Origin of the sequence: Paenibacillus tyrphae (assembly GCF_027925525.1) — a bacterium.
GTDB lineage: Bacteria > Bacillota > Bacilli > Paenibacillales > NBRC-103111 > Paenibacillus_G > Paenibacillus_G tyrfis_B.
In genome coordinates, this window is record NZ_BSDJ01000030.1 from 1 (window position 1) to 97,256 (window position 97,256).

A 97,256-nucleotide genomic window follows, 5' to 3' on the forward strand; every position below is an offset into this window, starting at 1 on the left:
CCCCTACGGGTCATAGATAGTAGGGGTGAGAACCCGCCGGGCTTCCCCCTACGGTAACCTGCGGTTGTGGTGGAATGGCAGACACGCTATCTTGAGGGGGTAGTGGGCGTACGCTCGTGGAGGTTCGAGTCCTCTCAACCGCATCACAAAGAGAAAGAGCTTGCATCCAAGCGGATGCGGGCTCTTTCTCTTTTTTAGCATAAACCATCAGCGGTGCAAACTTTTCATGCAGTTCATCATGCGGAAAGTTAAAGCCGATCGCGCCAGCCGCTTTCCCAGCGGACGTATTCCTCCTGCGCGGCTTCTTTGGTATGCCCGTATTTCTCCTGAAGCTTCCCGAGGAGCTTTTCCTTTTCCCCGTTAATAACATCGAGGTCGTCGTCGGTCAATTTGCCCCATTGCTTTTGAGCTTCGCCCTTCAACTGCCTCCATTTTCCTTTCAAAACGTTGGTATCCATTCGAATCAGCTCCTTTTGGAAGAAATGTACTATGCATTTAACCCGGTTGTCCGCTTATTGAAACAAGTTTCTTAGGGAAGCGAAGCATTGTTTGGCCCTATCGCCGTTCGGGTAATCAAGGAAGGAAGTCAGACTTCCATAACCGAAAGGAGATGTTCCCATGTTGAAAACGGAGCAACTGGAAGAGCGGATCATGAAGGTGCTGGAGGCGAATGACGTCTGCGCGTTCGGTACGGTCGATGGCGATCGGCCGAAGATTAGGTACATGGTGTTGTTTCACGAAGGACTCACGGTATATTTGGCGACCAACAGCCGAACGGATAAAGTGGACGAGCTGCAGGAAAATGCAAACGTATTTGTCCTGACAGGGTATGACGGAACCCCTACGTCCGAAATTGTACAGATGGAAGCGACAGCGAAGTTGTGTACGGATAACCGCCTGTGGGAGAAGTTGTGGAACGACGAGCTCAGCCGCTGGTTTGAAGGGCCACACGACCCGGACTATATTGTTCTTGAACTGAATCCGACGAGAATCGAATACGTCAAAGGGGAATCCGAGCCGCAGGTGTGGCAAAAGTAACTTAGCCCATAGGGACAGGCAGGGAGGAGGGGTAGTGGATGTTCAAACGTATTCATAAGCTTGTGATCGAGCTTCCGAAACCGAAACACGCCGACCCGAATGCGGCGGCAGCCGTTCAGGAGTTGCTGGGCGGAAGGTTCGGGGAAATGTCGACGCTGAATAATTACATGTTTCAGTCGTTTAATTTTCGCGGCAAAACAAAGCTGAAGCCCTTCTACGATCTGGTGTGCAGTATTACAGCGGAGGAATTTGGTCACGTCGAGCTGGTTACGAATGCTATCAACCTGTGCTTGACCGGGTCTACGCAGCCGACCGATCCGAATGCGGCACCGATGATGGACGCGCTCGATAAGCGGAACTCGCACCATTTTATCGCTTCAGCTCAAACGGCTCTGCCGTTAGACTCTATGGGCAAAGGTTGGTCCGGGGATTACGTATTCAACAGCGGCAATCTGGTGCTGGACCTGTTGCACAATTTCTTCTTGGAATGCGGGGCTAGGACGCATAAAATGCGCGTGTATGAAATGACGGACCATCCCGTGGCGCGCGAAATGGTCGGTTATCTGCTCGTCCGTGGGGGTGTGCATGTCGTCGCTTATGCCAAAGCGCTGGAAATTGCGACAGGTGTGGACATGACGAAGTTGGTTCCGGTCCCCAACCTGAGCAACCGGGCGTTCGAAACAACCCGAAAATACGAGGAACAGGGTCTTCATCGCAAGCTGTACCGTTTCAGCGACGACGCTTATGAGGAGATACGGCAAATCTGGAAAGGTTCTCACCCGGAGGACGGCCAACCGTTGGAAGTGGTTGACGGTACGCCGGAAGGCGGACCCGTTCCGGAGCTGGACGAGGTGCAGGAAGAATTCGCTCCGGGCATCGGCCCCGATGAGTTTATGGAAATTGCGAGAAGGCTTCAGCGGTCTGCAGGAATGTAAAGGCGGGATCGTCTAAACTTGTGGGCAGCTCCCGTTTCCTCGGAACAGATTCGCTTCTTGTGTGTGTTACCGGCGTTTCCGGGGGAAATACTCTGCTAAAGGATGCCACTTTACTTTTTCCTACGAAACCTATACAATGAATAGTACATCCGCGGTTGTGGTGGAATGGCAGACACGCTATCTTGAGGGGGTAGTGGGCGTACGCCCGTGGAGGTTCGAGTCCTCTCAACCGCATATCCAAATAGCCTACTGATCGTGCAAAGCCCTGAATCTTCAGGGCTTTTTGCTTTTTCCGGACAAATAAAAAATATTTTTTGCGTTTAGCGTCAAACCGTTTTCGCTTTGGCAGCGTTTCCTCTATTGATTGGCCTAATAGCCTTTAAAATTCGAGGAGGAATCTGATGATGAACAAACGCTGGAAATATGCAGTCCTACTGCTGGGAAGTGCCCTGACGATCTCAACGTCTGCAAACGCTGCAACTGCTGCGGACAATTCCAAGGTCACGGCGGTCGCTGTCAAAACGGATGCGCAAATCGCTGCGGAGCTGGGAGTATTGCAGGGCGATGGTAGTGGTGTAACGGCAAGCTACTTGTCCCAATCGACGACCCGTTTGCAGGCAGCGATTTTGTTCCTGCGGCTGCAGGGCTTGGAGAACGAGGCTCTGGGCTTCAAAGGGGGCGCGAATTTCGATGATGCCGGCGCGGTCAATGAAAGCAACCAGGCGGTATTAGGCTACTTGAAAGCGAATCCGCAGCTTGGGTGGACGGGGACCGGCTCGGGACGGTTCGAACCGATGGGTTCAATTACGGCGCAGCAGTATTACAAAGTGATTTTGGAATCGCTTGGCTATAAGCAGGATACCGATTTTGCTTTTGCAGACACGATCCGCTTTGCGGAAGGCAAGGGGTTGAAACAAATCGCGGAAGCGGGCAATCTGAATAACGGGCATATCGCTACGGCAACGGTGGAGGCGCTCGGGGCGAAGCTAAAGGCCGGGGACAAGACGCTGCTGGATGCTCTCGTCGGCCAAAAGGTCGTTACCGCCGAAGCTGCGGCGGCTGCAGCCGCGTCGTCGGTTCGTCTCGCGACGAACGATAAGGTCGGCACTTATTTGACGGACGGTTCCGGCAAAACGCTTTACACGTTTACGAAGGACACGCCGTTCCAGAGCGCTTGCAAGGATCAATGCGCCGTCAACTGGCCGGTATTCAAAGCGGAATCGCTGCAGCTCCCGGCGTCCCTGAAAATAGAAGATTTTGGCGTTATTACGCGGGAGGACGGCACGAAGCAAACGACATATAAGGGAAGCCCGCTTTACTATTTCCTGAAAGACACGAAGGCTGGGGAAGTAAACGGACATGGCGTCAACAACGTTTGGTTCGCAGCAAAACCGGAAGGCGCTGCTATGAAGCAGGAAGACAAGCAGCCGGCTGCTTCCAAGGAATATCAGGTGCAGATGGCCGGATTCGCTTTCTCCGTCAAAGAATTGACGGTCGAAGCGGGCTCGAAAGTAACGTTTACGAATAAAGATAAAGTCAAGCATAATGCCGTATCGGACACGCTCGGCGACGACGGCAAGCCGGTATTCGAAACGAAGCTGCTGGGAGAAGGCGAATCCGAAACGATCACGCTGACCAAGCCGGGCACGTATACGTATTACTGCGCTCCGCATAAAGCAGAGATGAAAGCGACGATTATCGTCAAGTAAGATGTGACTGAACGTTAACCCGGGGTACCCGCCGCAAGGAGGGCCTCGGGTTGTTTGATGTGGAGCGGCTAAAAATTGCATGTTGCCAAACGAAAAGAAATGTCGGAATATGGAGTCAATTCGCTTCCTGTTACTCGTTTACAACTGGAACAAGGAGCGCGCGTCAGAGACGGGGGTGTTCCGATACGTGCAGCAATATTCGGACGAGCAATTGATGGAACTAATCAAAGCCAAACAAAGCGAAGCGCTTCATGCGCTGTACGACCGGTATGCCAAGCTGGTCTATTCGTTCGCGATGAAAGCAAGGAAGGACCCCGAATTTGCCCGGGACGTTGTGCAGTTAGTATATACCCGCATTTGGACGACGGAGAGCGGATACGATCCGGCGAGGGGGCTATTCGTCAATTGGCTGCTAACCGTTACCCGTAATTTGACGATTGACCAGCTGCGGAAATTAAGAAAGCAATCCGCCTTGGTGCCGCTAGAGCATAGGATCGAAGCGGAATTAGGCGCAGCGGAAGTCCATCCTTTTGCAGATCCTGTCTCCCGGAAGCTGTTCAAGCAGCAGCTGGAGGAGGCATACCGATATATGTCAGAACAACAGATCAAGCTAATCCGGCTATTTTATTGGGAGGGCTACACCTTAAGCGAAATTGCCGAGATGTCGGAAGAGCCGCTCGGAACAGTAAAAAGCCGACTCCACCAAAGCTTGAAATTATTGCGCAAGCACATGACGTCTTGGAGAGAGGAGTGAACGACATGGTTCGAGAAAAATCGGGATGCGAGCTATGCTTTTCTTATTTTCTAGATGAGCTTTCGGAGGAACGGAAGCGGGCATTCGAGCGTCACTTGTCCGAATGCCGGATTTGTACCCAAGAGCTCGCGGAGCTTCGGCAGACGTGGCAAGCACTGCCCGCTGAAGCTGAGCTGGTGGAATTGCCTGAAGACTTAAAAGAGCAGGTGCTAGGAAAGGTGCTTGGAGGGCCTGCGTCTGCGGGCGGGGAGACGCTCCTTGAAGAGCGTCCGACGGATAAGCGGACGACCGTGGAGTGGCGTCTTAACGATGTGGCAGCACGGCGGCGCAAACGGTGGACGAAAGGGCTCGGATATACGGCGGCTGCGCTGTTCTTCTTCGTTTGCGGAGCGGGAACTGCCATCGTCGGGGACTTTAGCCTTCCGTTCAAATCCTCTGTCGAGCGGCCGGAAACCCGGCTGGCCATTCCTGTGGAAGTGATCGGACAATACAAGTTGCAAGCTTTTGACCAAGCGCTTCCGTCGGCAGCCGGGCAGGGATGGTTGACGCGTCAAGGCGATAAAGCGCAGCTGGTGCTGCAATTTCACGGTTTGCGGCCAACGGACGGAGTTCAGGCGTACCAAGTGTGGCTGCTGCGCGACGGGAAGCGTTCCAACTGCGGAACGTTCCAGGTCGATTCTCAAGGAGCAGGAATGCTGACTTGGGACATGGGACTTGAGGATACTTCCTTCGACGGTATCGGAATTACGCTGGAGCCCGATTCCCGTGGGTCCGAGCCGCGCGGGAAAAAAGTGCTGGGCACCTGAGTCGCCATAACGAATGGACAATCATAAACGCATGAAGTCTTGACGCTCCGCTTTCGGCCGGCAGGCCCGGCAGACGCCGACGACTTTGCCGGCTGTGGCGTAAAAGGTCAACTCCTTCGAAGGAACCTTTCGTCGGCACAAGGAGCAGCTTTGTCTTGATTGATTTTTACCGCCGGGGCGGCCGAATCGGTTTCGTCTGAAAAACTTCGGAAGAACGACAGCTAGACAGGACACAAGCAGGATACCGGCGATTACGATGACGTAAGGCTGGATAGCCAGGGGGAACCACCTCGCGTTACTACAGGATTGTGTTGATACGAATAGGGTTCGGCAGAAAACGACAATTTCCTTTATTTGTATTGATGGGCTTATCTATTTGGATTATACTGGCCTTAGCGAACGGGCTTCCGGCGTTTGCTCCATCTTTCGAAGAAATGAGGCGAGCTTGTGCAAATTAACGCAACATTGAACGCCGTTAGCGGCGGAAACGCATTGAAGCAGGCGGTCGGTATTGCTCTGCTAAGTCAGATGAAGGATTCTCAGACTGCCCAAGCGGCTACGCTGCTTCAAGATTTTGCGGCGGCACAGCATCCCAACCTGGGCAAAAACTTGGATATTCGCATCTGATCTCCCCCTAGCCTTATCTATTCAAAAAAATGAAGTATGCATGAACCTGCCCGCGCTTTAGGTAAATCCGAAGCCTGGGCAGGTTTTTTTGCGTTTCGGCTTAGGATAGGTTTTGCGGATCGAAGAATACTAAAAGCACAGCATAAGGAAATCGTATGCAAGCGGGAGAAACTATGGATAAAAGTGAGTGGATCGATCGATGAACGGTTTTCAAATGGCGTGGCACGATATCCGGCAAATGTGGAGCTCCAACATGGCGCGCCGCTCGGTGCTCGGCTTGATGGTCCTGCCGCTTATGTATAGTTTCATTTATTTATGGGCGTTTTGGAATCCGACCGATTTTTTGCCCCATTTGCCGCTGGCGGTCGTTAACCTGGATCGCGGCTTGTCGCAGAGCGGCAACCCGGTGAATCTGGGCCGGGAGCTTACGGACAAGCTGCTTGCCGACAAGCAGACGTCCTGGACGGAAGTCAGTCCGGAGCAAGGGGCGGAAGGGATCGAGAAGCTGCGTTATTTTATGGTGCTGACGATCCCGCCGGACTTCACCGAAACGGCCTATAGCCCGGGCACGCCGCAGCCCAGAGCGAGTCAGCTTTCGTACGCCGTCAACGAAGGGGCCAACATGCTCGGCGTCAAAGTGGTGCGCAGCGTGATGGATAAGGTTGCACACGAGTTGGAGCAGCAAATGACGGAGAAATATGTGCGCATCATCTTCGACCAAATTCTAAATGGCGGCGAAGGGCTGAAGAAGGCAGCCGATGGGGCGGCCAAGCTGGCGGAAGGAACGAAGAAGGCGCAGGATGGCGCGACTTCCTTGCAGGATGGTTTGAAGCAAGCCCAGGACGGCATGAAGCCGCTGTCGGACGGGCTGACGAAGCTGCTGGACGGCGCGAACCAGCTGGAGAACGGCATCATTCGGCTGGATACGGCCGTCGGATTAGGCGCAGGAGGCATCGACAAGCTGAATGCGCAGCTATCGAAAATACTGGAGCCGATCAATCAGTTGACGGCTGAGGCGGAGCGGCTCGGCAAGGTGATCGACGCTTCCGGTCAGTCGCTGAAGTTCGGGCTTAACGCACTGGATGTGATCGGTGCATCGCTGCAGGATACGAATCGGCGAATCGACGAGCTGCAGCGCGTTTGGGACTCAGGTATAGGCGGCCGATTGCAGAAGCAAAAGGATCAACTTGACGGCGCTATCGCGGATCTGCTGGCGCTTGGCGAGCAGTTCGGCGAAATTACCGGCAGCGAGCGGTTCAAGGGGGCGGTCGACAAACTGAAGACGGCAAATGCGCAGCGGCTTGAATTAGAGCAGGCCTTACGCGATATGAAGGCATCGCTTGATCAGATGCGCAGCTCTGCCTCCAAGTCGATCGAGCAGATCAATGTTGCCCGTGACCAGCTCTCGGCGCATATGAACGAGCTGCGGACCGGGCTGCAGGCGATGCAGACCACCGTGCGCAACACCTTGGATCAACTGAACAGAAATAAGCAGCTGGTAGACGATTTGTCCGGGCGGCTCGGCCAACTCGCCAATGGCGTCCATCAGCTGCAGCAGGGCAGCACGGCGCTGGTCGAAGGCCTCAATGCCTTCGGCAGCGGCTTCCATCAGCTGCAGGACGGCGTGACGAGGCTGTACGACGGCAGTACGCAGCTCTCCGCCGGCCTGAAGGACATTAACGCCGGCCAGCAGGAGCTTGCCGCGAAGCTTGGCGAGGCGGCAGGCATGGCGGCGATGGACGGGCAGGCGGAGCAGCGGATCAATACGATCGTCTCCCCGGTGAAGGTGACGGAGAACAACCTGCATCCGGTGCCGAATAACGGCACGGGATTTGCGCCTTATTTTATCGCGCTGTCCTTGTGGGTAGGATCGCTGGTGCTTTTTTTCGTTATCGATCTGAACAAGGTCGTCTCGATGCCGAAGCGGCCGATCTCGTATCTCATCAACAAATATCTTGCGCTGGCTTCTGTCAGCGTGTTTCAGTCGGTGCTTTCGGTCTTCATTCTCCATACGGGACTTGGGATTCCGACGGTGCTTCCGGCCATTAACTTATACGGGTTCGCGCTGCTGCTCGGACTGACGTTCGCGGCGATTCTGTTCATGCTGATCTCGATTCTTGGCAGCGATGTGGGACGTTTCGTCGCCATCGTCATTCTCATGCTCCAACTGACGTCCAGCAGCGGCTCGTATCCCGTTGAGCTGGAAGCGAGGTTTTTCAATTTCATCCATCCGGCGCTGCCGATGACTTATGCGGTAGAAGGCTTCAGGCACCTGATCTCAATTGGCGATGCCGTAACGATCGCGAACGATGCGCTGATATTGGCCGCATACGGCATTGGCGCGCTTGTTGTGCTCTACCTCGTCAAGCGGAAAACGATCATGCATCAGCTTCAGGAGGAGTCCGTGCAATCGTAGGACGCGGCTCATTGTATCGAATTTTACATTTTCTTTACATCGGATTTACCTAGCAGGGCTTGCCTCTCCGTTCCTTCCGTCGGATAATAGACCCAAGCGGTTGAACTAGGGGAGGAAACGGATATGACCAAACAACAACCTATTGTCATCGGCCACCGCGGCGCTGCAGGAGAGGCGCCGGAAAATACCCTGGCCTCGTTCGAGCTTGCCCTACGGCAAGGTGCGGACGCAATCGAGCTGGACGTGCACCTGTCGGCCGACGGGGAAGTGATCGTCTGCCATGACCACACGGTCGGACGTACGACGGACGGCACCGGCGCCATCGCGGAGATGACGGTGACGGAGCTGAAGGGGCTGGACGCCGGACGCTGGTTCGACGAACGGTTCGCCGGAGAGCGGCTGCCCCTGCTGGAAGAAGTGTTCCAGCTCGTTCCATTGGAAATCATGATCAACGTCGAGGTCAAATGCTCCTATACTCCGCGGCTGGCGGAACGACTGGCAGAGCTGCTTGCACAGTACAATCGGCTGGACAGTGTTGTTGTCTCGTCTTTTAACCATAAGGTGTTGAAGCAACTGCAAGAGGCGATCCCCAATCTGCGGGCGGGGCTGCTTTATGTGGCCAATTTCGTATCGCATCGTCAGATGGCTGCGGCAGCCGAGGGACTGAACGTCTATTCGATTCATCCGCAGCATCATACGATCGATGCCGGGGACGCGGCCGAAGCGACAGGCTATGGCTTGCGGGTCTACCCTTGGACCGTTAACGAACCGCAAGACCTTCGCCGGATTATCGATGCCGGCGTTTCGGGGATCATTACGGATTTTCCGGGTCGTCTCAGAAACCTGTTAAACGAAGAAAAGGCATAAAAAAGATTTGAATAAGGAGCGCATAGGCACGACGGACGATAAGGGTTCGGAAGCAGCTTGTGCGCTTTTTTTCGTGGGCAATTTTCCCAAAAGGTAACATTCTGCGTCCGTTCGTCCGATAATAAGGAGAGAGATAGGAGGTTTCGCAATGAACAAGATGTATTCTTCATGGTACCGCAAGCTTGCAGTTCTGCTGTCGTTGTCCGTGCTATTGTCGTTGTGGCCCAGACCTGCATCGGCGGAAGTCAATGTGTTTCCGGATGTCGATGCGAAGCAGTATGCTTGGGCTGTCGAGTCGATCCGACTTATGGCGAATAAGCAGGTGCTGACGGGGTATCCCGACGGCAACTTCCGTCCTAACAAGACGATCAGCAAGGCGGAATGGACGGCTATGGTGTATCGGTTATTTGACAAGTATCGTCCGAACGCTCTGGCTACCGGGATGCAAAAAATTACTTATTTTACCGATGTTCCCGAACTGCATTGGGCGCATAAGCCCATATCGGAGATTTACGACGGCTCGTTCAAAATTGGAGGGTACGGGCTGAGCCGGGACGGAAATTTGGCTTTTCGCCCCGATATGCAGCTGACCCGCCTGCAGCTTGCCCAACTGCTGTACGCGTATTTCGACAATCGTTTGATGGAAAAGCGTTTTAGCGACAATGACGTATGCTCGGTCGTTTCGGAATTGAAAGACGTTCCGGTCAAAATGTTCAAAACGGAAGCGGAATACCAAGTCGCCCAAGCGGACGGACGATATGTCGAGGACGGCTTGATGGACGTGGAAAGCAACGATGTGTTCGTCACGCTCATTCTCGGCAAAAACACCGGGGACTGCAGGCTGGGCGGGGACGAGCTGTCCAATGTACAGGCCAAAGCGCTGGCCAGCCTCAAAGCAAGCGGCATTATGACGCCGAACGATCAGGGCTATTTCCGTCCGAAAGACTACGTGACCCGCGCCGAAGCGGTGACGATTCTGGACCGTGTGTACACGTATCTGAAAAAGAACGGCTGGCTCTGGGATTACACGACGGTTGATTTAGCGCTTCCTTTCAATCCGGCCGGGACAGGGACGGATTCGGGCAGCATCGGCGGTTCGAACGGATCTTCCGGCAGCAGCAGCTTCAATAACAACCCGAACAGCAATACGATCACGCCACCGAACGGCGGCTACTCGCAGGACGGTTCGATCAATTGGTCGGATAAATCGATCGTTAGAGTCACCGACTATTTTGACGACAAGGGCGTTATCGTGAAAAATCTGCAGCAGAAGGGCGAAATCGAGGCCGCCGTGCAGCCAAAAGGGGCCAGATATTTGACCATTACGTTGAAGTCTGACGAGAAGGTCGATATGTACGTGATCGTTGACGGCCGCGTCGGCTTCGTCAAGCAGGAGGAGTTTCCGCTAACGCTACAAGTCAGCGGTGTGACGACGGTCGGCCTCCGCTCGCAGCTGCGCAATCCGGACAAGAACAAGCGAACCGACGATCTGACGACGCTGTCGGTGCAATTGTCGGACGTAGAGCCGAGCAAGAAGAAGGAGAAGACCAAATCGACTACGACGAAGCCTTAAGTTAGGCCGGATGCTTAGCTGGGATAAAGGATTGCCGTAAGGATCATACTAAACGGTGTCTTCCCGACAAAACGGACAACCGGAGGTTTTCCATGGCATCCAGCAGAGGACATCAAGGCGCGCACGGCATAGGACAAGCGGAGGAGCAGCTCGCCAATCAGGCGGACGCAGCGGCCGCCATCCAAGGGCAGAGCGAGACGGATCTAGACGTGCTCGAAGCTGCGCGCCAATATCAGAACGAAGAGGAGAAGGTTCTCGACGAACCCTGATCCTGATGTACGAAAACGAAGCCCGGACGAATAGGTCCGGGCTTCGTTATGTTTGTTCGAAAAAGCAATTTATTGAAGCAGATGTTTGAACGGGCTGTAGTCGATCTGCTTTTTGTCCAAATACGAGGTCAGACTGCGGTAATCGCGCTTGGGCGTTGCCAAGATATACCCCTCGATGCAATGCTCCCGCGTGACCGCGTCGGCCTTCGCCTCCAGCGCCACTTGTCCGATCCGGGCAGCGATGGAATGCTTAGCGATGTCGCGGAACGGAGTAGGCACGGGCTCGACCAGCATGTCGAGAAACGCTTTGGAGTCTTCCGTCCACAGGTGGCGGGACGATTCGACGTAATGATTTTGCCAATCCAGCTTCGATTTGCCGTCCTCCCGGGGGAGCACCTTGAAAAACTTGCGGAACATAAAGTAGCCGCCCACCGACATCATGAACAGCAGCACGAATACCCAAAAAATGATAAACCACATAAACCCCTCGGCCGGGGCATCGTTCATCATATACCACATGAAACGTTCACCTCCCTTCCATTATACCTCACTTTCCGCTGGAGGAAAACGGAACCTACAAGAGAATATTTCCTATTCTAGATTTCTTGTCCCGATCCTAGTAAAATAGATGAAAGTAAGATGAACAAAGGAGTGATTCCCGGTCATGGTCAGAATCGGATCGCACGTTTCGTTTTCGGATAAGGGGCTGCTGAATGCGGCTAACGAAGCCGTCTCTTACGGCTCCGGAACGTTTATGATTTATACGGGGGCGCCGCAGAATACGCGCCGCAAACCGATCGAAAATCAATATATCGAAGAAGGTAAAGCCGTGATGGAGCAGCATGGCATCGGAGAGATTATCGTCCATGCTCCGTATATTATCAATCTGGGCTCCTACAAGGATGACACGTACGAGCTGGCGGTCCGCTTCCTGCAGGAAGAAATCCGCCGTACGGATTATCTCGGCGTGAAGCAGATCGTGCTTCATCCCGGGGCTTATACGGACAAGGATGCCGAGTACGGGCTCGCACGCATCGCGCAGGGATTGAATGAAGTGCTGAGCGGCGTGAAGGATACGAATGTCAACATCGCGCTGGAAACGATGGCAGGCAAGGGCACGGAGATGGGCCGCAGCTTCGAGGAGCTGGCTACCATCATCGAGAAGGTGGAAGACAACGGCAAGCTGACCGTCTGCTTCGATACGTGCCACGTCAGCGATGCGGGCTACGATATCGTTAACGATCTGGACGGTGTGCTGGAGCAGTTCGACCGCACGGTCGGGTTGGACCGCATTGCCGTCGTGCATCTGAACGACAGCAAAAACCCGAAAGGCGCGTCCAAAGACCGCCACGCCCCCGTTGGTGCCGGTTGGATCGGCTTCCAAGCGATGCATAACGTCGTTCACCATGAGAAGCTGAAGCATCTGCCGTTCATTCTGGAGACGCCGTGGATCGGCAAGGAAGACAGCTCGCAGCGGCCGATGTACGAAGCGGAAATCGCGCTGCTCGGCGGCACGGTCAAAACGCGTTTCGGCGACGGCTTCCTGTCGGATGTCGAGCGACTGGCTCATTTCTTCACGAAGCAGGATATCGATCCGAGAGCGTACGTGCTGCAAACTTGGGAAGTGCTCAAGACGGATGCCAAGGCGAAAAAGGCAGACGGCCGCGAACCGATGGAGCGCTTGTACGACCTGATCGTCGCAGACAGCCTGTTCCCTGAGCTGAACGAGGAACAAATTAACCACCGGCTGACCGCGTGGTTTGCGGGCGAGCATTTGTTCGCCACGGTATAAGAAAAGACATTCTATGTTTTGACAACGAAGGAGATCAACAACGCATGGTTTCGAATGTTACTTCCAAATCGAAAAGCACGAATTTGACGAATCGCGCGCGGATGCTCGTGTCCTGCCCGGACCGGCCCGGTATCGTGGCTGCGGTATCGCGCTTCCTGTACGAGCACGGCGCCAACATCGTACAATCCGATCAATATACGATGGACCCGGAGGGTGGGTTATTCTTCATTCGAATCGAGTTCGATTTGGACAACCTGGATGCGCGCCGCGAGCAGTTGAAGGCCGATTTTGCCGTGGTTGCCGCGGAATTCAACATGAAGTGGAGCATTACCCGGGCAAGCCGCAAGAAGAGACTCGCGATCTTCGTCTCGAAGGAGGACCATTGCCTGCTGGAGCTGCTGTGGCACTGGCAGTCGGGCGACCTGGATGCCGATATCGCGATGGTCATCAGCAACCACGACGATATGCGCGGGCTGGTGGAGCCGCTCGGCATTCCGTACCATCATATTCCGGTCACGCCCGATACGAAGGCGGAGGCGGAGAAGCGGCAGCTTGAACTGGTTAGCGGTCAAGTGGACGTCGTCATTTTGGCCCGCTATATGCAGATTATTTCGCCGAAATTTATCGAGCACTTCCCGAACAAAATCATCAATATCCATCACTCGTTCCTTCCTGCCTTTGTGGGCGGCAAGCCGTATGCGCAGGCGTACAACCGCGGCGTGAAAATTATCGGCGCTACTGCGCATTATGTCACGGAGGAGCTGGACGGCGGACCGATTATCGAGCAGGACGTCCAGCGGGTAAGCCACCGCGACAACGTGGACGATTTGAAGCGGATCGGCCGCCATATCGAGCGTACGGTACTGGCGCGTGCCGTCAACTGGCACGTCGAGGACCGGGTTATCGTGCATCAGAACAAAACGGTTGTGTTTAGTTAATTTTATATCCGTATGCGAAGCGAAGAGCCGCACTTTCCGAGAATAGGGAGGGCGGAGGTCTTCGCTTTTTTATATGACCCGATGGCGGGAATATGCGAAAAGTCGATTTCCATGCCGAAAAGGAGTAGGATGAGAACGGGAGCATAATACGGTGCAGAGGAGCGATGAGGATGAACGTCGAACGGTTGGATCACTTGGTATTGACGGTAGCGGACGTGGAAGCGACATGCGCTTTTTATTCCCGCGTGCTGGGGATGGAGGTCGTAACTTTCGGCGAAGGCCGGAAGGCGCTGCGATTCGGCCGTCAGAAGATCAATCTACATCCCCACGGCCGGGAGTGGGAGCCGAAGGCGGACAAGCCGATGCCGGGCTCTGCGGATCTTTGTTTTCTGACGAAGGTGCCGGTGGCCGAGGTGCTGAGCCATCTGGAATCGTGCGGTGTTGCGGTCATGGAGGGACCGGTCGCTCGGACCGGCGCCGAAGGACCGATCCTGTCGGTCTATTTTCGGGACCCCGACGGCAATTTGATCGAAGTTTCCAATGAAACGGGTCATACTGCGCATTGAGAAGGCAAGACGTTCGACGGTATTTGCGGAAGCAAAGAAAAACCGGAATGCCGATAGCGCATTTCCGGTTTTTTGTGCGTGGGTCTGCTCGCGATGGGCATAACCGTATTTATTTGAACCGGCGTACGTAAAACAGCTGAACGACCGGATACAGCACCAGGCAAAAGCATAGAGCGAGGAACAGCGAAAGGTTCCCGAAATCGTCCTTGCGGACAAAGACGATCCGGTCGGCGATCCAAAACACGAACAAAGCCACTGTTAAAATGTGATAGCTAATTTTGGCGCTTTTCGCTGCGATAATTTTCCCCATCTCGTCCTGCTGCGCTTTGCGGTCCGTACCCCAGGTCAAAAATTGAAGGCAGACGGCCAGAGCTATGACAACCGACGTTACGCTCGACGTGCCGATCGTTCCGTTCTTATAATCCTTAACGGCCATCGCTGCAAGTAATACAAGCAGCGCCGCTAAAAAGATAGACATTCCTAAACGTACTTTCATCGTAATATTCCTCCAATTATGCTAATCTTGTTGTTCTTCTGAGTTGTCCCGGTATATAAACAGCTCATCCACTCGGCAATGAAGCTGCTCCGCTAGTCGGAAAGCCAAGAGCAAGCTCGGATCGTACTTGTTGTTTTCAATCGCGTTGATCGTCTGTCTGGAGACGTCGCAGCCGGAGGCCAAATCTTCCTGAGACAGTCCTCTGGCTTTCCTCATTTCTCGGATACGGTTTTCCATGGCCACACCCTTTAGCACCAAAATGTAAAACATGTTTTACAAAAACAATGTACCAATCCTCAATGGATATGTCAAATGCTTTTTACATTTTTGTTGGGGGAAATAAAAAAGACGGCGCCGATTATGGTTAAACCGGTTCCGTCTATTATAGCCATCACACGACCACCGGGTCGGCAACCGCTGACTGCACGACCGTTTTGTTTTTGCCCGTCCGTTTGGCGGCATAGAGGGAAGCGTCCGCGCCTTTGAACAGCCCTTCCTTGCCGTGGCCTTTCGTATAGGTCTGCAGACCGATGCTGATGGTCGCCGCTTGCGACTCCAATTCGGGGTGCAGGGTGACCGACAGCTTGTGGCGGATCTGCTCGGCCAAAGCGTAGGCTTCCTCCGCTGTTTTGTCGGTAAAGATGACGGCAAATTCTTCGCCGCCGTAGCGGGCTACAAAATCGTTGGGAGATACTGTTTCTTTAATCGTATTTGCCACGCGCATCAAAATAATATCGCCGACCCAGTGGCCGAACGTATCGTTGATTCTTTTGAAATTGTCGATATCGACGATCGCCAGATGCAGCGGCAGCTCGTTGCGCTCATGCTGGTCGATCAGCTTTTCGAGATATTCGTGGAACGTCTTATGGTTATACAGGCTCGTAAGCGCATCCAGCTTGGACAGTTTGTCCATAATAATATTTTTGACCAGCAGCTCTTGCTTAGCTTCGGTTGCATGCTTAAGGTTGTTGAGCAGTTCGATTCCGCTGCTGGTGATGGATAGCGCGATAACGGTCGTCCCGGTGTACAGGAACAGGATGCCGATCGTATGCACGGGCTGCATGGTGAGCCGAAGCTCGGGGCTGATGAGGTACAGGGCGGCGAAGGACAGCAGCACGAGGGCGAAGGCGGCGACAATGCGGTTTTTGTTAAAGGACAGAACGGACGTTAGGATCGGAAAAATGTAAATGGCGGGTACGATGCCGATTGACGGGTTCATCAGAATAATGGAGGTTGCGTAGAAAATGCCGGTTAAGATGAGCAGCCAATCGCTCTGTAATTTACGGTAGCGGTAGAGGGTTTCTACGGCTCCGGTAACGGCGGTTAAACAGATCACTTGAAACAGCAGGGCTTGAAAGAAGGCGGAGGGCGAAGTATCCGCTTCCAAAAGAAATATGGCATATTCGAGAATGGCTGTCAGCACGATGGTGATCCAGTACAGATTGAGCATTTTTCTGTACGTTTGTCGGGTATTGACCAGTTCCAGCAAAAGATGGTTCATACATCTGCTCCCGTGTCACATAATACATCCACGTATACCTTAGTTCATCCAACAAGAGTGAAACGCTCCAAAAAATGTGTGATACCATACTGTTTCGACGTAACTTTTGTAAATCCTTCGGCAGAACTAATTTTTTTGAGCGAAATGAGATTTCAAAGCATGTTCACCGGTTGGATATGGCAAACTGAAACGGAGAGTGGTACAATAAGGCAAGCACTCCAAGCGAACAGGTAGTAATGCACACGTGAACAATCCTTTTGTTTGCTGGGTTCACGTGAAGCCCGGCGCTTTCGCGCGAAGGCGGACCAGTGCTTTACCATACTGCTGATCAAAAGAAGATCGACAATAGGAGGATCACAATGACGGTATCTAACAAAACGATCGAACAACTTTCCGTGGACACGATCCGTACGCTTTCCATCGACGCGATTGAAAAAGCCAAGTCCGGACACCCCGGGATGCCGATGGGAGCTGCGCCAATGGGCTATGAGCTCTTCGCGAAGCTGATGAAGCACAACCCGGATCAGCCGACGTGGATCAACCGCGACCGTTTCGTGCTGTCTGCGGGACACGGTTCGATGCTGCTGTACAGCCTGCTCCACCTCTCCGGCTACGACCTGCCGATGGAAGAGCTGAAGCAGTTCCGCCAATGGGGAAGCCTGACGCCGGGACATCCGGAAGTGGGCCACACGCCGGGCGTCGATGCGACGACGGGGCCGCTCGGTCAAGGTCTTGGCATGGCGGTGGGGATGGCGTTGGCGGAAGCGCATCTCGCGGCCGTTTACAATCGTGAACAATACCATGTCATCGATCACTATACATATGCCATTTGCGGCGACGGCGATTTGATGGAAGGCATCTCGTCGGAGTCCGCTTCGCTGGCGGGCCATTTGAAGCTCGGCAAGCTGATCGTGCTGTACGATTCGAACGATATTTCGCTGGACGGCGAGCTGAATCTGTCGTTCTCCGAGAATGTCGCCCAGCGCTTTGAAGGCTACGGCTGGCAGGTGCTGCGCGTCGAGGACGGCAACGATCTGGAAGCGATCCACAAAGCGGTGCTGGAAGCGCAGGCGGATTACCGTCCGACGCTGATCGAAGTGAAGACGGTCATCGGCTACGGCAGCCCGAACAAAGCGGGCAAAGGCGGCCATGCAGGTCCGCACGGTTCTCCGCTCGGCGTGGACGAAGTCGCGCTCACCAAGAAAGTGTACGGCTGGGACGAAGCGCAGCACTTCCACGTGCCGGACGAAGTGCGCCAGCATTTCGCCGACGTGAAAAGCAAGGGAATTCAATCGTACGAGGCTTGGAAGCAGTTGGTTGCCGACTACGCCAAGGCGCATCCGGAGCTGGCGAAGCAGTTCGAGGCGGCCTCAAGCGACGATCTGCCGGAAGGCTGGGACAAGGACATTCCGTCCGACGTTTCGGCGGACAAGGGTACCCGTACGGCTTCCGGTACGGTGCTTAACGCGATTGCCAAAAACGTGCCGTGGCTCGTTGGCGGCTCCGCCGACCTGGAGTCTTCGACCATGACGCACATGAAGGATCTCGGCGTGCTGACGTCTAAAGACTACAGCGGCCGCAACATCTACTTCGGCGTGCGCGAGTTCGGCATGGGCGCGGCTACGAACGGCATGCTGCTGCACGGCGGCGTAAGAGTGTTCTGCGGAACGTTCTTTGTCTTCTCCGACTACTTGCGTCCGGCGATCCGTCTGGCGTCGATCATGAACGTGCCGGCGATCTACGTGTTCACGCACGACAGCATCGGCGTCGGCGAAGACGGCCCGACCCACGAGCCGATCGAGCAGCTTGCCGCGCTGCGCGTCATTCCGGGCGTGACGGTTCTTCGTCCGGCGGACGGTCCGGAAACGGCAGCCGCTTGGCGCTATGCCGTTGAGAACAAAAAAGGCCCTGTCGCCTTGATCTTCTCCCGTCAAGCGGCTCCGACGCTGGAAGGCACGGCGAACGGCGCGGTTGACCGCGGCGCGTACGTCTTGTCCGATGCAGCGAGTGGCAAGCCGCAGGCGCAAATTATCGCAACGGGGACGGAAGTGCAGCTTGCGATGGGTGCGCAAAAACAGCTTGCCGAAGAAGGCATCGCGGTTCGCGTGATCAGCATGCCGAGCTGGGAGCTGTTCGACAAGCAGCCGCAGGAGTACAAGGATTCCGTCATTTTGCCGGAGGTAAAAGCGCGTCTGGCGGTCGAAATGGGCCATCCGTTCGGCTGGGAGCGCTACGTCGGCGTGCAGGGCGACGTGCTCGGCATCGACAAATTCGGCGCATCCGCTCCGGGTCCGATTGTGATCCGCGAGTACGGCTTCACGGTGGACAATGTGGTAGCCCGCGTGAAAGCTTTATTGAAATAAGAATTGGGCGTTGAACAATAGACGACGAACGGCAGCGGGCGGTGGCGGATGAATGCACCGCTCGCGGTTGGTTCGGATGAGAAAGAGGGAAATCGGTCCATGTCGCAATTTGAGAACGTAACCGCAGTGAAGAAAGCGAACATCTATTTCGACGGCAAAGTGACCAGCCGCACCGTGATTTTTGCGGACGGAACGAAAAAAACGCTGGGCATCATGCTGCCCGGCGAGTATGAGTTCGGTACGGACACGAAGGAAATTATGGAGATTCAAGCGGGGGAGCTGAAGGTGCTGCTGCCCGGCGCCAGCGAATGGCTGGAAATTAACGGAACAGGCGAATTTACGGTGCCGGCAGGCGCCAAGTTCAAGCTGGATGTCCGCACGGTGACGGACTACTGCTGCTCCTACATTAGCGAATAACGAAAAGCAAACCCCGCACACCCGATCTGGTATAACGAACCAGATAGGCCGATGCGGGGTTTTTGCAAAATGAATCAGGCTTGGGAAGCTTTCTCTTGCTCTTCCGATTGGACTCGGATGTATTCCTCCAGTTTGAGCCGCACGTATGGCGGCAGTCCCGACAGCATGCAGCCGTAGCGGAATAGCCCGTTGTCCGGATCGATGCGGATGATGCGCGCCGTGATCGGCGGCAGGTCCGCTTCCTTCGGAAAGTGAAGCACGATGAACATATCGCGGGCGAGCGGGAACGAAGAAACGATGCGGATGCCGCTCTCCGACAGGTCGACCAGCGAGCCTTCGATCAGCTGCCCGGAGAAGGAGCCTTCCTGCTCCCATTGGTAGACGGATAAGTGCAGCTTGATGTCAAGCTGAATGCGCGCGTTACGGCGGCGTTCGGTCATGACTTCGGCAGACTTGTCCCGGCTGCTGACCTGCATGTGCATCCAATCCTCATAGCATTGGATGACCGAGCACAGATCATTTTCTCCGAGGCCTTTGGCAAGGCCCATCTGGAATAGCCCTGTAGCGGTGCGTAGCATCGGCGAAGGCATCTGGAACCCGTCAGCTACGTCTCCTGCGAGCAGCAAGTCTTTCAGCATCAGCTTGGTCGAGAACTGGTTGCTGAAGTCGCGGCTTACGATCTTGGAGCCTTTCAGCTCGGCTTGTCTGCTGTTCGCGCCGCCGGCAAGGACGATGCTCAGGAAGCTTTCCGGGTCGAGACCGGCTTTGGTCACCATGGACAAGCCTTCCATCAGCCCGAGCGCATTGATGCCGACCATCGTATTATGCGCAAGCTTCGCATAGGAGCCGGAGCCGCTTGGCCCCATATAGACGATTTTGCTGCCCATAGCTTCGAAGACGTCGCGCTGCGCGTCCAGCGTCTCTTCCTGCCCGCCGACCATGAAGACGAGCGTGCCGTTCTCGGCCGCAGGCTTGCTGCCGGTAATCGGCGCGTCCAGGAAATCGACCAGATGCAATGCCAGCTCGTCATAAATTTTGCGGCTCGTCGCAGGGGAGACCGTGCTACAATCGATCACGGTTTGTCCGGGACGCAGGCTGTGAGCCAGTCCGTTCTCGCCGAACAAGCTGTCCAGAACGACCTGGTCGTTGCTCAGCATTGTGACGATGACATCCGCTTCTTTAGCGGCTTCAGCGGGGCTAGCTGCCTGTGCGGCGCCGAGGGCGACAAGCTCCTGGGCTTTGTCCGCCGTCCGGTTGTAAACGTTCACGCGAAAACCTTTTTGGATCAAATTGGCAGCCATAGGTTTGCCCATGGTGCCGAGTCCGATAAACCCGACAGTTTTCATGATCATCCATCACCTCTTGCCTGTATTTTAACATTTTGCCAGTGAGCTGTGAATTGTTCTCTTGCGTTTCGGCTAGAAAGTAAAGTATTCTATACACTATAGGGATTTAATGTGTTACCGTACGACCAAAGCTTCGATTCGAAGCAAGGACAAGTCTTACCCGCATGTCACAGAGAAAAACGATTCGGACGGGAGGATGTATTTGGAATGGGAGCTAAACTTCGTTTTGATTACAGCAAGGCTCTTGGTTTCATTCAACAGCACGAGGTGGATTACTTGGCGGGTGCCGTAGCCGCCGCGCATAATCAATTGCACGACAAAACAGGCGCCGGGAACGATTATCTCGGTTGGATCGATCTCCCGGTCAATTACGATAAAGAAGAATTCGCCCGCATCCAGCAGGCGGCCAAGCGCATTCAATCGAATTCCGACGCGCTTGTCGTCATCGGCATCGGGGGCTCCTACCTGGGGGCCAGAGCGGCGATTGAGATGCTGTCCCACAGCTTCTACAATCTGCTGCCGAAGGATAAGCGCAAGACGCCGGAAATTCACTTCGTCGGCCAGAACATCAGCTCCACCTACGTGACGCATCTGCTGCAACTGCTCGAAGGCAAGGACATTTCCGTCAACGTCATCTCCAAATCCGGCACGACGACGGAGCCTGCCATCGCTTTCCGGATTTTCCGCGAGCTGCTTGAGCGGAAATACGGTAAAGATGGGGCGCGCGAGCGCATCTATGCGACGACGGACCAAGCGAAGGGCGCGCTGAAAAAGCTGGCGACCGAGGAACGCTACGAAACGTTCGTCATCCCGGACGATGTGGGCGGCCGCTATTCCGTGCTGACAGCCGTCGGCCTTCTGCCGATCGCTACCGCGGGCGTGGACATCGAAGCGATGATGCAGGGCGCGGCGGACGCGCGCGAGGTTTATTCGAACCCGAACCTGAAGGAGAACGAAGCGTACCAATACGCTGCGGTTCGCAATGCGCTGTACCGCAAGGGCAAAACGACGGAAATTCTCGTGAACTACGAGCCGTCGCTGCATTACGTCTCTGAATGGTGGAAGCAGCTGTACGGCGAGAGCGAAGGCAAGGACAACAAAGGCATTTACCCGTCTTCGGTCGATTTTTCCACGGATTTACATTCCATGGGTCAATTCATTCAGGAAGGCTCGCGCAACTTGTTTGAGACCGTCATTCAAGTCGAGCAGGTGTCGGAGCAAATCACGATCGGCACCGATCCGCAAGATCTGGACGGCTTGAACTTCCTGAGCGGACAAACGATGGATTTCGTCAATAAAAAGGCGTTCGAGGGTACGATGCTTGCTCATACGGACGGCGGAGTGCCGAACCTGATCGTCACGCTGCCCGATCTGTCGTCATATACATTCGGTTACATGGTTTATTTCTTTGAAAAAGCCTGCGGCATCAGCGGTTACCTGCTGGGCGTCAACCCGTTCGACCAACCGGGCGTGGAGGCATATAAGAAAAACATGTTCGCACTGCTCGGCAAACCGGGCTACGAGAAAGAAAAGGCTGCGCTCGAGGCCAGATTGTCGAAGTAACTCGCAGCGCGCGGAAAAAGCGGTTCATCCCCCGGGATGGCTGCTTTTTTTGCAGGCATCCCGGACGCCGGATGTTCCAGAGGCTACGGCCTGATAAGGAGGCGCCAGGAAACGTCTATGTTAACGCGGTACAGAACGGTTAAGCGATTCGGCTCGGCGGAGATCGTCATTAAGAAATCCCGGTTTATCGGGTTTGCGAAGCCGGTCGAGACCGAGGAAGAAGCCGTTGCATTCATTGAGAGCATCAAGAAGGAGCATTGGTCCGCCACGCACAACTGCTCGGCTTACATGATCGGAGAACGCGATGAGATTCAGAAAGCGTCCGACGACGGGGAGCCGAGCGGGACGGCGGGAAAGCCGATCCTCGAAGTGATCAAAAATCAAGGCCTGAAAAACGTCGTCGTCGTCGTGACCCGTTATTTCGGGGGCATTATGCTGGGAGCGGGCGGTTTGATTCGCGCCTATACCGACGGGGCGGTCGCCGGACTTGCCGCGGCGGAGCAGGTGTATAAGGTGCTCCACCGGGTAGTGCTGGTGGAGGTCGATTATACGTGGCTCGGCAAGCTAGAGAACGAGCTGCGGAATCGCGGCATGATGATGGGCGAGACCGTTTTCACTGATAAGGTGACGTTGAGCTGCTTGCCTTTAGTTGAGGAAGCGGATACATTTGCCGCATGGATGACGGATTTGACCCAGGGTCAAGGGACGATCATCCATGGAGAAGAACGTTACGTAGAGCATGCTGAGCTTCCGTGAAGCGGAAGCCGGCGGCTTTTAGTATAAATCACGCATAGAAATGAGGGAGGCACTTGGCAAGAAAAGCAGTTGCACAAGAACTAAGCCGGATGCGCATTTTGGAAGAGGCGCGGCAGCTTTTTATCGAACACGGTTATCACGCTTTAACCATGCGAAGCATCGCAAAGTCGATGGGTTACAGCCACGGAGCATTGTATTACCACTTCAGCGAAAAAGCGGAGCTGTTCTATGCGCTGGTCAACGAAGATTTCAAAATGCTGCTGGAGCGCCAAAAAGACATGCTAAACCGGTCCCGTCTCGGGGATATCGGACAACTGGAGAAGCTGATGCATGAGTTCATCCGCTTCGGGCTGGACAATCCGCATCATTACGAAATTATGTTCATGATCAAAGATCCGGAACTGCTGCGGTACTCCCGGGAAGAGCAATCGCAATGCCTCGATCTGTTCGCCGCGGTCGTCCGGTCCGTCGTCTCCCGTCAGCCGGGGAACGAGAAGAAAATGTACAGCTTGCCCTGGAGTTTGTTTATGTCCATGCACGGCTTCATCTCGTATAACATTCATTACAATCAAGCGTATCAGGATGTTCGAAAGCTGGCAGAGCAGCACGTCAAATATTTGTGCGAAGGACTACAGGGGTAACACGTTACCGAATAGGTAAATTTTTTTCACCCGTATGCTTCATTACACTAATGCGTTGTCGCTTCCTCGCTTTATTCTTTACCCCCGAATGAATTTTACAAGGCAAGAGCGCTCGCGGGGCCCGTCAAATTCGCAGAAATAAATGCCCTGCCAGCGGCCCAGTACCAACCGCGAGCCGGCCACAAGCACGGTTTGGGAGGACCCCGTCGTTATCGCCTTCAGATGCGAGGCGGTGTTCCCCTCGGCATGACGGTACTTCGGATGCGTCCAAGGGTATACTTCATCGAGCCGCATCAGCACGTCGTGGCGGACATCGGGATCCGCATTTTCTTGAATGGTGATGCCTGCCGTCGTATGGGGACAATAAATGACGGCAAGTCCCTCTTCCAGTTGTTCCTGCTTCAGCAGATCGTGAATCAGACGGGTAATTTCGATCATTTCGTCGCGCTGCTTCGTATGTAGGTGGAGCGTGTGAAGCATGACAAAACCTCCTTCGGTTTTTGTTCGGGGATGCAGGTCCGTCATCATTATATTACACCGGGCATGCCCCTACAAAACATGGTACAATGGAAGGGAAAACGAAAGGCGCACGAAAGGGTGACCCCGGTGAATTTAACGACGAACACGTTTGAAAACACGGAATTTATGATTGAAGAAATTAAGAAGAAGCTGCGGATGGCTTCCGGCGCCGCGCTGAAGGCTTCCCAGCTCAATGACGAGCAGTATGAAGAGCTGCGCGACATTTATGAGATGGTCGCCGGGAAGAATCAATTCAGCATCAGCGAAATCGAAGCGATTACAACGGAGCTTGGCCGTTTGCGTCGAGGCTGAACGGAGCGATGGCACCTGCAAATGCAGGACAGGACGATGGCACATCTTGCTTGGCCGGCGGGGCATTTATACAAGCAGCCCCGGTGTCCATCCCGTACTATATAGCGTTATCCTCATCTATTAGGGCCACGGCCCGACGCTACTATTCGGAGGTGTGCGCATATGCCAAAAGCAGTCCGCAAGCAGGATGTCGCCAAGCTGGTAGGCAAGCAGATTTATGCGGTCAAGAAAGACGGAACGGTCGTAGAAGGCAAGTTGGTGCGTATTAACGGCAACCAATTGATGATTTCCACTCGCAATGGCAAGCAGGTGAAAACGTCCGCGATTCTCCCGCTCGTTCTGTTTGATCTTCTCGCCATCGGAACGTCTCCATTCGCCTTCGGCGGATTTGGCGGCTTCGGCCCATTTGGGTTTGGCGGCTTCGGTCCGTTTGGATTTGGCGGAGGTTTCTGGTAAGACGTCCACAGAAATGCGCGGTCCATGTGAAAAATCCCGTTCTGTGCGGTTATCCGCTGCAGGACGGGATTTTTGGATTGGTCCAGGGGCTATTTAAACCCTTTGTCTTGCGCTTTGCCGCTCCAGATGAACATGAACGCAAGCGAGGCCGCCACAATAAGAAGCGGGAGGTACATGATCATGTAATGTTCCATGGATCTTCATCCTTTCTTCTGGCCTTGAACGTAGCCGGCATCGAACAGGAACAGCCGCAGCAGCAGCCACATGGACGGGATCAGTACGAGTAAGCCGGCGATAAAAGCGATGACGAGCGTAAGAGCCATCGTTTCGTTCGTGAAGCCGCCGTAGATATTAATGTACGGGTATAACACATAAGGCAGATGTGCCGCTCCGTACCCATAGAAAGCAAAAGCAAATTGCAGCATAACCAGAACGAACGCCCATCCGTAATTTCGGCGCTTCCAGATGAAATAGACGGCAATCAGGAAGCACAGGAAGGAAGCGGCAAACATCCAGTACAGGTCGAGCATGTTCTCAAAATGCCGCGGATTCTGGGTTCGGATGCCCAGAAACACCAGAAAGCTCGAGAGGATGGTCGGGCCGCTCCAGAGCAGGGCGTAACCGCGGACGACCTCCAGTGCATTCCCGTCCCTGGCTTTGGCTGCGTAGTACGTCAGGAACATCGCGGAGATGTACAGCACGCTGACGATGGCCAGCAGCACGACGCTCCACGAATAGGGACTTGCAAGCAGCTTGGGCCATAGAAACAGCACTTCGCCGCCGCGCTCTTCGATAAAGCCGCCTTCCGAGATGGTCAGCACCGTCGAGAGCGAAGCGGGGATCAACAGTCCTGTCGCTCCGTACAGCAGCATGTATCCGCGGTTTTCTTTGCTGCCGTAGGTGCTGAACGCATAATACGATCCGCGCAGGGCGAGCAGAATGACCGCTACGCTGCCCGGAATCAGCAGCGCCGTGCCGTAGTAATACGCTGTGTGCGGGAAGAAGCCGACAATTCCGACGACGAAGAAGATCAGGAAAACGTTCGTGACCTCCCACACCGGGGACAGATAACGTTGGATAATCTTATGAATTTTATTTTGTTGCCCGGTGATGACGCTGTAGTAGCTGAAAAATCCTGCGCCGAAATCGATGGAGGCGACGATGAGATAGCCGTACAGAAACGTCCACAGGACGGTAATGCCGAGCAGCTCGTAGCTCATGTACGGCGGCCTCCTTTCTCGATGCCGAGCGAGATCATTTCCTCGAAGACGTCATGCTTGCGGAACAGCTTGCCGAGCACGCGTACGACCGTGAAGCCGAGCAAGAGATACAGGAAGCAGAACAAGACGAGCATCATATCGACATGGTCCGACGTGGTGGCCGCATCGGATACTTTCATGAAGCCGCGCAGGATCCAAGGTTGCCGGCCAAGCTCTGCGAAAAACCAGCCGACCTCGATGGTCAGCATCGCAAGCGGGCCTGCGACGACAATCATGCGCAGCAGCCAGCGCGGCGCTTCCAAGGTTCGGCTGAGTCGGCGCCGGAACAAGTACAGAAGGCCGACGAGCACCAGAAACATGCCGCTGGCGATTTTGAAATTGAACAGGTAGTGAATCACGAGCGGCGGCCATTCGTCCTTAGGAAAATCATTAAGGCCGATCACTTTGCCCGCAGGATCGTTATGTGCGAGTACGCTGAGCATATACGGAATGGAGATGCCATATATGACTTCGTTGTTTTCGTCCAAGGCTCCGCCAAGAATGAGCGGTGCGTGCGTCTCGGTCTCAAAATGCCACTCGGCCGCCGCAAGCTTCTCCGGCTGATACTTGGCCAGAAACTTGCCGGACAAGTCGCCGATCGCTGCGGTACTGATCGCAAACACGAACGCGGCGGTCATCGTCAGCTTCAGCGCTTTTTTGTGATAGAGGTGATCCTTGCCGCGCAGCAGCTGCCAGGCGGCGATAGCGGCCAGAATCAAGGCGCACGTCGTGTAAGACGAAGCGAGCACGTGAGATACTTTCGTCGGCGTCGCCGGGTTGAACATCGCAACCAGCGGCTGCAGGTTCTTGATGACACCATTCTCCAAGGTAAATCCGCGCGGCGTATTCATAAATGCGTTCAGCGTCGTGATGAAGAAGGCGGAAGCGGACGACCCGATCACGATCGGGATCATCAGCAGCAGGTGGGTCGTCTTCTTCTTGAACCGGTCCCACGTATACAGGTAAATGCCGAGGAAAATCGCCTCGATAAAAAAGGCGAACGTCTCCAGAAACAGCGGCAGCGCAATCGCCTGCCCGGCGATCTTCATAAAGCTCGGCCACAGCAGACTGAGCTGGAGGCCGATGGCGGTCCCCGTGACGACGCCTACGGCGACCGTGATGACGAAGCCGCGCGTCCAGCGGCGGGCCAGCAGCAAGTAGTGCGGGTCGTTCGTCCGGATGCCGCGCCATTCGGCAAGCGCGATCATAACCGGAACGCCGACGCCGATCGTAGCGAAGATGATGTGGAACGACAGCGTCAGTTCGGTTAGCATTCGGCTGAAAAATACCGGATCGTATTGCATAAGACGTTCATCTCCTTCAGGCGTAGCAGGATGTATTTAAGTGAACAATCTCCTGAGAAAAGCAAGCAGCATGACGAACCCGACGATGAACATAAGGATCATCAGACGCTTTTCATGCTTTTTGTAAGGCTCCAACGGATCATCACCTCTCCCAAGAAACAATTAAACAAAATGGTTCTTGGTTCAATCTTACCCCAATACATGTGATATTTTTCACACAATTATGGTGAACTGTTGAAGAAAGTATGGCGACTTGATGAAGGGAGGGGAGGAATGGTGGTGAGGCAAAGGGTAGGGAAGAGGGGAAGCTCCCACCTAGGTTGACGGCTTTGATTCTTTTTTTATGCAGGCCGGCCTGCGAAAAGGATTATGACGAATAATGTCGAATTATGGGGAAAGCTACTTGGGAATTGAGGAGGCGAATGCCATTTCCGAGCTGTGCGGGATTGACGTTACGAAAAAGAAGAAGATCAGTCTTGCTACGCTTTTAACAGGGCTGGTTTCCCTTTCCGTCGCGCTTACTTTGACGATTCTGCTTCTGGCGTCCTATCATTCCAATAAGCAGTCGTTATTCGAAACGAGATTCGCCTTGAACCACTCGGCTGCGGCCAAAATGAGCCAGTCCATCGATTCCTTATTCAAATCGATGCGGGCCGGATTGAAATACACCGGCGCCTATATTTCGGTAAATCATCTATCTAATGAGCAGGAGTTGCAAAAGCAGCTTGAAATGCTGCGGCTCAGCGGCAATTTTTTCAACTCCATCGCCGTCGTAGATGAAACGGGTCTCGTCCGCAGCGTAGCTCCGTCTTCTGTCGGCACGGTGGGACAGCATATCACCACGGAAGCTGCCAAAGAAGCGCTGGCATCAAGAAAGCCGTATATGTCCAAGCCCTACACCTCGTCTACCGGGCGTCGCATCGTTTTTATGAGCGAACCGCTGTACGACAAAGACGGAGTATATCGCGGCTTTATCGGAGGCAGCCTTTATTTGCAGGAAAACAATATATTGAATACGATGTTTGGCAAGCATAACATCGATGGCGACGGATCGTACTTTTACATCGTGAGCTCCAGTGGTCATTTATTGTACCATCCGGACAAATCCCGGATCGGGGCCGATAACAGTGCAAATCCCGTCGTACAAAAGGTACTTCGGGGCGAAAGCGGGTATGACCAGGCGCCCAACTCCCGAGGAATCATCTTTTTGGCCGGTTATTCTCCCGTTCCGGAAAACGGCTGGGGCGTCATCGTGCAATCTCCCATCAGCGTCGTATACGAGGAATTGGACAGTTATATCCGAACGATCCTCGTCTATACTCTGGCACCGTTTATCGTATTGATGATCACCGCCATATGGCTTGCCCGGCGCTTGGCCCGTCCGTTCGTATCCCTGGCTAACCTGGCCGGTAAATTGGGGAGAGGCGAAAAAATCGTTCTTCCGGACATCAAACATCACTGGAACCGGGAAGCTGACTTATTGACCCAGACGATTACGCTTGCGTTAAGCGATTTGCGGAAACAGACCGATCAATTGACACATGCTGCCATGACCGATTCTTTAACGGGGCTAACGAACCGAAGAACGTTCGAATCCATCATGTCGCAATGGACGGAAAAGCAGCAGCCTTTCGCCCTTATCATGATGGATATCGACCGGTTCAAGTCGATCAACGATACCTACGGTCATCAGGCGGGCGACGAAGTATTGAAGCACTTGGCTCGCATCCTCACTTCGTCCGTGCGCTCCAATGACGTATGCTGCCGCTACGGCGGAGAAGAATTCGTTGTGCTTCTTCCGTTCACCACCGCGCCGGATGCCTGGATCACGGCGGAACGGGTTCGTATAGCCTTTGAAACACGGGAGAACCCCCTTGGAATCCCGCTGACGATCTCATTGGGTATCGCTGACTATCCATCCCACGCCGAATCCCCCGAACTATTGTTTCAACGGGCCGACCATGCTTTGTATCAAGCCAAGGAAGCGGGGAAGAACAGGACGATCATAGCCGATTAGAAAACGGAGCGCTCCCATGGTTCGAATCGTGGAGGCGCTCCGTTTTTTTAATGAATCATCAGCTGCCGTTCGGGCTCTGTGCGTCCCATTCGTCCGCAAGCAGGCTGTATACAGCCAAATCGATGTAACGGTCATATAGCTTCTGAGCGCCGCGGGCGACGCCTTCTTGCGTAAAACCGAGCCGCTCGGGAATGGCGCGGCTTTTGGTATTCCCGGTGCCCGCCATAATCTCGATCCGGTGCAGCTTCAGCTCCCCGAACGCGTAATCGATCATCGCGCGGCAGGCAAGGGTCATGATCCCCCGGCCCTGAGCGGAGGCGGCCAGCCAATACCCGATGGCCGTCTTGCGGTTCATCCAGTTGAGCGAATGATGGTCAATCACTCCACACAGCTTTCCCTCTACAAGAATGCCTGCGGTTATTCCTTCGCCCTTGGCCCACTTGTGCCGGGCGGATTCGATGAATCCGCGGCTGTCCTCCTCCGTCTGCGTCATGTCGATCCAAGGCATCCATTCCCGCAGATAGGCGCGGTTGTCGTCCGTCAGCCGGAATAGCTCTCCGGCATCCCCCGGTTCGAGCAGCTTCAGTTCCAATTGCGAATCAATGCGGTATTTAAACACGGTTGCGGCTCCTCTCCGCGGCTTTCGGCGGGGCTATTTTTCCTGCTCGAACAAAGACAGGAACGCTCCGTAGCCTTCTTTCTCCAGATCGGCCTTCGGAATAAAGCGGAGCGCCGCGGAGTTGATGCAGTAGCGCAATCCGCCTTGATCTTTGGGGCCGTCTGGAAAAACATGGCCTAGATGCGAGTCGGCTTTGCGGCTGCGGACCTCCGTCCGGATCATGCCGTGGCTGTAGTCGGGCTTTTCCTGCACAAGGGGCGGTACCACGGGCTTCGTGAAGCTCGGCCAGCCGCAGCCGGAGTCGAATTTGTCCAGTGAGCTGAACAGCGGCTCGCCCGAGACGATATCGACGTAAAGCCCTTCTTCCTTATGATCCCAGAATTCGTTGCGGAACGGAGGCTCGGTGCCGTTCATTTGCGTTATTTCCCACTGCATCGGCGTCAGCTTGTCTTTCAGCTTCGCTTTGTCGGCTGGCGTATTCCAATGGCGCTTGATGAAATCGTCGCGTCCCGACGCCTTGCGGTACGAATTGTAACGCAGCGGATTGGTTTTATAGAAATCCTGATGGTAGTCCTCCGCAGGGTAGAAGACGGAGGCGGGAAGGATCGGCGTTACAATCGGACGGTCGAAGCGGCCGCTGGCATCGAGCTCACGCTTGGACGCTTCCGCTTTCTGCTTCTGCTCCTCCGTATGGTAGAAGATGGCCGTTTGGTAAGACTCCCCCCGGTCGTGGAACTGTCCGCCTGCGTCTGTCGGGTCGATCTGCTGCCAGAACAGTTGAAGCAAATCTTCGTAAGGGAAGACGGCGGGCTCGAACGTAATTTGCACGGCTTCCAGATGTCCGGTCGTTTCGGAGCATACTTCCTGATACGTCGGGTTTTCCTTATGACCGCCCGTATACCCGGATACGATCTTAACGATGCCGGGCAGCTCGTCAAACGGCTTGACCATGCACCAGAAGCAGCCGCCGGCAAACGTGGCCAGCTCGGTCGGTTGTTGACTCATCGGATTCACCTCTTCGATAAAGTTGGGGGAGTGATGTTCATGTTTATTCGTATATACCATTATACTGCACGCGGGCAAGGGGGCCAAATCGAAGGGAGAGGCAGACGGCTGCGGAACGGACTGAGGCTCGGGGAAATAATGGGAGAGGCAATTTCGTGGTCGGTTCCTGCGGACATAAAAAGGAGGTCCGTTTGGACCGCCCAGATCAACAAGCTCGCTTGAGTCACCGAGCTTTTTATGAGTTTGCATTGGTGAGCATGGATCATATTTCTGGTTGCATGATTTCCGGGGCCTATTTTTGCAAATAGAGGAAGCACGATGCGTTAAGTGGAGTATTCGAAGCGGCTACGGGGTATAGCGGAACTGCAATCACTTAACCGTGTCGAAAAATGTTCATACTCCCCGCAATGAGGGCGTTAACGCATCACAGGTTCTCTATTTCGGGCAGATGGGCTAATCCGCATCCAATAGCGCACCCGCAGTTCCTCTAATGCAGTGACCGGCAAGCTGAAGCCGATTTTGTCCAGCCTCGGTCCGGTTGGACTGCCCATCATTGGATTATTTCGCCACGGCCGACGACGCAGCCAGCGCGCTAACGACCCGGTCGCCAACCTCCGAGGTGGTGGCGGTGCCGCCCATATCCGGCGTTAGCGCCACACGCTCGACCATCACCTGCTCCACGGCTTGCAGCACGGCTTTGCCCCAGCGCTCCTGGCCGAGAAAATCGAGCAGCTGGCTGGCCGACCAGACGGCCGCAAGCGGATTCGCGATCCCGCGTCCGGCGATGTCGGGCGCCGACCCGTGGATCGGCTCGAACATCGACGGATACGTGCGATCGGGGTTCACATTCGCGCCTGCGGCGAGGCCGAGCCCGCCGGCGATGGCCGCTCCGAGGTCGGTCAGAATATCGCCGAACAGGTTCGACGTGACGACGACCTCGAACCGCTGCGGTTGCTTGATCATGAACATCGCCGCGGCGTCGACCAGATACGAGTACGTTTTGACGTCGGGGTATTCCCGGCCGACCTCTTCGAATACTTGGTCCCAGAACACCATCGAATAGTTCAAGGCATTGCCTTTGCTGACGCTGGTCAGCGATTTGTTCAACCGGCGGGCGGTTTCGTAGGCGTACCGGATAATGCGCTCCGTCCCTTTGCGCGAGAACACACCGGTTTGCAGCACGACTTCCTCCGGCTTGCCTTTGAACAGCCAGTCTCCGGCGCCCGCATATTCGCCCTCGCTGTTCTCGCGGATGACAAGCATATCGATGTCCGCTTTGGAGGCGTCTTTGAGCGGGCAAGGGGCTCCGTCCAGCAGCTGAATCGGACGGATGTTGACGTATTGGTCGAATTCCTTGCGGATGCGCAGCAGCAGGCCCCATAGCGAGATATGATCCGGAACGCCGGGATAGCCGACCGCACCCAAATAAATGGCGTCAAACGAACGAAGCTTCTCCATGCCGTCGTCGTCCATCATTTTGCCGTGCTTCGCGTAATATTCGCAGCCCCAAGGAAAGGTGACGAATTCAAAGCGAAAGGAGGCGTCGAGCTCCGCTGCCCGGTTCAGCACCTTGACGCCTTCGGCGATGACTTCGGGACCGATGCCGTCGCCGGGTATGACCGCAATGCGATACGTTTTCATGTGATTATCCCATCCTTTCCTTGTCCGCACGCGGCTATTCGTCCAGATTGACGACGACGGTTACGGTTTCGAGCATTTCCTCGATAGCGTAGGCAGGACCTTCCCGTCCGATGCCGCTTTCCTTGACGCCGCCGTACGGCATTTGGTCCGCGCGGAAGCAGCAGGTATCGTTGATAATGACGCCGCCCACTTCGAGCAGATGCGGAATTTGATAAGACAAGGAGAGGTTGCTTGTGTAAATGCCTGCTTGCAGCCCGTACTTGGAGTCGTTGACCAGACGGGTCGCTTCCTCGATCGTATCGAATGTCGTCACCGTGACGACGGGAGCGAACACTTCTTCGTCGACGACCTTCATGCCTTTGGAGGCGTTCGTGATGACCGTCGGCTGGAACAAACTGCCTTGGCGCGTTCCCCCGGTTAAGACGTTGGCGCCTTCCCGCACCGCTTCGTTGACCCACGCCTCGATGCGCTGCGCTTCCTTCTCGCTGATCATCGGCCCGACGTCCGTAGCGGGATCAAGTGGGTCGCCGACCTTGAGCTTCTCCACATGGCCGAGAAACGCCTTCATGAACGGCTGGGCCACGTCCTTATGGACAAAAATGCGCTGCACGGAGATGCAGATTTGCCCGGCATGAGCGAATGCCATCTTGGCCAGCCGCTCGGCGGCCTTCGCTACATTGCCGTCCTCGTGGACGATGGTCGCCGAGTTGGAGCCGAGCTCCAGCGTCGCTTTTCGCAGGCCGATCGTCTGCTTGATATGCTTGCCGACGCCGGGGGAGCCGGTGAACGTGTAGTACGTAATCCGCTGATCGTGCAGCAGCTGCTCGCCGACCGTGGAGCCGTCGCCGACGACGCATTGGACGTACCCGGCTGGCACACCCGCCTGCTCCAGCAGCTCGCACAGCTTGAGCGCAACCGCTGCGGTATCCGAAGCGGGCTTGATCACGATCGGGTTGCCCGCAGCCAGCGCAGGGGCGACCTTGTGCGACACCAGATTGAGCGGGAAGTTGAACGGCGTAATCGCGCAGATAACGCCGACCGGCTTCTTGATCGTATAGATAAAGCGGTTGCCGACACCGGGTGTAGCCTGCGTCGGGACGATGTCACCCTTCAGATGCTTCGCTTCTTCAGCAGCGAGCAGGAACGTGTTGGCCGAGCGGATGACCTCCACCTTGGCGTCGGTAATCGGCTTGCCGCCTTCCTGTGCGATGATCCGGGCAATCTCGTCCGCTTGCTCCCGCAGCAGAGCGGATACTTTGGAGAGCACGGTATAGCGGTATTCCGGCGTAAACGGCACCTCGCGAAAGGCGCGCTCCGCCGACTCAACGGCCAAGGATACCTCTCGCTCGCCGGCTTTGCAGACCTGCGAGAACAGCTCGCCCGTATATTTATTGTAGATGGGGTGAACGTGTTCCGTTTCCACCCATTGTCCTCCGATGAACAGCTTTTGTTTTGCGGTTGCCGTTTGCATAGCGAAACCCCCGTTCGTTAGTGTGATTTGGCTTTGTGCAGGTTACAGCCTGTTTTTTTCTCAATCCACCGCAGCAGGAAATCGATACTGACGGCCAGCAGCGCCGCGGGGATGGAGCCGGCCAGAACTTTGACGTCGTCGGTCGTCGCGATGCCGCGGTAGATCATCTCGCCGAGACCGCCCGCGCCAACGAAGGTGGCGATCGTCGCCACCCCGATAGAGATCACGGTGGCGACCCGGAATCCGGCCATCATGACCGGCATCGCCAGCGGGAACTTCACTTTGACGAGCAGTTGCAGGTCGGTCATGCCCATTCCTTTGCCGGCCTCGATCAGGTGCGGGTCCACGTTGCGCAGCCCTTCGTACGTATTCTGAATAATCGGCAGAAACGAATAACAGATCAGCGCGATGATGGCAGTCGTATAGCCCAGACCGAAAAAGATCATGACGATAAGCAGCAGTGCGATCGAAGGGATGGTCTGCACCATGTTGACGAATACTTGAATCGTTTGGGCGATTGTGCGGTTGCGCGTCATGAAGACGGCAAGCGGGACGCCGATGGCAGCAGCCAGCAGTACGCCGCTCAGGCTCATATACAGATGCTCCAGCGTCAGTTTCAGGAGCTTATCCCAGTCTCTTGCCATCATCTCGAACACGCCGGCGAACGTTTGCATGAGGCTTCACGCTCCTTACGATTTCAGTAATCCTTTTTGCTTCAGGAAATCCTTGGCGACTTGCTCCGGCTCCACCTTTTTCACGTCGGCCTGATAGTTGAGCTCGGTCATCGTTTTCGTATCGATCTGCCCCGCGAGCTTGTCCATGATTTCCTTGATTTCGGGATGCTTCTTCAACGTATCGTTGCGGACGACGGGGGAGGCTTGGTACGGCGGGAAAAACTTTTTGTCGTCCTCCAGCGTTTTCAGATTGTATTCCTTGAGCCGCGCATCGGTCGAGTACGCGAGCACGATATCCACGTCTTTGTTGCTGACGGCCTTGTAGACAAGTCCGATCTCCATCGGGGATGTTTTGCCGAATTCGAGGCCGTACGCTTTCTTGAAGGCCGGGTAGCCGTCAAGCGTCCGCTCCAGCCAGGCGTTGTCGGTGCCCAGACGCATTTCTTTGGCATGGGAAGCGACGTCGGATACTTTGTTCAGCTTCCATTGGTCGGCCAAATCCTGCCTCACGGTGAACACGTACGTGTTCTCAAAGCCGTAGGAGGGGAACCACGTTTGATCGAATTTCTCCTGAATGCCCTTCTGCACCATGGCGAGGGCGGCAGCGCTGTCCGCAGGCAATTCCTTCACGCCGAGCGTACCTGTGAGGTCCGTGCCGACGTAGCGGACGGCCGAAATCTGGATTTCGTTGCTTTTCATCGCATTGACGATCACCGGCGTGGAGCCTAGCCCCGTCACGATATCCGCCTGCAGCTTCCGGTCCTCCATCATCAGCTTGATCATATTCGCAATGATCATCTGCTCGGAGGTCGATTGCGAGCCGATTTTGATCGTTTCTTTGGAAGAACAGCCTGCAAACAGCCCGGCCGTTAACGTCAGCGCCAGCAAAAGCCCCATCGTCTTTTTCATGATGAATCCCCCCATATGAGTTTTAAGGCTTGCGCAACCCTTTGGGCGTACACAGGTGTTGGAAACGTTTGGTGATAAAATCCGCAAGCACGGCGAGAATAGCGGCCGACATAGCGCCGGCAACGAGCATGTCCTGATTGGAGTTCGTAAGCCCGGTGAACACCAGATACCCGATCCCGCCTCCGCCGATCAGCGAAGCAAGCGTCGCCCAGCTGATCGTGTAAATCGCAGCTGTCCGAAATCCTCCCATAATGACAGAGATGGCGAGCGGAAGCTCGACTTGGAACAAAATTTGCAGGTCGGTCATGCCCATGCCTCTTGCGGCTTCTTTGGTAGCCGGATTGACTTCCCGGATACCCGTATACGTGTTCTGGAGCATCGGCAGGATCGAATACAGGAACAGCGCCATAATGGCGGGAAACGTGCCGATGCCGATGAGCGGAATCATGAAACCGAGCAGCGCAAGGCTCGGAATGGTCTGAATGACGTTCACGACGCCGATGACGTAATGGCTTGCTTTCTCCTTGCGGGTCAGCAGGATACCGAGCGGTACGGTCACGAGAAAGCCGGCGCCTACCGCTATTGCGGAGATATACAGGTGCTGCCAGATGACCGCCAAAATATCGGCGTATCGCTCGGAAACAAAGGCGAGAAACTCGTTCATGCTTGCCGTCCCCCTTTTTTTGTCAGGACATTCCTGGCTGAAACTGGATGACGTCGTGGCTGGGCTGCGGTGGAAGATTGGTGCTTTGAATCGGCGTTTTTAACCGCTTCGGGCCGATGAAATCGGTTACAAAATCACTGGCAGGACGGTGCAAAATGTCCGCAGGCTCTCCGAGCTGCACGACGCCGCCGCCCTGCATCAGACAGATGCGGTCCGCGATCTTGAGCGCCTCGTCCATATCGTGGGTAACGAAGACGATCGTCTTGTGGATCGCTTTCTGCAGCCGGACGAATTCGTCCTGCAGCTGCTCGCGGCTGATCGGATCGAGCGCGCTGAATGGCTCGTCCATCAGGATGATCGGCGGATCGGCCGCCAAGGCCCGGATGACGCCGACCCGCTGCTGCTGCCCGCCGCTGAGCTGAGCGGGGTAACGGTTCTTGTACACCTTCGGGTCGAGCCCGACCATGTCGAGCAGCTCGTCGACCTTTTTCTCGTAGGCGGCGGGGTCCATCTTTTTCAGCTTCGGGACGAGCGCCACGTTTTGTCCGATCGTCATATGCGGGAACAGGCCGATCTGTTGGATGACGTAGCCGATGCCGCGCCGGAGCTCGACCGGGTCCTGCTTGGAGATGTCCTGGCCGTTAATCTCGATCGTGCCGGAGGTTGGCTCGATGAGCCGGTTAATCATCTTCATGGTCGTCGTTTTACCGCAGCCGCTTGGACCGATCATGACGAACAATTCGCCGCCGTGTATTTTAAGGTCCAACTGCTTGATGATCTGGTGGCCGTTGTACGTTTTGGACACGTTTTTGAAAGCAATCATTCGATGTCTCTCCCTCCTCAAAGTTTTGCGAAGCAAAACTACTTCGTAAGCATAGGCTAAGTTTTGCGGAGCAAAACTACTTCGTAAGCATAAGCTTCGTTTTCGGCGAACGCTCCTTTACAGGTCCAAGGCTTCCCGCACCAGCTGCGCAAAATGATGCACGCCATGCTCCGTCGGGGAGCAGATGCCTTGACTGAACGCGCGGGACTTGAAGCCGATCTGCTCCAGTTCGACAATCTCCACGTCTTCCTTGCGCACTTGATCGGTGAAGGCGAGCAGCTCCTTTTGCTTCTCCGTCGGCTCGTCGCCTTCAAGAAATACGGTGTAGACGCCGAGCGTCGTCTCGTGGTCGACCGGGAACATCTGGATCGCAGACAGGTTGCCCGGCCCCGGATAGACCGTATACATCACGTTCGGCCATATCCAGTAGAAGCGGCCTTCCTTCACTTCGGCGTCGTCGTAATCACTGCGGCTTTGCTTGACCGACGAGCCTTGAATGTTGCAGTACGGACCGTTGATGATGTTGTATTTGCTCATGTCCAGCGTCGCCACGAAGCCGGGATGGGCAATCGGACAGTGGTCGCACTCTAAGAAATTATCGATGAACGCCTTCCAGTTGCATTTGATGATCCGCTGTTTCACCTCGTGCTTCTTCAGCTTGCCGAGAAATCCGAACTGTCCGATGTCTTCGAAAAAGTCGGCATAGGTTTCGGCCAGCGGCGCTGCGTTCTCGTCCAGATTGACGAAGATGAGCGAAGCTTGCGTCTCCACCCGCACGGACTTCAAGCAGTGGGCCCCGCTGCAGAAATCGTCCGATTCTTTGAAATTCGGGGCCTTATGAAGCTGACCGTTCAATTGGAACGTCCAGCCGTGGTAGGAGCACTGCAAAATCTTTTTATGTCCGGCCGCTTCCTTCTCCAGCTTCGTGGCCCGGTGCGGACAGACGTTATAGAAGGCGCGCAGCGTACCGTCCTGGTCGCGGACGACGATAATCGGTTCGCCCGCAGCCTCACAGGTGAAGTAATCGCCGGGCTTCGCCACCTGGCTCGTATGTCCGACGTAATTCCATGCCTTCGAAAATATTTTTTCTTTCTCCAGCTCCAAAATGCGGGGGTCCGTGTATAAGTAATAAGGCAGCGTAGGCAAAGCGCCCGTGTGGGAAACCGTCGATTTCTGCAGTGTCATGTCAGATAGCCCCTTTCGAATGTCCGTGATTTTGTGCCGTGGCATCCGGCCTTGGCGGAACTTGCATGCGCTTACAAGATAGCGCTTTCAAAACGGCGGTGATATAATATACCCGTACCGCCTCCAGCGATCGCCGGGCTTCCGTTCAAGTCGCTGCCGGCATTTCGCTTTCGTTTATAGTTATAGCAAGTTCCGTGCCAACCGCAAAAAGCCCGGGAATAGGGGAAATCCTGCCGTCCCTCGTGAGAACTGCCGTAATTTTGAGTCGTTTTTGACTCAAATGAGTTATTTTTGACTCATTAAAATCGAATCGAATGGAGGAGAACGCCGAATGTCAAACCCGACGCAGCCCATCGAACCGATTCAGATCAGCCATGACACGCTGCAAAAAATATTGGACAACTCTTCGGATGAAATCTTCGTCGTCGACGGCAGCCAGCGCATCGTCTATGTCAATCATGCCTGTGAGCGGCATTACGGACTCAAGCCGGCCGAGGTGATCGGCCGCAATACGATGGAGCTGTTCGAGGAAGGGTATTGGACGCCTTCCATTATTCCTCCCGTATTCGAGCGGAAGAAGACGGTCACGATGAAGCAAACGACGTACCTCGGCGGTGAACTGATCACGACGGCGGTGCCGATTCTGAACCAGGCGGGCGACATCGAGCTGGTCGTCATCAACTCCAAGGAGCTGCAAAATTACAAGAGCCTGGAGATCAAGGACGCTCAGACGGGACAACCCGCCGATCCGGATGCGCCGGAAGCAAACTTAATAACGAACAGTGAGAAGATGGAGAGCGTCATCAAATTTTGCAAAAAGATCGCAAGCGTCGATTCGACCGTGCTGATTCAAGGCGAATCCGGTACGGGCAAGAGCGTCCTTGCAAAATATATTCATAAAATGAGCCGCCGCAAAAAAGGTCCGCTGCTTACGATCAACTGCGCGGCGATTCCGGAGGAGCTGCTCGAATCGGAGCTGTTCGGCTATGCGCAGGGCGCGTTCACCGGCGCGAGCAAAACAGGCAAGGTCGGCCTGATCGAATCGGCAAATAACGGCACGCTGTTTCTCGACGAGGTCGGGGAAATCTCGCCGAAAATCCAGGCGAAGCTGCTGCAGGTGATCCAGGACCATGAGTTCATTCCGGTCGGCGGCCGGGAGACGAAAAAGGTGGACATCCGCATCATTGCGGCCACCAACCGGAACTTGTACGACATGGTGCAAAACCGGCAGTTCCGGGAAGATCTGTACTATCGGCTCAACGTGATCGATATCAAAATTCCGCCGCTGCGCGAACGTACGAAGGACATTATTCCGCTGACGTATTATTTTCTGCACAAATTCAACAAGCAGTACGGCGTCAACCAACTGATTTCGCAGGCGACGCTGGACATTTTCTCCGCTTACTCCTGGCCGGGCAATCTAAGGCAGCTGGAAAATCTGATCGAGAAGCTGGTCGTCACGACCGATTCCGTCATTGAAGCGTCGGACTTGCCGGAGCACATGCTCCAGCATACGAAGGCCAGAACGCCGTCCGCTTCGCTGCCTGCGGCGCTGGACGATGCGCTGGCGGAGGTCGAAAAGCAGCTTGTCACGGCCGCGTACCAGAAGCTGGGGAGTACGCGCAGAGTGGCCGAGCATTTGCAGATCAGCCAAACGAAGGCTGCACGCCTGATCCGCAAGTACGGCGGCTCCTCAGGCGAGCCGCCGCACTAATGCGATGCCATATACCCCGGGCCGTTCAGGCCTGCGTCCGCAGCCGGGAGGACAAGAGGTGCATCTCCTCCCGGTATTTCATCACCGTCCGCCGCGAAATCCGAATCCCTTCCCGCACGAGCAGATCGGTAATCTTCTGGTCGGACAACGGGGTGCGTTTATCCTCTTGCTCGATCAGCAGCTTGATCTTCGCCTTGACGCTCGCGGCCGATGCCGCGTCGCCTTCCTCCGTCTGCAGCCCCGCCGAGAAAAAATAGCTCAGCTCGAAAAATCCCTGCGGCGTCTGAACGACCTTGTGCTGTACGGCGCGGCTCACCGTCGACTCGTGAAGCTCCAGCCTTTCCGCTACCGCCTTCAGGTTCATCGGCTTCAGCCGGTCGATACCTTCCGTGAAGAACGCCGCCTGCTCCGAGACGATGCATTCAATGACGCGGTAGAGCGTCCGTTTCCGCTGCTCCACGCTGCGGATCAGCCACTGCGCGGCCTGCTCGTGCTGGCGCAAGTAGCTTTTCGTATCTTTACAGATGCTGTCGGCCAGCATCTGCCGATAGGACGTGTTCAGCGAGAGACGCGGCAAATGAGCCTCGCTCATCCGTATCACGAGCTGCCCCCGCACGCATTCGATGTAAGCGTCCGGTTCGACATAGGCGGCGTGCGTGCTGCCGTACAGCAGGCCCGGACGGGGATGCAGGCTGCGGATATAAGCGAGCGCTTGCATGACATCGTCCAGCGGAATGCCGAGCTTATCCGCAATGGTCTTGTGCCGTCCGGCGCCGAGATCGGCCAGATGACGGCTGACGAGCGGCTCCGCCCAAGGGTGCGCGCCGGGGTCTCTGCGAATTTGCAGCAGCAGACACTCCTGCAAATTTCGCGCGCCGATGCCTGCCGGGGCGGCCTCTTGCAGTCTGTAAAGCGCTTCCAAAACCTCGTCGGCGGAGACGCCGAATACTTCGCCCGCTTCTTCCGGCGAGATCGTGACATAACCGTTTTCATTCAAATTGCCTGCCAAATAACATGCGATCCGGTGTGTCGGCTCGGGCAGACCGATCAGGCGAAGCTCGCCGAGCAGCATTTGCTCCAGCGTCGGAGCCTGCCCGCCGATGTTGTTCAGCGCATGGTCCTGCCGCGTTGTATCGGACCCGGCGGTCCGGCTTCGCGACGGGGGGAGCCACTCGATGTCGAGGACCGGATTTTCCACCGCTTGCTCCTGTAAATATTCCGATAATTCCGTGGCAGACAGCTGCAACAGTTGAATGGATTGTCTAAGCTGCGGTGTCAAATGAACCTTCAACGTCTGCACTTGGGTTAGAGAGGGACGCAATGACATTCGGATCACCCGCTTCGTAAATAATTCGTATGTGTGATCTATTATACAGCACCTGCGGGTGAAAGTTTTAGCGTAATTTTTTCCCTATCCGCTTTATTCGAGTTTTTTGGCCCAATACCCGCCTGAAAATTGCATCGGCTCATAGGAAAACAGGAACGCCTTCGGATCAAGCTCAAGGATCGTCCGCCGCAGCGCACTGTATTCTTTACGCTTGGCGACGATCAGATACAGGCTGCGCATGCCCTGCGCCCCTTCGCCCGCCCAGACGGTGACGCCGTAGCCCTTGGCCCGCAGCGGCGGCGCCAAATCGCGGCCATATTCCGACACGACCTGCAGCGCGATGTAGCCGAGCGCGATTTTTTGCTCGATATACATCCCGAGCAGAATGCCCGCGCCGAAGCTGACGCTGTATACGATCAACCCGAGCGAAGACTCCGTGTAATTCAGCACCAGTGACAACCCGGAAATATAGATGAAAATTTCGAGCGTGCTGATAGCGGAAGCCAAATATTTTTTTCCCTTGATCATCAGGACGACACGGAAGGAGTTGAGTGCGACATAAGCAATCTGAACGACGGCCATCAGCACATAAATCATGAGAATCCCTTCTTTCGCATAGTTGTTCAACTGGGTTCAAGCAAAAATAGTGCCAATGAACACGGAGCGGGGTGTCAGATCGATCTGGAAGATAGAGGAGGCCGTTTATTAGTTTATCCACGATCGACGAGTGGATGCTTCGGTATGGCGAAAAATAAAAAGATGGGCTCGCCCCAATGCGGCGGGGGGACCCATCTTTCTCGCGTTCAGATCTAGGAGGACACGGTTGGCTGCTGTATGCGCGGCTTCGGCTTCCCGGCGAAGGAGAAGTACGTCCACATGCGCAGCAGCCGCTCCATCGGTCCGAACGAAAACCGTTTCACGTACCAAGCGCTCGCGAAGAGCTGCATCAAATAAACGGCGACCGCCAGTCCGCAGCCGACCGCGACGCCGAGCTTGCCGAACAGGCCGAGACCGTATCCGTAAAAAATCGACGTGCAGATCACCGACTGCATCAAATAGTTCGTCATCGAGAGCTTGCCGACCGCTTCGAACCGCCGCAGCCAAGGCGACTTTTTCGCAGCCGAGCAGAGCAGGGCAAAGCCGAAAATGTATCCGAGCGCCAGGATGCTGCCGCCAAGCATCTCGCCAATTCCCGCCCAGCCGAGCTCCGGAAACAGGGGCTTCAGCGATTTCAGCAGCAGTCCCGTCGGCAGGAAAATCAGCATCCCCCTCAAATAAGCGCTCCGCTCGCCACCCGGGTCCACGAACCACTGCTTCTTGGCGGCGTACATCCCGAACAGAAACATCGGCCCGGTAAACAACGGGGCGAGCAGCAGCATGAAAAAGATCATGTAGCCATTCATCCCGAACGGGTCCGCCGTCTGCCGGTGATGCTTGATTTGCTCATACGTGCCGGTTCCGTAGATATGGTTCGTGTCCTTCACGTACTGCTCCATGCGCGCCTTGTCCTGCTTCGCGGCCGGGTCGTCGGGAGCCTCGGGCGCAAGCCCAAGAAGACCGAACAGGCACAGCAGAATCGTTCCCCAGATCAGCAGCGTCTTCGCTTTCCGGTTCATAAATATCAGCAGAAAAAAGCCCATGATTCCGTAAAAAGCTAAAATGTCGCCTTCCCACAAAAAGGTGGAATGCAGGATGCCGAAGCCGAGCAGCATCAGAAACCGGCGAACGAGATGCCTCCCGGCTTTCAGGCCCTTCGCTTCCATGCTCTCCTTCATCTTGATCATGCCGAACCCGAACAGAAACGTAAAGATCGGCATAAAGCTCCCCTCGACGAAAATTTTGACGAGCTTATGTACGACGGTATCCGCCGGGGACAACGCGAAAAACTGCAGCTCGTCCTTCCCCCAGATTCCGTATTGGAAGATAAGCATATTGGCCATTAAAATACCAAGCAAGCTGAATCCCCGCAGCCCGTCAATGACGTGCAATCTGTTTTTCCCTTCTAGCAACGATATCACCTCGAATCGAGTATAGCACCGCCGGCTAAAGTCCGGTGAAAGCTATCCTTAACGTTTGCTTAACGCCCGCGCGGAAATTTAGCCGGAATTAAGATGCCTCTGGTACAATAAGGATGGAGGGATACGATGCTAAATCCAAAAATTTTAATTATAGACGACGAATCATCCATCATTCATTTGATCCAGATGGTGCTGCAAAAAGAAGGCTTCCGCCATATTTACACGGCGGGAACGGCGCAGGAAGGGCTGCGGCTGCTGGAGCGGCACGGAGCGGACATTATTGTGCTGGACGTTATGCTGCCCGATCAGACCGGGTTCGAATTATGTCCGAAAATCAGGCAGATATCCGATGCGCATATTATTTTTTTGACCGCCCGGACGTCGGATCTGGACGTGCTGACCGGCTTCGCGACCGGCGGCGACGATTATGTGACCAAGCCGTTCAATCCGCTCGAAATTGCGGCCCGGATTAAAGCCAGGCTGCGCCGGAACAAGCCGGGATCTTCACCGCGGGAGACGGAGGACTCCCGGAGCCGCTACGACTTCGGGCGGTTCGTGCTCGACGAGCAGGCAGGGGAGCTGACGGTGAACGGAGAGACGGTTTCCTGTCCTGCGCAGGCTTATCAGCTCCTGCTGTATCTGTGCAAGCATCCAAATATCGTGTTCTCCAAAGCGCAGCTGTACGAAGCCGTATGGGGCATCGACGGCATGGGCGACGACAATACGGTGATGGTCCATATTCGTAAAATTCGCGAGCGCATCGAGTCCGATCCGGGCGATCCCAAGCATCTGGTTACCGTTCGCGGGCTCGGTTACAAGCTGCTCAAGGAGCAGGACCGATGAGCAAGGTGAGGCGAAGGCTTGCCGCGCACTTTACCGTGCAGTTTTTTTTCTTGTGGATGTTCGTGCTGGTCACCCTGATTGTCGTTCTGCTGCTGGTCATCCGATTCTTAACTAACCAGGATTTGAAAAAGACGTTTCCCGTCGGGGCTCTGGACACCATCATTACGGAAACGGTCGAGAACGAGGAAAGCGTGACGATTCCTTCACACTGGACCGATCAGCTTACGGAGCGGGGCTACTGGCTGCAGGTCGTAGACGCAGAAGGAAAGGTCATCGGCTCCATCAATGCCCCGAAGCGGCTCCCGGCGTCGTACGAGACCGCCGAGCTGCTGCAAATCGAGGAGAACGGGCGCTTCGATTCGTTCCGTGTCGGAACGAAGTTTAGCGGCGCGGGAAGCAAGCCGCTTCTATATATGCTCGGGACGGAGGACCTAGGGCCCGCGAAGCTGGAAGCGTGGATTCGCGCCTATGGAGAAGCGGGACGGGTCCGGCAGGAGGCGCTCCAGGAGCTGACGCGGCAGTTGGCGTCCGAAAACGCTTATGTGCAAATTATCGACGCGTCCGGCGCCATCGTGCAATCGGTCGGCGATTCGGCACGCAAGGAGCCTTACCGGCCGCTGGAGCTGATCGCGATGCGGGCGGAACCGGGCCTTTACCCGTCCGAGATGTCGTTTTATTACGACTCTTCCTCCGGGTATACATGGATTTTGCATAAGGCCAAGGCAGGGCCGCCTTTTGCCAGTCAGCCGATTCTTCATGAAGTCATTCTGACGCTAGTCATCACGGGAGGCGTGGTGCTGCTGCTGACCTTCGTCTTCTCGGTATGGCACGGTTACCGGTACGGCCAGCCGCTGCTGCTGTTCGTCGATTGGTTCGAGCGGATGGGACAGGGCCGCTATCAGGAAGCGCTTACGGAAAAAGACCGGAAGAAGGTGTTCCGCAAGAACGGCCGTATCCGTCTGCGCTACCGGCTGTACAAAGAAGTGATCGCAGGCTTCTACGAGATGGCGGCACGACTGGAAGCTTCGGAGCGGGAGCGCAGCCGCCTGGAGAAGACGCGGGAAGAATGGATGACCGGCATTTCTCACGATCTGCGGACGCCGCTCTCTACGATTCAGGGGTACGGACACCTGCTGGAAAGCGGGACGTTTGAGTGGGCCGAGCAGGAGCTTCGCGAGATGGGCAAGACGATTCGGGAAAAGGGCGATTACATGGTTGGCCTGCTCCAAGATTTCTCCCTGACCTTTCAGTTGAAAAACAATGCGGTCCCTTTCCTGCTTGAGGATGTCGAGCTGAACGAGTTCGTGCGCCGCATCGTTCTCCGATATGTGAACGACGTGACGATCGGGGACGTATCCTTCTCCTTCGAATGCGAGGAGGAACAGGCATTCACGGTGCGCGCGAACCCGAAGTGGTTTCAGCGTATGCTGGATAACCTGATCTCCAACGCGGTGAAGCATAACCCACCGGGGACGCTTATTACCGTTCGTACCGGAAGCGAGGGTGCGGATGCTTGGATTGGAGTGGAAGACAACGGCGCAGGCATGGACGAAGAGACGATGCGCAATCTGTTCGACAGGTACTACCGCGGGACGAATACGGAGGAGAAGACGGACGGCGCAGGGCTCGGTATGAGCATCGCCAAGGCGATTGTGACGGCCCATCAAGGCCGTATTGAAGTAACATCCCGGGTGGGCGAGGGGACGATCGTCCAGGTGCGGCTTCCACTCGTGGAACGCCCGGAGGCTTGATACGAAGAGGAGGAGAAAGCTATGAAAACCACAGGCTTGCGGCTTGCTTACATGTGCGCTGTGCTGAATGCCGTGATTATCGGATTTTCGTTTCTGTTCACGAAGCAGGCGCTGGAGTCGGCCGATCCGCTGGATACGCTCATGTTCCGCTTTCTGCTGTCGGCGGTCGTCATGTCTGTTCCGGCGGCCGTCGGCTGGATCAAGCTCGACTACAGCAACAAACGGATCAAGGACGTCCTGCTGCTGGCGGTATTTTACCCTGTCGCGTTCTTCGCCTTTCAAGCGTTCGGGCTGGTGCACGCCGGTTCCGCCGAAGGCGGCATTCTATACGCCTTCACACCGGTTATCACGATGCTGCTGGCCTCTTGGTTTTTGAAGGAGCGGACCAATGCGAAGCAGAAGCTGTCGATTTTTTTGTCCGTATTCGGGGTGGTCTTCGTCTTCGTCATGAACGGCAGATCGATCGATGTGAGCAACATGAACGGCTTGCTTCTGCTGTTCCTGTCCTGCGTCGCCTTCGCCGGATACAGCGTTATGGCCCGCTCGCTGTCGAAGCGGTTCAGCCCTTGGGAGTTGAGCTTCGTTACGACATGGCTCGGCTTCGGCGCGTTCCTGCTGATTTCGCTCGGCAAGCACGGGATGGACGGAACGCTCGGCCAACTGTTCGAGCCGCTCGGCAGCGGCCGTTTTATCGTCGCAATTGTATATTTGGGCGTGCTGTCCTCGCTGGTGACTTCGCTCTTGTCCAATTACGTGCTGTCCAAGATGGAAGCGTCCAAAATGAGCGTTTTCTCCAATCTCGGGACGGTCGTCTCGATTGCGGCAGGAGCGCTGGTACTCGGCGAAACGGTAACGGTCTATCATCTCGTCGGCTCGGTGATGATCATTGCCGGGGTGATCGGGGCGAACCGTTTCGGCACGAAGCGACAAGCTCCGGGCCAGCCTGCGGCTTCCGGCAAGAGCGGAGAGGACCCGTCCCGCGCATGACGGACGGACGAACAACGACGGCCCTCGTCTCCATAAGAGAAACGAGGGCCGTCCTATGTTCTACAGCTTAAATTCTTTTACAATACTTTGCAGATCCTCGGCCATTTTGGCCAGGGATTCCGAAGAGGAAGTTACTTCTTCAATGGAAGCCAATTGCTCCTGCGTGGAAGCCGAAATATTCTGGGTTCCGTCCGCAGACTGTCGAGCCACCTCCGAAATTTCGCTAACCAATTCAACGGCTTCTCCGGTGCTGGACTGCATTTGCCGTGCATATTCCGTAACGTTTTGAATCTGGATGGTCACTTGGTCGATGGACTCCCGGATCAGATCGAACGATTTCCCGGCTTCGTTGACGACTTCGATGCCGAGGCTCACTTCCTTGGTTCCCTGCTCCATGGAAGCGACGGCGTTCTGCGTCTCGTTCTGGATCGTAGAGATCAGCTCCCCGATCTGCGCAGCGGATTGGGAAGATTGCTCGGCCAACTGCCGGATCTCATTCGCTACCACGGCGAAGCCGCGTCCATGCTCTCCGGCGCGTGCCGCCTCAATAGCGGCGTTCAACGACAGCAAGTTGGTCTGCGTAGCGATGCCGGAGATGACCTTGGCGATATTTTCGATTTCGGTCGATCTCGCGCCCAAGCTTGAAATATTGGCGGCAATTTCGTTGACCGTCGTATTGATCGATTGCATCTGCCTGGTGACCGTTTGAATGGCCTGGTTTCCTTCCGTGGCGGCCTGCAGCGTGTGCTGGGAAGAATCCGTCACCTGCTGGGCATTCGCCGCCACCTGCTGAACGCCGTTCGCCACTTCCGTGATCGCGTTGACGCTGGCCTCGACGCCTTGCATCTGCCGTTCCGTTCCGTCGGCCATCTGCTCGATGGTTAAGGCAATAAGCTGCGTCGCCTTGCTTGTTTCCCCGGCGTTCACCGACAATTGCTCCGCCGAAGCGGCAACCTCCTCCGCGGTCAGCGTAACCTGGGAAACGAAGGTGTGCAGACTCTCCACCATGGTATTGACCGACTGGGCCAATTGTCCCACTTCATCCTGCGTACGGATAGGCAAAGGCTCAACCTTCAAATTGCCATCGGCGACCTGTTTGGTAACGGCAGCCATTTCCGCAATCGGTCTCGAAATTTGTCTGCCCAAGAAATAAGCAGCAACAATGACCAGAGCAACCACAATCAGCAGGATGATCAGGACGTTCTGCTCGATCTTCGAGGCTTCCGCCGTGATCGTTGTCACCGGCAAATGAAGATACAGGCCGTACCCTGTCTGCGGGATCGGGGAATAGGCGACCATGTAAGTTTTGCCGCCGTCGGTGTAGGTGGTCGAGCCCGTTTGCTTGTTTCCGACTTTCAGGATATCCGCCAGCAGCGGCGAGACGCCGGAGTCGGCTACGCTTTTTCCGATGAGTTCCTTCACAGGATGCAGCTGAATAATTCCGTTGGAATCGACGACAATCGGATAGCCTTCTCCGTCATTGATCATCAGCGGCTTTACGTATTTATCCATAAAACCTTCGAAATTGACAAGCCCGGTAAGCACGCCGATCACTGCATCGTTAGCGTCTTTGACGGGTGTGGCTACAATAATGGAGCGTTTGCCGGTCGTTTTGGCTAGCAATACTTCAGTATACGTCGATTTTCCTTGCAAACCGTTTTTGAAAAACGGTCTTTCCCCTAAGTTAACGCCGACGCTGGCTTCGATAGTATCGGCCGTTACGATGCCGTTAGGAGAAATAAAGGTGTTGCCGTCGAAAACTTTGGTGCTTTCCGTAAAGTTTTTGATAAACTTGGTCTTCGCCGCCGCATCATTCGACCGGATATCGGTGGTAGAAGCCAATATTTTCACTTCGGCCATACGTTCGGATATGTATTGGTCGATCAGCGTCGCGGTGCTGACCACCAGCTTTTCGTACGATTCGGACTGCTTCTTGATCAATTCCGCCGAGCTTGTCTTGGAAATATAATAGGAAATCGACAGGACCGGCACAAGCGATACGATCAAAAACCAGGCGATCATTTTATTCTTCAGCTTTTTGCTGAACCATCCGGTCAGCTTGCCGAATTGTCCGGCTTGCATCTGCGGTTTAGCGCGTTCCTCCATCATCTCATCCTCGCTTACTTCGGTAATTTTGCGCAGGCTTGCTGCAAAGAAAAAACGGACTGCTGAGCATAGAGTCGGCAGTCCGTAAGACGGTTAGTATCCGAGTGCCGCCCCTTCACCGCGCGGGTCGGCTCCGCCAAATTTCACGTTCGTTTCCGGATCAATCAGAATGACTCCCGATTGCCCGACCGCATCAGTATAATCGTCTATCATTTTGACAGGATGACCGCGACGGATCAGCTCATCCTGAACGCTTTTCGAAATGCGTCCTTCCAGCTTCAAGTCGTTGGAGGTAGATCCCCAGTTGCGTCCGTGCAGCCAGCGAGGCGCTTCGATCGCATCTTGAACGGGCATGCCGAAATCGACGATGCGGGTAACAAGTGCGGCTTGCGTCTGCGGCTGTCCTTCGCCGCCTTGGGTACCGTAGATCATGTACGGCTTGTCGTTTTTGAACAGCATCGCCGGGTTGATCGTATGGAACGAGCGTTTTTTCGGCTCCAGATGGTTGACTTCCTTAGGATCCAAGGAGAAGTAGCTGCCCCGGTTCTGAAGCAGAACGCCGGTGTCCTTCGCTACGATCCCCGAACCGTAATCGAAGTAATGGCTTTGAATCAACGATACGGCGTTGCCTTCTTTGTCGATGAAGCCCATCCAGGTCGTATCGCCCTTCGGATCCATCGGCACAACGTCGGCTGCGGCTTTGTTCATATCGATACGTTTCGCCATTTCTTTGCCATGCTCAGGGGAGAGCAGGTAATCCACCGGAATGTCGGCAAATTTCGGATCGGTCAGCCACTTGTTGCGGTCCGCGAACGCTTGCTTCGTCGCTTCTACGATCAGGTGGTAGTACTCCGGCGTCCCTTCGCCCAAGCTTTTCACATCGAAGTTGTTCAAAATGTTCAGGATCGAAAGGGAAGCAATGCCTTGCGAGTTCGGCGGAACGTTGTATGCCTTGTACCCGCGGTAATCCGTCGAAATCGGCTTTTGCCACTCGGCTTTGTAGTTCGCAAAGTCGTTCAGGGTCAGCAGTCCGCCGTTCGCTTGCACGTCCTTGACGATTTTCTCGGCGACATCGCCTTTATAGAAGCCGTCCGCGCCTTTTTTGGCAATGACCTTTAACGTTTTGGCCAAATCCGGCTGCTTCATCAGCTCGCCTGCTTTGTACGCCTGTCCGTCAGGCTTCAAGTAGGTTTTGGCCCAGCCTTCGAAGCGCTGCAGATGCTTCAGCTCGTCATCCTTCGTATCCAGATTGACATTGGTCCAATATACCTGGTTCGGCGTAACAGGGAAGCCGTCTTCCGCATATTTGATTGCCGGTTTGAGCAAAGAACGCCACGGCTTGCTGTTGCCGATCTCTTCGTCGGCGTAGTTGTACGCTTCCCACCAGCCGGAAACCGTGCCCGGTACCGTGTTAGCCGACAAGTAGCCTCTGGAAGGGATTTTGCTGTAGCCCTGGCTTTTATAGTAATCGATGGTGGCTTTCTCGCTCGAAGGACCGCTTGCATTTAACGCTTTGAGCTCTTTCTTTTTGGCGTTGTAGATCAGCCAGAAACTGTCTCCGCCGATGCTCGTGTAATGCGGGTAAATAACGGCCAGCGTAGCCGCTGCGGTGATGGCTGCGTCTACGGCGTTGCCGCCGTCCTCCAGCACCTTCAAGGCCGCTGCCGAGGCCAAATAATGTTGAGTCGTGACCATTCCGCTAGGCGCCATGGTAGTCGGACGATTTGCAGCTCCGGCGCTTGAAACCGTAGAGAGGCATAAAGCCGCGACGGTTCCCAAAATAGCCATTTTCTTCTTGCTTGCTCGCATTCGTTTTCCTCCTCTTCGTTGTCCAGCAGATTTTGTTCGCCTGTCAAAAGAGAGTGGAAAAGCAAAAAAGGAGACAGAACTATGCCGTCACCTTTGTTCTTATCCTTGATGACAGGTAGCTGGCTGGCGTAGCCGCTATAGGAATAGCAGCCTTAGCCCCTCTAGTTTTGCGTCCTATTCTTTCGAATAGTTTGCCTTTTTCATGTTAAAAGGATCCCGTATGGAAAATTCAGCCTATGGCCTTGTAGGAAATATACACCATTTTTCCTAGTCCGGCAATTGTTTTTTTTGTAAAATTCCTCACAATCAGACATATAGTTTGAAAAATCGACATAAATGTCGAAAAACGTCGTATGAAAACCATTTCAGAAACGGCAACAAGCGAAGCCCGCGGTGATCCAAATCATCCGCAAGAGCTTCGCTCTATCTTGAGAGCCGCACCCGCAGGCGCAGTACGATTCCATGACTATGGACTTATAAAAACTTTTGGGCTGCGCTGCGCTCCTGATTTACCCGGATTTCATCGAGGTAATTGTAGAGCGTGAACTTGGAAATGTCTAAAAATTGACATACCTTGTCGCCGGCTTTTTTCACGAGAAACGCGCCCCGGGCGTCCAAAAACTGCACCGCCTTGATCTTATCCTCTTTGGCCATATGGGACACGGGCTTGCCGATCGACTTCTGGCATTCCTGCAGCAAATAATCGACAAGATCGTTCACGTCGTTCACGAACACTTCCTTGACCTCCTGATCGAGGCTGTGCATGGTGAGCGACCGGATCGTATTTTCCGCCACGAGCAGATCCGAAATATCGAAGTTGATGCACAAAGCTCCGACCGTCTCGCCCTTGCCGTTCTTGATATACGTGGTCGACGAGCGCAAAATTTTGCCGTCCTTCGTCTGCGTAATATAGTTGTACCGGTCGCCGTCGGTGACCGTGCCGCGCAGCACTTCGAGCCCGAGGTTGCTGCCGCAGTCGCCGACCTTCCTTCCGGTAATGTGGCCGTTTTCGATGGCGACGATCGTGCTCTCGTACCCCTGTGTCAAATCGTGCAGCACGACCTCGCATTTATCCCCGAACTGCGCAGCAATGCAGCGAATCATGGGAAGGAGGAAGCTGATCTCCTCTTTAACCGATTCCAATCCGTCTCACTTCTTTCCTTCAGTGTGCAAACCCCGTGAGTTTCAAAAAAATAGTTTGAGCACCAAAAAAGTTTTCTGTATCTTTAGTATCTTCGCAATCGGAAATCTTGTCAACCGAATTCGATGGACGGACAAACGGGCGGTCGGCGAATGTTTGGAAATAATTGTAGGCAGGGACGCCAGGAAGGTATAATGAGGGGGAACGATCCTTACACAGCTATGAAGGAGGCTGTCCTATGAATCACCGATGGTTGGAATGGGCCAAGCAGATTCAAGCAATCGCGCAGACCGGATTGGCGTATACGAAGGATGTCTACGATCGGGAGCGGTTCGAGGAATTGCGGCAAATGAGCGTCGACATTCTGGCTCATTACACGGAGACGGACCCCGGGAAAATCAAGCTGACGTTCGCCAGCGATACCGGCTATGCCACGCCGAAGGTGGACATTCGCGGCGTCGTGTTCCGGGACGGGAAGCTTCTGCTGGTCCGCGAAAAGCACGACGGCGTCTGGTCGCTTCCGGGGGGATGGGCGGATATCGGCTTGTCGCCGTCGGAGGTTGCGGTCAAGGAAATCAAGGAGGAATCGGGCTTCGATGCAAGGCCTGTCCGGCTGCTCGCCGTGCTGGACAAGAAATTTCACGGCCATCCGCCGGAGCCGTATCATATTTATAAGCTGTTTATCCGATGCGACATTATCGGAGGGAGCGCCACGACCGGGGTGGAAACGTCGGCCGTCGGTTTTTTCGGCGAAGACGAGCTGCCCGTCTTATCGGTAGAGCGTAACACCGAGGCACAGCTGCGGACGATGTTCGAGTTTCTCCGCGATCCGGACAAACCGGTCATTTTGGATTGATGAGGGGCGGAGGGCCCTAGGCTTGTTGAGAACGTGGGCGATTGAGATAATAGAGGTTACGAGGGGGCGGGGTATCCACTTCCGGTCACTCTTGTCCGCAGGAAATTTTGATTTGAAGCCGCTTCGCAGCGGATATTTCCCGCGGACAAAGGCGAACGCTATCGCTCCTCCAGTGCATACCCCACCTCCGTATGTTTCTCTATTTCAGTCAAAAACCACTTTTCAACACTCAGAGGGGCGGAAGCCCCTCTTTTTGAGGTTATGGCGAGGAGGCAGTGCGCCGTATAAGCGGCTCTGCGAAAGGGGATAGGCTTGCTCGTACGGCATGACGAGGCTAGTTCAAGCGCTGAACGATTTCGTAGGCGTTGCCGCAAGGGGCTTCGAAATAGACCGCATAATATGTCGCATAATAGGTCACGTTGATCGGGAACAGCTTCGGCCCGCGTTACCTGGAGGGCGATATGGCTGAATCTGTTCGTGTTAGATTCTCTCCTCCAGGTTGGCGATGACTTGCTCCCAGCGGTGCTTCATTTCTTCTCGGCGGAACGCGTCCTCGAGCTTTTCCTGATGGAAGCTGATCATCGTTTTTCCCGAGCTTGCCGGCAGCAGACGGATTTGAACGGTAGACGCATGCTCCCAATCCTGAGGCTGCCAAGTCATGCGGAGCTGGGACAGCGGCTTAAGCACCCGCAGCTGGCCGGACGTGCCGTCTTCGGTCAAATAGGCTTCCCCTTGCTGCGGGAGAGAGGGCAGCACGCCCAGCCACAAGCGCAGCCCTTCCGGCGCGGTCAGCAACTCCCAGGCCCGTTCCGGGGAAACCGGCAGCGTCCGGCGCACCCCGATCTGGAAGCCGGACGCCGCCGTCAATCCCGCGGGTCTACGGCCCCGCTTCTGCTCGAAGGCGGCGGCGATCGTCTCGCCCCAACGCGGCTCCACGTCATGCTCGTCGCGCAAATAGTTAACGATATCCTCGTAGGACCAGGTCTGGTCCACGGTTTTCTGCAAAATCATCAGCCACTCTTCCCGCGTATGGCCGGTTTCGTCCGGTAAAGCTTGCTTGGAGATCGGGGTCGTCATCGTTTCATCCTCCAAAACGTTAGATAATCCTATTATAAACAAACTTCACTGACACGGATGGCCAGTGAAGTTATAAGGTTTCGTAATATTCGGCAAGCGCGGAGGCGATGCCCGCCATGCATTCTTTGAGCGGGAGCGGCTCGACGGCAAAGATCGATCCCCCGTAGCCGAGCAGCATGTAAGGCAAGCGGGTGTAGGTGAACGACTCGGTGACTTGAAACTGCGCATGATCGGCCGACCGTTCGACGAGCGTGTGACCGAGCAGCCAGTGTCGGCAGAGATCGTTAATCGCCTGCGGCTGTCCTTGGATGCGGACAGTAATCAGTTCTTCTTGCGTCTCGGGGCCCGGCAGCAGATCCTTCAGCAAAAACTGCCGGGCGGAAAACCCGCCCGGCCGCACGAAGCTCTCCTCGGTGCGCGTCCAATCGCGGATACGGTCGACCCGGAAGCTGCGGATTTCCCGGCGGAGCCGGCAGTAAGCGACGATATACCATGCGCTCTTCCAATGGACCAGCCCGTACGGATCGATGTTCCGCTCTGTAACGTCGGATTCGTAGCCCGATTGATAGGCGATCCGCAGGGTAAGGCCTTCGGCGGCGGACTGCTCCAATACCTGCAGAACCGACTCGAGCCGGGGAGAGACTGGCGGATGGATGACCTCCAGTCCCGATTCGCGCCGCTCCAGCGCATGGAGCTGCTCCTCGTTCGTGTATCTCTTGAGCTTGGCAACGGCCCGCTCCAGCGCTTCGCCGTAGGGATAGCCCGCCTGCTGGGCGAAAGCCGCCGCATGGACGAGCGCCGTCTGCTCCTCTAAATCAAAAAACAACGGGGCCTCGTTGAACGATTCGAGCAAGCTGTAGCCGCCATGATGCCCGGCATCGGCGACGACGGGAACCCCGCTGGTGCACAAAGCGTCGATGCACCGGTAGACGGTGCGCACATGAATCTCCAGCTCGTCCGCGAGCTGTTGGGCGGTCATGCGCTTCCCCTTTTTAAGCAGCCACAGGATCGATAACATATTGTCCGCTTTAGACATAGCTTGATGCTCCTTTTCTAAGCGGCTGAAGGGATTATGGAAGCGCGGCCTCCATGATCGTCAGAATATCCTTCGGATGCCGCAGACGGTAATTGGCCGCAATTCCGGCATCGTACGCTCCCCACAGCGCCAGTCCGGAGGCGACGCCCGCTCCGGCCGCGCACTGCATATCGTAGATGCTGTCTCCAATGTACAGCGTGTCCTTCGGCTCTGCTTCAAGCCGCTTCAAGGCGGTCAGAATCGGCTCGGGATGCGGCTTATGCCGGGCCGTATCGTCGGCGCAGACGACGACATCGAAGTAAGGGTGCAGGTCGAACCGGGCAAAATCTTTGATATATTCCGTGCGTGTCTTGGAGGTGACGATGCCGGTCCGCAGCCCGAGCTCTTTGACCCGGCGCAGCATCGGTTCGATGCCTTCGAATACGCGGATTTGGTAGTCATACCGCTCCATCAGCCGGTTCCAGCGTTTCGCGGCTTCCTCAATATCTTGAATCCCGAAGCGGGGGAGCGAGCGGACGCTCGGTATGCCGAGCACAAAGGTAAGATCCTCAGGCTCATAAGGGATGTTCCTCTCCTGCAACAGGTCCGACAGTGAACTAAGAATCGCCTGCTCCGTATCGAGCAGCGTACCATCTACATCGAATAATAGACAAGGATACATGAGGAATCAATCCTTTCGTTATGAATAATGCAATATAACTTAATTATACTTATAAAAACTTGTATTAACAAGTGAATGTCAATGAATATAAGTAATAATACCTAAATTACATAATGAAATATGCATAATTTCGTGATTTTTATGCATTCGCAAAATCAAGGTTTCCATACGCCGTTCCTTCTGCTACAATAGCAACAACAAACGAAAGCCGTATGCGACTGGCGAAAAGAGTGGATAACCACAAGGGAGCATGCGGTCGGAATCTTGCCGTTCGCCTGGGTAAAAGTATTTGCCGAAGACTCGTTGGAGTAGCTTTGGCGGATGCTTTTTTTTCGTTTATGTGCCCAATTCTAGTGAAAATACATTGGAGGTCGAGCCCTATGGCGCAACTGCTCAAAGCGAAAGAGGCGGCGGATCAAGTGTATGATCGGATTCTCAAGCGAACGGAGGAATGGAAGGCTGCCGGATGTCAGCCTTGCATGGGGGTTATTTTAGTCGAAGGCGATCCCGCCTCGCTGCTCTATGTCCGGGCCAAGCAAAAGATTGCCGGAAGGCTGGGCATTGCGTTCCAGTTGAAAACGTTCCGGCCTGACGTGCGGGAAAGCGAAGTGATGAGCCTGATCGCCGAGTGGAACGCCGATCCCGACGTTCACGGGATTATGCTGGAGCTTCCGCTGCCGAAGCATTGGTCCCAGGTACGGATCGAGAGCGCCATCGCACCGCAGAAGGACGTAGACGGGGTAACGCCTGCAAGCAAGCTGGCAACGATGACGGGCGCCGAGGGTCTTTACCCCGCCACGCCGCAGGCTTGCATTCGGCTGCTTCGGCATTACGGCTACCGGCTGGAAGGCAGTAACGTTGCGTTGATCGGCCGGGGCCAGACGGTAGGGCTGCCGCTCTTCCATATGCTGCAGCGAGAGCAAGCCACCGTCACCGTCTGTCACTCGCGCACCCCGGATCTTGCCTTCCATCTGCGGCATGCGGAGATTGCTTTTGCTGCGGCAGGACAGCCTGGCCTTGTGACCCGGGAGATGGTTCACCCGGAGCTCGTTCTCATCGATGCGGGAATTAACGAATCGGCAGACGGAAGTATCGCAGGGGATGTGTCTGCAGGAGCGGCCGAAGCGGTGAAGGCGGTATCCCCGGTACCCGGCGGCGTCGGGACGCTCACGACGGCGATTTTATTCGAAAATGTGCTGAAAGCGCTGGAGCTGCAGGTCCGAGGAAAGGTGGCGGGACAATGACGTCAACGGTATGGTGGAACCGAATGGTGGGGGAGTTCGTTCGGGAGGCCGGAAGCGTGGAGCCGACGCCGGGAGGAGGCAGTGTGGCCGCTCTCGCTGCAGCGCTCGGAGCCGCGATGGCGTCGATGGCAAGCCGTCTGTCGCAGGGGGAGGCCTTCGCCTCATTCCAAACTTCCATAGGCGAAACTCTGGAGACGATGAACCGGCTTACCCGGGCGTGCGAGGAGCTGCTGGAAGCGGATATCCGCGCGTTCGAGGAATATATGAGGGCGCTGAAGCTGCCTAAGGAAAGCGAAGAGGAGCGGGAGGCAAGACGCACGGCGATCGATGAAGCGGCCATGGGTGCCACCGGGGTCCCGCTCCGGCTGGTGCAGGTATGCTTGGACGGGCTGCGGAATGCGGAGCGGATCGCCGGGTGCTGCAACAAACATGTCGTCTCGGATCTGGGCATCGGGGCGCTGCTGTTCGAAGCGTCCGCCCAATCCGCCGGGTTGACCGTGCGGATCAACTTGCGTTCGCTGAGAAACGCGGACCTTCGAGCGCAATATGAACGGCAGATGACCGCGATGCTTCAGGAGGCGGAGTCGCTCAAAACGCAGGTGCTCCGAACCGTCCACAGCCGGATTGCGGGGCATTGACCAATCGCTGGTGCCGGCTGATTCCGGTCGCAGGCAGGTGTTTGAAAAAAGTCACAATTGCCCAATGCTTGGCGAATTCCGGCAGTTTATAATAAAGATGAATCTTTGGGCTCGTCCGGTGCGGGCCAGAAGACAGCGGTTACATTCTATTTCTTATTTGGAGGTCATGCCATGTTGAATCATCCCATTGGCCGCTTGCGCATCGTCGCTTTTATCGAGGGGATGTCCTATCTCGTTCTGCTGGCCATCGCCATGCCGCTCAAGTATTTTCTGGATATGCCGCAAGCCGTCAAAATTGTCGGATCGCTCCACGGCCTGTTGTTCGTGCTGTACGTGCTGGCCGTCATCCACGTCACCTTCGCTCACCGCTGGACCGTGCTGAAAGTGCTGTTCGCCATGCTTGCCGCCTTCATTCCGTTCGGCAATTTTATCCTGGATTCTCGCTTATTGAAAAACAGCCGTTAGGCGACCCGAAAAAGGCAGCCGCATGGAGAAGCTTGCAGGTCTGCCTTTCGCAGCCGCCTATAACGATTTGTCCGAAAAGACTCCGGTAAGGAGTTTTTCTCATTTTCTTGTTTTACAACCGTTTGGTTCACCGACCCGAATTACTCCTGCAAGTTCCTCTGCTTAGGTTAGCTTATCCCACTTGGCCCACATTTTGCGCGGATTTAGCTCGTACTCTTCGTTGTCCCGGAACATGAACCGGTGCATAATAAATTCCCTGCGGATCGTCGCAAAGTCCTCGTGATACTGTCGGATGAAGTCGTTGATTTCTTGCTCCGTATACTTTCGTCCCTTCTCCAATCGGGAGACGATATGCTCCAGGACGATCAGCTTTTTCTTCAACTGGGCAGGCACGTGCTTTAATTTGCCTTCGGAGGTGAAGAAGTTTTTCAGAACGGATTGCTGCAGACGTTCGGCTTTGTCCTCGGGCATGGAAGGCCCTCCTGTCTCGTTGGAATGGGAGTAGATCAGCTCTACCGAAGCGGCGGCGTTCGCCTTGATGAAGTGATGATTTAGCGAAAAGTAGATGGTATTCTTCACCCGGCGCTCATAAAGCAAGCTGGCTTCCCGCAGTTTGGCGGCGTGGTGGGTAATGGTGGCAGGGGTTACGCCTAATTTGTCGGCGAGCACCTGTCCGTTCAGCTCCCCGTCCGCCAGCAGGATAAGGATGCGGATTCTTGTCGGGTCGGCGAGCGCTTTATGATAGTTGACGATCTTATCCAGCTGCATGGGTTGAAGATCACCTCCATGTTTTTTAGTGCGCATCTAATTTAATATTTATCTAATTAGATAATATTCAAATTAGCTTCTGCTGTCAATGAAATCCAATGAATTTACTGTAGCATGGGCGAGTGGTTTATAATAGTGCCAATGAAGCTGAATTTGAATGGAACTACTTTGGCCAAAAGGGGAGAGGTCTATGCTATGGATTCCGATTGACCGGTCGCTCGACATGCCGCTGATCGGGCAGGTGTACGGGCAAATCCGCGACCGCATCTTAAAAGGAGAGCTTCCGTCCGGAGAGAAGCTGCCGTCCACGCGGGAGCTTTCCGGGGAGCTAAAAGTATCGCGCAATGTCGTTCTGGAGGCGTACGACCAACTGCTGGCGGAAGGCTTTCTGATCTCGCGGAGAGGCTCAGGGACGTTCGTGGCGGAAGGCACCTATCTCGAACAGCGCAGGCGGGTGACGGAAGCGATTGCGCCGAGCGCGTATGATAACCTGCTCCGGGAGGAAGGCCTCGTCAATTTCCGCTCGGGCATTCCGGCCTTGGACCGATTTCCACGCAGAATATGGGCGCAGCTGTCTTCGGCCGTCTGGAACGAAGCGTCGTCTGCGGTGCTGGGGTACGATGCTCCCGAAGGGCGTCCCGAGCTGCGGCATGTGTTGGCACAGTACTTGTTGAAAAGCAGGGGGGTGTACTGTCACCCGGACCAGCTCGTCATCACTTCCGGCGCTACGCAAGCGCTGTCTCTGGTGTCCAAGCTGTTGCTGTCGCCGGGCGACGAAGTGATCATGGAAGATCCGATCACCTGCGATATTCAGGCGATGTTTCAAGCCCAAGGCGCCACCATTCGCTTCGTACCGGTCGATGAGTACGGGATGCAGACGGCTTTGCTGCCGCAGGCAAGTTCGCCCAAATTCGCATTCGTTACGCCCTCGCATCAATATCCGCTGGGGGGAGCGCTGCCGATTCAGCGGCGCATTCAGTTGATTCAATACGCGCGTTCACACGATTGCTACTTGGTCGAGGACGATTACGACAGCGAATTCCGCTACGAAGGGCCGCCCGTCAGCTCCTTACAGGGGCTGGAGCCGGACCGCGTCCTCTACATCGGCTCGTTCAGCAAAATTTTATCTCCGGCGCTGCGCATGGGCTACCTGATTCTTCCGATGCCTCTCGTCGAATCCTGCCGCCGGTTGAAGTGGTACGCGGATCTGCACAAGCCTTCGATGGATCAGCTCATTCTTGCGCGTTTTATGGAAGCGGGCTATCTGGAACGGCATATTGGGAAGATGAAGAAGCTGTACAAAAGCCGCAGAGATTGTTTGATCGAATGTCTGCGGTCTACTTTTCCGGGCCAGGTGAACATCATCGGCGATTCGACCGGGCTGCATCTCGTCGCGGAGTTTCCCGGACGCCGGTTCGACAAAGAGGCGGTTCGGGAGATCGAGCGGTGGGGAGTGAAGGTGTATCTGGTGGAAGAGCATGCCAACGACAAAGAAGCGCACCGCAGCCGGCTTATTTTAGGGTACGGTCATCTTCCCAAGGAGGATATTCAGGAGGGGATTGCCCGGCTTAGCCGGGCTCTGCTTGGCATGTAGCTCCGTGTGCGCAAGTGTACACGGAGGGCGGTATTACTCGAACGAGCGAGGCCGGAATTCCGGCCTCGCTTCAAGCTTTAATCCATAGGTCTAGCATTTACCACGGCTTCGCAAAGCCCTGCCGCATTTCGTCGCAGTACTGCTGCAGCTCGGCCTTCAGCCCGTCCAACCACTCAGGGGCCTCCTCCAGCTCGCTGTTTTCCAGCGAAGCAAGCAGTCTGGCGAAGCTGTACAGTTCGGCGAATCTCCGAAACCGCGGGAAGGCCTGCACTATAGCCTCATCCAACGGTCTGACGGAGCGGTACCCGCGCACAAAAGCCTGAAGCTGCGCCTCGCCTTCCGGGCTCCCGTCTTCTAATTGATCCGCAAGCGCCGCCGCAATATCCATAGCGAACCAATGGTACATGGAATCATCGAAGTCGATGACGCTCAACTGCCCGGATTTTTCCTGCCAAAAGACGTTATCCGTCTGAAAATCGTAATGAATCAGACCGTAAGCTTCTTCCGCAGCCGGCATCGATTCCAGCCAAGCCTTCACTCTGGCAAGCTCGGCCATCGCTTCGTTCTCGTGAGGATGCCTATGCAGGACGTTCTCCGCGAACAGGAGCGCTTCCCGCCAGCTGCGTCGCTTTCCGCCCGCCGGTTCGTAAGCCTGGGACAAGGCGTGCAGCGAGGCCAGCGACCGTCCCCACGCCTCGCATGGCAGTTCGTCAACCTCATACAATGGCACTCCGTCGGCTTTGCTGAACACGACACCGTAGTACCGCCCTTGGGGCAACTGCACGGATTCGATAAGCCTGCCGTTTACGGACGGAAGCGGAATGACGCAGGGGAACCCGTGCCGATGCAAGTATTGCATGAATTCCAGCTCCGCTTCGATTTGTTCGAGCGGGGTTTCCTGCTCGAATGCGAATCTTAGAAAATACGCTTTCCGTTTGTGCTTAACGGCGTACACAAAGGTCGAGCTTGCTCTCCAAAATTTTAATGTCCCTTGGTCGTGCTCCCAGTGCGCGATCAGCTCCAGAGCGACCGCGTCGGACTCCAGGCCCTGCACCATGTTTCGTAAATTCATCATTGTGGATCTGCCCCCCGCCATACCATGCGGGAGAACAAAGCCCGGTTAAGCGGCGAGTCCTCCCACCGGTATGCTAATTTGAAGTTCACTCTTCAAAATCGCGTCACTCCCTTCCTGAAGCTAAGGTATGAACCGGCTTATAAGCCATGGATAGATTACCATAAACCGGTAACCGGGTGGTGTGGCTTTTTGACTATAACCAAATTCGCCGCAAAACCGCTGGGGAAGGCTGGTGTACGAACCATTTTGCAGGCCGCACACATACAATGGCTTTTATAAATGAAGAGGAAGAGGAGAGGATGGCATGAGTGATTTCATCGACCAGTTCCATCGGCATTACTATGATAGCCTCGTATGGCAGAATACGAGATGGCTCGGGGTGCAGATCCTGAAAATGCCGCTCGATTTGATGATCTATCAGGAAATTACCTTCAACCCGAGAGGCGATTTGCGCAAAATAAAATGAGGCGCTGTCCCCATTGAGGGGGCAATTGTTCTACAGGAGGATCGGCTTATAGGCCAGCGCCTTGTCCACAATCTCCTCGGCTGACAAGTCTTCGTCGCTCCAAAAAATATAATTGCTGATGCCCGGGTCCGCGACCGAGCTCGTAATCATATCCAGCCAAATGTCCATTTCCCACTCTTCTCCCGAGCACTGCATCACTTGTTCTACAAGCTCGATCAGCTCTTCTCTGCTCAAGTCGCCTGGCAGGACGGATCGGTGATGGAACAGTCTTTTGGCGACAAACTCGGCGCCTTCGTCGGTATATAGCAGCAGTTCTTCGACATCCGGATAAGTGACATTGGCCTTGAGCAGCTTCAGCTTTTCTTCGTACGGCTTCCCGGCATCATGGGCGTTCTGTATTTCCTGCACCAATTCGAAAATTTTCTCGTAAGACAACGTTTGCTCCATCCCGTTCACGTCCTAAGCGATTTTAGATATGAGAAGATTTTTGCCTTGCAGTCGATTTCCAATACGTCTTCGTTCCGTTGCATACAACGACCGCTTTGGAAGGGACTTGAATCCAGATCAGAATCCAATTCAAGATGTCCAAAGAAGACGACAACGCATTTAAGACGATCAAAAAGAGGATGAAAGGGGATAACGCCCCCAATAGGCCCAGCAGGGCCGGAAGTATGATGGATATGACAATAAAGGGCAATAGCGTAATGACGATATATCTCGTTTTGGATACTTGTTCTTCCGTATACACATATCCCCCGAACAAGGTAATGCCGACATAGGTGCTCTTCGATGCGATAAAGTTCGGAATCAGGATTAAGTGCAGCAGCTCATGAACCAAGAGCAGCGATACAACTCCCAATATACTCTTCAAGTCGATCGTGATCAATATCGATTCTGGCAAATAATTACGGAGAGGGACGGCCGAAAACATACTTGCGATCCCAAGGGTCACGATGAGATTGATGATCATGAATGGAACGGACAGGACTAGAGCGCGTATGGGAGATTTGGGCTCCTTCAGCAAGGCCCAGCCGTTGCGGATGAACTCCGCATGCTTTTGTTTGTCGGTTTTCGGAAATCGGTTCCGTATTTTCATCGATTTCACTCATTTCACTCGCTCAACGAATTTAAAATATGAAGCAGATTTTGACGCAAATCTTCCATTTCTTCATTCACGTATTCGTAGTGTCCGTTGATGCCCCGATGAATGATGGTGTTCATCGTCGGATGATGATCCCGGTCTGTCGCTTGGATCAGATCATGGGCGAAAGCGGCGGCTTGATGCTCGCTGTATTGAAATGCGCGCATCAGCATCGCGATCGTCAGCGCATGCGTCTGCGGTTGATCCAGGTCATCCCGGACCGCAACCGCCATCACGGCGCCGAAGCTGAAAGCGGCGATCAGCTGCCGTTCGAGCTCGGTCGTTTCGGTAAAAGGAATCTCGATCAGATCAAACAACCTGTCCGCGAATTCCGTAATTTCAGTGAGTTGTTCCATGGGGTGACATCCTTTCCTGCCGGCAAATTTATCAGAGTGGGTCGGCGATAGCGTTCCATCCTCTGGTATATACGTAATAAGACGGGAAAAGGAAGCAAAAACGGCATGAAGATTCACCGGACTTTGTACGGGAGTGGTTCCCGAGCTCCGTAGAAACTTACTCCTCCGTGCCCTCCGTTACCGACTCCTGGCTGCACAAAACCGTCATCATTTCCTTGAACGAACCGAAGATCGGTCTGACGTAAGGCACGAGATGATCCCTGTTCCTCGACACCTCTTCGCCTAACTCGTGCAAATGATCGTGCAAGAACCATACAACGGGACAGTCTCCGTCTTCTTGTCGCCGCATCGTATCGAAACATACCGGACCTTGGCTGTCTTCGCACTCGGCAAAAGGCACATAGCCTGCCGACAGCAGCGGTTCCCAGGCACTTATTAAAAATTCCAAGGACTGAAGTTTTTCTTCCGAGGACAGCGAAGGCATCTCTATAAATTGACAATCGCCTATGTATTCTCCGTCTACTTCCACATTATCGAATTGCAGAGACACGTAATGATAGCTCATCAAGAACGCTTTAAAAAACGGCGGAAATTCGATCGCATATTCGCTCTCCACCGCCCGGATCTCGTCTTCGTTTACGGTCGAATCGAGGAGCTTCCATTTTACCCAGCCTTCCTCGTCGACTTCTCCGTCCCGCATCTCCTGTGGCACTTTTTCTTGCACATGCATAAAGGCGATATCAACGGCTCTGGAGAAATATGGCTCCAACTGCTCTTTGATCCAAGAAACTTTTTCTATCATCGTTTATTTGAGCTCCTTTTCCAGTTTTCATTTCGGGAATCTCGCATTATACCAGTTTACGAAAATTGGCGAAGCTTCTGCCGGACCAGCCCGCACTTTTGTTCGTAGAAGCACATAGAATATACCATGTCCAACAAGAAAGGATGGTGTGCTATGTCAGCTACTCACGAACATTACCATACCTGTAAGAAATATATTAACAAACGAGTACGAATCGTGACAATCAGCGGAGCCTCGTACGAAGGGCGGATCGTCAAAGTAGACCATAACCGCGTTTACCTGCAAACGGGCTCTAACAACCGCAATAAGGCTACCGTTTCGTTTTTTCCGTTCATCCTTCCGCTCGTCTTGTTTGACCTGTTGGCCATCGTACTCCTCGACCGACCTTTTCGGAGACCTTTTTGCTAGTCGATTCGATCCCCCGTCCCGGGGGATTTTGGCTTGTACGCGGCCCGGTTCCGGCAAAGTGTGATTTAGATCATATCTTTGGCCCCGTATAGACGTTACCATAAAAGTGTAAACGATCTGCGGGGAGGTTTCCAATCATGCCATTCCAAAAAGTGCTAGTTGCTTTTGACGGTTCCGAGCTGTCCGTGAAAGCTCTTCAAAAAGCGGTAGCTATTACTCAGGAAGATTCGGCGGAATTAATCGTCATCCATGTATATCAATCTCCGGTTCTTGCTTATGGTTCCGCCTTCGTCACCGTTCCGGCCACCCTCGATCAGGACTACGAAGAGTATGCCCGGTCCGTGCTGAAAGAAGCGGAAGGGTTGACTACCGGCGTGTCCCGGGTAAAGCACGTGCTGCAGCAAGGCCAGCCGGCCGTTACGATTCTGGAGTATGCGGAAGAAAACGGCGTCGACCTTATTATTATGGGAAGCCGGGGACTAAGCGGTCTTCGCGAGTTTGTTCTTGGCAGCGTCAGCCACAATGTCGTTCAGCATTCGAAAGTTCCGGTGCTCGTAATTAAGTAACGGCAGCGGGTAAGCAAAGCACCTTAACGGGTGCTTTTTTCATTTCCCACGGCGGCTCGCTTCGAGTACAATATGATATAATTTGGGAGTCGATCCCTGCGGAGGAGATTATAAAGCGAAAGGTGAACTATGCCCGTATTTGTACATTTAACGCCGGAGCATTCGATCGCGAATATCGTTCGAAACGGCATCAAGCCGAGCGAAGTGCATGTGGACGGAGTCGGAGACGGCGTCTTCTGCATGCCGTTGATTCACGATTTTTACGCGTCGCATCAATGGCTCCGGGAGCTGAGACGGTTTAACAAAAAGAATATGACCGCCGTTTATTTTAAACTGAGTGACGAGGAGGCCGTCTTTTTCGGCGATTATTACCAGAAACACCGACGGGGAAACGCCGGGCAGGCCGTGAAGGCTTTTTTGGAGCGGGAAGACCGGATGGGCTATCAGGTGATCGTGCCGAGAAAAATCCTCAAGAACGAAATCTTGCGAACCAAAAAGCTGTCCCAGACGATCGGCTGGCGCTTTTATCCGAAGGTGAAAGGAACCAAGAGGTGCCTTTGTCCCGGGTGCCTGCGCGGCGGTGAAGTGAACGACAACAAGCAGATTTTGAGAAAGTACGAGGAGCTGCTGTCCCAACTAAGACAAGCTGAGGAAAAAGAGATCCCGTCGATACTGAGGTCCATCTGGAGGCTGAAGATCGATCACGACCGCCGTATCAAGGACTTTCGGCCGTTGTTGTTTTTGAAGGATTCGTCCAATCCGGACATTCTGGTCGAGTTCGTTGCAGTGATCTCCAAGTTTCGGGGGCCCGAAATCGATGGAATTTTGCAGGGGCTGATGGAGCATCCTAACCCTCATGTAAAGGCTGCGAGCGCGGAGGAATGGCTGCGATTCAAAGGAAGGGGAGATGAGGAATGAGTTTTACCGCCAATGAGGTTGCGGAATGGATGCTGAATGAGGTGAAGTCTGCGGGCATTCTTTATCAAAGCGATGCCGTGCGACATATCTCCGCTCATTTTGGCGAAGCGTTTATTTATGTCAACGAGAACGGGAACGCGTCCATCGATAAGGAAGTGAAGAAGGCGTTCAAGAAGCTGCACAAGGGAAGGGTAGCCTGGGACCGGGACGCTTTCTTCTGGGGCTGGACGTAGGAGGAGCGCATGCTATTGCCTCACAGGTTCAAGAAAGACGGAGAGATCGAGAAGAAGCTTATCACGTATTTAACCGAACAGGAAAGCTACTACCTAGTATCGGACGGCGTGGCGCTGTCTGCAGATCAGCCGAGGCGCTTCACCCACGACGAATCCGTGAAGATCTACAAACGGTTTGCAGAAGCGGACATGGCCTGGATGGGTGTCAGGCACCGGGAGCCAATGATGTACCATTTTGCGGTACGGATCGATCCCCGGGAAAACAAGGCGTACTTAATGGAATATCTCGATATTTTCAACGAAGAAAAGAACCTTCACTTGAAGCATATGGTCGAAATTTTAAGTTGGGAAGAAGGCATATGGAGCTTACACGTTCCGTTACAGCTTACCGAGACGGAGGATGATTATATTTCCGTCGAACATGACCGGCAGGACCATACGATCTTGGTAAAAAAGGCATAAGCTCCGGAAGGAGGGCAGCTCCCGCCAGGAGAAGCAGCCCTCTTTTTTCTATGAAATCAGTTTAAGTCCGATGGCGGACGCGAGGATCAGGCCGATGAACAAGATCCGCCTCCATTCCTTCGGCTCGCCGAAGGCGAACATCCCGAGCAGCGTGCTTCCTGCGGTTCCGATGCCGGTCCATATCGCGTAGGCGGTGCCCATCGGGATGTGATTCATCGCGAGCGACAATAACGAGAAGCTTGTTCCGAGCGTGACGATGAGGAGCAAGTACGAGGTCCAATGGCGTTTCTCCGTCACGCGTTTGAGGGCAACAACGCCGATAACCTCGCACAGTCCGGCGGCCAGCAGAGCAGCCCATGCCATCACGCCTCACCGCCTTTGGCCTCGGCATCCTTCGTAACGAGCTTAAGCCCCAGAACGCCGGCGGCCAACGCAGCGATGAGCATAAGTTTGAGCGGATGCGCCGATTCCCCGAAAAGCACAATTTCGGTAATGACCGTACCGGCCGTGCCGAGCCCCGTAAACATCACGTACACCGTACCGATCGGTAATTTGGCCGCCGAATCGAGAAAGGCTTTAAAGCTAAATACGATAAATACGAGGGTGAGCAGCCATTCCCACCACGCCGTCGAATGCTTCAGGCCTGTGACCCAGACGACCTCCGTTGCCCCGGCCAATATTAACAACCACCATGCTTTGTTCATCCCTTGCTTTTCTCCTCCTTGCTTGCTTAGAAACGCTTGATGTCATTGTAATTCAATAAAGGCATATCGTATAATGATCAATATTAATAATGGCATCATTATTTTTGATATCAGAACGGAGGGATATCCGGTGGAATTGACGGATCTTAAAGTGTTTGCTGTCATTGCCGAGGAGGGAAACATATCCCGCGCCGCAGAACGGCTGGGCTACGTTCAATCGAATGTGACCGCGAGAGTCCGGAAGCTGGAGTCGGAGCTGGGGGTCCCGTTATTTCATCGGCATCCGAAAGGCGTTGTCCTGACGGAAAAAGGCGGCGCCTTTCGCGATTACGCCCTAACGATCCTGAATTTGTCCGAGGAAGCGGTGAGAGCGGTGCGGGAGACGGATTATCCGAGCGGCCCGCTGGCGATCGGGGTGGTGGAAACCGTAAATTGCCGTAATTTAATGAAAGCTCTGGCGGATTTTCAAACCCGGTATCCCGGTGTCTCTCTTTCGATCACGACCGGAACTTCCGCGGATTTGCTTGCCAAATTGCTGAATCATCAGCTCGACGGAACGTTCGTTACCGGCGAGATCGGTTCGTCGAAGCTGGTTTTCGAACATACGGCAAAAGACGAGCTCCGGCTGCTGACCCGGACAACCGGGGAGACATACCCGGATCTTGCCCATATGAAATGGGCCGTTTCGCCGAAGGGCTGTCCGTTCCGGGCGGTTCTGGAAGCGTGGCTTCACAGCGAAGGAATTCCTTTGGCCAATATGCTCGAAGTGAGCTCTCTGGAAACGCTTCTGAGCTGCGTACGTTCCGGACTTGCCGCTACGCTGCTGCCCGAATCCGTACGATCCGGGGAGTTCGAGGAGCTGGGAAGCTACCCGGTTCCGGAAGCGTTTCGCTATACGACAACAAGCTTCGTCCGCCGCAACGATGGATTTTCCAGCAAAGCCTGTGCCGCTTTCGTAGAGATGGTAAAGGTAAACGGGCTGTAACCGCCCTCTGCTTTTATTCAATCAGGTGACGGTTTTCGTAAACCGTCACTTCGCAGACCGGCTCAAAGCCCGATCGCTTATAAATATTAATGCCGTCCGACGAAGCTTGGAGTACGCACCGTCCGGTGCGGCGCTTCCGGGCTTCCGCAAGCAGGAAGTTAAACATGGCGGACCCGAAGCCTCTTCCCCGGCAATCCTGCCTCGTGGCAATGTCGTAGATGCCGACGCTATCGGGAGCGAAAATGAGACAGCCCGTAGAAACGACGTCATCTTGAATCGTTCCGATGTACAGCTTCATGACGGAATGGTTCAGCAGGAGGGAAGCGGGTATCCTCTTATAATATAACCGAACGTTAACAGCTTCCGGCGATTCGCCGAATAAAGAAGCCAGCACGTCTGCGTATTGTTCGATGTCCCGGGCAGACGCTACCTCCTTCAGCTTCAGCTCCGCCGGGCAATTCGTATCCGGCTGCAGCGCGTCCAAGTCGGCGTACATGGCGATATTGATCTCCGCTTCGTTCAGCCCTAGACTTCTTAACGTTTCAAACGTGCAACTGCTGCGATCCTCCCATGACCACAGCGCCATAGGGTATTGCTTCTTGTTGAAGTATTCAACGGTTTCTTCGATCATACTTGTGTCCGACGGCTTCACCTGTTCCTTAAGCCATATCGAATTGTTGAACGTATCGGATGGCAGTCCGCAATCCACTCGAATAAAATCCGCCGTTTCGCGGACATTCATCTCACCGGAATCTTTCGCCAGGCAGGTAGATCTGGTTATAAAATTCGCCCGAACGAGTTGGGCCAGCTGTTTAAGATCTGTCGTCATTGGAAATCCTCCTTGTTAAGCATTTGCTGGAGAGGCTGTGGGAGCTACCATGATTGTACCATTTTTTACCTATGGGTTCACGCTGCTAAGCGATGACTACTTCTCCGGCGCGAACACGACCAGCGGGCCGGTCATCAGATCTTCCAGAGCGCTGCCGTCGTTTAATGCATTATTAATGGCGTTAAATTCCGAGCTTTGGAATAGGATGTTTTGAATTTTCTTGTTGTCGATCTCCCCGCTGAATTTGTCCGCCACTATATTTTGAATGAGCTTATAGACCTGATTGTTGGAAAGCAAAGCCTTGCAGTACAGCTCCCACGCCATTTGAACAAATCGAAAATTCCCACGGTAGCTCTCACCTCATGAAAAGTTATGTTAGTATTATATCGTCCGGATGGAGATTCTTGTTAACCGAAGGAGAGGGTTTGCGTGGCAGTAACGATCATTGTGGGAGATTTGCTGGAGGCTAAGGAAGACATCGTTGGCCATCAAGTCAATTGCCAAGCCGTGATGGGCTCGGGAGTAGCGAAATTATTAAAAACGAAATATCCGAACCTGTATACGTCCTACCTGGATTATTGCAAAGATAAGGCTCCGGAGGAGCTTCTCGGAACCCTTCAGCTTGTAGCCGTGCAAGGGAAGTTCGTCGCGAACATCTTCGGCCAATTGACCTATGGGCGATCGAAGAAAGTGTATACGGATTATGCCGCACTAAAAGAGGCCCTGCTCTCGTTAAAAAACTATGCGCAAGAGCACGGGTTAACGGTGGCGCTTCCCTATGGGATCGGCTGCGGGTTAGCCAACGGTTCTTGGGAGATTGTGGGGAAGATGCTGGAAGAAGCGTTCGACGATTACGAAGTGACGCTTTACCAAATCCAATAAGCGCTAAAAAGGGGGGGAGGAGCGGTGCTTGTCGCACAAGCGCTCCTTTCTTTAACCTCCGTTAGAGCCGCGCTCCATGCCGGCGCAGCAGCTCCGCAACGCGCTCGTTCCCATGCCTGACGGCGAGCCCCAAGGCTGTATCTCCGCCTTCCGTCTTGGCGTTGACGTCGGCTCCATGCTCCATGAGCAAGCGAACGAGCTCTATGTTATCGTCGTGAAATGCGGCCGTATGCAGACAAGTGTGACCGTTGCTGTCGAAGATATTCGTTCGGGCCCCGCAGGTCAAAAGCAGCCGGATGACCTCCGGATCCCGTTCCCCCGCAATCGCGGCATGCAGCGCGGTATTCGAAGGAATATAAGAAATTTTGGAATGCGACACGGCATTCACATCCGCACCATAGTCCAGCAGAACCTGTACGGCAGCTTTATTGCCGAAATGCGCCGCGAACCCCAAGGGGGTCAGGCCGTCTCCGTTCTCCGTATGGGCGAGGCTCGGATGAGCCTCCAGCATGTCTTGCAGCCGCGAGGCATCCCCCGATTGTGCCGCTTGAAATACGTCATCAATGCTTGGAATAAGCTCCATTTCATTTTCCTCCATTTCCGCAGGTCGTCCGTTCTGTTCTTAACTTATCACACTGCGTGCAGCATATGCTTCTCGAAAATCACTTTTTTTGACAGAACCGGGAGGGTGAGGCGCCAAAGCGCTTCGAAAAAAGACCGCTGAACGAGCTTGGACTCTGAAATCCGACGCTCAAGCAAATATCCGTTATCGACGTATCGGTTCGCAGAAGAAGTCTTTTGGCTTCTTGAAGTCGGAGTTCGGTCAAATATTGGTGGGGAGACTGACCGAATAACTGCTTGTAGCTCCTAAGAAAATGATTTGGCGATAAGCAAGCCGCTCCTGCGACCTCTTCCAAGGTGATCGGCTTGGCATAGTAAGCGGCCATATAATCGTGCCCGATACTGACCCTCCTGAACAATTCCTCCCGTGTCGACGCTTTCCGCGACGGCAGCTTCAGCATCTCCCGATGAACCTGGCGATGGACTTGCACAAGCCTCTGCGCTAAATCACGCAATTGTTCATCCAGCCAGACGCCATCCTCCAGTCTGTTCCCATATTCCGCCTTTATTTTCAATAATGCCGGAGCGAGCCATTCGTCGTTGCAGTAAGTTTTTTCGACAAAGTCAATGGGCCCCGGGTTCAAGGAAAGCGGGTCGTCCAGCAGTTTCTCCTCGGAGGCGATCAAGCTGCGGTAGACCTCTTCGGCCAGTTGGTCCGGAAAAAAGATACAGAAGGATTCTACGGACGTCTCCGCTTCAATCGTAATCGAGTACTCCTGGCCGCGATTTAACAGCAGATAGCTGCCCTCGCCGACCGCGAAGTGTCCGTGGCCCGCTTCATAGAAGGCTCTTCCGTTGCGGAACGTTTTTATGGATAATGCGCCGTTACCCTTCCAGAAATAATTGCTGCTACTGGCGTGCAGAAACGGAAGGAAATTAAGCGGAGTCATGGCGTTCACCTTTCAAAAATGCTGTATTCCTTATGTCTTCTTGGCCGTGCCTGCCATCTCCTGCTCCAAAAGTGTGTGAAAATTTACATAAAAATGGAAATGTTCACATCCGATATATGTACCATGAGCTAACGCGTCTCTATGAGATGGAGCTGCACGGAAAAAACTTCTCAGAAAAGGTGTTGTAAAAAATATGAAGATTGTATTGATCATCATAGTGTGCATCATCGCGGCCGTAGGCGCATTACTGCTGTGGGGCAGCCGCCTAAACGCCAAAATGAATAAGGAAAGAAAAGAGCTGGAAACCAAATACGAGCTGTCCAAGGACAAGCGGCGCTTGCTTGCTTATGGCGCAATCCTTGCACTGTACCGGAGAGAATCGACGCGGGTTCTTGAGATCAAATCGGATCGGGAGGAATTAAGGCAAGGTCTGGAATCCGCTTGGGGAATATCCGGCAGAGACGATGCCATCGATATATTGGAATGGTTAATAAATGAAGGGCATCGAACAAGATATAACGAAGTTTATGCGGCTTTGAAATCCGGCGACCCGATTGTAGAAGAGGAGCTTGGCAAATCCAAGTCGTGCTACGAAGAAGCGAAACAGGTCATCAAAAGTAAGCTGAAGTTTACCGACGAAGACTTCAACGCGATTGAAACGATTGCCGCGTGGGATTACGATCGCGCGATCAATATTGCAAGATGGAGCCATGCCATGGATTACATTACGGAGGAAGAGGCATGGGAGTATATTGAGGAGGCGGCCAAGAAAGCCAGCAAAACGTTTCTGGACTGGAAATATTACTATATCTCGTTTGCTTTCGGCAGGGCGATTGCTTACGAAGGAAGCATCTACGATACGGTGTGGGAGGCCAAAAGAGATCTGTTCGAAGACCCTGGCAGCGTCTGGAGTGAATTCCCGTTTAGGCTGAGTGCTTAAGATCATAGTTACGTGCCTGCCGGCCCGGCGGGCTTTTTTATGCTGGGGAGAACCGGTGAAGAGTTGAAAGTAATCCAATAATTGGCTATATTTTTGTATAGATTGATTTATAGAGGGGTTGAGTGATTGAGTCGAACCAAACCTTTGGGCATCATCTTAATTGGGAGTTTTTATGTCTTTGGTTCTGTTGTTTTGTTGTTATCGTTATTCGTGTATGAGTTACCTTTCGAAAAGTATGGAATAGCAGCCAGATTCGGCTTGCCGAATGTTCCAGAGCATCTTGCCCGATTTCTGGTAGGGGTTTCCTCGCTCGTCATGGCTTATGGGTACTTGAAGCTCATGCGTTGGGGATATTGGCTCATGGTTGCGTATTCCATTTATTTTTTGACCGTAAGCGGTTACTTGTTCGTTCTGTACAAGGATCAGCCATTCCTAGGAAATATCATTTGGTCGCTGATCGTTATAGCCTATAGCTATTCTAAGCGAAATCATTTTATAGAAGCCTCAGCAAATTAGGGCAGGTGGATAAATCGATATGATTGAATTAGAGCGACTGCATCATGTAACCGTTGCTACAAGAAACTTGGAGGAAGCGAAGCATTTTTATTCTGAAGTTCTTCAATTTAAGGAGCTCGCACGCCCTCCGTTTAAGTCAAAAGGGGTATGGTACGATTTGGGGGAACAGCAGCTTCATGTCGTAGAGAATCCCCATAGCGAAACGCTTCGGGCGAATGGATTAAATTCGTTAGAAGGTCACTTTTCGATTTGGGTGAAGAGCTACGGCAAAACGCTGCAATGGCTGGAGGAGGCAGGCATCGAGTACGAGGCCGAGCCTGACAGCGCGGCAGGTTTTTCACAGATCTATATATTGGACAGAGACAATAATGTCATAGAATTTGCGGCTTCGTATAATTCGTAGCTGATGCCCGCCAATCCAGTCGGACTTTTTTTCGACCGCTCTTTCCACATAAAAAAAAACTCCTCCGGATGATCCGAAAGAGTCTGTTACATCAATTTTGCAATTAACGATGATTACACTCCAAAATAAATTTTGGCAGCGGCGATGTCGGCATCGTATTGAGCCGTGATCCGATCCAGTTCAAACTGATCGAAGGCATGATTCCAATCGTATGTCAACAATTTGTCCAATTCCGCTTTGTAGGAATCGAATGTTTTGTAATGTACTAGGTTCAATCGCGGCTCGCCGTATCCCATACCTTTAAAATATACGGTCGCCGTTGCGATATCAGCGTAGTATTGTTTATAGTGTTCGTCGAGCTCCCATTGATCGTAGGCATGGTTTAAATCAATCGTCAGCTGCTTGTCCAACGCAGTTTTGTAAGTTGCAAACGAATTATAGCTGTGCAAATTGACCAGCGGATGGGCGGAAGCGGCAGACGTAACAGCAAAAAGAGACGCAGCAACTACAGTCGATAACAGCAACGATTTAAAAGTTTTCACTAGGAATCCCTCCAATAATTGTATATTTTTTCTACAATGCAATCATATAGTACGTGGGAAGCAGAGACAATACATTTACCAAAAATTAACAATATGTGCTGCAACAAAGCATAGATGCGCTAAAATGAATACTGGCCGACGAGACGGACAATTCCGATAAAAAAGAGAACGAGTGTATTGAAATTTTGTGAAGAATGGGGAAGGGCCAACCTACGGTGACTTAGATGAAGCTGCATTTCATAAAGAAAGAAATCAACCTGTCGGCCAAAAGTTATACTGTTTTCATCCCTAACTTTCCTACGGATAACATGTTTGCTCTCGAGCATAGGTGTGGAATTTATATGTTATTCGGAGACCAGAAATCGCTGCAATATTTGGCATGCTTATTTCTTGCTGCAAGTATCCATCGGGACAAGATGATCTATGTGCCGGTCACAACCCGGTTGCTCCCCAAAGATTTACAGCATTTCTCCGCCTATAACAAAAATCTGGACATGGTATTCATGCACCACTCGATCCAGTTCAACACGAAGCTCTGGAAAGAGATAAAGCAAAGAATGTTTAGAACCAAGGGGGAGCTGAAAAGCTTCGAGTGCAATCCGCGTCAATTTTCAGATTTGGGATATGAGGATTACTGTCCGTTTACCTATGCGGAGAATAAAGACAAAATTTTGATAAAAAAATACGCCGACACCTTGTTTTTTTACGGGAGCAAGAAAGCATTTGAGTTTGCTTCCGGAGGCTTGGAGCCGCTGTCCAGAACCGGGGCTTCTTATTTTATACGAAACGGCGGGCATGATCACGATCATTTAGACCTTTTTACACCAAAGCATCAAGGCTTGTGTGTTGATTTCTACGATGAGGCGTTATGGAGTAAATTGCAGGACGAGCGCCAATAAGGAAGGAAACCGAATGAAACCAGATACTTATGAACTCGGCAGACGGGAACAAATGATATTGCTGCTGAAAAAAGCGGGATGGTATGAAGGCAGACATGTAGATATTTCAGGCTTTGAGCTTCGGTGCAAGGAAGCGGGCATCGATTTGTTTGATCGTGCGAAAGCGTTCCTTCAAGAGTTTTCCGGAATTGACGACAGCGTTTATTTTAAATATCATCCGGACGAACCGAATTGCCGTTTTGCCGATGATTGGCATGACTACACGTTCCATTTCATTCCGGATGCCCTTAAAGAAATTGGCCGCTATGAGGATTATAGGGCTATTGTGAGCTTTGCGGGCGAGGATTGCTTTTGTCTAGGCGAATCCGGGTATTATTACCCTGCTGTCGTGGCGATTGGGCGATCCGGCAAGCTGTATTTTAAGCACGACTACGAAGGCAAGGTTTATGTCTTTGATACGCTGCTCGACAGCATGGAGCACGAACTCGATGGTCATGATCTCGTCATCTCGACACTTTACGAGAAAAATGAAGTCCTGCTTCCCACCTTATGGGGAAAGCGAGTGTTTCCTGTCAAACGGCCGAATCCTTTTGGCTAAGTGTTGTACGAATACGACTACTACTTAACTTACGAGGGTGAATTATGCGAAACCATGTTCTAACTAAAATTTTATCTGCGATCTTATCCCTATTCCGAAAGAAGAGAGTCACTCCTCAGATCCCTTACGAGGTCGATCTTGAAGAGGTACAAACCTTTCACTTCATCAAATTCGTAGATATTTCCTACGATGAAAATAAGTTTACTGTAAAATCCAAGGATGCCGGGAGCCTGTGGCTTGACTCCAAAGGCCGGTATCGCGCCGAATATACCGAAGGACCCATGCAAGGGCACATTTGGGTGTGGGACGGGCACCTGTTGCAAAGGTACTCCCCGGAAACGAAAGAATTGAGCGTCCATCCTTATGATTCCTATCCGACCCCTTATGCTTTTTTTGATCATGAAGCGTTAGAAACGACGATGCGAAATATACAGAACAATAGCTTTGTGCCGACAAATGAGCCAAGAACTTACGAGTCGGTTACGACAAGCAATTATGTGAAAGTTCGACTAAACGAAAGCCAAACGTTGATTGAATCCATACGGCAATATAGCGAGGAGACATTGACAGGGGAATATGAAGTTGTAGCAGAGGAGCATGTTCTAAAGCCCAATTCCGACATATTTAAGATTAAATTATCGGGCGGATCAAAAGTTGTGTATTATGGTAAATACCCGCCGCAACAAGAGCGAAATTAGCTTCTCCGGCGGGTATTTTGCGAAACCTCCTGGGATAGTTTTTTTGTAAAAAGCCTGCAAATAGTTTGCACAAGCAAAGAAAAAAGAGGGGCTCTCGTAGCATTACCTTATTGTATGACAAGCTTAACCACGCTATTGTAGAAGTTTTCCGTAAAGAAATATCCTAACTTGCTCAGCAAAACACCTTCCGTTGGAGAGTGCAAATGATTGAATGATTCGAAGCTCTCTTTATTCCCAATCTCGTAAACCGTGCACTTTTCCCAGGCCTGATCTATGGACAGGAATTTTTAGCATGGGATGACCACTTGATTATGGGAGTTCCGAAACCCCGGGGTGTGGTATAATTTTACTACAAAAACAAATCCATAATAAAAAGGAGTTCGTCGGTGAAATCGGAGGCCAAGATTCGACTGCTACTGTTGGTCAGCATTTTACTTATTACCATTTTCCCGCTGATCTTGAATTCCGTGTACCTGTTTGCAGGCGCGAAAAGCGGCACGCATCCCAATTTTGTTTATAGCATTTTATGGGAAACGCTTTCGCTGAGCTTGCTATATTTTGTCCTGCATAGACAAGGACGCAGCTTGAAGGACATTGGTTTTCAATTTCGTAAAACGGATATCTTTCACGGAGTATTGCTTTATCTGGTTTTGTATTTTGTTGTTATTATCGCCGTTACGATTTCCCCCAGTTTTTTGCAGGCTCCCCAAAACGTCGATTTTCTACGAACGAAAATGACCGTAAGCTATTTTGCATTCATCGTTATTAATCCTTTTTTCGAAGAATTAATTGTACGAGCTTATACGATGACTGAACTGAGCATCTTGATCAAAAAAGAAGAACTAACCGTTTTGGCCAGTACGATTATTCAAACTTCGTACCACCTGTACCAAGGCTTAATCCCCGCGCTGTATACCGGAATCGTATTTTTGGTTTTTTCAATTTATTTTGCGAAAACGAGGAAGATCGTTCCCGTCATCATGGTACACTTGATCTTGGATCTGACGGCGATCAACCAACTGGGGAAATCGTAATACTGCGGTAATTTACCGATAACTTTACAATCAAATTTATAGAACAGGAGAAGAGAGAATATGAACAATGTAGAGATCCGCGATGAATTCTGGGGTGTTATCATCAAAGACCGAGATATTGATTTATATACATGCAGGAAGCTTTTGAAAGGGGAGGAGATCGAGGTTGCCTTCATGCCGGATGAAGACGATCTGCAAGAAATCATAAATTATGCAAAAGAAATTTTTGCTCTTTTAGATGAGAACGATATGACGTTTAGAGAGTATGCCGCCGATGAAGTGCTGAATCATTATCGCGAATACATAGTGGAGGGGCCAACGATAACCAAAGCAGAGATAGTGAATCGAATGCGGATCGAGTCTTTTTCCGTCGGTTCAGGGAGAAGCTTTGACCTGAGCTATAACGACGACGGTATTTGCGGCCATCATATCATCATGGTGTTTGTAGACGAACAAGGGGAGCCTTGCGGCGTAGATATTGCTGGATAAGGGAAGATGGAAGAGGGGCTCAATCAAGGAAAGTACCCCATGACCATGTCCACTGCCATGTACTCGAGAGCAACAACGGCGAGACACAAGAAGATGTACATCTGCAATTTGAAGGTACCCCACTTGTCCTGCCAGTACTTCCCCCTAAAAAAAGAAATAAAATCAGGAGTAAAAGAAAACTTGACCGACTCATCAAAATCTTCCGGATCGGAAAAAATCAGTTTATAAATGAAACGATATACCGGGAAATTAAGAATGACCAAAACAATAATGAATATGGCGTGCCAATCCATTTCACCCCTCCGTTCCTTTCTGGTTATATACGAGAAAAAGGAAGGAGGGGTTACATGTTTCTACAAATTTCCAACTAAAATTTAGGTATAATATATTTAACTTCCAAGATTTCGGGGGAGTCTGAACGTTTCTTGCTGCTCGTCCTTAAATGAATTGTGGGGAGTGATATGCAGTGTCTCATGTTTTTTATCGGGATCAAGTCGCTGTTTTAATGTATCATCATGTACATGCAGCGGATGAGGGAGGGATTACGATTACCCCCCAATTATTCAAAGAGCAGATCAGTCATCTACAGAATTTAGGGTACCATTTTATTAGTTTGCATCAATTCAAACATTATTTGAACGGCAGCCCTATTCCACACAACGCGGTATTGCTTACATTTGATGATGGATATGAGAGCGTTTATGAGAACGTGTATCCATTTATAAAGCAGCAGCATATTCCGATAGTTAACTTCATCATGACGGAAACCTTGCCCGAGGCATCACACCTGCCCCCAACGATGACGGCGCAGCAATTGTCCATCATGAACAAAGAAACGGATTTGGTCGAGAACCAAAGTCACACGGATGCGTTGCATCACAAAACCAACAACGATGACCCTGATGGGGACGCCTACTTCACTTCCAAACTTCCTACTTCAAACGGAACGATCGAAACCGACGAGCAATACCATGCCCGGATTGTGGAAGACGCGAAAAGAAGCAGGCAGCAGCTGCATTCGGTGAATAAACATGCGGTGGATGTCGTAGCTTACCCTTTTGGCATATATACCGATACAGCCATTCAATATTATCAAGAAGGCGGGTTTAAATACGGATTTACCATCGTTGAGGCTATGGCGACTCGTCAAGCGGATCCTATGAAAATTCCGCGCGTTAACGCAGGCAGCCCTTGGATCACCCCGGAAGATTTGCATGCCATCATTCAAAGTAAAATCGTTTCATAAACGTCGAAAGTGAAATTTAAACCGTAACCCGTACCAGATAGCGTTCAAACGTGACGGGTAAACCCTCTTTTACAGCGTTTATTTCGAATATCCGCGTAACTTCGGTGAGGCATTTCTCCAGGACCCATTCGTAAATGGAGGGTGCCTGACCGAAGCAGCGCATTCGGATCACATCAACAGGCTCATGGAAGTATTCCATACTTCTCACCGGTTCAATCTCGGTATGTCCCAGGCCGCCTTGCTCAAGGCGCTGTTTGAGATTATCCAGGACGGGAGTCCCTGCCGAAATCGGGTCGAACAAGTTCGGGAACCATTCCGAGAGTTCCGCCGCTATACCGTCCCCCGGATGCAATCCGAGGATCCTTCCTCCTTTTTTCACCACTCTTCCAACGTCCAGATAAGAAGAGGTTGGCCCTCTGCGATTATACGCGACATCGAATTCATCCGACTCGAAGGGGAGTCCGTGTTTCGTATTTCCCGTAACGAAGGATACATTGGATAAATTCGCTTCATTCCCTGTTTTGATGAAGTCGTTCGTAATATCCAGACCAGTAATATGTTTAACGATGGGACTCCATTGGAGCGTAAATTCTCCGTGTCCGCATCCGATGTCCAACACTTTCTTGCCCTGAACCGCTCGCGCTACTTCTTCAGCAAATAGGGCTTCGGCATTAGGCTCGGTGATTGTGGAGTGCCACGAAAACGAATACTGCCCTTGTAATTTTCCGAGCTGCGCATACCATTCGATAGAATGAGGACGCAACCAGTCCGGGTGGTTTCTAGGGTCTACTAAGCTTTCGTTCATAAAGCACCTCCGAATTTTCGTGTGAACCGGTCAATTTAATAGATAGAGTTGAAATATAATGAATTAAAAATTAAGATGTGAATAGTTGGAACATGAATAAAATTGGTATGAAATTCGTCGAAAGGAGTGTTTCGGTGGACATCGACAGAAGCCTAGTTCCAAGGAATAAATTCGATTTTGAAACGGTAGATCTCTTGAAAAAGCTGCCGCCGGAAAAATTAAAACCAGCATTACCCCAATTATTCGAATGGATTCAAGATATAAACTGGCCAATTGCCAGGGACATCGCGAAGATACTTGTGAGTTGTGGCTGTGATACATTAACTGAGATTAAGAAGATATTGCGAACGCCAGACGAAGAATGGAAGTTATGGTGTCTAGAGTATGTTGTTAGAGAACTGCCGAAGGACCTGATCGTTGAATTGCAGCCTGAGCTTGAAAAAACAGCTTACGCACCTACAAGGGGCGAGAAGGTAAACGAATTGGATACGGAGGCGCGGCAGATTTTGTCTCTTATTTCCAAGAAACCCTCTGAAGAAGTGCCGCAGCTTAAGCGCCTGTCATTCCAACGGCAAAAACTTTAAAATTCTTATGTTCATAGTACGGCACCAGCTCTTCTTCACAAAAAAATTGCAGATGCAGATTGTCTTTTTTGCAATGCTCCACGAGTAAACGGAAAATTTCGGACCCAATCCCGTTGCTTCTATAGTCCGTGTGGACCCCTAGTCCGCATAAGTAAGCATTGATTACCCCATCGGAAACGATTCTGCCCGTGCCAATTAAGTGATTGTCATGGTAGGCATAGATGGCGTACCAGCTTTGTCTCATGGCGGTCAGCAGTTGCTCTTTGCTTAGCTGCAAGTATTGATTCCAATCCAGATTCTCATATAGCTCGTATATACTGTCTTCTGTCGGTAATTCGGTATCATATCGTATTTCCATAAGATGGTCACCTTCTTTTTTTAGCTAATCTCGTGCCCGGTTACAAACCAGCGGGATTTTTCATCCAATCTTCGATCGTATCCCTGATCTCATACCTGTTTTTGGACTGTTTTTCGCGAATCACTTCCCAATGCTCATTGACCTGCACCAGTCGGTATTGACCGGAGATTTGACCATCCGGATACCATCCCAAGTCAATGATGAGTTTCCCGCTGCTTGGTAAACCCCAAACTCCATCGACAAGCTGCATCCTTGCGATTTGCAAAATATCTTCGGTGAAATACTCCCAGTTGTCGATAAAACCGTCCCCACTCTTACAAGATATTGGCTCAACATCTGAAAATTTATTAAAGCAAATAGCGTAGCCCGCAGGTATTCTTAATGGCATTAAGGACATTTCGTAACCTCAACTCAGATTAGAGTTCGCATCAGGTCTTGATCAATATATACTGCTTATCTTTCAATTCAAACTCATCCCCAAGCTGAAAGGTCTTTAAATCAATGATTTTGTGCAATTTCTCATTTTTTCTTTGCTTTTCTTCACCGTCCCAGCAAGTGTATAATTCAAATTCTTGGTTCGAACCGTATTCTTTCATTAGATCAAATAGTTCGCGAATACATTTTACATGCGCTTTGTATTGTTCAGGGAAATGTTCTTTCAGGTTGGGATGTAAAGAAAAACCTCCCCAATTCGCTGCAATTTGATACACAAAAGGATTTTTGAAATGCCCCCGTATTTCTCCACTCCACGTCCCTAAATCTTGAATATAAATTCCCGCGGCATCTTCCATTGAATCATACACTTCAATTTCATCTTCTTGGATATGAGAAAGATCGACGATTTGTTCGAGAGGAATGGATCCCTCGGGCAAATGGGCAGACCGGAATTGAATTGCTTTTGTTAATTTTCCGCTACTCTTATCGGCGGAGGACTTTCTTCTTCCTCTTTCCCCTAAAGGCAATTCTTTACTTGATCCGATATAATGATACAAACTCATACCAACAGCCTCATTTCTGCGCAACATGTTTATAATGCAAAATTCTGGGCAGCTATTTCCTGGCAGCCGCCGCTCTTTTTATGCTTTCTTTTGTCCAAGGAGGAGCTTTGGGATGATTCATGATTTCCTCGTAGGTCATCCAGTGTACGGCTTCAACCTCGTCGGGACTTTTGCGATGCGCTGTACCGCTAACATATTCGCATAGGAAGACCACATTGATCACGTTGCACTCATCCTCTGTCACAAAAGAAGAACTGTATACAAAAGTAACCGCATCTTTTATTTCGATGCCGATCTCTTCGTAAAGCTCCCGTTTTACCGTCCGTTCCAGGATGTCGAGCGTATTTCCTTCGATGTCTACTTTCCCGCCCACAAGAGATAGAGTACCGCCGGCATGTTCTTCCTTCATACTTCGCATGATGAGAAGCCATTGATCATCCCTGCAGACCGCACCTTCTACGTTTACAATAAACATGGCGCCACGTCCTCCCCCAAAGATTATATAGTGCTAATTTAGCATGATTTTCCTGACAATGGAACGTGGCCACCAGAATGATGTAATACTCCCAGGCTGAGATACGGGATGGCGCGAAATAAGTTATAATGAATCCGTGGAAAAGGAGGCTCCGTGATGACGATTAAATCCATTTTGCGAAGGATAGATGAAATTAGGGCGAAAAAAATAGCGCTCCCTCCCTCGCAAAACGCAATAGTTTTCAATCCCACGCTCAATGCCGATGAAATTGCTTTATTCGAAAAAAAATGGAAGATTGAACTTCCCGATGACTTCAAATCTTTTTTATCCGAAATAGGCAACGGCGGGTTTGGCCCCGGCCATGGACTCATTCCGCTAGGCACAGAATCGATCCTAGACCCGAGGATACCCGTAGGAGATCGTGACACGATAGATACTGAAAAAGATTTCGCGTATGGATCGGCCTGGAACTATGAGCCGTTAAGACGCGCAATGGAGGAGGGGTCTGCAGATCAAGACCAATTGATGGAATACTACTTTTCGGTCGACCGGATATCTGGCGCGATCCGAGTGTGCGATTGGGGCGGCGGTGGTCTGGGGCTACTCGTTGTAAAAGGCTGTGAACATGGAAAAGTATGGTGCGACTACCGAGGTGACTTTGGCGGCATATTCCCTGAGACGTTCTCGGGCGAGGATTCCGGCCATATGTCCTTTTTGCAATGGTATGAGGCTTGGTTGGACGAAATCGTTTCGGAGGTCCCAATGGAAGAGCGCCGTTTCTGGTAGGTCATGAATCTGCAATATCATACTATACGCTAATGAAATGTAAGATGTATCATTCATGGGAACACGCCTAAGGAGGTTTTCTCATGAATATTACATCTTTTCTTATATATTGTGTTATTGTCACATTCACGCCCGGGCCTACGAATATTGCTATATTGTCTATGGCGCATCATGTTAAGATGAAAGAGGTTTTTCGATACATCTGGGGAGTGACTGCCGTCTTCGGTGTGTTGCTTTCGGCTTCGGTGATGTTAAACAGTGCGCTTATAACGGTCATGCCGAAGATTTTGGTTTTTATGCAGGTCGTTGGCAGCATTTATATGCTCTACCTTGCGTATCAAGTGTACAAAATGGATATAGCAGGGGATTCCGCCAAACAAGCCGCTACCTTTATGAACGGATTCCTCATGCAGTTTGTAAATCCTAAGGTCTGGCTGTTTACCATGACGGTCATTCCGAGCTATGTTATGCCCTATTATAAATCGCCGTTTGTCTTATCGATATTCGTGCTGATTATAACTATTGTTGCCTTTTTGGCATTAGCCACGTGGGCCATCTTCGGCATGGTTTTCAAGAGCTTTTTGCAGAAGCATCTAAAGGTGACCAATATCGTATTAGCGCTATTATTGGTTTATTCGGCCATCGAGGTATCGGGTATCGTGGAGATCGTGAAGAGGTGAGTGGATATGGACAAATTTGTATATAAAAAATCAGCAGGAGTTACGGCATTATCCGCAAGCTTTAGCGATTTTGAATACAAAAAGCACAGCCATGAAGAATATGCTCTGGGAGTCACCTTGCGTGGAGTGCAGCAGTATAACCTGGATGGGAGCTTTCAGTCCTCCTATCGCAACGGAGTGATGCTTTTTAACCCGGAACAGGTTCATGACGGAAGGGCGCAAGATAAGACGGGGATTGATTATGTCATCGTTTATATCCATCCCAAGCTTTTTTTGGAGATGCTTGAAAAAAAGGATGTCATGTTGTTCTCTTCTCCCATTGTTTATAATCGCAGGCTTCAGCAAGGCATCTTAAATCTGGTTCATGCGATATTCAGCAATAAAGCCGAATCGCTGTGCAGCGAGCTGCTTCTGGCTCTTACGGACAACTTTTCCCAAACGGAAATGAACTACGTGTTCAAAAAAAACAATGTGCTTATGAAGAAAGCAAAGGAAATGATCTACTTCAGTCTGGACCATGTGCTAAAGCTTGATGACATTTGCAGAGAGTTGGATATGTCCAAATTTCAGTTCATCCGGGCATTTAAAGCGGACTCGGGCATCTCCCCGTATCAATTTTTCTTAAACTGCAAAGTCGAGCATGCCAAGCGGCTCATCGAAAAAAACAAGGATATTTACGCCGCGGTAACGGAATGCGGATTTGTTGATTTATCTCATATGAACAGGCACTTTAAAAGTATGTATGGCATAACGGCATTCGAGTACATGTCAGGCATAAGCTGATCGTTCATGCGATGGAATACAAAAAAAGAACCTCCTCATTCCATGAAGTTCTTTATTTAAACCATTTAGTTTATGATACTTTGGAAAACAACGACATGATACGGCTTGCGGCTTCTTTGTACCCGCCGGCGTTACGTAAGGAATCCCCGATCCGCTGAGCATGTTCTTTGTAAGCAGATTCGTTCAACACTTGCAACAAAGCGGAGATCAAAGCTGCAGGCGTAAGCTGGCTTCGATCTAAAATAATACCGGCTCCTAGCTCCTCTACCCGTTTCGCAACAATAGGCTGGTCGGAGCTTAATGGAATCATGACAAGCGGCACATCGTAATATAAACCTTCACTGGTACTGTTCATCCCGGCATGGGTAATAAAAGCATCGGATTGTTGGAGCACTTCCAACTGGGGAACATATGGCTTGACGATGAAATTAGGAGGAATACGGTCGCTTAGCGAGTCCATATTCGTGTCTTTCCCGCAAGATAACACAAACTGAGCCGCGACATCTCGAAAGGCTTCAAAGCAAAGCTTGTAAAACTCAATATCTTTGGTCAAAATGCTGCCCATGGAAATGTATACGACTTGGTCGTATTGCGATCGAAGCTGGTCAGGCGGAAATGAAGGAACGTCAAGTCGTGGTGTAATGGAAGGTCCGGTAAATATATAGCTATCGTCAAGCTTATCGGCATCGGGTTGAAATTCGCGGCTTGTAAATACAACCTTTAACTGACCATACTGGCGGGTAATATCTTCAATGGCAGGTACAGCTACGTTATATTCCTTAGCGATGCTTTGCGCCGTCTTCGTTAGTCTTTCATATAGAGCTTCCGCATCGAAATCATCGGCATCAAACCCTTCCACAATTTTGCTTAGCGGTTCGGCGAAAGCCAGATTTGTCACGGAGCAGACCGTCGGGATGCCTAGCTTTTCCCCTAAAATAGCCCCACCCCAACCAAACAAGGAATCAAAAATCAAGTAGTCAAAAGAATCGTGTTCGATCTGCCTCAAGATTTCCGGAATGTGAGGTTCAATAATGCCTCGCAGCATAAAATCAGTGAACTGATGCGGGTGTTTAAGTTCGGTCGGATTAAAACCAAGCTCTCGGAATACTTGTTCATCCAATTGATAGGCCCGGAATTGCACCCCGGTCTGGGCAAGCCTGGCCCGATATTCTTCCGAGCACATATAGACGACTTCTTCGCCGTTGTCGACTAACTGCTTGACCAATCCTAAGGTAGGATTAACGTGACCTTCTGCTGGAATCGTTACATACAGTACGCGTGCCATGTACCACACCATCCAATATAATACTAAAATAGGGGTATAATGCCATTTCATTATAGATGAGGGCAGACGCAGGTTCAAGCGACGTTGAAATTCTGTCATTTATTGAACAGTGAGCAGCAAAGTGTCTAAGAATTTAGATCAAATAGAGCAACAATATGGAAAGGTAGACGAGGAAACGGAGGATTTGAGTGGTTATACATACAACCCAAGTGCTCAATGAAAAAGCGGTGCTTGCCGCTTTAGAGCAATCGCTTGCGATGATTGAATTTAATGTTCAGGGAGAAGCGCTGTGGGCAAATGAAAATTTTGCTCATGCCATGGAGTACTCTTTATCTGAATTAGTCGGGGTACACCATCGGCGGTTTTGTACCGAAAGCCCAACTAACAAGCGAGTTGCAAAACATGTCCGAGGAATTGCTGACCCGTACAGAGGAAGGCATAACACGCAATCAACAAGTGGCTTCGGCCATTACTCGGTTGATGGAAGAGAATGAGAAAAAGCTGTCATATCTCCATGATTTAGAACAGCAAAATGGGGCCGTTCGCCGCATTGTGCAGACGATTAGGGAATTTGCATCGCAAACGAATTTACTCGCCTTAAATGTGGCTATCGAAGCGGCACATACTGGGGAGTATGGGCGCGGCTTTAATGTTGTAGCTTCCGAAGTGCGAAAGCTGGCCAAGAGCCGTACGAGAAGCCGCGCAGGAGATTCAAGCTACCGTTGAGGGAATTTCCAAGCATGTCGATCGAGTCAGCGATGGAACGAAAGCCTCGCAAAAAACAATTGTCGATAGTCAGCGTCAAATTCAGCAAGCCGCAGAAGAATTTGCAGGTATTGGTGAAGCGGTTGGCAAGCTGGATGTTCAGGCTAAAACGTTGAGCCAACTATCGTAACAGGGAATGACATTGTCCACTTCCATTAATGATATTCTTTGCCTTGATATATGACGAATCCTACAGGCTTATGGGTGAAGTGAATAACAGGAGATTGATCCCTGTTGTCTTCTGTGGGATATGCATGATTATGATCGATATATTCGCCTTGCAATTCAATCTCTTGTCCCTCCGTAATGCCATTTATCGGCTCTGCTAATCCCATATTATCTCCATAGCGGACAGCGACAAAAGTATCCGAGTTCTTATCAACTAGAGAAGCATCGGCCCCTTTAATGCTAATTAGCTCATTAATTTTCACATCAAAATGCTGGTGCATCGCTCCTCTTCGTTCTCGATCGGGATATACTTTTACAATTGTAGCCTTAACGTGCACAACTGGAGCATGAAGGGACAATGGATGGAGTTGATGACCATATGAGTCATTGGTGATCGTATGGCCGAAATGAGGGTGTTTCAATAGGTTATGGTGGTGACGATTAAGCAGATAGTGACCTGACATATTTTAATGCCTCCTTTAAATGGTTACTAAGGTATTTTAACCAAGCTTAACTTAATAATTCATATTAGCCGTAGACCCTAGATGGGTATGCGCACTCCACATTTGTCGAGGTGTCAACAGATCTGGAATCTCGGATACCAATAAAAGCAACAAGAATTCCAATGATGTATGTCCTGGTTATTTGTATGTTAATATTTGAGTATGACAGTAATAGACAGGAGAGTATCATAGAATGAATGAGCAGCAGTTAAAAGAATATCTCATTAATTTGGTGCAGGAATACGGTTCTAAATGGAACGAATACGAAGACAGTGTTCGAGAACAAAGCGAGGCTGAAAGGGTGGCTATGCCCGAGTTTGCCGATGCGGAAGAACAGTTTGCATGGTTCAAAGAAAACAAGCCGACGGATTGGCACGAAGAATTGAGTAAATTGGTGGGGCCCCTCTTTGATCGCTACTGTACGGATAAAAAAAGGGTGTACGGCGGGAAAAATGTTCGCAGCTTCGGGTTTCCCGCCAAGTTTAACGGTATTGGTAACCCTGTCGAAACGAGTGTCGATTTAAAGAACCAAAACCGGGCCGAGGTTTATTTCAAAACGGAAACTGCCTTTCAGGACGAATATTTATTCGTATTGCTGCGCAAGGCTGGTCAGTGGAAGATTGACAACTACAAAGGGCGCAGATTCGGCGATACGAAGTGGGATAACAGAATTCTTTGACGGCTGTCATGAAGAGAGGAATTTTATGATATTAGTGAGTTCTTGTTTAGCAGGATTGGAAGTAAGGTATAACGGTACTCATTGTTTAAATGAAAAGTTAAATAAACTAGTAGAGGGAAATAAGGCGGTAACGATCTGTCCTGAATTGCTTGGCGGCTTATCAACTCCGAGAGAACCCGCCGAAATAGTAGGTGGAGATGGCGATGACGTACTGGATGGAAATGCTAAAGTGATTGGGAAGTCTGGTAAAGATGTCACGGAGTTTTATATCAAGGGAGCGTATGCTGCCTTAGAGAAAGCTAAAGAAATAAATGCAACAATCGTCGTTCTCAAAGAGAATAGTCCCTCTTGCGGTAGTTCTATGATTTACAATGGCCAATTTGTCGGCCAGAAAGTGGTTGGTAACGGAGTAACTTCAGCTTTACTTAAACGAAACGGATTACAAGTAATTTCAGAGGAACAATTTATGGAGAGTATTTAACAACTTCCGATAAAAAGGGAACCCAATGTTTTCGATTCTGGGCTTCCCTTTTTTCTGTATAAAAATCAACCACGCACTCCACATGTCTCGAGCTTTCAAGAGGGATGGTGTCACGGCTGCCGATCATTCCTCGAAAATTTGCTATTTCCATATATCCAAAAGTGTGTGAGAATTTACATTAAATAGAATGTGGTAGTGTCCGATATATATTAAGATAAGGAATCGGTTGCAAGAAGCCAGAAGTAGTTAGTCAAAAGGGAGATTTGCCGTATGAGTATATTGTTAAGGGTTGAACGAGAATCCGGTGGTCAGCCAATTGAGCTTGGCGATGGAAAAATTACTGGCTATAGCTATATCAATACAAGTCCGGCAGATTTTTTTGCCAAAGCTTATAATGCGGAGCACTCGATTCAGATACGGGGTGAGATCCCGCTTCGACTACTTCCTCCTGTGGAACAAGATGCGGATAACTCCAATACGCTCTATACATGGGCGCTTACCGAGTATAGGCCGGACAATGATTATTATCGAAGCGTTACCGTCCAAATCGTGAGGCATGAAAAGACGATTCGAGAGGTCACATTTACACATGCATATGTCCACGTTTATCAAGAACAGGTTAATGGCTTGAAAGGGGTATTAGAGTTTGAACTTGTTGTAAGACAGCGGTGGGACCACTTTGATAGCATTCAATTTGGTTCAATAGAAAAGAAAAAGAAACCTGTAACTATTCTGGCCAGTGCTCAGGAAGCGTATGGGTCGAGGGTTTCCTACCTTATGTACGCAGAAAACAGCGCAACTGAAGATAATTTGTCTTATAAGCCTTCAATTGACGAAATAGACATTAGTTTGAAATCCGCATTATCAAAACAACAAAAAATTGATTTAGCAAAACTTCAGCTTAAATTTAAAAATGCTCAAGCGACTAATGACGTTAAGGGTATGCAGGATGCACATGATGCTGCAAATGCTATAAGACTATCTATACTGGATTCTGTTACCCGGGTTAACTTTAATGATAGCAGTTCATCCGTAATTTATCGAACTAATAGTGGTAACATCACCATTCCAGCGACATCATCAAACGGCTCTGTGTTTAAACCGTACTTTAAAATCGAAGGAAGCGGTGCGGTCTTTTTAGCAGTTGGTGGTGAGATGAAAGTTCAAGACGGTGAACTAGCATTAAAACTTAAAGGCGGATTCGATGGGTCGGTCGGAGGTTGCCTATGTATTGGTTCTGGAGCAGACCTTGTTTCCGGTGAACTAGGAAGTAGCGTTAAGAGTAATTTTGGACCTACTTTCGCAAAAGGAAAATATGGAGCTGTTTTGTTTTATGACGGGGGAGCAAAATTTGACCCTAAAACAGGGGCTGTAGAATGGACAAACGGGGTGGCTGCTGGTTTAGGCACCGAAGCAAACATCTTACCTTTTGTTATAGGTATTGAAGGTGAGTATACAATTTTAAAAATTAAACAAAATCTAAATGAAGGGAAGCCAGCGACAGCGGCACAATGGGAACGATTTTTTAAGGGAGAAAGCTGGGAATCCATTTTTAGAAAATAGGGAGATGAACATGTTGGAAAAAGCGTTGATCGTATTACTTTTGTTACTAACACTTTCTTATGCAATTCTTGCTATTGTTAAACCAACTGTTGTATGGAAGAGAGAATTTATTTCCAAAAAAGTGAGAACGCCCAGTGATTTCGATTTATTGCTAATGAGGATATCGGGTGTTTTCTTAATACTGATTTGTTTCGTACTTGCCTATGTATTTCTTATAAAGTAGCTAACGTCGAAACACATTTTCGCCGTCGAAAAAAAGCGGAACATAGTTTAATGTACATTGATACGGATACGATGTGAAACTTCGTTTCGCTTTTTTTCCTCCAAATAAGAAGCAAGAAGGATGGGTGGCAAAATAGTTATTTCAGTTTTTTTATTCTTTATGATGGCATGGGGCTTTTTACTATTTTCAGACCGGAATTTAATCTGAAATATAACTTGGGGAACATTTTCAAACACGCAAAACATACTAAAGTTTTGATTTTGAACAGTAGACTATCAGGAGCAGGTACATTTTTACTAAGTGTATATTTACTTTATCGAATTTGGTCTGATTAAGTTGATTTTTATAGTTTTGTTAAGATTAAGGTTATTGCACATCCAAAATTAAAAATAATTTAGGATATCCATATCATAAAATTATGGAGCTGATTGCTAATTATAATTTTGCTCACAACGATTTGTTTGGTTACTCTGGGCTGGGGAGTGGCAAGTATAGTTAAACCTAAATTTGTATGGAAAAGGTCCTCTATGACTTCAAGGAAAGTAAGAGAACCAAATGAAGCTGACATAATACTTACAAGAATATCTGGAGTTTTTATCATTTTAGTAATGATTAGTTTCTATGTGTATGCGATCAGTACAATAATATAGTTCTTACAGTGCAGATGTTCTGATTAAAAGAACTAACCTCGAAATTGCAAATGACCAAAGTTAGCCTTGTTTTCGGAAAGTAGGTCTCGTTTGGAAACCATAATTTTTCTAATCATCTTTTTTGGCGCTTCTTTTTCTTATGGGCTTGTTGCTGTACTAAATCCAACGTGGGCATGGAAGCATGGATTTCGTAGTAGCAAGGTACGAGAACCCAATCAAGCAGATTTGCTTATGACCAAAGTTATGGGAGTATTTTTAATCCTATTAATGTTTGTTATACTGGTCGTCGTTATTACGAATTTAAAATTTTTATAGATTTGCAATTTTCAGAAGCGTTCGCTTCGTTCTTAAGCTTCGAAGATCCTTTCGGGTAGCATGCCATCAAAATTTAATGCAAATTAAGAAAGGCTTTTAGAAATGGCTGAAAGAATCGTCCTTACCTTCTTCACACTACCTTTAATGGCTTGGGGAGTGTTCAGTTTACTGAATCCAGAACTTGCATTAAAGTACACCTTAGGTATGTTGCACAAACATGTAAAGCCCAATCGATACTTTATTTATAATATTAAAATTTCAGGAGTAGCTTACATTATAGGAGGTATATGGTTTCTATTTTTTGTTTGGACAGGTAGAATGGAAGTTTGAACTACACGGCGGAAAAAAACAAAAGGTAACATTATCGTTGTCACTAGATGAATTGAAGGAGTTATTAAAGTAGTATGGGAACACCAACGATTATATTAACGAAAAAGGAAGGATACTCCCCTGAAAAATTATTGGCTGATTCAATAGTTGCAGCTTTTCATGCGGGTGTTACTCTTTATTTCCATAATAATCAACAATATGATGAAAAAGGACATTTTTCTTATACAACACTAAATATTAATGAAAGACCCTTTAATGATAGCAGCAATAGTTCGTTTCTTTTTTATATTCATTCTAAAAAAAGTCCCAGCATAGATTTTTATTATCATGAAGATTTAGGACTAGACACTGAGTTGGAATTAAGCCAAGTAGGACATATTCAAGATATCTATGGAGTACAGAAGCTCATTTTTATCTTTATTTATGAATATTTAAGAGTAAACCCTAATGATCTTTTCTGGATCACCGATTATGATTGGATATATACTTGGGAGGATATGCAAAAATTAAAATCATTACCTTATGATCCTGACTGGTGTTATAAAGATCCGAAATTATTACCTAAGTGACCACTATGAATATCAGATAGTTAGTTTTAAGTGGGATACTACTCATAGTGAACATTTCAAAGCAATGGCTTTGATGATTTTTATGATAAAGAAGATTTATTATTGCGATTTGCGTATGGAATTCTTAATATATATCCATCTGCAAAAATATGGATAGAAGAAAGAGGATTTAAAAAAGTTGTTAACAATTTATACAATAATAACTGGTGCTATGATAATCCAAGTAGCTTATGAACCACCGCTTCCTTACGCACCACGTATCGTCAAAATAGTGGGTGAGGAAGGAAAAGGCTAAGGAGTTTCATAAAATTCATGAGTACTTATATATGTAACTCGGTTATCTCCATCCCGCTTTTAAAGATAAAAACAAAGTGCGTCGGCGAGAGAAATGGTTATCTTCTCCATCAGCGCATGGAATAAGCTATCGTCAAATTGTTCCAATAATTCTTACGTGCAGTTAAAGCTTTAATAATTTCATTAATACGTTCCTTCACGTGTTTCTTCTGCTCATCATCCTTCCGAATATGGTTTTGTTCTGCCGAAGCTCTTCCAATGCTGAGATTCTGGGCGTGTTCCTCATCATATACAGCATCATCGATTTGGTTCTTATGCTTAGGGCTGACCAATGCTTTAAGATCCATTTTTAACTGCGCAATATTCTGCCCGACTTCATGCAACGGTTCGCTATCTTCATGCTTGGATAGGATCGTTTGAATATTAGCCTTCATCGTTCGGATGAAGGCATCTATAATACTCGATTTTCCAAATTCAACAGTTTGATTCGGAGGGCAAGGAGCTCGAAGCTCCCACCGAATATTTCGCTTTGCTTCCGGGGATTTCAACGAGTTGCTATATTTTTGGCGGCTAGAAATGCTGCTTCTTTCATTCATTTGAAGCGATTCTCGTTAGGCGAATTGCAAAACTTAGTATGTAACATTTATAAGATTTCTTTCGTGATTCCATTGAATTGATGCGTTTAGAGCCTCGAACAGAAAACGAATTGGTACAAACGCTTGTTGATACATCTCGTCAATAAAGGGAGGTTCGTTGAGTTCAACCAATTTATTGTTTATGTACGCACTCTTACTATCAACGGTAAATTCTAGCTGATTCTTATCTTTCGTTATAATGATGGAACGAGTACTTTCTTTCCATTCAATATTAAGATCAAGCACGTCACTTATTTTTCGAAGTTGAATGAACGTACTGCCATTTTTAGTCGATACGGAGATAGGTGGAATTTCTTGATTGTTTATTATCACACGTATTGGGCGGGGCTTACTTTCTTCTACAACTTCAACTTCCTTTTCTATCAAACGTGCAGCTAAATTCGCTTGTTGCTCTGTCCGTTCCTTGGACCACTGTACGTATCTAAGCTTTTGAATATCTAAAAGCTTATCCCAATCGTCAGCCTCAACACCTACCATATAGACGGCTTGCAAATGTGGCATCCTGGGCAGGGTTTCCAGGCTTTTTATCGGATTATATTTAATTGAGATCAAATACAACTGCTTGAGATTTTCCAACGGAGTCAAATCCGTAATGTGGTTATCTTCAATTGTTAAAGACCTGAGGTTTTCCAATGTTGCCAAAGGCTTAATATCCTCTATTTCGTTGCTGTCCAATATAAGCCATTCGATACTTGTTTTTCCGGCCAAAGGAGAGATGTCTTTTACTTGAGTGTGATGAATGTATACATCATAAAGCTTATGCAGTGGAGCTAGTGCGGAGACATCGCTAATGTGTGCGTAATTAATTGCCAGCGACTTGAGGTTTACTGCATATTCTAATCCTTCAAGTGACTGGGCATTGCCTTCAATCCATAATTGAGTCAGGCGTTCCAAATCAGATTTTGTTATTTCGTAGGATGAATCCAGTTCAAGTTCTTTCTTTATTGCTTCTTCAATCACAGGATCCTTAATAATCTTGTTTGCTGCAATTGCTTCCTTTTCATTGGTTGCTAAAGAAACCCAAAGAGATATAAAGAGTGCTAGAAGGATGACTTTTTTCATGTGCATTTTCCTCTACAATGTAATGGACTCCGACTTTCCTGATTGTACCACAATTTGTTGTCTTTTGATCCGACAAGTGAAAGTGGTCAACCTTGACAGAGCACCGCTTGAGCGGCCCAAGGGCATTACTGAAAACGGATGGGGTCGATCGATAAAAAAATCGCACAACCCCTAAATATGGAATTAATGAACAATGTGTTTTACAATAATAGAGGATATATATATTTTGAGAATGGTGTAGTGTCTGAATATGGCTAGAAGAAAATTTCAATAAAATAACGGTTTTATAAGTAGGAGGTATTTTTATGAAAAGAGATATGGAATTAGTAATAAGAATTTTGAAAGTTATAGAGGAATATTATACATCGCGTTCGACTATCATTAAGTTTGGAAGATGAAGGTTATGGGGATATGATTGTTCAATATCATTTAAGGATCATGGCTGAAGCTGGTTTAATTGTTATTGATGACGTTCCGACATTGGCTAGTGGACAATATTATATTAATGGTATGACATGGTTAGGACATGATTTTGAGATTCTGCTAGAAATGAAAAGGTTCTAATAGCCGCAAAAGAAAAAGCCGAATCCAGGGGGTTTGATTTTAAGAGTTTACCTACCGATGTTATCAAAGAACTTCTTACTGAAGGCATAAAGAATTTATTGGAATGTAATGAAATAAAACGATGAATTCATAGGGAGAAATATGAGAGTAGTTCTAAAGCAAATCTCAGTAAGAGCATATGAAATTGTGGAATGTCCGGAGTTTATTAAAAAAGAACTTTTCAGTGGAGTTATTCAATTGGGAATCCTAACGTCGAACCAGAATTTATTCATCCAGCTGGGTTAAGTAAGATTACTGAATTATGCGAAGAAAATAATGTTGAACTAATATTTCAATAAAATATCGTATATGTCTTCAATGGGAGGTTATTATTCATGAGCGAATGTCCCAAATGTAAATCCCGTGAATTTTCTAAAGGAATTCAAATTGGGCATGCAGCTGTACACCCAGAGAATTTTCATGTGTTCAGTCCTGCTTCTGAGTTAATCCACGTATTTTGCTTAAATTGTGGGTTTATTTTAGAAAGCTATATCAAACACCCTAAGAAATTTAGACCGAAAGAACAATAGACCTAACGAAATTGGCATTTTATTGATAAATAATATTCCTTTGTACAAGCTGGTGATTTATGAAGAAAATAACTATTGGATTAGTTGGAGTGTTGATTCGCTTGTATTCTTTACCAAATCAAGAAGTTTTTTCTCATTGGACTACGGTTTCTTTAAAGAGCATTTTTAACGCCATAAGCAGCATTTTTGTTATGGGATAGCAGATGAAATGTAACTTTTAAAGGGCGGATATTTCTTTGATTTCTTATCCATAAATTTTTTTGAAGACCATTCCAGCAACAAACATATACAAATCAATTCCCAGCAAAATCACAAGGCCCACGAGAAAATTTAACGTAATATCGGAGCGAAAAAGAAATCCAAGCACAGGAAATACACTCAATACAACGACATGTGAAAGTATTATATTCCGTTTCGATCCCCAACTAATTTCATTCTTTACATCAGCGTAGAGAGTCCCGACCAAAAGTGCTACAAATGAATATAGTGCAAAAAAGTTCCAATCCCCTTTTCCGTTATCCAAACTGAGAATGCAAAATACCAAAAAGGGCCGAGTATGGTTAGCTTAAGAAAAAACAGAAGGATTCTCTGCTTAGCAATTTGCATCTTCTCACCTCACGCAATAAACAATGATAATTACATTCAAGATAATAATACCAACAATGTCCAAAATAGTATATTAAAAATAGAAAGAAGATGAAAAAGAACCTCCTCTTCAGGAAGGTTCCTCTGCGATCGTCAGGGGGAATTCGAGCCCTTGATCGTGAATAAAGACGTGCTGGGCATCTGGACCGGGGAGAATGAGTCCTCGAAGTTCTGGCTGAGCGTCTTAAACGAACTCTAAAACCGCGGCGTACAAGAGGGTCTCATCACCTAATCTGTCAGTAAGTATATGATAGCATGAAAAAACCTCCCGATTGGAGGTAAATGAGTTATTTATTTTCATAACGTACTAAGCCGTAGTTCATAAAAATACTGCACAATTGGATGCTTTAACTTCATCTTCTCGGTCATGTTTAAAATTCGCTTTTTTCCAACTCGTCTGTCCACCAAAGCAAGAATATTCAATAAGATATCATTGCTCTCTATGCTTTCCTCTATAGAAATGGATAAAAACTTATTAGCTACAACGACAAAATTTGATTTACTTAATGATGACTGTGCTGACAAAAGCTCCTTTGCATATTCTGATATTTTTCTACTTCTTGCAATTACTTTTAGACGATCCTCCGGAACTATCCCCTTGGTATCTTTTCTGACCGCTTCAATTTCTTCATTGTTGATAGGAATTTGGATATCCGAATCATTCTTAATATCCAGTTCCGTCTGATACCATCTGATTAAGGTAGTTTTATCACTCATATTGAATACGTTCTTTTTATCTACCGCAATATAACAAAGACCTGCTTTATCAGGTAAATAACGGTAGCCGGTTGCACGGTATTCGACCCTTCCATATAACGCAGGACAGAGAAAACTCTCCAGATGTTGCTTCAATTTGCTCCAGGCCATGTAATCCTCCTATGTTCTATAAATACCTATTGAGGCAGTCGTTCTATTATCCATAATACAATAACCAACATCGATCATACTAAATACAAGTAACCTTGCGTTTCTCAATTATTAATGTCACTGTTTCTGAATGTCGTTAGCAATTGGTCCTTCAGATTATCAATATTAATGTATTCCTCCACCTGATTCCCTTTATAATAAAAATTAAATAATATCTCTTTAACTTTTCTATGTGCTTCCCCATCTTTATCATAAAGTAAATCATTGTAAAATCCCGTTAAAAATTCCTCGGAAAATTCATTCTTATTCGGCTCCTTGTCTTTATCATAATCAAAATATGCAAAAAGCACTTCTTTGTCAGTACCAGTAAATGTTTAGATGTAATTTCAAATCTCGTTGTTCCCCCGTATACGATCAGCTGCAATTTGACCTTATGAAAGTATTATTTCATCTGTATTCACTCAGGAACATCAATGTACTCCGACACTCTAGATTGAAGAATTTCAATAAGATCTTCATTCATGTACTGATAATCATCAGGAATATCTAAACAGATTAATTTCTTATTCAAGAGTTCATCATTAAATTTATCCCTCAACCTGCGCACATGCTTCTTCTCCATTACAAAGA

At 51.1% G+C, this 97,256-nt stretch carries 111 protein-coding genes, 2 tRNA genes, 1 pseudogene and 2 riboswitches; of the genes and pseudogenes, 62 read left to right on the forward strand and 52 right to left on the reverse strand.

The window, feature by feature from the left end:
- Positions 1 to 60: 60 nt before the first annotated feature.
- Positions 61 to 143 (forward strand) — tRNA-Leu (locus QMG93_RS26985).
- A gap of 105 nt (positions 144 to 248) precedes the next feature.
- Here QMG93_RS26985 and QMG93_RS26990 read toward each other — a convergent pair.
- Positions 249 to 458 carry a CsbD family protein gene (locus QMG93_RS26990; RefSeq protein WP_281942053.1) on the reverse strand — a complete coding sequence of 70 codons (210 nt, stop codon included), beginning with the start codon at positions 456 to 458 and terminating at the stop codon, positions 249 to 251.
- 160 nt (positions 459 to 618) lie between these two features.
- On the opposite strand from QMG93_RS26990, the gene QMG93_RS26995 reads away from it, so the two are divergent.
- From QMG93_RS26995 to QMG93_RS27045, 11 genes are all read left to right on the forward strand, one after another.
- On the forward strand, positions 619 to 1,038 hold the full coding sequence (locus QMG93_RS26995) for a pyridoxamine 5'-phosphate oxidase family protein (RefSeq protein ID WP_281942056.1): 420 nt from the start codon (positions 619 to 621) through the stop codon (positions 1,036 to 1,038).
- A gap of 38 nt (positions 1,039 to 1,076) precedes the next feature.
- The gene (locus QMG93_RS27000; RefSeq protein WP_281942058.1) at positions 1,077 to 1,973 is read left to right on the forward strand and encodes a manganese catalase family protein; all 897 of its coding nucleotides are present in this window, start codon (positions 1,077 to 1,079) and stop codon (positions 1,971 to 1,973) included.
- Positions 1,974 to 2,124: 151 nt separating this feature from the next.
- Positions 2,125 to 2,207 (forward strand) — tRNA-Leu (locus QMG93_RS27005).
- 167 nt (positions 2,208 to 2,374) lie between these two features.
- Positions 2,375 to 3,682 carry a plastocyanin/azurin family copper-binding protein gene (locus QMG93_RS27010; protein WP_281942060.1) on the forward strand — a complete coding sequence of 436 codons (1,308 nt, stop codon included), beginning with the start codon at positions 2,375 to 2,377 and terminating at the stop codon, positions 3,680 to 3,682.
- A gap of 187 nt (positions 3,683 to 3,869) precedes the next feature.
- A complete protein-coding gene (locus QMG93_RS27015; protein ID WP_281942062.1) occupies positions 3,870 to 4,436 on the forward strand; it encodes a sigma-70 family RNA polymerase sigma factor in 567 nt (188 codons plus the stop codon).
- Positions 4,437 to 4,441: 5 nt separating this feature from the next.
- Positions 4,442 to 5,242 carry an anti-sigma factor gene (locus tag QMG93_RS27020; RefSeq protein ID WP_281942064.1) on the forward strand — a complete coding sequence of 267 codons (801 nt, stop codon included), beginning with the start codon at positions 4,442 to 4,444 and terminating at the stop codon, positions 5,240 to 5,242.
- A 447-nt stretch (positions 5,243 to 5,689) separates the two neighbouring features.
- Positions 5,690 to 5,869, forward strand: a complete 180-nt coding sequence (locus QMG93_RS27025; RefSeq protein WP_281942066.1) for a YjfB family protein — start codon at positions 5,690 to 5,692, stop codon at positions 5,867 to 5,869.
- Between the two features lie 199 nt (positions 5,870 to 6,068).
- Complete coding sequence (locus QMG93_RS27030) at positions 6,069 to 8,285, forward strand: YhgE/Pip domain-containing protein (protein WP_281942068.1); 2,217 nt, start codon at positions 6,069 to 6,071, stop codon at positions 8,283 to 8,285.
- Positions 8,286 to 8,408: 123 nt separating this feature from the next.
- Positions 8,409 to 9,152, forward strand: a complete 744-nt coding sequence (locus tag QMG93_RS27035) for a glycerophosphodiester phosphodiesterase (protein ID WP_281942070.1) — start codon at positions 8,409 to 8,411, stop codon at positions 9,150 to 9,152.
- Positions 9,153 to 9,300: 148 nt separating this feature from the next.
- Positions 9,301 to 10,725 (forward strand): S-layer homology domain-containing protein, encoded by a 1,425-nt coding sequence (locus QMG93_RS27040; RefSeq protein ID WP_281942072.1) that lies wholly within the window; start codon positions 9,301 to 9,303, stop codon positions 10,723 to 10,725.
- Between the two features lie 92 nt (positions 10,726 to 10,817).
- On the forward strand, positions 10,818 to 10,994 hold the full coding sequence (locus QMG93_RS27045; RefSeq protein ID WP_193394438.1) for a hypothetical protein: 177 nt from the start codon (positions 10,818 to 10,820) through the stop codon (positions 10,992 to 10,994).
- A gap of 69 nt (positions 10,995 to 11,063) precedes the next feature.
- On the opposite strand, the gene QMG93_RS27050 is transcribed toward QMG93_RS27045, so the two are convergent.
- Positions 11,064 to 11,513, reverse strand: a complete 450-nt coding sequence (locus tag QMG93_RS27050; RefSeq protein WP_281942078.1) for a DUF2621 domain-containing protein — start codon at positions 11,511 to 11,513, stop codon at positions 11,064 to 11,066.
- A 145-nt stretch (positions 11,514 to 11,658) separates the two neighbouring features.
- On the opposite strand from QMG93_RS27050, the gene QMG93_RS27055 reads away from it, so the two are divergent.
- The 3 genes from QMG93_RS27055 to QMG93_RS27065 all read left to right on the forward strand — a co-directional run bounded on the left by QMG93_RS27055 (position 11,659) and on the right by QMG93_RS27065 (position 14,290).
- Positions 11,659 to 12,786: a deoxyribonuclease IV gene (locus QMG93_RS27055; protein WP_281942080.1), complete on the forward strand. Its 1,128-nt coding sequence runs from the start codon at positions 11,659 to 11,661 to the stop codon at positions 12,784 to 12,786.
- A gap of 44 nt (positions 12,787 to 12,830) precedes the next feature.
- The gene (gene purU, locus QMG93_RS27060; protein WP_063188384.1) at positions 12,831 to 13,724 is read left to right on the forward strand and encodes a formyltetrahydrofolate deformylase; all 894 of its coding nucleotides are present in this window, start codon (positions 12,831 to 12,833) and stop codon (positions 13,722 to 13,724) included.
- A 170-nt stretch (positions 13,725 to 13,894) separates the two neighbouring features.
- Positions 13,895 to 14,290, forward strand: coding sequence for a VOC family protein (locus QMG93_RS27065; protein WP_281942085.1), 396 nt, complete (start codon positions 13,895 to 13,897; stop codon positions 14,288 to 14,290).
- 109 nt (positions 14,291 to 14,399) lie between these two features.
- On the opposite strand, the gene QMG93_RS27070 is transcribed toward QMG93_RS27065, so the two are convergent.
- The 3 genes from QMG93_RS27070 to QMG93_RS27080 form a co-directional block, all read right to left on the reverse strand.
- Positions 14,400 to 14,786, reverse strand: a complete 387-nt coding sequence (locus tag QMG93_RS27070; RefSeq protein WP_281942086.1) for a hypothetical protein — start codon at positions 14,784 to 14,786, stop codon at positions 14,400 to 14,402.
- A 21-nt stretch (positions 14,787 to 14,807) separates the two neighbouring features.
- A complete protein-coding gene (locus QMG93_RS27075) occupies positions 14,808 to 15,023 on the reverse strand; it encodes a helix-turn-helix transcriptional regulator (RefSeq protein ID WP_281942088.1) in 216 nt (71 codons plus the stop codon).
- 154 nt (positions 15,024 to 15,177) lie between these two features.
- Positions 15,178 to 16,287 carry a sensor domain-containing diguanylate cyclase gene (locus QMG93_RS27080; RefSeq protein WP_281942090.1) on the reverse strand — a complete coding sequence of 370 codons (1,110 nt, stop codon included), beginning with the start codon at positions 16,285 to 16,287 and terminating at the stop codon, positions 15,178 to 15,180.
- 359 nt (positions 16,288 to 16,646) lie between these two features.
- On the opposite strand from QMG93_RS27080, the gene tkt reads away from it, so the two are divergent.
- Both tkt and QMG93_RS27090 read left to right on the forward strand, forming a co-directional pair.
- Positions 16,647 to 18,650 carry a transketolase gene (gene tkt, locus QMG93_RS27085; protein WP_281942092.1) on the forward strand — a complete coding sequence of 668 codons (2,004 nt, stop codon included), beginning with the start codon at positions 16,647 to 16,649 and terminating at the stop codon, positions 18,648 to 18,650.
- 99 nt (positions 18,651 to 18,749) lie between these two features.
- Positions 18,750 to 19,067, forward strand: a complete 318-nt coding sequence (locus QMG93_RS27090; protein ID WP_025849509.1) for a pyrimidine/purine nucleoside phosphorylase — start codon at positions 18,750 to 18,752, stop codon at positions 19,065 to 19,067.
- A gap of 74 nt (positions 19,068 to 19,141) precedes the next feature.
- On the opposite strand, the gene QMG93_RS27095 is transcribed toward QMG93_RS27090, so the two are convergent.
- On the reverse strand, positions 19,142 to 20,419 hold the full coding sequence (locus QMG93_RS27095) for an NAD(P)-binding domain-containing protein (protein WP_281942094.1): 1,278 nt from the start codon (positions 20,417 to 20,419) through the stop codon (positions 19,142 to 19,144).
- Positions 20,420 to 20,620: 201 nt separating this feature from the next.
- Here QMG93_RS27095 and QMG93_RS27100 point away from each other — a divergent pair, with 201 nt between their 5' ends.
- The 3 genes from QMG93_RS27100 to QMG93_RS27110 all read left to right on the forward strand — a co-directional run bounded on the left by QMG93_RS27100 (position 20,621) and on the right by QMG93_RS27110 (position 23,373).
- Positions 20,621 to 21,976, forward strand: coding sequence for a glucose-6-phosphate isomerase (locus QMG93_RS27100; RefSeq protein ID WP_281942096.1), 1,356 nt, complete (start codon positions 20,621 to 20,623; stop codon positions 21,974 to 21,976).
- Between the two features lie 117 nt (positions 21,977 to 22,093).
- Positions 22,094 to 22,732, forward strand: coding sequence for a YigZ family protein (locus QMG93_RS27105; protein WP_281942098.1), 639 nt, complete (start codon positions 22,094 to 22,096; stop codon positions 22,730 to 22,732).
- Between the two features lie 53 nt (positions 22,733 to 22,785).
- On the forward strand, positions 22,786 to 23,373 hold the full coding sequence (locus tag QMG93_RS27110) for a TetR/AcrR family transcriptional regulator (protein WP_029191449.1): 588 nt from the start codon (positions 22,786 to 22,788) through the stop codon (positions 23,371 to 23,373).
- A 78-nt stretch (positions 23,374 to 23,451) separates the two neighbouring features.
- Here QMG93_RS27110 and QMG93_RS27115 read toward each other — a convergent pair whose 3' ends face one another.
- The gene (locus tag QMG93_RS27115) at positions 23,452 to 23,853 is read right to left on the reverse strand and encodes a secondary thiamine-phosphate synthase enzyme YjbQ (RefSeq protein ID WP_281942101.1); all 402 of its coding nucleotides are present in this window, start codon (positions 23,851 to 23,853) and stop codon (positions 23,452 to 23,454) included.
- Positions 23,854 to 23,979: 126 nt separating this feature from the next.
- Between QMG93_RS27115 and QMG93_RS27120 the strand changes: the two genes are divergently transcribed.
- Together QMG93_RS27120 and QMG93_RS27125 are read left to right on the forward strand one after the other, a co-directional pair.
- Positions 23,980 to 24,204: a DUF1128 domain-containing protein gene (locus QMG93_RS27120; protein WP_025849503.1), complete on the forward strand. Its 225-nt coding sequence runs from the start codon at positions 23,980 to 23,982 to the stop codon at positions 24,202 to 24,204.
- A 162-nt stretch (positions 24,205 to 24,366) separates the two neighbouring features.
- Complete coding sequence (locus tag QMG93_RS27125) at positions 24,367 to 24,660, forward strand: hypothetical protein (protein ID WP_281942103.1); 294 nt, start codon at positions 24,367 to 24,369, stop codon at positions 24,658 to 24,660.
- Between the two features lie 89 nt (positions 24,661 to 24,749).
- Here QMG93_RS27125 and cydS read toward each other — a convergent pair whose 3' ends face one another.
- Genes cydS through QMG93_RS27135 form a run of 3 tightly spaced genes read right to left on the reverse strand, consistent with a single transcriptional unit; the run spans position 24,750 to position 27,223 of the window.
- Positions 24,750 to 24,854, reverse strand: coding sequence for a cytochrome bd oxidase small subunit CydS (gene cydS / locus QMG93_RS35450; RefSeq protein ID WP_413789342.1), 105 nt, complete (start codon positions 24,852 to 24,854; stop codon positions 24,750 to 24,752).
- Positions 24,855 to 24,860: 6 nt separating this feature from the next.
- Positions 24,861 to 25,880, reverse strand: a complete 1,020-nt coding sequence (locus QMG93_RS27130) for a cytochrome d ubiquinol oxidase subunit II (protein ID WP_281942108.1) — start codon at positions 25,878 to 25,880, stop codon at positions 24,861 to 24,863.
- On the reverse strand, positions 25,877 to 27,223 hold the full coding sequence (locus QMG93_RS27135) for a cytochrome ubiquinol oxidase subunit I (RefSeq protein ID WP_281942110.1): 1,347 nt from the start codon (positions 27,221 to 27,223) through the stop codon (positions 25,877 to 25,879). The genes QMG93_RS27130 and QMG93_RS27135 overlap by 4 nt, the downstream gene beginning before the upstream one ends.
- 379 nt (positions 27,224 to 27,602) lie before the next feature.
- On the opposite strand from QMG93_RS27135, the gene QMG93_RS27140 reads away from it, so the two are divergent.
- On the forward strand, positions 27,603 to 29,240 hold the full coding sequence (locus QMG93_RS27140) for a sensor domain-containing diguanylate cyclase (RefSeq protein WP_281942112.1): 1,638 nt from the start codon (positions 27,603 to 27,605) through the stop codon (positions 29,238 to 29,240).
- 58 nt (positions 29,241 to 29,298) lie between these two features.
- Here QMG93_RS27140 and QMG93_RS27145 read toward each other — a convergent pair whose 3' ends face one another.
- The 9 genes and pseudogenes from QMG93_RS27145 to QMG93_RS27185 form a co-directional block, all read right to left on the reverse strand.
- Positions 29,299 to 29,859: a GNAT family N-acetyltransferase gene (locus tag QMG93_RS27145; protein ID WP_281942114.1), complete on the reverse strand. Its 561-nt coding sequence runs from the start codon at positions 29,857 to 29,859 to the stop codon at positions 29,299 to 29,301.
- Positions 29,860 to 29,892: 33 nt separating this feature from the next.
- Entirely contained in the window at positions 29,893 to 30,864 is a 972-nt protein-coding gene (gene msrA, locus QMG93_RS27150) for a peptide-methionine (S)-S-oxide reductase MsrA (RefSeq protein WP_281942116.1), read from the reverse strand.
- 558 nt (positions 30,865 to 31,422) lie between these two features.
- The gene (locus QMG93_RS27155) at positions 31,423 to 32,505 is read right to left on the reverse strand and encodes a tartrate dehydrogenase (protein ID WP_281942118.1); all 1,083 of its coding nucleotides are present in this window, start codon (positions 32,503 to 32,505) and stop codon (positions 31,423 to 31,425) included.
- Positions 32,506 to 32,539: 34 nt separating this feature from the next.
- Positions 32,540 to 33,976, reverse strand: a complete 1,437-nt coding sequence (locus tag QMG93_RS27160; protein WP_281942120.1) for an aldehyde dehydrogenase family protein — start codon at positions 33,974 to 33,976, stop codon at positions 32,540 to 32,542.
- Between the two features lie 17 nt (positions 33,977 to 33,993).
- The gene (locus QMG93_RS27165) at positions 33,994 to 34,650 is read right to left on the reverse strand and encodes an ABC transporter permease (RefSeq protein ID WP_281942122.1); all 657 of its coding nucleotides are present in this window, start codon (positions 34,648 to 34,650) and stop codon (positions 33,994 to 33,996) included.
- A gap of 15 nt (positions 34,651 to 34,665) precedes the next feature.
- Complete coding sequence (locus tag QMG93_RS27170) at positions 34,666 to 35,559, reverse strand: osmoprotectant ABC transporter substrate-binding protein (RefSeq protein ID WP_281942124.1); 894 nt, start codon at positions 35,557 to 35,559, stop codon at positions 34,666 to 34,668.
- Between the two features lie 22 nt (positions 35,560 to 35,581).
- Positions 35,582 to 36,223 (reverse strand): ABC transporter permease, encoded by a 642-nt coding sequence (locus QMG93_RS27175; RefSeq protein ID WP_281942127.1) that lies wholly within the window; start codon positions 36,221 to 36,223, stop codon positions 35,582 to 35,584.
- A gap of 70 nt (positions 36,224 to 36,293) precedes the next feature.
- Positions 36,294 to 37,046, reverse strand: a pseudogene (locus QMG93_RS27180) (ABC transporter ATP-binding protein); the annotation flags it as partial.
- A gap of 117 nt (positions 37,047 to 37,163) precedes the next feature.
- Positions 37,164 to 38,231 carry an aromatic ring-hydroxylating oxygenase subunit alpha gene (locus tag QMG93_RS27185; protein WP_281942131.1) on the reverse strand — a complete coding sequence of 356 codons (1,068 nt, stop codon included), beginning with the start codon at positions 38,229 to 38,231 and terminating at the stop codon, positions 37,164 to 37,166.
- Positions 38,232 to 38,562: 331 nt separating this feature from the next.
- Between QMG93_RS27185 and QMG93_RS27190 the strand changes: the two genes are divergently transcribed.
- Positions 38,563 to 39,945 carry a sigma-54 interaction domain-containing protein gene (locus tag QMG93_RS27190; protein ID WP_281942133.1) on the forward strand — a complete coding sequence of 461 codons (1,383 nt, stop codon included), beginning with the start codon at positions 38,563 to 38,565 and terminating at the stop codon, positions 39,943 to 39,945.
- A 25-nt stretch (positions 39,946 to 39,970) separates the two neighbouring features.
- Here QMG93_RS27190 and rpoN read toward each other — a convergent pair whose 3' ends face one another.
- The 3 genes from rpoN to QMG93_RS27205 all read right to left on the reverse strand — a co-directional run bounded on the left by rpoN (position 39,971) and on the right by QMG93_RS27205 (position 43,281).
- Positions 39,971 to 41,272 carry an RNA polymerase factor sigma-54 gene (gene rpoN, locus QMG93_RS27195; RefSeq protein WP_281942135.1) on the reverse strand — a complete coding sequence of 434 codons (1,302 nt, stop codon included), beginning with the start codon at positions 41,270 to 41,272 and terminating at the stop codon, positions 39,971 to 39,973.
- 93 nt (positions 41,273 to 41,365) lie between these two features.
- Positions 41,366 to 41,869: a DUF2179 domain-containing protein gene (locus QMG93_RS27200; protein ID WP_281942137.1), complete on the reverse strand. Its 504-nt coding sequence runs from the start codon at positions 41,867 to 41,869 to the stop codon at positions 41,366 to 41,368.
- Positions 41,870 to 42,081: 212 nt separating this feature from the next.
- Positions 42,082 to 43,281, reverse strand: a complete 1,200-nt coding sequence (locus QMG93_RS27205) for a DUF418 domain-containing protein (protein WP_281942139.1) — start codon at positions 43,279 to 43,281, stop codon at positions 42,082 to 42,084.
- A gap of 135 nt (positions 43,282 to 43,416) precedes the next feature.
- On the opposite strand from QMG93_RS27205, the gene QMG93_RS27210 reads away from it, so the two are divergent.
- Genes QMG93_RS27210 through QMG93_RS27220 form a run of 3 tightly spaced genes read left to right on the forward strand, consistent with a single transcriptional unit; the run spans position 43,417 to position 46,871 of the window.
- On the forward strand, positions 43,417 to 44,133 hold the full coding sequence (locus QMG93_RS27210; RefSeq protein ID WP_281942141.1) for a response regulator transcription factor: 717 nt from the start codon (positions 43,417 to 43,419) through the stop codon (positions 44,131 to 44,133).
- On the forward strand, positions 44,130 to 45,884 hold the full coding sequence (locus QMG93_RS27215) for a sensor histidine kinase (RefSeq protein WP_281942143.1): 1,755 nt from the start codon (positions 44,130 to 44,132) through the stop codon (positions 45,882 to 45,884). The genes QMG93_RS27210 and QMG93_RS27215 overlap by 4 nt, the downstream gene beginning before the upstream one ends.
- Positions 45,885 to 45,905: 21 nt before the next feature.
- On the forward strand, positions 45,906 to 46,871 hold the full coding sequence (locus tag QMG93_RS27220; RefSeq protein WP_281942145.1) for a DMT family transporter: 966 nt from the start codon (positions 45,906 to 45,908) through the stop codon (positions 46,869 to 46,871).
- Between the two features lie 60 nt (positions 46,872 to 46,931).
- Here QMG93_RS27220 and QMG93_RS27225 read toward each other — a convergent pair whose 3' ends face one another.
- The 3 genes from QMG93_RS27225 to QMG93_RS27235 all read right to left on the reverse strand — a co-directional run bounded on the left by QMG93_RS27225 (position 46,932) and on the right by QMG93_RS27235 (position 51,929).
- Positions 46,932 to 48,980 (reverse strand): methyl-accepting chemotaxis protein, encoded by a 2,049-nt coding sequence (locus QMG93_RS27225; protein WP_281942147.1) that lies wholly within the window; start codon positions 48,978 to 48,980, stop codon positions 46,932 to 46,934.
- 90 nt (positions 48,981 to 49,070) lie between these two features.
- Entirely contained in the window at positions 49,071 to 50,786 is a 1,716-nt protein-coding gene (gene ggt, locus QMG93_RS27230; protein WP_281942148.1) for a gamma-glutamyltransferase, read from the reverse strand.
- Positions 50,787 to 50,897: 111 nt separating this feature from the next.
- Positions 50,898 to 50,992, reverse strand: a riboswitch (cyclic di-GMP riboswitch).
- A 268-nt stretch (positions 50,993 to 51,260) separates the two neighbouring features.
- Positions 51,261 to 51,929 carry a transcriptional regulator gene (locus tag QMG93_RS27235; protein WP_281942150.1) on the reverse strand — a complete coding sequence of 223 codons (669 nt, stop codon included), beginning with the start codon at positions 51,927 to 51,929 and terminating at the stop codon, positions 51,261 to 51,263.
- Between the two features lie 236 nt (positions 51,930 to 52,165).
- Between QMG93_RS27235 and QMG93_RS27240 the strand changes: the two genes are divergently transcribed.
- Positions 52,166 to 52,783, forward strand: a complete 618-nt coding sequence (locus tag QMG93_RS27240) for an NUDIX hydrolase (protein WP_281942151.1) — start codon at positions 52,166 to 52,168, stop codon at positions 52,781 to 52,783.
- A 480-nt stretch (positions 52,784 to 53,263) separates the two neighbouring features.
- On the opposite strand, the gene QMG93_RS27245 is transcribed toward QMG93_RS27240, so the two are convergent.
- From QMG93_RS27245 to QMG93_RS27255, 3 genes are all read right to left on the reverse strand, one after another.
- On the reverse strand, positions 53,264 to 53,860 hold the full coding sequence (locus QMG93_RS27245) for an SRPBCC family protein (RefSeq protein WP_281942153.1): 597 nt from the start codon (positions 53,858 to 53,860) through the stop codon (positions 53,264 to 53,266).
- Positions 53,861 to 53,930: 70 nt separating this feature from the next.
- On the reverse strand, positions 53,931 to 54,896 hold the full coding sequence (locus QMG93_RS27250) for a helix-turn-helix transcriptional regulator (protein WP_281942155.1): 966 nt from the start codon (positions 54,894 to 54,896) through the stop codon (positions 53,931 to 53,933).
- A 34-nt stretch (positions 54,897 to 54,930) separates the two neighbouring features.
- Positions 54,931 to 55,557, reverse strand: a complete 627-nt coding sequence (locus QMG93_RS27255; RefSeq protein ID WP_281942157.1) for an HAD family hydrolase — start codon at positions 55,555 to 55,557, stop codon at positions 54,931 to 54,933.
- Positions 55,558 to 55,761: 204 nt separating this feature from the next.
- Positions 55,762 to 55,845: riboswitch (ZMP/ZTP riboswitch) on the forward strand.
- A gap of 92 nt (positions 55,846 to 55,937) precedes the next feature.
- Between QMG93_RS27255 and QMG93_RS27260 the strand changes: the two genes are divergently transcribed.
- The 3 genes from QMG93_RS27260 (at position 55,938) to QMG93_RS27270 (ending at position 57,904) form a co-directional block, all read left to right on the forward strand.
- On the forward strand, positions 55,938 to 56,801 hold the full coding sequence (locus QMG93_RS27260) for a bifunctional 5,10-methylenetetrahydrofolate dehydrogenase/5,10-methenyltetrahydrofolate cyclohydrolase (RefSeq protein WP_281942159.1): 864 nt from the start codon (positions 55,938 to 55,940) through the stop codon (positions 56,799 to 56,801).
- On the forward strand, positions 56,798 to 57,439 hold the full coding sequence (locus tag QMG93_RS27265; RefSeq protein ID WP_281942161.1) for a cyclodeaminase/cyclohydrolase family protein: 642 nt from the start codon (positions 56,798 to 56,800) through the stop codon (positions 57,437 to 57,439). The genes QMG93_RS27260 and QMG93_RS27265 overlap by 4 nt, the downstream gene beginning before the upstream one ends.
- Before the next feature lie 171 nt (positions 57,440 to 57,610).
- Positions 57,611 to 57,904, forward strand: a complete 294-nt coding sequence (locus tag QMG93_RS27270; protein ID WP_054976822.1) for a DUF3817 domain-containing protein — start codon at positions 57,611 to 57,613, stop codon at positions 57,902 to 57,904.
- Positions 57,905 to 58,066: 162 nt separating this feature from the next.
- Here the strand turns inward: QMG93_RS27270 and QMG93_RS27275 are convergent, their stop codons facing one another.
- Positions 58,067 to 58,672: a metalloregulator ArsR/SmtB family transcription factor gene (locus tag QMG93_RS27275; RefSeq protein WP_281942164.1), complete on the reverse strand. Its 606-nt coding sequence runs from the start codon at positions 58,670 to 58,672 to the stop codon at positions 58,067 to 58,069.
- Between the two features lie 190 nt (positions 58,673 to 58,862).
- Here QMG93_RS27275 and QMG93_RS27280 point away from each other — a divergent pair, with 190 nt between their 5' ends.
- A complete protein-coding gene (locus QMG93_RS27280) occupies positions 58,863 to 60,266 on the forward strand; it encodes a PLP-dependent aminotransferase family protein (protein ID WP_281942166.1) in 1,404 nt (467 codons plus the stop codon).
- Between the two features lie 97 nt (positions 60,267 to 60,363).
- Here the strand turns inward: QMG93_RS27280 and QMG93_RS27285 are convergent, their stop codons facing one another.
- Positions 60,364 to 61,341 (reverse strand): phosphotransferase enzyme family protein, encoded by a 978-nt coding sequence (locus tag QMG93_RS27285; RefSeq protein ID WP_281942168.1) that lies wholly within the window; start codon positions 61,339 to 61,341, stop codon positions 60,364 to 60,366.
- A gap of 304 nt (positions 61,342 to 61,645) precedes the next feature.
- On the opposite strand from QMG93_RS27285, the gene QMG93_RS27290 reads away from it, so the two are divergent.
- Positions 61,646 to 61,807: a CmcI family methyltransferase gene (locus tag QMG93_RS27290; protein ID WP_281942170.1), complete on the forward strand. Its 162-nt coding sequence runs from the start codon at positions 61,646 to 61,648 to the stop codon at positions 61,805 to 61,807.
- A 30-nt stretch (positions 61,808 to 61,837) separates the two neighbouring features.
- On the opposite strand, the gene QMG93_RS27295 is transcribed toward QMG93_RS27290, so the two are convergent.
- From QMG93_RS27295 to QMG93_RS27310, 4 genes are all read right to left on the reverse strand, one after another.
- Positions 61,838 to 62,254 (reverse strand): e9imm peptide, encoded by a 417-nt coding sequence (locus QMG93_RS27295; RefSeq protein ID WP_281942172.1) that lies wholly within the window; start codon positions 62,252 to 62,254, stop codon positions 61,838 to 61,840.
- Positions 62,255 to 62,276: 22 nt separating this feature from the next.
- Positions 62,277 to 62,903 carry a DUF3267 domain-containing protein gene (locus tag QMG93_RS27300; protein WP_281942174.1) on the reverse strand — a complete coding sequence of 209 codons (627 nt, stop codon included), beginning with the start codon at positions 62,901 to 62,903 and terminating at the stop codon, positions 62,277 to 62,279.
- A 14-nt stretch (positions 62,904 to 62,917) separates the two neighbouring features.
- Positions 62,918 to 63,304 (reverse strand): Imm48 family immunity protein, encoded by a 387-nt coding sequence (imm48, locus tag QMG93_RS27305; protein WP_281942175.1) that lies wholly within the window; start codon positions 63,302 to 63,304, stop codon positions 62,918 to 62,920.
- 157 nt (positions 63,305 to 63,461) lie between these two features.
- Positions 63,462 to 64,106 (reverse strand): SMI1/KNR4 family protein, encoded by a 645-nt coding sequence (locus tag QMG93_RS27310; RefSeq protein WP_281942177.1) that lies wholly within the window; start codon positions 64,104 to 64,106, stop codon positions 63,462 to 63,464.
- A gap of 216 nt (positions 64,107 to 64,322) precedes the next feature.
- On the opposite strand from QMG93_RS27310, the gene QMG93_RS27315 reads away from it, so the two are divergent.
- The 5 genes from QMG93_RS27315 to QMG93_RS27335 all read left to right on the forward strand — a co-directional run bounded on the left by QMG93_RS27315 (position 64,323) and on the right by QMG93_RS27335 (position 66,693).
- A complete protein-coding gene (locus QMG93_RS27315) occupies positions 64,323 to 64,514 on the forward strand; it encodes a hypothetical protein (protein WP_413789343.1) in 192 nt (63 codons plus the stop codon).
- A 137-nt stretch (positions 64,515 to 64,651) separates the two neighbouring features.
- Entirely contained in the window at positions 64,652 to 65,080 is a 429-nt protein-coding gene (locus QMG93_RS27320) for a universal stress protein (protein WP_281942181.1), read from the forward strand.
- A gap of 129 nt (positions 65,081 to 65,209) precedes the next feature.
- Positions 65,210 to 65,998, forward strand: a complete 789-nt coding sequence (locus tag QMG93_RS27325) for a hypothetical protein (protein WP_281942183.1) — start codon at positions 65,210 to 65,212, stop codon at positions 65,996 to 65,998.
- The gene (locus tag QMG93_RS27330) at positions 65,995 to 66,231 is read left to right on the forward strand and encodes a DUF6953 family protein (protein WP_010504029.1); all 237 of its coding nucleotides are present in this window, start codon (positions 65,995 to 65,997) and stop codon (positions 66,229 to 66,231) included. Before QMG93_RS27325 ends, QMG93_RS27330 begins: the two co-directional genes overlap by 4 nt.
- 9 nt (positions 66,232 to 66,240) lie before the next feature.
- Complete coding sequence (locus QMG93_RS27335) at positions 66,241 to 66,693, forward strand: hypothetical protein (RefSeq protein WP_281942188.1); 453 nt, start codon at positions 66,241 to 66,243, stop codon at positions 66,691 to 66,693.
- 48 nt (positions 66,694 to 66,741) lie between these two features.
- Here QMG93_RS27335 and QMG93_RS27340 read toward each other — a convergent pair whose 3' ends face one another.
- Both QMG93_RS27340 and QMG93_RS27345 read right to left on the reverse strand, forming a co-directional pair.
- On the reverse strand, positions 66,742 to 67,056 hold the full coding sequence (locus QMG93_RS27340; RefSeq protein WP_281942190.1) for a DMT family transporter: 315 nt from the start codon (positions 67,054 to 67,056) through the stop codon (positions 66,742 to 66,744).
- Positions 67,056 to 67,397 carry a DMT family transporter gene (locus QMG93_RS27345; protein ID WP_281942192.1) on the reverse strand — a complete coding sequence of 114 codons (342 nt, stop codon included), beginning with the start codon at positions 67,395 to 67,397 and terminating at the stop codon, positions 67,056 to 67,058. Before QMG93_RS27345 ends, QMG93_RS27340 begins: the two co-directional genes overlap by 1 nt.
- A 130-nt stretch (positions 67,398 to 67,527) precedes the next feature.
- Here QMG93_RS27345 and QMG93_RS27350 point away from each other — a divergent pair, with 130 nt between their 5' ends.
- A complete protein-coding gene (locus tag QMG93_RS27350) occupies positions 67,528 to 68,382 on the forward strand; it encodes a LysR family transcriptional regulator (protein WP_281942194.1) in 855 nt (284 codons plus the stop codon).
- 13 nt (positions 68,383 to 68,395) lie between these two features.
- Here the strand turns inward: QMG93_RS27350 and QMG93_RS27355 are convergent, their stop codons facing one another.
- Complete coding sequence (locus QMG93_RS27355) at positions 68,396 to 69,211, reverse strand: GNAT family N-acetyltransferase (RefSeq protein ID WP_281942196.1); 816 nt, start codon at positions 69,209 to 69,211, stop codon at positions 68,396 to 68,398.
- Between the two features lie 96 nt (positions 69,212 to 69,307).
- Entirely contained in the window at positions 69,308 to 69,535 is a 228-nt protein-coding gene (locus QMG93_RS27360) for a hypothetical protein (protein WP_281942198.1), read from the reverse strand.
- Between the two features lie 105 nt (positions 69,536 to 69,640).
- Between QMG93_RS27360 and QMG93_RS27365 the strand changes: the two genes are divergently transcribed.
- Positions 69,641 to 70,093, forward strand: a complete 453-nt coding sequence (locus QMG93_RS27365; RefSeq protein ID WP_281942199.1) for a macro domain-containing protein — start codon at positions 69,641 to 69,643, stop codon at positions 70,091 to 70,093.
- Between the two features lie 61 nt (positions 70,094 to 70,154).
- On the opposite strand, the gene QMG93_RS27370 is transcribed toward QMG93_RS27365, so the two are convergent.
- Together QMG93_RS27370 and QMG93_RS27375 are read right to left on the reverse strand one after the other, a co-directional pair.
- Positions 70,155 to 70,676: an ankyrin repeat domain-containing protein gene (locus tag QMG93_RS27370; protein ID WP_281942201.1), complete on the reverse strand. Its 522-nt coding sequence runs from the start codon at positions 70,674 to 70,676 to the stop codon at positions 70,155 to 70,157.
- Between the two features lie 79 nt (positions 70,677 to 70,755).
- Positions 70,756 to 71,604 (reverse strand): helix-turn-helix domain-containing protein, encoded by an 849-nt coding sequence (locus QMG93_RS27375; protein WP_281942204.1) that lies wholly within the window; start codon positions 71,602 to 71,604, stop codon positions 70,756 to 70,758.
- 193 nt (positions 71,605 to 71,797) lie between these two features.
- Between QMG93_RS27375 and QMG93_RS27380 the strand changes: the two genes are divergently transcribed.
- The 3 genes from QMG93_RS27380 (at position 71,798) to QMG93_RS27390 (ending at position 73,463) form a co-directional block, all read left to right on the forward strand.
- Positions 71,798 to 72,544 (forward strand): DUF1266 domain-containing protein, encoded by a 747-nt coding sequence (locus tag QMG93_RS27380; RefSeq protein ID WP_281942205.1) that lies wholly within the window; start codon positions 71,798 to 71,800, stop codon positions 72,542 to 72,544.
- Positions 72,545 to 72,670: 126 nt separating this feature from the next.
- Entirely contained in the window at positions 72,671 to 73,060 is a 390-nt protein-coding gene (locus tag QMG93_RS27385; RefSeq protein ID WP_281942207.1) for a hypothetical protein, read from the forward strand.
- A gap of 19 nt (positions 73,061 to 73,079) precedes the next feature.
- Positions 73,080 to 73,463: a VOC family protein gene (locus QMG93_RS27390; RefSeq protein ID WP_281942208.1), complete on the forward strand. Its 384-nt coding sequence runs from the start codon at positions 73,080 to 73,082 to the stop codon at positions 73,461 to 73,463.
- Positions 73,464 to 73,576: 113 nt separating this feature from the next.
- On the opposite strand, the gene QMG93_RS27395 is transcribed toward QMG93_RS27390, so the two are convergent.
- A complete protein-coding gene (locus QMG93_RS27395; RefSeq protein ID WP_281942210.1) occupies positions 73,577 to 74,005 on the reverse strand; it encodes a hypothetical protein in 429 nt (142 codons plus the stop codon).
- Between the two features lie 224 nt (positions 74,006 to 74,229).
- Between QMG93_RS27395 and QMG93_RS27400 the strand changes: the two genes are divergently transcribed.
- The 5 genes from QMG93_RS27400 to QMG93_RS27420 all read left to right on the forward strand — a co-directional run bounded on the left by QMG93_RS27400 (position 74,230) and on the right by QMG93_RS27420 (position 77,723).
- Positions 74,230 to 74,904, forward strand: coding sequence for a hypothetical protein (locus QMG93_RS27400; protein ID WP_281942212.1), 675 nt, complete (start codon positions 74,230 to 74,232; stop codon positions 74,902 to 74,904).
- Between the two features lie 13 nt (positions 74,905 to 74,917).
- Positions 74,918 to 75,502, forward strand: a complete 585-nt coding sequence (locus tag QMG93_RS27405) for an SUKH-3 domain-containing protein (RefSeq protein ID WP_281942214.1) — start codon at positions 74,918 to 74,920, stop codon at positions 75,500 to 75,502.
- 44 nt (positions 75,503 to 75,546) lie between these two features.
- On the forward strand, positions 75,547 to 76,200 hold the full coding sequence (locus QMG93_RS27410; protein WP_281942216.1) for a hypothetical protein: 654 nt from the start codon (positions 75,547 to 75,549) through the stop codon (positions 76,198 to 76,200).
- Positions 76,201 to 76,586: 386 nt separating this feature from the next.
- Positions 76,587 to 77,234 carry a CPBP family intramembrane glutamic endopeptidase gene (locus QMG93_RS27415; RefSeq protein WP_281942217.1) on the forward strand — a complete coding sequence of 216 codons (648 nt, stop codon included), beginning with the start codon at positions 76,587 to 76,589 and terminating at the stop codon, positions 77,232 to 77,234.
- A 60-nt stretch (positions 77,235 to 77,294) separates the two neighbouring features.
- The gene (locus QMG93_RS27420) at positions 77,295 to 77,723 is read left to right on the forward strand and encodes a DUF2262 domain-containing protein (RefSeq protein WP_281942219.1); all 429 of its coding nucleotides are present in this window, start codon (positions 77,295 to 77,297) and stop codon (positions 77,721 to 77,723) included.
- Positions 77,724 to 77,746: 23 nt separating this feature from the next.
- On the opposite strand, the gene QMG93_RS27425 is transcribed toward QMG93_RS27420, so the two are convergent.
- Complete coding sequence (locus QMG93_RS27425; RefSeq protein ID WP_281942221.1) at positions 77,747 to 78,016, reverse strand: hypothetical protein; 270 nt, start codon at positions 78,014 to 78,016, stop codon at positions 77,747 to 77,749.
- A 173-nt stretch (positions 78,017 to 78,189) separates the two neighbouring features.
- On the opposite strand from QMG93_RS27425, the gene QMG93_RS27430 reads away from it, so the two are divergent.
- Positions 78,190 to 78,969 carry a polysaccharide deacetylase family protein gene (locus tag QMG93_RS27430; RefSeq protein ID WP_281942223.1) on the forward strand — a complete coding sequence of 260 codons (780 nt, stop codon included), beginning with the start codon at positions 78,190 to 78,192 and terminating at the stop codon, positions 78,967 to 78,969.
- Between the two features lie 16 nt (positions 78,970 to 78,985).
- Here QMG93_RS27430 and QMG93_RS27435 read toward each other — a convergent pair whose 3' ends face one another.
- Positions 78,986 to 79,774 carry a class I SAM-dependent methyltransferase gene (locus QMG93_RS27435; protein WP_281942225.1) on the reverse strand — a complete coding sequence of 263 codons (789 nt, stop codon included), beginning with the start codon at positions 79,772 to 79,774 and terminating at the stop codon, positions 78,986 to 78,988.
- Positions 79,775 to 79,908: 134 nt separating this feature from the next.
- Here QMG93_RS27435 and QMG93_RS27440 point away from each other — a divergent pair, with 134 nt between their 5' ends.
- Entirely contained in the window at positions 79,909 to 80,358 is a 450-nt protein-coding gene (locus QMG93_RS27440) for a DUF5071 domain-containing protein (RefSeq protein WP_281942227.1), read from the forward strand.
- On the opposite strand, the gene QMG93_RS27445 is transcribed toward QMG93_RS27440, so the two are convergent.
- The 4 genes from QMG93_RS27445 to QMG93_RS27460 are packed head-to-tail and all read right to left on the reverse strand — an operon-like array spanning position 80,324 to position 82,189.
- Positions 80,324 to 80,716 carry a GNAT family N-acetyltransferase gene (locus QMG93_RS27445; protein WP_281942229.1) on the reverse strand — a complete coding sequence of 131 codons (393 nt, stop codon included), beginning with the start codon at positions 80,714 to 80,716 and terminating at the stop codon, positions 80,324 to 80,326. The two genes, QMG93_RS27440 and QMG93_RS27445, sit on opposite strands and share 35 nt — an antisense overlap.
- Positions 80,717 to 80,756: 40 nt before the next feature.
- Positions 80,757 to 81,113, reverse strand: a complete 357-nt coding sequence (locus QMG93_RS27450) for a hypothetical protein (protein ID WP_281942230.1) — start codon at positions 81,111 to 81,113, stop codon at positions 80,757 to 80,759.
- Positions 81,114 to 81,144: 31 nt separating this feature from the next.
- Positions 81,145 to 81,714: a hypothetical protein gene (locus QMG93_RS27455; RefSeq protein ID WP_281942232.1), complete on the reverse strand. Its 570-nt coding sequence runs from the start codon at positions 81,712 to 81,714 to the stop codon at positions 81,145 to 81,147.
- Between the two features lie 52 nt (positions 81,715 to 81,766).
- The gene (locus QMG93_RS27460) at positions 81,767 to 82,189 is read right to left on the reverse strand and encodes an NUDIX hydrolase (protein ID WP_281942234.1); all 423 of its coding nucleotides are present in this window, start codon (positions 82,187 to 82,189) and stop codon (positions 81,767 to 81,769) included.
- 156 nt (positions 82,190 to 82,345) lie between these two features.
- On the opposite strand from QMG93_RS27460, the gene QMG93_RS27465 reads away from it, so the two are divergent.
- The 3 genes from QMG93_RS27465 (at position 82,346) to QMG93_RS27475 (ending at position 84,438) form a co-directional block, all read left to right on the forward strand.
- On the forward strand, positions 82,346 to 82,975 hold the full coding sequence (locus tag QMG93_RS27465) for an SMI1/KNR4 family protein (RefSeq protein ID WP_281942235.1): 630 nt from the start codon (positions 82,346 to 82,348) through the stop codon (positions 82,973 to 82,975).
- A gap of 83 nt (positions 82,976 to 83,058) precedes the next feature.
- Positions 83,059 to 83,655: a LysE family translocator gene (locus tag QMG93_RS27470; RefSeq protein ID WP_281942237.1), complete on the forward strand. Its 597-nt coding sequence runs from the start codon at positions 83,059 to 83,061 to the stop codon at positions 83,653 to 83,655.
- Positions 83,656 to 83,661: 6 nt separating this feature from the next.
- Positions 83,662 to 84,438, forward strand: a complete 777-nt coding sequence (locus tag QMG93_RS27475) for an AraC family transcriptional regulator (protein WP_281942239.1) — start codon at positions 83,662 to 83,664, stop codon at positions 84,436 to 84,438.
- Between the two features lie 70 nt (positions 84,439 to 84,508).
- On the opposite strand, the gene QMG93_RS27480 is transcribed toward QMG93_RS27475, so the two are convergent.
- Complete coding sequence (locus tag QMG93_RS27480; RefSeq protein WP_281942241.1) at positions 84,509 to 85,723, reverse strand: macrolide family glycosyltransferase; 1,215 nt, start codon at positions 85,721 to 85,723, stop codon at positions 84,509 to 84,511.
- Between the two features lie 402 nt (positions 85,724 to 86,125).
- Between QMG93_RS27480 and QMG93_RS27485 the strand changes: the two genes are divergently transcribed.
- The gene (locus QMG93_RS27485) at positions 86,126 to 86,449 is read left to right on the forward strand and encodes a methyl-accepting chemotaxis protein (protein ID WP_281942243.1); all 324 of its coding nucleotides are present in this window, start codon (positions 86,126 to 86,128) and stop codon (positions 86,447 to 86,449) included.
- Between the two features lie 194 nt (positions 86,450 to 86,643).
- Here the strand turns inward: QMG93_RS27485 and QMG93_RS27490 are convergent, their stop codons facing one another.
- Complete coding sequence (locus QMG93_RS27490; protein WP_281942245.1) at positions 86,644 to 87,120, reverse strand: hypothetical protein; 477 nt, start codon at positions 87,118 to 87,120, stop codon at positions 86,644 to 86,646.
- Between the two features lie 232 nt (positions 87,121 to 87,352).
- On the opposite strand from QMG93_RS27490, the gene QMG93_RS27495 reads away from it, so the two are divergent.
- From QMG93_RS27495 to QMG93_RS27510, 6 genes are all read left to right on the forward strand, one after another.
- A complete protein-coding gene (locus QMG93_RS27495) occupies positions 87,353 to 87,838 on the forward strand; it encodes an NTF2 fold immunity protein (protein WP_281942247.1) in 486 nt (161 codons plus the stop codon).
- A 25-nt stretch (positions 87,839 to 87,863) separates the two neighbouring features.
- Positions 87,864 to 88,319 carry a DUF523 domain-containing protein gene (locus QMG93_RS27500; RefSeq protein ID WP_281942248.1) on the forward strand — a complete coding sequence of 152 codons (456 nt, stop codon included), beginning with the start codon at positions 87,864 to 87,866 and terminating at the stop codon, positions 88,317 to 88,319.
- Between the two features lie 270 nt (positions 88,320 to 88,589).
- Positions 88,590 to 89,882, forward strand: a complete 1,293-nt coding sequence (locus QMG93_RS27505; RefSeq protein ID WP_281942250.1) for a hypothetical protein — start codon at positions 88,590 to 88,592, stop codon at positions 89,880 to 89,882.
- 684 nt (positions 89,883 to 90,566) lie between these two features.
- The gene (locus QMG93_RS35455; RefSeq protein ID WP_413789346.1) at positions 90,567 to 90,755 is read left to right on the forward strand and encodes a DUF6199 family natural product biosynthesis protein; all 189 of its coding nucleotides are present in this window, start codon (positions 90,567 to 90,569) and stop codon (positions 90,753 to 90,755) included.
- A gap of 90 nt (positions 90,756 to 90,845) precedes the next feature.
- Positions 90,846 to 91,070: a DUF6199 family natural product biosynthesis protein gene (locus tag QMG93_RS35460; protein WP_413789344.1), complete on the forward strand. Its 225-nt coding sequence runs from the start codon at positions 90,846 to 90,848 to the stop codon at positions 91,068 to 91,070.
- A gap of 404 nt (positions 91,071 to 91,474) precedes the next feature.
- Positions 91,475 to 91,969 (forward strand): hypothetical protein, encoded by a 495-nt coding sequence (locus QMG93_RS27510; protein ID WP_281942252.1) that lies wholly within the window; start codon positions 91,475 to 91,477, stop codon positions 91,967 to 91,969.
- 404 nt (positions 91,970 to 92,373) lie between these two features.
- Here QMG93_RS27510 and QMG93_RS27515 read toward each other — a convergent pair whose 3' ends face one another.
- Positions 92,374 to 92,859, reverse strand: coding sequence for a hypothetical protein (locus QMG93_RS27515; protein ID WP_281942253.1), 486 nt, complete (start codon positions 92,857 to 92,859; stop codon positions 92,374 to 92,376).
- Between the two features lie 33 nt (positions 92,860 to 92,892).
- Complete coding sequence (locus QMG93_RS27520; RefSeq protein WP_281942255.1) at positions 92,893 to 93,981, reverse strand: stalk domain-containing protein; 1,089 nt, start codon at positions 93,979 to 93,981, stop codon at positions 92,893 to 92,895.
- A 387-nt stretch (positions 93,982 to 94,368) separates the two neighbouring features.
- On the opposite strand from QMG93_RS27520, the gene QMG93_RS35465 reads away from it, so the two are divergent.
- Positions 94,369 to 94,545 carry a DUF2513 domain-containing protein gene (locus QMG93_RS35465; RefSeq protein ID WP_413789345.1) on the forward strand — a complete coding sequence of 59 codons (177 nt, stop codon included), beginning with the start codon at positions 94,369 to 94,371 and terminating at the stop codon, positions 94,543 to 94,545.
- Positions 94,546 to 94,919: 374 nt separating this feature from the next.
- Positions 94,920 to 95,114 carry a transcription initiation factor TFIIIB gene (locus QMG93_RS27525; RefSeq protein WP_127462568.1) on the forward strand — a complete coding sequence of 65 codons (195 nt, stop codon included), beginning with the start codon at positions 94,920 to 94,922 and terminating at the stop codon, positions 95,112 to 95,114.
- Between the two features lie 942 nt (positions 95,115 to 96,056).
- Here the strand turns inward: QMG93_RS27525 and QMG93_RS27530 are convergent.
- Positions 96,057 to 96,626 carry a hypothetical protein gene (locus QMG93_RS27530; protein ID WP_281942257.1) on the reverse strand — a complete coding sequence of 190 codons (570 nt, stop codon included), beginning with the start codon at positions 96,624 to 96,626 and terminating at the stop codon, positions 96,057 to 96,059.
- Positions 96,627 to 97,256 lie beyond the last annotated feature (630 nt).

What these genes read in the sequence shown, in the direction of transcription:
- QMG93_RS26990 (WP_281942053.1), bottom strand. Translation starts at nt 458, where the DNA reads ATGGATACCAACGTTTTGAAAGGAAAATGGAGGCAGTTGAAGGGCGAA.
- QMG93_RS26995 (WP_281942056.1), top strand. Translation starts at nt 619, where the DNA reads ATGTTGAAAACGGAGCAACTGGAAGAGCGGATCATGAAGGTGCTGGAG.
- QMG93_RS27000 (WP_281942058.1), top strand. Translation starts at nt 1,077, where the DNA reads ATGTTCAAACGTATTCATAAGCTTGTGATCGAGCTTCCGAAACCGAAA.
- QMG93_RS27010 (WP_281942060.1), top strand. Translation starts at nt 2,375, where the DNA reads ATGATGAACAAACGCTGGAAATATGCAGTCCTACTGCTGGGAAGTGCC.
- QMG93_RS27020 (WP_281942064.1), top strand. Translation starts at nt 4,442, where the DNA reads ATGGTTCGAGAAAAATCGGGATGCGAGCTATGCTTTTCTTATTTTCTA.
- QMG93_RS27030 (WP_281942068.1), top strand. Translation starts at nt 6,069, where the DNA reads ATGAACGGTTTTCAAATGGCGTGGCACGATATCCGGCAAATGTGGAGC.
- QMG93_RS27035 (WP_281942070.1), top strand. Translation starts at nt 8,409, where the DNA reads ATGACCAAACAACAACCTATTGTCATCGGCCACCGCGGCGCTGCAGGA.
- QMG93_RS27040 (WP_281942072.1), top strand. Translation starts at nt 9,301, where the DNA reads ATGAACAAGATGTATTCTTCATGGTACCGCAAGCTTGCAGTTCTGCTG.
- QMG93_RS27045 (WP_193394438.1), top strand. Translation starts at nt 10,818, where the DNA reads ATGGCATCCAGCAGAGGACATCAAGGCGCGCACGGCATAGGACAAGCG.
- QMG93_RS27050 (WP_281942078.1), bottom strand. Translation starts at nt 11,513, where the DNA reads ATGTGGTATATGATGAACGATGCCCCGGCCGAGGGGTTTATGTGGTTT.
- QMG93_RS27055 (WP_281942080.1), top strand. Translation starts at nt 11,659, where the DNA reads ATGGTCAGAATCGGATCGCACGTTTCGTTTTCGGATAAGGGGCTGCTG.
- purU (WP_063188384.1), top strand. Translation starts at nt 12,831, where the DNA reads ATGGTTTCGAATGTTACTTCCAAATCGAAAAGCACGAATTTGACGAAT.
- QMG93_RS27065 (WP_281942085.1), top strand. Translation starts at nt 13,895, where the DNA reads ATGAACGTCGAACGGTTGGATCACTTGGTATTGACGGTAGCGGACGTG.
- QMG93_RS27070 (WP_281942086.1), bottom strand. Translation starts at nt 14,786, where the DNA reads ATGAAAGTACGTTTAGGAATGTCTATCTTTTTAGCGGCGCTGCTTGTA.
- QMG93_RS27075 (WP_281942088.1), bottom strand. Translation starts at nt 15,023, where the DNA reads ATGGAAAACCGTATCCGAGAAATGAGGAAAGCCAGAGGACTGTCTCAG.
- QMG93_RS27080 (WP_281942090.1), bottom strand. Translation starts at nt 16,287, where the DNA reads ATGAACCATCTTTTGCTGGAACTGGTCAATACCCGACAAACGTACAGA.
- tkt (WP_281942092.1), top strand. Translation starts at nt 16,647, where the DNA reads ATGACGGTATCTAACAAAACGATCGAACAACTTTCCGTGGACACGATC.
- QMG93_RS27090 (WP_025849509.1), top strand. Translation starts at nt 18,750, where the DNA reads ATGTCGCAATTTGAGAACGTAACCGCAGTGAAGAAAGCGAACATCTAT.
- QMG93_RS27095 (WP_281942094.1), bottom strand. Translation starts at nt 20,419, where the DNA reads ATGATCATGAAAACTGTCGGGTTTATCGGACTCGGCACCATGGGCAAA.
- QMG93_RS27100 (WP_281942096.1), top strand. Translation starts at nt 20,621, where the DNA reads ATGGGAGCTAAACTTCGTTTTGATTACAGCAAGGCTCTTGGTTTCATT.
- QMG93_RS27105 (WP_281942098.1), top strand. Translation starts at nt 22,094, where the DNA reads ATGTTAACGCGGTACAGAACGGTTAAGCGATTCGGCTCGGCGGAGATC.
- QMG93_RS27115 (WP_281942101.1), bottom strand. Translation starts at nt 23,853, where the DNA reads ATGCTTCACACGCTCCACCTACATACGAAGCAGCGCGACGAAATGATC.
- QMG93_RS27125 (WP_281942103.1), top strand. Translation starts at nt 24,367, where the DNA reads ATGCCAAAAGCAGTCCGCAAGCAGGATGTCGCCAAGCTGGTAGGCAAG.
- cydS (WP_413789342.1), bottom strand. Translation starts at nt 24,854, where the DNA reads ATGGAACATTACATGATCATGTACCTCCCGCTTCTTATTGTGGCGGCC.
- QMG93_RS27130 (WP_281942108.1), bottom strand. Translation starts at nt 25,880, where the DNA reads ATGAGCTACGAGCTGCTCGGCATTACCGTCCTGTGGACGTTTCTGTAC.
- QMG93_RS27135 (WP_281942110.1), bottom strand. Translation starts at nt 27,223, where the DNA reads ATGCAATACGATCCGGTATTTTTCAGCCGAATGCTAACCGAACTGACG.
- QMG93_RS27140 (WP_281942112.1), top strand. Translation starts at nt 27,603, where the DNA reads ATGTCGAATTATGGGGAAAGCTACTTGGGAATTGAGGAGGCGAATGCC.
- msrA (WP_281942116.1), bottom strand. Translation starts at nt 30,864, where the DNA reads ATGAGTCAACAACCGACCGAGCTGGCCACGTTTGCCGGCGGCTGCTTC.
- QMG93_RS27155 (WP_281942118.1), bottom strand. Translation starts at nt 32,505, where the DNA reads ATGAAAACGTATCGCATTGCGGTCATACCCGGCGACGGCATCGGTCCC.
- QMG93_RS27160 (WP_281942120.1), bottom strand. Translation starts at nt 33,976, where the DNA reads ATGCAAACGGCAACCGCAAAACAAAAGCTGTTCATCGGAGGACAATGG.
- QMG93_RS27165 (WP_281942122.1), bottom strand. Translation starts at nt 34,650, where the DNA reads ATGCAAACGTTCGCCGGCGTGTTCGAGATGATGGCAAGAGACTGGGAT.
- QMG93_RS27170 (WP_281942124.1), bottom strand. Translation starts at nt 35,559, where the DNA reads ATGAAAAAGACGATGGGGCTTTTGCTGGCGCTGACGTTAACGGCCGGG.
- QMG93_RS27175 (WP_281942127.1), bottom strand. Translation starts at nt 36,223, where the DNA reads ATGAACGAGTTTCTCGCCTTTGTTTCCGAGCGATACGCCGATATTTTG.
- QMG93_RS27185 (WP_281942131.1), bottom strand. Translation starts at nt 38,231, where the DNA reads ATGACACTGCAGAAATCGACGGTTTCCCACACGGGCGCTTTGCCTACG.
- QMG93_RS27190 (WP_281942133.1), top strand. Translation starts at nt 38,563, where the DNA reads ATGTCAAACCCGACGCAGCCCATCGAACCGATTCAGATCAGCCATGAC.
- rpoN (WP_281942135.1), bottom strand. Translation starts at nt 41,272, where the DNA reads ATGTCATTGCGTCCCTCTCTAACCCAAGTGCAGACGTTGAAGGTTCAT.
- QMG93_RS27200 (WP_281942137.1), bottom strand. Translation starts at nt 41,869, where the DNA reads ATGATTTATGTGCTGATGGCCGTCGTTCAGATTGCTTATGTCGCACTC.
- QMG93_RS27210 (WP_281942141.1), top strand. Translation starts at nt 43,417, where the DNA reads ATGCTAAATCCAAAAATTTTAATTATAGACGACGAATCATCCATCATT.
- QMG93_RS27215 (WP_281942143.1), top strand. Translation starts at nt 44,130, where the DNA reads ATGAGCAAGGTGAGGCGAAGGCTTGCCGCGCACTTTACCGTGCAGTTT.
- QMG93_RS27220 (WP_281942145.1), top strand. Translation starts at nt 45,906, where the DNA reads ATGAAAACCACAGGCTTGCGGCTTGCTTACATGTGCGCTGTGCTGAAT.
- QMG93_RS27225 (WP_281942147.1), bottom strand. Translation starts at nt 48,980, where the DNA reads ATGATGGAGGAACGCGCTAAACCGCAGATGCAAGCCGGACAATTCGGC.
- ggt (WP_281942148.1), bottom strand. Translation starts at nt 50,786, where the DNA reads ATGCGAGCAAGCAAGAAGAAAATGGCTATTTTGGGAACCGTCGCGGCT.
- QMG93_RS27240 (WP_281942151.1), top strand. Translation starts at nt 52,166, where the DNA reads ATGAATCACCGATGGTTGGAATGGGCCAAGCAGATTCAAGCAATCGCG.
- QMG93_RS27245 (WP_281942153.1), bottom strand. Translation starts at nt 53,860, where the DNA reads ATGACGACCCCGATCTCCAAGCAAGCTTTACCGGACGAAACCGGCCAT.
- QMG93_RS27250 (WP_281942155.1), bottom strand. Translation starts at nt 54,896, where the DNA reads ATGTCTAAAGCGGACAATATGTTATCGATCCTGTGGCTGCTTAAAAAG.
- QMG93_RS27255 (WP_281942157.1), bottom strand. Translation starts at nt 55,557, where the DNA reads ATGTATCCTTGTCTATTATTCGATGTAGATGGTACGCTGCTCGATACG.
- QMG93_RS27260 (WP_281942159.1), top strand. Translation starts at nt 55,938, where the DNA reads ATGGCGCAACTGCTCAAAGCGAAAGAGGCGGCGGATCAAGTGTATGAT.
- QMG93_RS27265 (WP_281942161.1), top strand. Translation starts at nt 56,798, where the DNA reads ATGACGTCAACGGTATGGTGGAACCGAATGGTGGGGGAGTTCGTTCGG.
- QMG93_RS27270 (WP_054976822.1), top strand. Translation starts at nt 57,611, where the DNA reads ATGTTGAATCATCCCATTGGCCGCTTGCGCATCGTCGCTTTTATCGAG.
- QMG93_RS27275 (WP_281942164.1), bottom strand. Translation starts at nt 58,672, where the DNA reads ATGCAGCTGGATAAGATCGTCAACTATCATAAAGCGCTCGCCGACCCG.
- QMG93_RS27280 (WP_281942166.1), top strand. Translation starts at nt 58,863, where the DNA reads ATGCTATGGATTCCGATTGACCGGTCGCTCGACATGCCGCTGATCGGG.
- QMG93_RS27285 (WP_281942168.1), bottom strand. Translation starts at nt 61,341, where the DNA reads ATGATGAATTTACGAAACATGGTGCAGGGCCTGGAGTCCGACGCGGTC.
- QMG93_RS27290 (WP_281942170.1), top strand. Translation starts at nt 61,646, where the DNA reads ATGAGTGATTTCATCGACCAGTTCCATCGGCATTACTATGATAGCCTC.
- QMG93_RS27295 (WP_281942172.1), bottom strand. Translation starts at nt 62,254, where the DNA reads ATGGAGCAAACGTTGTCTTACGAGAAAATTTTCGAATTGGTGCAGGAA.
- QMG93_RS27300 (WP_281942174.1), bottom strand. Translation starts at nt 62,903, where the DNA reads ATGAAAATACGGAACCGATTTCCGAAAACCGACAAACAAAAGCATGCG.
- imm48 (WP_281942175.1), bottom strand. Translation starts at nt 63,304, where the DNA reads ATGGAACAACTCACTGAAATTACGGAATTCGCGGACAGGTTGTTTGAT.
- QMG93_RS27310 (WP_281942177.1), bottom strand. Translation starts at nt 64,106, where the DNA reads ATGATAGAAAAAGTTTCTTGGATCAAAGAGCAGTTGGAGCCATATTTC.
- QMG93_RS27320 (WP_281942181.1), top strand. Translation starts at nt 64,652, where the DNA reads ATGCCATTCCAAAAAGTGCTAGTTGCTTTTGACGGTTCCGAGCTGTCC.
- QMG93_RS27325 (WP_281942183.1), top strand. Translation starts at nt 65,210, where the DNA reads ATGCCCGTATTTGTACATTTAACGCCGGAGCATTCGATCGCGAATATC.
- QMG93_RS27330 (WP_010504029.1), top strand. Translation starts at nt 65,995, where the DNA reads ATGAGTTTTACCGCCAATGAGGTTGCGGAATGGATGCTGAATGAGGTG.
- QMG93_RS27335 (WP_281942188.1), top strand. Translation starts at nt 66,241, where the DNA reads ATGCTATTGCCTCACAGGTTCAAGAAAGACGGAGAGATCGAGAAGAAG.
- QMG93_RS27340 (WP_281942190.1), bottom strand. Translation starts at nt 67,056, where the DNA reads ATGGCATGGGCTGCTCTGCTGGCCGCCGGACTGTGCGAGGTTATCGGC.
- QMG93_RS27345 (WP_281942192.1), bottom strand. Translation starts at nt 67,397, where the DNA reads ATGAACAAAGCATGGTGGTTGTTAATATTGGCCGGGGCAACGGAGGTC.
- QMG93_RS27355 (WP_281942196.1), bottom strand. Translation starts at nt 69,211, where the DNA reads ATGACGACAGATCTTAAACAGCTGGCCCAACTCGTTCGGGCGAATTTT.
- QMG93_RS27360 (WP_281942198.1), bottom strand. Translation starts at nt 69,535, where the DNA reads ATGGCGTGGGAGCTGTACTGCAAGGCTTTGCTTTCCAACAATCAGGTC.
- QMG93_RS27370 (WP_281942201.1), bottom strand. Translation starts at nt 70,676, where the DNA reads ATGGAGCTTATTCCAAGCATTGATGACGTATTTCAAGCGGCACAATCG.
- QMG93_RS27375 (WP_281942204.1), bottom strand. Translation starts at nt 71,604, where the DNA reads ATGACTCCGCTTAATTTCCTTCCGTTTCTGCACGCCAGTAGCAGCAAT.
- QMG93_RS27380 (WP_281942205.1), top strand. Translation starts at nt 71,798, where the DNA reads ATGAAGATTGTATTGATCATCATAGTGTGCATCATCGCGGCCGTAGGC.
- QMG93_RS27390 (WP_281942208.1), top strand. Translation starts at nt 73,080, where the DNA reads ATGATTGAATTAGAGCGACTGCATCATGTAACCGTTGCTACAAGAAAC.
- QMG93_RS27400 (WP_281942212.1), top strand. Translation starts at nt 74,230, where the DNA reads ATGAAGCTGCATTTCATAAAGAAAGAAATCAACCTGTCGGCCAAAAGT.
- QMG93_RS27405 (WP_281942214.1), top strand. Translation starts at nt 74,918, where the DNA reads ATGAAACCAGATACTTATGAACTCGGCAGACGGGAACAAATGATATTG.
- QMG93_RS27410 (WP_281942216.1), top strand. Translation starts at nt 75,547, where the DNA reads ATGCGAAACCATGTTCTAACTAAAATTTTATCTGCGATCTTATCCCTA.
- QMG93_RS27420 (WP_281942219.1), top strand. Translation starts at nt 77,295, where the DNA reads ATGAACAATGTAGAGATCCGCGATGAATTCTGGGGTGTTATCATCAAA.
- QMG93_RS27425 (WP_281942221.1), bottom strand. Translation starts at nt 78,016, where the DNA reads ATGGATTGGCACGCCATATTCATTATTGTTTTGGTCATTCTTAATTTC.
- QMG93_RS27435 (WP_281942225.1), bottom strand. Translation starts at nt 79,774, where the DNA reads ATGAACGAAAGCTTAGTAGACCCTAGAAACCACCCGGACTGGTTGCGT.
- QMG93_RS27445 (WP_281942229.1), bottom strand. Translation starts at nt 80,716, where the DNA reads ATGGAAATACGATATGATACCGAATTACCGACAGAAGACAGTATATAC.
- QMG93_RS27450 (WP_281942230.1), bottom strand. Translation starts at nt 81,113, where the DNA reads ATGTCCTTAATGCCATTAAGAATACCTGCGGGCTACGCTATTTGCTTT.
- QMG93_RS27455 (WP_281942232.1), bottom strand. Translation starts at nt 81,714, where the DNA reads ATGAGTTTGTATCATTATATCGGATCAAGTAAAGAATTGCCTTTAGGG.
- QMG93_RS27460 (WP_281942234.1), bottom strand. Translation starts at nt 82,189, where the DNA reads ATGTTTATTGTAAACGTAGAAGGTGCGGTCTGCAGGGATGATCAATGG.
- QMG93_RS27465 (WP_281942235.1), top strand. Translation starts at nt 82,346, where the DNA reads ATGACGATTAAATCCATTTTGCGAAGGATAGATGAAATTAGGGCGAAA.
- QMG93_RS27470 (WP_281942237.1), top strand. Translation starts at nt 83,059, where the DNA reads ATGAATATTACATCTTTTCTTATATATTGTGTTATTGTCACATTCACG.
- QMG93_RS27475 (WP_281942239.1), top strand. Translation starts at nt 83,662, where the DNA reads ATGGACAAATTTGTATATAAAAAATCAGCAGGAGTTACGGCATTATCC.
- QMG93_RS27480 (WP_281942241.1), bottom strand. Translation starts at nt 85,723, where the DNA reads ATGGCACGCGTACTGTATGTAACGATTCCAGCAGAAGGTCACGTTAAT.
- QMG93_RS27485 (WP_281942243.1), top strand. Translation starts at nt 86,126, where the DNA reads ATGTCCGAGGAATTGCTGACCCGTACAGAGGAAGGCATAACACGCAAT.
- QMG93_RS27490 (WP_281942245.1), bottom strand. Translation starts at nt 87,120, where the DNA reads ATGTCAGGTCACTATCTGCTTAATCGTCACCACCATAACCTATTGAAA.
- QMG93_RS27495 (WP_281942247.1), top strand. Translation starts at nt 87,353, where the DNA reads ATGAATGAGCAGCAGTTAAAAGAATATCTCATTAATTTGGTGCAGGAA.
- QMG93_RS27500 (WP_281942248.1), top strand. Translation starts at nt 87,864, where the DNA reads ATGATATTAGTGAGTTCTTGTTTAGCAGGATTGGAAGTAAGGTATAAC.
- QMG93_RS27505 (WP_281942250.1), top strand. Translation starts at nt 88,590, where the DNA reads ATGAGTATATTGTTAAGGGTTGAACGAGAATCCGGTGGTCAGCCAATT.
- QMG93_RS27510 (WP_281942252.1), top strand. Translation starts at nt 91,475, where the DNA reads ATGGGAACACCAACGATTATATTAACGAAAAAGGAAGGATACTCCCCT.
- QMG93_RS27515 (WP_281942253.1), bottom strand. Translation starts at nt 92,859, where the DNA reads ATGAATGAAAGAAGCAGCATTTCTAGCCGCCAAAAATATAGCAACTCG.
- QMG93_RS27520 (WP_281942255.1), bottom strand. Translation starts at nt 93,981, where the DNA reads ATGAAAAAAGTCATCCTTCTAGCACTCTTTATATCTCTTTGGGTTTCT.
- QMG93_RS27525 (WP_127462568.1), top strand. Translation starts at nt 94,920, where the DNA reads ATGAGCGAATGTCCCAAATGTAAATCCCGTGAATTTTCTAAAGGAATT.
- QMG93_RS27530 (WP_281942257.1), bottom strand. Translation starts at nt 96,626, where the DNA reads ATGGCCTGGAGCAAATTGAAGCAACATCTGGAGAGTTTTCTCTGTCCT.